We start from the raw sequence: 109244 nt of genomic DNA, 5'->3' as shown, positions 1-109244 counted from the left end.
CTTCCTCCACCAGCCGCTTGGCGGTCGCGGGATCGCCGATGTCGCCAGGGATGGCGATCAGGCCGGGATCGTCCGACGGCGCGATCGAGCGGGAATTGGCGACGACGCGGTAGCCGCGCGCACGGAAAGCGTTGACGATGCCCAGGCCGAGGCCCTGCGAGGCGCCGGTCACGATGGCGACCTTCTGAATGTCCGACATGATGTTTCTTCCTGCCTGTTGCTGCGACGCCAGGGGAGCGCCGTCGCCCAGAGCTAGGAGGCTGGCACCTCACGCAAAATTGGCTATCTTCGCACGGTGGCTGATAGAAAACGCACAGAGCCCGACTGGCAGGACATGCGGGTGTTCCTTGCCGTCGCGCGCCATGGGAGCCTTTCGGCCGCCGCGCGGGCACTGTCGGTGAACCACGCCACCATCGCCCGGCGGCTGCATGCGCTGGAGGCCGATCTGGGCGACAAGCTGCTCGAACGGCGGCCCGAGGGTTATGTGCTCACCGCTGCCGGCGGCTATGCGCTGGAAGCGGCGAGCGAAATGGAGCGCGCCGCCGATGCGCTCACCCGCGGCGCGGGCGACGGTGCGCCGGCCGGCCTGGTGCGGGTCAATGCGCCGCCAGCGCTGGCGGCTGCCTTCCTGACCGCGGGGCTGGCCGAGATCGCGTCCCGCCACACGGCGCTCGACATCGATCTCGCCACCAGCCTGCGCTCGGTAAGCCTCGAGCGGCACGAGGCCGACATCGCGATCCGCGTGGGGCGGCCGGAGGATGGCGACGTCATCGCCCGGCCGCTGGGGAGCATCGGCTATGGCTATTACGGCACCGAAGGGGCGTACGGGCGTTGGGACGATAAGGCGCCGGTGTTCGTCGGGTTCGACGAGGCGGATGCGCATCTTCCCGAAGCCCTGTGGCTCAGCCGCCATTTCCCCCGCGCCCGGCTCGCCTTCCGCGCCAGCAACCAGCACGCCCAGGCGATCGCCGCGCGCTCGGGTGTCGGGATCGCGCTGCTGCCGCATTATATCGGACGGGCCGAGCCAAGCCTGCGGCCCTGCGCGATCGGCCCGGCACCGGCACCGCGCGACGTCTATCTGCTGACCCGGCGTCGCGACCGCCACAGCCCGGCGATCCGCCTCGTCGCCGAGGAGATCATAGGCCTGTTCGCTGCAGCGCGAGCGCTGTTCGAGTGAGGCCAAGCGTATCGGCGCCTGGAGGTGGTGGGTCCGATGGGATTCGAACCCATGACCTCTCGATTAAAAGTCGCTTGCTCTACCGACTGAGCTACGGACCCACACCGGCCCTGCCCCTAGGCGGCTGGGCCGGGCGGGTCAACGGCGGGCTTCGATCCGCGTCACCTGGACATGGGCGACCTGCCAGCGGCCGTTCGTCCTGCGAAAGGTATCAGCGAAGCGGATCCGGCTCGAGAAACGCTGCCCGCCCGAAGTGCCGCTGAGCGTCGTCTCGGCATTGGCGACGGCCGCATCGGGGCCGAGCGGGACGATCACGCGGTCGACCAGCACGATCGGGTCGTAGCGGTCGCCTGGCGCCGTCCAGCCGTCGATGAACGCCTGTTTCCCCTGCCGCTTCCCCGATCCGTCGATAAAGACCAGATCGTCGGCGATCATCGCCTCCATCGCCGCGCGGTCCTGGCGCAGCTGTGCCTGGTCGAACGCATCGGCAAAGGCGACCAGGCTCGGGTCGGGATCGGCCAGGGCAAGTGCCAGCAGTGCCAGGATCATCGCTTCCTCCTCAGCCGCGCATGGAGCTGGCGCATGCTAAGCCCGGTCAGCGGATCGCGCCAGTCCGGCGCCACCTGGACCAGCGGGGCGAGGACGAAGTCGCGCTGGCGGAACAGGCGGTGGGGCACGGTCAGCCGCGGCTCGCCCCAGCTGCCGCCCGACCACAGGACGATGTCGAGGTCGATCACCCGCGCCGCCCAGTTCTGCCCGCGCCGCCGTCCGAAGGCGCGCTCGATGCCCTTCAGCCGGCGGAGCAGGGCAGGGGGCGCCTCGTCGCTTTCGATCAGCGCGACCGCGTTGGCGAAGCGGCGTTTCGAGGGGCCGAGCGGCGGGGTGTGGAGGATCGGCGATGTCGCGGTCACGCCGCCAAGCGCCCGGATCGCCGCGATCACCTCCTGCGCGGGGGAGCCGTGGCGGCCCCGGCGGTTCGATCCGATCGCGATGGCATAGCTTGTCCTCGGCACGTCCCAGCGCCTATCGCGCGGCCATGTCCGCGCCAAGCCATGATTGTCCGCTCTGCCCCCGCCTCGTGTCGCTGCGCACCGAGCTGCGCGTCGCCCATCCCGACTGGTGGAACGCGCCGGTGCCCGCATTGGGCGACCTCGGCGCGCCGATCGCGATCGTCGGCCTGGCACCGGGCAAGCACGGCGCCAACCGCACCGGCCGGGCCTTTACCGGCGATGCCTCGGGTGAACTGCTTTTCGCGACGCTGGAGAAGTTCGGGCTGGCCGAGGCCGGTGAACCCAGGGGCGTGGTGATCCTCAACGCGGTGCGCTGCCTGCCGCCCGAGAACAAGCCCGAGCCGGCCGAGATCCATGCCTGCCGGCCGTTCCTGGCGGCCGAACTCAAGGCGCCGGTGGTGCTGGCGCTAGGCCAGGTCGCGCACCAGTCGGCCGTGAAGGCGATGGGCGGCAAGCTGCCCAAGCATCGCTTCGCCCACGGCGCCGAGCATCGCATGCACCGCGGCCAGTGGCTGGTCGATAGCTATCACTGCTCGCGCTACAACCAGAATACCGGCCGGCTGACCCCCGAGATGCTCGAGGCGGTGGTGGCGCGGGCTATTGCCCTGGCGAGGCCGGAAGCGCCCTGACGTCGAGCGCCCAGGGGATCGCCGAATCGCACCAGATCTGGCTGCGCGGCGGTAGCTCGGCGCGCTGGTCGACCGAGCCGAGGCGGATCGCATAGACGCGCGGGTCGGCCGGGGTGAAGGCATAGAGGCCCGAGCCGCATTCGCCGCAGAAGGCCTGGCCGCGCCGGGTGCCGCTGGCGGCGGTCTTCACATAGACCTTGGGCGCGCCGGTGACGCGGAAGTCCGCCGCGTCGACCCGAACCGAGGCGCGCCAGGCCGAGCCGCTCAATATCTGGCAATCGGTGCAATGGCAGAGCGCGACGCGGGCGGGATCGGCCTCGGCTTCGTAGCGGACCGCCCCGCAATGGCAGCTTCCGGTGATGTGCATGGGCTTGCGCATAGCCGGATGCGCGGGCCTTCGCCACGAAGATCCGGGCGGGGCCGGACTAGGAATCCCGGCTGTAGCGCTGCTCGGCCCAGGGATCGCCGCGCATGTGATAGCCGTTGACCTCCCAGAAGCCGGGCTTGTCCGCGCTGATCAGCTCGATCTTGCGGATCCACTTGGCGCTCTTCCAGAAATAGAGGTGCGGGATCACCAGCCGCGCGGGGCCGCCATGGTCGCGCGCCAGCGGCTGGCCGGCCCAGCCATGGGCGATCAGCGCGTTCGGCACGGCGAAGTCGGCGAGCAGCACGTTCGTCGTGTAGCCGTCATATCCGTGGAGCATCACCGCAGCCGCCTCGTCGCGCGGCTCGACATGGGCGAGCAAGTCACGGGTCAGCACGCCCTGCCAGTCATTGTCGTAGCGCGACCAGCTGGTGACGCAGTGGATGTCGCTCCTGAGCCGCGTCTGGGGCAGCGCCATCAGCCCCGCCCAGTCGAGCGTCACCGGCCGCGCGACCATGCCCGTCACTTCCAGCTTCCAGCGCTCGCGGGGGATGTCGGGCTGGCGGCCGAGATCGAGCACCGGCCATTTGACGGTGAGGTGCTGGCCCGGCGGCAGGCGCTCCTCCTCGGGGCGGGCGATATGGCCGGTCAGGAACTTGCCCTGTTCGGCCCATTGCTGCTTCGAGCGGGTGAGCTTGCTGTCTTCCGGGACTTCGGGATCGTCCATTGGCGCGGCTCCTGATCAGGCGGCGAGGATGACTCGGGCCGGGAAGCCGCGCAAGCAACACGAAAGGGTAGGTGCGTGGCTCCAACAGGGGCAGCGCCGCCAACTCTTCAAAGTCCACGAAGTACACGCCGGAAGCGGGTTTTCGCGGCGGCAAAGCTGACGCAGTTCCTGAGGGCGGGGTGGATCTCGCAAGATCCTTGCGCGGCGGGTTTCCTATATTTCCTACAGCGCCGTGGGGCGGCCGCCTGCCTCAGATATCCTGCACCAGCCGGCCGTAGAGCTCCGGGCGGCGGTCGCGGAAGAAGCCGAAGGCGGCGCGGTGGCGCTTGGCGAGCGTCAGGTCGAGCTTCGCGGTGATCACGCCTTCTTCCTCGCGGTCGAGCTCGGCGCGGATGTCGCCGCGCTCGTCGGTGATGAAGCTGGTGCCGTAGAAGGTCTGGCCATGCTCGGTGCCGATACGGTTGGCGGCGACGATCGGCACGACGTTCGACACGGCATGGCCGACCATCGCCCGGCGCCACAGGCGTGCGGTGTCGAGGCTGTCGTCATGCGGCTCGCTGCCGATCGCGGTGGGGTAGAACAGGATGTCGGCGCCCATCAGCATCATCGCGCGGGCGGTCTCCGGGTACCATTGGTCCCAGCACACGCCGACGCCGAGCGTCGCCTTTTCGGGGCCGTCCCACACCTTGAACCCGGTGTTGCCGGGGCGGAAGTAGAACTTCTCCTCGTAACCGGGGCCGTCGGGGATGTGGCTCTTGCGATAGACGCCGGCGATCTTGCCGTCCGGATCGATCATCGCGAGGCTGTTGTAATAGTGGTGACCGTCCATCTCGAAGAAGCTGGTCGGGATATGGATCTTCAGCTCGCGGGCGAGTTCCTGCATCGCGCGCACCGACTTGTGCTCGGCGGTCGGCGCGGCGTTGGCGAACAGGCCCTCGTCCTCGACCCGGCAGAAATACTCGCCTTCGAACAGCTCGGGCGGCAGCACCACCTGGGCACCGCGCGACGCCGCTTCGCGGACGAGCCGAGACACATTCGCGATGTTCGCGTCGATATTGTCGGAAAAGGCGAGCTGCAGGGCGGCGACGGTGATCTCGGTCATGGCGCGCCATGTAGTGCGGTCGGGGGGGATTCGCTACCCGATCCATTCCCCTTATCCGTCACCCCGGCCTTGTGCCGGGGTCCACCAAGCCTCTCGGACTGGCGATAGAGCCTCTTGTCCATGACTTGCCTCCCGGTGGACCCCGGCACGAGGCCGGGGTGACGAAGAGGAGCGTTTCGGCTCCAGCTACCGGAGCGGGGGAGGATCGGTTAAGCACGCGTCCGATGCTGACCCGCCCCCTGCTCACCGCGCTGATCGCCGGCTTCCTCTCCGCCACCGGATTCGCCCCGCTCGATCTGTGGCCGGTCACGCTGATCTGCCTGGCGGTGCTGCTCCACCTGACCTGGCATGCGCCGAGCACGAAGAGCGCGCTGCTGCGCGGCTGGGTGTTCGGGGTCGGGCATTTCACCCTGGGCAACAACTGGATCCAGCACGCCTTCGACTTCCAGGACAAGATGCCGCCGGTGCTCGGCTATTTCGCGGTGGTGCTGCTCGCGCTGTATCTGGCGGTCTATCCGGCGGTCGCGATGGGGCTCGCCTGGCGCTTCACCCGGCTGGTCAAGGCGCGCTGGAACGAGCCCGACCTCGGCTTCGTCCTGGCCGCCGCCGGTGCCTGGATCGTCACCGAATATCTGCGGGGCACGCTGTTCACCGGCTATCCGTGGAACCCGATGGGGGTGATCTGGGTGCCGACGCCGATCGCGCAGCTTGCGGCCATTGCCGGCACCTATGCGCTCTCCGGCCTGACCTTGTTCGTCGCGGGCGCGCTCTACCTCGCCACCCAGCACCAGTATCGCGTGCCGCTCGCCACGGCAGCGCTGCTGCTCGCCAGCGGCTTCGCGCTCAATCCGGGCCAGCCGGTGGAGGACATGACGCGCCCCCATGTCCGCATCGTCCAACCCAATATCGGCCAGGAGGGCGTCGACCAGCCCGACTATGCGCCGCGCGTGCTCAACAAGCTCGCCGAATGGAGCGGCCAGCCCGGCGCCGTGCCGCGGCTGGTGGTGTGGCCCGAGGGCATGGTCAATTACTATGTCGAGGACGGCTATCCCCGGCGCTTCTACCGCGATGCCGATCCGCGCTGGGTGCGCGGCCGGATCGGCGGGCTGCTCGGCCCGAAGGACCGGGCGATGGTGGGGGGCAACGCCCTGTTCTTCGACGGCGACAGGCTGACCGGCGCCGGCAATTCGGTGTGGACGGTCGATCCGGCGGGGATGCTCGGCCAGCGCTACGACAAGGCGCACCTTGTCCCCTATGGCGAATATCTGCCGATGCGCACCTTGCTCGCCCCGCTCGGGCTGGCGCGGCTGGTGATGGGCGACGTCGACTTCATTCCGGGCCCGGGCCCGAGAACGCTCGATGTCGACGGGTTCGGCAAGGCCGGGGTAGCGGTCTGCTACGAGATCATCTTCTCGGGCCAGATCATCGACCAGCGCAACCGCCCTGACTTCCTGTTCAACCCTTCGAACGACGCCTGGTTCGGCAGCTGGGGGCCGGTGCAGCATCTGGCCCAGGCGCGGCTGCGGGCGATCGAGGAGGGGCTGCCGATCCTGCGCGCCACGCCGACCGGGGTCTCGGCGATCATCGATGCGCATGGCCGGCTGGTCGGCACGGTGCCGGCGGGGCAGGAGGGTGCGGTCGAGGCGCCGCTCCCCGCGCCGCTGCCGCCGACCTTGTTCTCGCGCCTCGGCAACTGGCTCGCGCTGATCGCCGCGCTGGCTTCCGTAGTCTTGGCAATTGCCATCCGGCGCTTCGCCCGCTAGGGGCTTGATATAAGGAAAGCTTTATATGGGCATGGCAACGGCCCGGCTTTCCTCCCCACAAGAGGAATTTCCATGCGTTCCAATTATCTCTTCACGTCCGAATCGGTTTCCGAAGGCCATCCCGACAAGGTCGCCGACCAGATTTCCGACGCCATCGTCGATCTGTTCCTGTCGAAGGACCCCGAGGCCCGCATCGCCTGCGAGACGCTGACCACCACCCAGCTGGTCGTCCTTGCCGGCGAGATCCGCGGCAAGGGCATCATGGACACCGAGGGCAACTGGGCCCCGGGCGTGCAGGAAGAGGTCGAGAAGACCGTCCGCGATACCGTCAAGCGCATCGGCTACGAGCAGGATGGGTTCCACTGGGAGACGCTCCGCTTCGAGAACAACCTGCATCCGCAGTCGGCGCACATCGCCCAGGGCGTGGACGCTTCGGGCAACAAGGACGAAGGCGCGGGCGACCAGGGCATCATGTTCGGTTTCGCGACCGACGAGACCCCGGACCTGATGCCGGCGACGCTCGACTACAGCCACAAGATCCTCGCGCGCATGGCGGCCGACCGTCATTCGGGCGCGGCGCCGTTCCTCGAGCCGGATGCCAAGAGCCAGGTCACGCTGCGCTTCGACAATGGCGTGCCGGTCGCCGCGACCGCGATCGTCGTCTCGACCCAGCACGGCAAGGGCTATGACGAAGGCGACAAGGAAGCCGAGCTCAAGGCCTATGTGAAGAAGGTCGTCGCGGACGTGATCCCGGCCGCCCTGCTTTCGGACGCCACCGAGTACCACATCAACCCGACCGGCTCGTTCGAGATCGGTGGTCCGGACGGCGACGCGGGCGTCACCGGCCGCAAGATCATCGTCGACACCTATGGCGGCGCGGCTCCGCACGGCGGCGGCGCCTTCTCGGGCAAGGACCCGACCAAGGTCGACCGTTCGGCGGCATACATCACCCGCTATCTCGCCAAGAACATCGTCGCCGCCGGCCTCGCCAAGCGCGTGACGATCCAGCTGGCCTACGCGATCGGCGTGTCCAAGCCGCTGTCGCTCTATGTCGATACCCACGGCACCGGCACCGTCGGCGACGACAAGATCGAAGCGGCGATCGCGGGCATCGAGAAGCTGGGCGGCCTCACCCCGCGCGGCATCCGCACCCACCTGCAGCTCAACAGGCCGATCTATTCGAAGACGGCGGCTTATGGTCACTTCGGCCGCAAGCCGGAAGGCGACTTCTTCCCCTGGGAGAAGACCGACCTGGTCGAGGATCTGAAGGCCGCCCTGGCCTGATCCTTCGCTTCGAAGGCAATCAATCGAGAGCCCCGCGCCGGACCCTCCGGCGCGGGGCTTTCTCGTTTCCGACCGTCGGATTCGCCTGAATCCTCCGTAGTCGTACGGGCCGTCCTATAAAGCACTGGGCAACCGTAATTCTGCATCAGGAAGGACGGGAAAGGAGCGAGTCGGTGGAGTCGGAGAATTCGATGATGGGTCCGGAGGCAACGGCGTCGGCTGGCGCGAGCGCGGGACTTGCGATCGCCTTCCAGCCCATCGCGGAGATCGCCGGCAGCCGCATCCATGCCTATGAGGCGCAGGTGCAGCGCAACGGTGCGCCCGCCGCGCAGGATTTCGACCAGCTTTCGGCCGAGCAGCGCTGCGACGTCGATCGCCGCTGTGCCGTCGCCGCGATCCGCTGGGCGGCGACCGCGGGCTTCGCCAATTCGGGCGGCCGCCTCGCCATTCCGCTGAGCGCGCCGGCGATCGTCGATCCTGCCGAGCATATCCAGCCGGCGCTGATCACCGCGCGCCAGTACAACATCGTGCCCGAGCGGCTGGTGTTCATGCTGCACCATTACCAGGCGATCACCAGCTCGCAGCTCGCCGACATCATGCATGTGTTCAACAAGCTGGGCCCGGCGGTCGCCTTCCACGGCATCGGGCCGAACGAATCGGGCCTGGCGGCCTGCGGCAAGTTCGCCCCGCACATCGTGACGATCGAGCCCGAGCTGATCACCGGCGTCGCCTCCAGCTGGTCGCGCCGCATCGCGATCGAGGATCTGGTGCGCCGCATGCAGAGCCTCAGCCTGCGCATCGTCGCCGCTGGTGTCGACAGCGAGGCGGCCTATGAGCGGCTGCGCAGCTTCGGCGTGCCTCTGGTCCAGGGCAGCTATGTCGGCGCGCCTGCCGCCGGCATCCTGCCCCAGCCGATGTCGCGCAGCGCGGCCTGATCCGGCGCAATCTCCGGCTTGCGATTTGACCGCCATCCCCTAGCCTCGGGGCAGGGGGATATCGTCATGCGCTTCACCATCCTGCTTGCCGCCGCCTTGTGCGCGAGCGCCGTCTCGCCTGCCGCCGCGCAGGACGCGGCCCGGATCGACGTGCCGGCAGCGGCGAGCTGGAAACATGCCGGGAGCGGCCTGGTCCTGCGTCCCGGGATCGCCGGCTATCCGCGCGGCACGATCGTCGATTCGAGCGGAAGCGAGCTCGATGTGATGGTGCAATATGCCGAGGGCGGGGCGACCAGCGTGACGCTCAACATCTTCCGCCCCTCGGTGATGAGCGTGCCGATGTGGTTCGACCGGTCGGAGACGCAGATCCTGTTGCGGAGCGACGCCTATGGAACGCCCGTGCCTGCCGGACCCGCCCGCGCCTTCACCCCGCCGCATGCCGACGCCGCCTCCGGCCTGCAGCGCGTCTATGTGCCGGGGAGCGGCGCCTATAAGAGCACCGGGCTTGCCATGATTCCGCTCGGCGAATGGCTGGTGGCGGTGCGCGCCAGCTCGACCGAGCTCGACCCGGCCGCGCTCGATGCCCGGCTGGGCGAGATCGTCGGCGGGATCGTCTGGCCCGACAAGGTCGCGGCGTCGCCGGCGGCCGTACCCGTCGCCGCCTGCGCCGGCGTGCTCGCCTATGACCCGAAGGCCAAGCCGAAGAAGCCCGATATGGGCCAGGCGCTGATGGGCGCAGCCCTGGTCGGGATGGGCCAGGACAAGGCGGGCGAGGGCGACAAGGCCTATAAGGATCAGGCGGTAGAAGAGGCGTCGCCGCCGCCCGTCTGGTGCCGCGAGGGAACGCCCACCAGCGACTATGGCGTCTACCGTGCCGACAATGCCGACAACGGCTATCTGCTCGCGGCCGGCGATGCGGGGGTGACCATCGGCATCGCGCCCGCCTTCCCCCTGGAGGGCAAGAAGGTGGGATATACGCTGAGCGTCGGCACGCTCGACCGCACCTTCATCTATCCGAACTTCGACAGGCTCCCGGCGCCCCAGACAGCCTTTGACGCGATCCAGCGGCTCAAGCCGATGTCGAGCGTCAGACGGGGCAGCAAGGAACTGACGATCAGCATGTGATTCGGGCCGGCGGCACACGATTCGCGTGCCCGTCCATCGGTAGATGCCGCCATTCCGGCTATAATCTTCGAACGATCGTTTCGCAGCCGACTCTCGCGCGCTTGCTGCGACTCGCGGATTCCCGCGGGGCAAGCCGAATCCGCCAGCGGCCCGCTTGGTAGAATCCCCATGGGGGGAATCCCCCTTCGGCGACGCACGGAATGGAGTTGATGTCGTTAACCATCTTTAAAGGGACGCAGAAAGGAAGCGTTCCATGTCCATCGAAGCTGCCCCGCTCGCACTCCAGTCCGGTCTCGCCATCGCCTTTCAGCCGATGATCGCCACGGCGACCGGCCTGCCCTTCGCCTGGGCGGCGATCGCCTCGGCGCAGGGACGCAGCTTCGCACAGATCGCCGCGGCGCTGGCTCCCGAGGCGCGTGCCGAGCTCGAGATGGAGCGGATCAGCGCCGCGATCGCCGGTGCGCTCGACGCCGGGCTGCTCGACGGCGAGGCGCTGCTTGCCATCCCCGTCGGCGCGGCCGGCGGTTCGCCCGACGCGCTGCTCGCCCATCTCTTCCGCACCGCCGTCGAGCACCGCGTGCCCGTCGAGCGCATCGTCGTCGAGATCAATGCCGACGAGCGCGGCGACCTCGCCCCCGCCGCCGCCCTGGCCCAGGCCTGTGTCGACCGCGGCATCGCCATCGCCTTCGACAGCTTCGCCGTCGGCCCGCTTGCCGTCCGCCTGCTCGGCCGCTTCACCCCGCGCTTCGTCAAGCTCGATGCCGGGCTGGTCCGCAACATCTCCGACAGCCGCTCGCGCCGGGTGATCGTCGAGGGCGTGCTGCGCCTCGCCCGCAACATGGACGTGACGCTGATCGCCAACGGCATCGTCCGCCGCGAGGACCTGGTCCTGCTGTGCACCATGGGCATCCGCCACATGCAGGGCGACTGGATCGCGCCGGCCCAGGCGCATCCGCTGCCGCGCCCGCACATCGCCCGCCGCGAGCCGCGCACCACCGTGCCGCAGCACCGCCGCCTCGCCGCGCACCAGCGCAGCGCCGCCAGCCGTCCGACCGCACCTTCGTCGCTCGCCCAGGCGCTCTAGAGCTTGTCCTCTCCGCCGGGGACGCTAACAGCGCTCCCGTGTCCGATCCCGTTTCCATCCGCCGTCTCTATGGCCGCCGCGCTGGCCACAAGCTCCGCCAGGGCCAGTCCGAACTCGTCGAGGCGGCGCTGCCGCAAGTGAGCGTGCCCGAATCCGGCCCGCTCGATTCCCAAATTCTTTTCGGCGACGACCGTCCGCTCGAATTCGAGATCGGCTTCGGCGCGGGCGAGCATCTCGCCGGCCAGGCGACGGCACGCCCCGCTCATGGCTTTATCGGCTGCGAGCCCTTTCTCAACGGCGTGGTCGGCGCGCTCGGCCATATCCGCGACGGGGACCTGACCAATGTCCGCCTGCACATGGGCGATGCGCTCGAGGTGCTCGAGCGGTTGCCCGATGCCAGCCTCGACCGGCTCTACCTCCTCCATCCCGATCCCTGGCGGAAGGCACGTCACGCCAAGCGCCGGATGGTCAATCACGGCCCGATGGACATCATCGCCGCCAAGCTGAAGCCGGGCTGCGAGTTCCGTCTCGGCACCGATCACCCGGTCTATGTCCGCTGGGCGATGATGATCATGAACCAGCGCCGCGACTTCGAATGGCAGGCGAAGACCGCCGAGGACTTCCTCACCCGTCCCGACGACTGGCCCGAGACGCGCTACGAGCGCAAGGCGCGGCGGCTGGGGCACGAGGTCTGGTACTTCCGCTACATCCGGGCGGTTGAATAGACGCCAAGTATTCAGCGATATCCGGAAGTAGCAGAGAGTATGGCGTGTATGGATTTTAGAACCATTTTCGTTGCTTATGTAAAATGGTGTTTTCCGCTTTGTTAGGGTCTTGAAGATCAAATTCCCTGCATGGGGGAATTAAGTTCAACGGAATATTTCATCGAGCGATGGCGCTCGGGCGAAGGTGGCGCCGAGCGCGCCAATTATGCACTGTTCCTCGTCGAGCTTGCTGATCCCCTGGAGTTGCCACATCCGGATCCCGCCGGGGCGACGCATGAAAACAATGACTATGTCTTCGAGCGGGTAGTACGCGACGTCGATGGCGATGGTCATGTCCGGATCGGCCGCATCGATCTGTATCGGCGCGGCTGTTTCGTGCTCGAGGCGAAGCAGAGCCGCTGGAAGGACCAGCGGAACGCCATCCCTCTGTCCAGTCCGGCCCACCAACCCGACCTCGCCGTACCCGCGCTGCTGGGCCGGCGAAGCGCGCGGCGCGATTGGGACGTGTTGATGCGCAACGCGCGCGACCAGGCCGAACGCTATGCCCGTGCGCTCGATGCGGAGCATGGCTGGCCGCCTTTCCTAATCGTATGCGATGTGGGCCACTGCCTGGAGCTGTATGCCGACTTTTCGGGGCAGGGGAAGAACTACCGGCATTTCCCCGATCGGGCCGGTTTCCGCATCTATCTGGAAGAGCTGCGGGATCCCGAGGTGCGCAAGCGATTGCGCGCGATCTGGCTCGATCCGCAAAGCCTCGACCCGTCGGCTCGCACCGCCGCCGTCACGCGCGAGATCGCCGGTCGGCTGGCCAAGGTCAGCAAGTCCCTCGAAGAGCGGGGCCATCCGCCGGAGAAGGTCGCGCATTTCCTCATGCGCTGCCTGTTCACGATGTTCTCCGAAGATGTCGGCCTGCTCGAGCGTGGCAGTTTCACCGAGATGCTGGCGGACGCCCGCAACAATCCCGAGGCCTTCGCGCCGATGCTGGAGGACCTCTGGCGTACCATGGACAAGGGCGGTATATCGCCCGTGCTCCGCCGCAAGGTCCGCCACTTCAACGGCAAGCTCTTTGCCGAGGCGATCGCGATCCCGCTGCGCCGGGAGGAGATCGGCGAGCTCCATGCTGCCGCCATGCATCTCTGGACCGAAGTCGAGCCCGCCATTTTCGGTGCGTTGCTCGAGCAGGCGCTGCACCCGGCCGAGCGTCGCCAGCTCGGCGCCCATTACACGCCCCGCGCCTATGTCGAGCGCCTCGTGGTCGCCACCGTCATCGCGCCCCTGCGTGACGAATGGGCATTGGTGCTCGCCACGATTGAACGCCTGCGGCTGGAAAAGCCGAGTGAGGCCATCCAACTGGTCCGGGACTTCCATGCCCGGCTCGCTGGCACGCGCATTCTGGATCCCGCCTGCGGGACCGGCAACTTCCTCTATGTCGCCCTCGAGCTGATGAAGCAGCTGGAAGGCGAGGTCCTTGAGACGCTGGCAGCGCTCGGTGGGCAGGAGGCGTTGGCTCTGGAGACGCTGAGCGTTGATCCGCGCAACTTCCTGGGGATCGAATTGAACCCGCGGGCTGCCGCGATCGCCGAGCTGGTGCTGTGGCTCGGCTATCTGCAATGGCATTTGCGCGGCGGTGGCGGGATTTCCGATCCGGTGCTCCAGAGCTTCGGCAACATCCACACCATGGACGCCGTGCTGGCGCATGATCCCGAGCGCCCCAATGCGGATCGCAGCGCCACCGAGCGGCCCAATCCACGTCGCCCGGAATGGCCCGAGGCGGACTATATCATCGGCAACCCGCCCTTCATCGGTGGCAAGGATCTGCGCGCGCGCATGCCGGAGGGATATGCCGAGGCCCTGTGGAAGGCGCACCCCCACCTCAACAAGTCGGCCGACCTGGTGATGTACTGGTGGGACCTGGCTGCCGATCTGCTCGGGCGCAAGGACACCCGGCTCAAGCGGTTCGGCTTCGTCACCACCAATTCGATCACGCAGGAATTCAGCCGCCGCGTGATGGCCAAGCGGCTCGACGGCAAGCCGCTGCTGCATCTGGCGATGGCGATCCCGGATCACCCCTGGACCAAGGCGTCCCCTGATTCCGCTGCGGTGCGCATCGCGATGACGGTGGTGGCTCCAGGGAAAGGCGAAGGCGCGCTCCACGAGGTTCGGCACGAAGCGGCGCTCGACAGCGATCAGCCGCGGATCGAGCTGCGTACCGCGGCCGGGCTAATCCATCCCGATCTTACCGTGGGGACGGACATCACCAGGACCGTTCCCCTGCGTGCGAATGCCGGATTGAGCTCGCCCGGCATGAAATTGCATGGCGCTGGCTTCATCGTCACGCCTGCGGAAGCCGTGCATCTGGGCCTTGGCACTCGCGAGGGCCTCGATCGGCACATTCGGCCCTATCGCAACGGCCGCGATCTCACGGCTCGGGCACGGGGCGCGATGGTAATCGACCTGTTCGGCCTCGAGGAAGCGGAAGTCCGCCAGCGCTTTCCCGAGGTATATGGTCATTTGCTGCGCACGGTCAGGCCGGAGCGCGACCGCAACAATCGCGCCGTCTATCGTGACAATTGGTGGATATTCGGCGAGCCACGGCGCGAATTGCGTCCCGCGCTTGACGGTCTGCCGCGTTATCTCGCCACCGTGGAGACGGCGAAGCACCGCGTCTTCCAGTTTCTGGATGCCAGGATCCTGCCCGACAATATGCTGGTCTGCATGGGATTGGAGGACGGCTTCCATCTGGGTGTGCTGTCTTCGCGATCACATGCCATATGGGCACTACGGGCCGGTGGTTGGCTCGGTATTGGCAATGATTCACGCTATTCGAAATCGCGCGTCTTCGATCCATTTCCGTTTCCTGATACCAACGTCGGGAACCAGCAGATGATCGCTGTGCTGGCCGAAGAGCTCGACGCCACCCGCAAGGCCGTGCTTGCCGAGCATGCCGATCTCACCCTTACCGGCCTCTACAATCTGCGTGCACATCTCGCTTCGGGGCAGCCGTTCGACATGGTCGGGCAGGACCAGCGTCTCCGGGGCAGGGTCGACCTCATCGCCGAACTGCACCTCCAGCTCGATTCCGCTGTCGCGGCCGCCTATGGCTGGCCTGCCGCGCTTGCCGAAGAGGAGATCATCGCGCGCCTGGTCGCGCTCAATGCCGAGCGCGTGCGCGAGGAGCGATCCGGTCGCATCCGGTGGTTGCGACCCGAATATCAGCTGGCGCGCAGCGGCGTGGAGATGCTGACTCCGCAGTCGATGGTCCAGGTCGAAGCCGAACTGGTGGCCAAGGCCGCAGGCAAGCCCTTGTTCCCGCGCGACGCGATCGGCCAGACTGCGGCGGTGCTGGACTGCCTGCGCGACGGCAGAGTGCGGGGCGCCGCGGAGATCGCCGGCCGCTATGCCCAGGGGCGGAAGGCTGCGCCCCGAATCGACGCGACTCTCGCTGCGCTCGCCCGGCTGGGACATGTGGCGGTCGAGCGGGACGGATATCGGCTGCGGCGGGTGGCGTAGAAGCGGGAGGCGTGCCGTCGGCATGGCGGGCGGGAAGGGCTCAGTCCATCAGCTCCACCCAGACCGGCGCATGGTCGCTGGTCTTCTCCCAGCCGCGGACTTCCCGGTCGACCTCGGCCCGCCTCAGCCGCTTCACCGCGGGCGGGTTGAGCAGCAGGTGGTCGATCCGCAGCCCGGCATTGCGGGCATAGGCGTTCCGGAAATAGTCCCAGAAGGTGTAGAGCGTCTCGCCGGGATGGAGGTGGCGCAGCGCGTCGGTCCAGCCCTGGTCGAGCAGCCGGGCATAGGCGGCGCGGGCCTCGGGCGCGAACAGCGCGTCGTCGCGCCAGCGCTCGGGCTTGTAGACGTCCAGATCGGTCGGCATGACGTTGTAGTCGCCCGCCAGCACCACCGGCTCGCCGAGCCCGACCAGATCGGCGGCGCGCAGCGCGAAGCGCTCCATCCATCTGAGCTTGTAGTCGAACTTTGGCCCCGGTCTGGGGTTGCCGTTGGGCAGGTACAGCCCGCCGACCAGCACGCCGTTCACCGCCGCCTCGATATAGCGGCTCTGCAGATCTTCGGGGTCGCCGGGCACGCCGCGATGCGTCTCGACCGGATCGCAGCCGCGCGCGAGGATGGCGACGCCGTTCCAGCTCTTCTGCCCGTGCCACACCGCGCCGTATCCCGCGTTGCGGATCGCGCTTTCGGGGAATTTCTCCTGCGGCGCCTTCAGCTCCTGCAGGCAGACCACGTCGGGCCGGGCCTCGGCCAGCCAGCGCAGCAGCACGGGGAGGCGGCCGTTGACGCCGTTGACGTTGTAGGTTGCGATCTTCACGTGGGGAGATGTCGCGGGGAGGGGAAAGGGTTCCCGAGCAGAGCCGTCATCCCGACGAAAGTCGGGATCTCGTGCGGCTCCTTCCCCGCGCCTTCGCCTGAGATCCCGGCTTTCGCCGGGATGACGGATTTGGTGCCGGGGTGACCGCTATTGGCCAAGCGTACGCTACGCCGCCTCCAGCTTCGTCCTGTCCCGGATCGTGATCCCGCGCGCGCCCATCAGGTTGATCGCGCCTTCGGCCTTGAGCTTGCTCAGCTGGCGGCTCACCGTTTCGATCGTCAGCCCCAGCACCTCGGCGATCTCGCCGCGGGTGAGCGGCAGGTCGAAGGTCAGCGGGCCGAAGGCGGTGGCACGGCAGCCATGCGAGCGGTCGGCGAGATCGAGCAGGAAGCCCGCCAGCTTCTCGCGCGCAGAGAGCCGGGCAAGCGTGAGCATCCGCCCGCGCGCCTCGTCGAGCGCGGCCAGCGTGCGCTGGAGCAGCAGCCGTTCCATGCGGACGTGATCCTCCAGCACGCGCTCGAAGGGGCCGCGGGGGAAGACGCAAAGCTCGACATCGCCGAGCGCGGTGATGGTGAAATCGGCGGTTCCGGCCCAGGGGCGGCCGACGAAATCGGCGGGATAGAGCAGCCCGACCACCTGTTCGCGCCCGTCGGGCGTGGTGGCGCTGAGCTTGAGCACGCCCGAGACCAGATTTCCGCAGACCAGGCTTTCCTCGCCCGCCCATTGCAGCGTCTCGCCGCGTGCGAGCCTGCGCTTCTGCCCCAGCGTGTTGAGCACCTCCAGCTCGACATCGTCGAGGCTGGCGCAAAGCGCCCGGTCGCGCACCGCGCAGTCGGAGCAGAGCTGGGCCGTCATGCTCGCCACTATGCCGGCCATTTGACGATCGTCAAAGCGACGGATTGTCCCAGGGGGCAGGCAAATGGGGTCAAGACCCGAGAGAGGAGCCCCGATGTACCTCTATCTAGTAGCTGCTGCCTTTGGCTTATTCGTCACCGCGCTCGCCTGCCTGAGCATCGACGACGCCATCCGTTTCCGCCGGCGCTGATTCGCCCTCGGCACGGCCGGTGCGCTTCCAGGCCGAGCGGAGCAGCTTGCCCGCCATCGCGTCGATCCCGGGCCGCACGAACAGCCAGTCGCGGATCGCCGGACCCTTCTCGGCGCCGATCACCTGCTTGTAGCCGCTGTCGCCGGCGCCCCAGTCGACCTTGGTGATGCCGTCCTCGATCGCACGGACGAGGTTGCGGTAATAGAGCAGCTTGCCCGGCGAATGCTTGGCGACGCGCGGATCATAGCTGTTGGCGATGGCATATTTGAGCGTGCCGGCGTTCATGTCGAACGAGAAGGCGGTGGGCGCCCCGTCGATGCGGAGCATCGCTGCCCACATCATGCCGGCGATCACCGGATCCTCGGCCGCCGCGCGCCAGAAGCCACCATGGCCCTGCGCGGTGAACTTGGCGTCGGAGCCGTCGGTCCGTGCCGCGATCCAGCTCTTCTCCTCGATCTCCGCCAGCGCATCGAACGCCGCGCCGGTCCAGCCGCTGCCGTGGACGAAGCTCCAGTCGAGTTCGCCGTGGCTGCCGAGGTGCTTCTCGTGGAAGCGGTTCTTCTTCAGCGTCGAATTGCGCGGCCAGGGGCCTTCGCCCCCCGCCGCCGCGATATCGAGCAGGAAACTGTCGGCGACGAACCGGTCGAGCACCGCCCAGCCCTTGGCCCGGGCGGCTTCCTTGAGCAGCTCGAGCCCGGGATCGCCGTCATAGACCGGGCCGACGCGCAGCGCGCGGGCCTCGCGGGCAAGGCGGGGGAGCAGGGCCTCGACGGCCTCGACTCCGGCATCCTCGCGCACCGGGAAGCTGCGGAACGGCCAGTAGCAGCCGGGCACCGAGACGAGCCTGGCCCAGGCGGGACCGGAAGCGACGATCGGCAGCGCCACCACGGCCTCGCCTTCGCGCGCCACGGTGATCGTGCGGGCGGCGCCGCCATAGGCCTTGAGCGCCGCGGCGAACCAGCCATAGCGCAGGAAACGGTGCGAGGGTGCCGCGCCGACGGCGACCGAATCGATCGCGCCGGCCAGTCCGTCGACGCAATCGACGGTGAGCGCCGGCGGCAGGCGCGTGAATTCCTCGAGCAGCATCGGCTTCGACATGGCCATGCTCTTAGCGCACCACCCGTTACTAAGCCGTGATGACGCGTTTGGTCGCGCCTTCATGTAGGGCGTGCCGATGCTTCCGCAGCTCCCCGGCGAAGGCCGGGGCCCAGTTGCAATGTCGATCGTGAGGCTCCGGCGCCATCGATAGTGCGGCGAGACTGGGCCCCCGCCGTCGCCGGGGAACCGAAAAGGGCCGACCCTCCATAGGCCTCATCCCGCCCGAACCCAGGCGCGGGCCGCCTCGATCTGGTCGGGCTTGAACAGCTTCACTTCGGCCGGGACCAACACGCTGCCGGCCCTGGTCATCATCTCGATCCAGCTGCTGTCGGTGACGATCGCGGCGCGGCGGACCTTGCTCATATGGGTGGCGCCCCAGCTGACGTCCTTCCACCAGGCGCCCAGCTCCATGCCCGAGAAATCGCGGATCACCGCGACTGCCGAGAGCGTGCCCTTGTCCGCGATCACTGCCTCCATCGCGGCGACGCCGGCATCATATTCGGCGCGGGTCACGCCGCCATCGACGAGGAACTCGACCACTCCCGCCTGCGTATCGGTCTCGAACGTCATCATGCGCACTTCACTCCTCGTTTCGCACCCGGCATAAGGCTTAACTGATGGAAGGTCCCTATCTCTCCACGGTTTCGGAAACGATCCAGGCGGCGATCGCGCCGGTGTTCCTGCTTGCAGGCATCGGGGCGTTCCTCAACGTCATGGTCGGCCGGCTGGCGCGCATCGTCGACCGGGCGCGCAACATCGAGCAGCTTCACCCGCGCTCGACCGGGCCCGAGCATGACCGCCATGTCTGGGAACTGCGGATCATCGACCGCCGGATCGCGGTGATCAACAACGCGATCTTCCTGTGCACCGCCAGCGGCCTCGCCATCTGCCTCGTCGTCGCGATGATGTTCGTCTCGCGGCTGGCCAACTGGCATATCGGCATCTGGGTGGCGATCAGCTTCATCATCTCGATGCTGCTGCTGATGGCCGGGCTGATCTATTTCCTGGTCGAGGTGCGCATGTCGCTCGAGGCGATCCATGTCCGCGAGGAACTGCTAGAGCTGGACGGGAAGAAATAATAGTCGTCATCCGGACGAAAGTCGGGATCTCGTGCGGCTCCTTCCCCGCGCCTTCGCCTGAGATCCCGGCTTTCGCCGGGATGACGGTTATTTCTCGGCGCTCACCCGACCCCGACGGCGGTTATTTCCGCGGCCCCAGATCCGCCGGGATCGTCGCCAGGTATTTCGGTGCCACCCGGGCGTGGGTCGCCTGCTCATAGGCATAGCCCGCCTTGAGCAGCAGGCCGTCGCTATAGGCCGTGCCGATGAAGGAGAGCCCCGCGGGCAGTCCGTTCACCAGCCCCATCGGCACGGTGAGGTGGGGATAGCCGGACACCGCCGGCAGCTCGCTGGCCGAGGGCCCCTGGAACTGGTCGCCATGCGCAGGATCGCTCAGCCAGGGCGTGCCATAGGTCGGGGTGACCAGCAGCTGCGCATCGGCGGCCTTGAGCATCGCGTCGATCCCCTCGGGGCCGGCCATGCGCGCCGACTTCTCGCGTGCTGCCTTGTATTCGGGATCGTCGAGCCCCTTGGTCTTGTCGGCCTTGATGAAGGTCTCCTGGCCGAAGAACGGCATCTCGCTGTCCTTGTGCGCGTCGTTGAACGCGATCAGGTCGGCGAGCGTCTTCGGGCCGACGCTGGCGGGGGTGGTGGCGAGATAGGTCGCCATGTCGGCCTTGAGTTCGGTGTAGAGCACCAATCCTTCGGCCTCGCCAAGGCCCTTCAGCTCGGGCATCTTCACTTCGACCAGCACCGCGCCTGTCGCGGTCAGCTCCTCCAGCGCCTTGTCGAAGCGCGCGGCGAGGTCGGCGGCCATTTCGGGCTTCCAGTATCCGATCCGCATGCCCTTGAGCGCATCGGGGGTCAGGCCCGCCGCATAGTCCTTCCGGTGCTTGTCCGCGTCCTTGGTCGCGGGATCGGCGGGATCGCTGCCGATCATCGCGCCGAACAGGATCGCCGCGTCCTTGACCGAGCGCGCCATCGGCCCCGGCGTGTCCTGGCTATGGCTGATCGGCACCACCCCGGTGCGGCTGACCAGGCCGAGCGTCGGCTTGAGGCCCACGAGACCGTTCATCGCGGCGGGGCAGACCACCGAGCCGTCGGTCTCGGTGCCGACCGCCACCGCCGCGAGGCTCGCCGCCACCGCAGCGCCCGAGCCGCTCGACGAGCCGCAGGCCGAGCGGTCGAGCGCATAGGGGTTCCGCACCAGCCCGCCGACCGCGCTCCACCCGCTCATCGAATTGTTCGAGCGGATGTTCGCCCATTCGCTGAGGTTGGTCTTGCCGAGGATGATCGCGCCCTGCGCGCGCAGCTTCGCGACCAGCGGTGCGTCGCGGCCGGTGTCGTTGTTGGCGAGCGCCAGGCTGCCCGCGGTGGTGGGCATGTTCTGCGTCTCGATATTGTCCTTGATGAGGACCGGGATGCCGTCGAGCGGCCCGAGCGTCTTGCCTGCCTTGCGCCGGTCGTCGCTGGCGCGACCGTCATAGCGCAGGTCCTTGGCCGGGGCGGTGACGATCACCGAGCGCAGCGTCGGCCCGTCGCGGTCGAGCCTGCCGATCCGCTCGACATAGAGGTCGGCGAGCTTCGACGCCTCGACCTTGCCGGCCGCCAGCATCGCCTGCAGCTCGTCGATCGAGCGCTCGGTGACCAGGTCGGTCGCGACGTCGCCGGTGCTGACTACCACTGCGTCCGCCGGCAGCGGAGTCGGGGTGATCACCGGTGCCGCCTCGGGCGCCGGTACGGGCGCCGCATCCTGCGCCCAGGCAGGCGCCGCCCAAGCCAGAGCCACCGCCAGTGCCGTCATTCCCGTCCGCATATGCCGTCCCCGAATCTCGTTGCGGTCGCAGCCTAGCGTGCGCGCCTCCAACCCCACAACCGTCATCCCCTTCATACCGTCATCCCGGCGAAAGCCGGGATCTCAGGCGAAGGCGCGGGGAAGGAGCCGCAAGAGATCCCGGCTTTCGCCGGGATGACGGCTATTTTCCAACCTCCACGCTCGCTTCCACCGACATGCCCGGCCGCAGCCGCGCCGCCATCGGCTGGTTCGGATCGATCCGGATCCGCACCGCGATGCGCTGGGGGATCTTGACGAAATTGCCGGTGGCATTGTCGCTGCGGATCACCGCGAACTCCGATCCTGCCGCCGGCGCCAGCTGCTCGACCACCCCGGTCAGCCGCGCGCCGGCCAGCGCGTCGACCTTGAAGCTCGCTTTCGCGCCCGGCCGGATCTTGGCGGTCTGGGCCTCCTTGTAGTTGGCGGTGACCCAGAGCGTCTGCGGCACCAGCGCCATCAGTTGGGTGCCGGCGGTGACATATTGCCCCTGCCGCCCGCCGATCTCGCCGAGCTGCCCGGCGACCGGCGCGCGGATCACCGTGTTGGCGAGGTCGATCTCGGCGAGGTGGAGCGCCGCCCTGGCCGCGTCGACCGCGGCGACCAACCCGCCCTTGCTGACCGTAACGCTGCGGATGTCCTCGCCCGCCACCGCGCGCGCCGCCTGGGCCTGGGCGACCGCCGACTGGGCGGTGCGCAGCGTGGCGAGCGCCGCGTCACGGTCACGCCGGGTAATGAAGCCGTCCTTGGCCAGCGCGTCGATCCGCGCATAATCGGCCTGCGCCTTGGTCAGCTGCGCCTGGGCCGAGGCCACCGCCGCCTCCTGCGAGCCATAGCTCGCCGCCTTGGAGGCCGCCTGCTGGGGATTGTTGGCGAGCGCGGCCTGGGCGCTGGCGACGTTCGCCTTGGCCTGATCGACCCGCTGGCGATAGATGCGGTCGTCGATCGTCGCGAGCACGTCGCCCGCCTTCACGCTGGCGAAGTCCTGCACCGGCACGTCGGTCAGATAGCCGCTCACCTGCGGGCTGATGATCGTCACCTGGCCGCGGACATAGGCATTCTCGGTCGACTGGACATGGCCCGCAAAGGGCCAGACCCGCCACGCCATCAGCACTGCGGTGACTCCGGCGAGGATCAGCAGCGCGGCGATCCCGATCGAGAGCAGCGGTAGCCTGGGTGGCGTCCAGCGCCGCGCGACGACCTCGGGCGCGGGGGGCGGATCGGCACCCTCGCTCACGGCAGGCGGTGGCGGCGGGGGCGGGGGTGCCGCTGCCGGTTCCGCTGCTGTCGTCGGGGTGGCCGGATCAGCCATTCTGCGCTCCTGCTTGTGCTTGCTGTTCGGCGGCTATCCGGGCGAGCGTCTCGCGCCGGATCCGCATGATGTGGACCGAGGCCCAGAGGATGGTTCCCGCCGCGATCGCCGCGATCAGCAGGAAAGTGTCGTTATAGGCCAGGATGTTCGCCTCGCGCGTCACGGTCTGCGAGAGGATCGCCGCGCCCTCGGCCTGGCGCAGCCCGGGATCGACCAGCACCCGGCCATAGGCGGCCGCGTTCTGCTGGAGGCGCTGTGTCACCAGCGGATCGCCGCTCATCAGCCCGGCTATGATGGCATTGTTGTGCGCATGCTCGCGGATCACCTGGAAGGTGCCGAGCATCGCCGATCCGAACAGCCCGCCCAGATTCTGGGTGATGCCGAACAGCGCCGAGAAGCTGACGAAATGCGTCGGCCCCTCGCGCAGCGCCCGGGTCAGCCCGACCAGCAGCGCCGGCCCGATGAACAGCGCGCTGGCAAAGCCGAGCAGCGCCTGGCTGAAATACATGTCGTGGGGGCGGATCAGGTTGGTCGAATCCGAATCGAGCAGCGCACCGACGCAGATCAGCCCCAGCGCGATCAGGATCGGTTTGCCGAGGAAGGTAGGGTCGATCGTCATCGCGCCGATGACCGCCCCGGCCAGCGTGGCGACCAGCACCACGGCGTAGAGCATCCGCAGCTGGTCATTGCCCATGCCCACCACCGCGAGCAGCCCCGACGCGCCGATCGTCTGCTCGGACAGCACCACGCGGGCCAGGATCGAGACGAGCGCGAAGCGCAATATGGCGCCGCTGCCCAGCCAGCGCGTGTTGAGCAGCGGGTTCCTGCGGTTATGCTCGATCACCAGCGCGGTGGGGATCAGGACGATCGCGCCGATCAGCGCCGGGGCGATCCACGGTGCCTCGAACCACCAGAGCGTCCGCCCGAGGCCCAGCACCGCGCAGAGCAGGGCGATGCCGGTCGCGAAGATCGGGAAGGTGACGAAGTCGAGCGGCTCGAACGCCTTCATCCGCTCGACCGGGGGCAGCACGAGCAGGCGCACGCCGGCAAGGCAGAATAGCGCCAGGCCCAGCTCGAACAGGTATAGCGACTGCCAGCGATCCGCCTCGAACACCTCGGTCGGGAAGAGCCGGGCGAGCGGCACCGCGGTCTGGGGCAGCGAGACGGCGAGGACGATGCCCTTCAGCCGGTGCTCGGGCGTCCAGGCCTGCACCATGTAGAGCAGCCCGACCGTGCTGCACGCCGCCGCCGCGATCCCGCTCAGCGCGCGCACCGCCACGGCGGTCGCGAAGCTGTGGGTGAAGATATGCGCCGCGGTGGTCAGCGCGAAGCCGATCAGGAAGATCTGGGTGAACAGCCTTATGCCGAACTGCTGGCGGAACTTGATCAGCAGCATGTTCGCGCAGACATTGGTCATCACATAGACGGTCGGCAGCCACTGGATCTCGGCCGAATAGAGGCCGAGCGAGCCCTGCAGCGTGGTCAGGTTGGCGGTGACGATCGCATTGCCGAGCGAGCCCGACATCACCACCAGCACGGCGACCGAGAAATAGGCGATGCGCCGCGGCAGCGGGTGCCAGGGGGTGGGAGGCGAGCCGGGGATCGGCGAGCGCTCGTGCGGAGCCGGCTCCCATGCCGCCTGCTCCTCCACTGCGCCGTTCGTTGCCATTCCGACATAATCCCTTGCAGGGCGGAACGATCCGCCAAAGGATTGCCTCTAGACCTTGGTATCGTCGCATGAATATCGCGCAATCGGCAACGCTCGGTTGCGCGAAGTGCAACTGCTCTTTGGGCTGAGCGCAGCGGGAAGGGCGGAGAGTACCGCCGCGTCGGAAGAAAGCTTCCCCGGCGCAGGCCGGGGTCCAGACTAAGCGTGCGCGGCGCAGACGCGCCAAGGCGCGTGATTTTCAAGGGCTGGGCCCCGGCCTTCGCCGGGGAAAGAAAGAGATCTGCGTGTGATTATTGCGGCAACCGCAGCTCACACCCGCGCATGACGCTCAGATCGCCCAGCCACTCCAGCGCGCCCGCCTCGGCAAGATCGGCCAGGCGCGCATGCAGCACGATGTCACCCGCTTGATAGAGGCCGTTGTCGGCGAATTCGCGAAGCACGGTGCCCACGATCAGTGCCATTTTCTGCCACGCCGCCGTCGCATGCCGCAGCAGGTCCGCATCGAAATGGTCGAGCGGCGCCGACTCCAGCGCACCGTCTGCGCCCAGCACGCGCAGGGGAGCATCCTCCGCCTGAAGCCGTGCCCAGGTCGCCAGCCATGCCGCGCGCCGTGCCGCCGGCAACGGCTCGGCCCGGTCGAGATAGTCGAGCAGTTCCTCGGCGTGGAGCGTGTGCAGGCGCGGCACTTCCAGGACCAGGCAGTCCCGTTCGCCCTGATGCGACAGCCACCACAGGAAGCCTGCCACGCTCTGCGCGCTGTCCGGGGATATCCACACTATCGGTGGCGCCGGCGTCTCGGCCGATGCCAAGAGGACCGGCAAGCTGTCCTCGACGGCCTCTCCCCAGTCCGCATAGCCCAGCACCGCCTCCACCCATGCGTCGCGCGCCTCCGCGTCGTAGCGCGCGATCGGGCCGAAGCTGAGATCGTCATAAGGCGCGACCGCGATGTCGGCACGGCCTGCCAGCGCGAGCGCCTGCTCCAGGCTGCCCCGCGCGGAGCGGCTGAAGATCACATGAAGCCGGGATTGTGGTGAAGCCATGCCCGCGGCCTAACCAGATATTGTGACAGGCTCCATCTGCGGTGTGTTCCGACGGGTACCTACAAGCCCTTGTGGTTGTCACGATTCCTTCACACCAAAAAATTTAACGTTCCGCGTTCGTTCCCTTGCCTTTCGGAAACCCTAGGAAAGTCCGTGCGTCGCGGCATTGCAGCAGATGTGAAGATGCCACGAGACGAGTCATTTTAGCGATGAAACGTTGTGGAAATTAACCATTTCGGGTCTTGTGCGCGGACTCGGTTTGGCACAATCTGTTGTGGTTGCACTGAGGGGCAAGCTCAAGCACTGGTGGACTCGCTGCCGCATACCCATATGCGGAAGGGATCGACTCGTGCCTGAGGCTGAGTGCGATGGACATGTTTTGTTCTTCGCGCGCAGCTGGGTCGATGCTAATATCGGCAGCCCCTTGAGTCGGGATTTGGTGCCAGCCCTGCGGGGTGGGCGAGTGAGCTTTGCCAGGGGTGAACGTCATGGAATTCAGGGACACGGAAAACAGCGTGAACGATACCGTCGCCGAAGCTCCTGCCGCCGCCGCCAAGGCTGGCGCGAAGGTGCGCAAGAAGAATGATTCGAAGTCCGTCGCTCCCCGTGCCTTCGACGTCGAGGTCGATCATTCGCGCGACGCGCTGCTGACCGAGTTCGGCAAGGAGACGCTGCGCGACCGCTATCTGCTGCCGGGCGAGTCCTTCCAGGACCTGTTCGTGCGCGTCGCCTCGGCCTATGCCGACGACCAGGCGCACGCCCAGCGTATCTACGATTACATCTCGAAGCTGTGGTTCATGCCCGCCACCCCCGTTCTGTCGAACGGCGGCACCGGCCGCGGCCTGCCGATCTCGTGCTTCCTCAATTCGGTGCCCGACAGCCTGAACGGCATCGTCGACACCTGGAACGAGAATGTCTGGCTCGCCTCGCGCGGCGGCGGCATCGGCACCTATTGGGGCAATGTCCGCGGCATCGGCGAGCCGGTCGGCCTCAACGGCAAGACCTCGGGCATCATCCCGTTCGTCCGCGTGATGGATTCGCTGACGCTGGCGATCTCGCAGGGGAGCCTGCGTCGCGGCTCGGCCGCCTGCTATCTCGACATCAGCCATCCGGAGATCGAGGAGTTCCTCGAGATCCGCAAGCCGTCGGGTGACTTCAACCGCAAGGCGCTCAACCTGCACCACGGCGTGCTGATTCCCGATGCGTTCATGGAAGCGGTGCGGGGCGGCGAGGAATGGATCCTGCGTTCGCCCAAGGACGGCTCGGAGCGCGGCAAGGTCGATGCCCGCGCGCTGTTCCAGAAGCTGGTCGAAACCCGACTCGCCACCGGCGAGCCGTACATCGTGTTCGCCGATCACGTGAACTCGAACATGCCGAAGCACCACCGGGATCTGGGCCTCAAGGTCTCGACCTCGAACCTGTGCTCGGAGATCACGCTCCCCACCGGCAAGGACCATCTGGGCAACGAGCGCACCGCCGTGTGCTGCCTCTCGTCGCTCAACATGGAAACCTGGGACCAGTGGAAGGACGACAAGAACCTGATCGAGGACGTGATGCGCTTCCTCGACAACGTCCTGCAGGACTATATCGATCGTGCCGAGCCGGGCATGGAAAAGGCCGCTTATTCGGCCAGCCGCGAGCGCAGCGTCGGCTTGGGGGTCATGGGCTTCCACTCGTTCCTCCAGGCGCGCGGCATCCCGTTCGAGGGCGCGATGGCGAAGTCGTGGAACCTGCGGATGTTCAAGCACATCAAGGCGCAGGTCGATCAGGCCTCGATGGCGCTCGCCGTCGAGCGCGGCCCATGCCCGGACGCGGCCGACATGGGCGTGATGGAGCGGTTCAGCTGCAAGATGGCGATCGCGCCGACCGCGTCGATCTCGATCATCTGCGGCGGCACCTCGGCCTGCATCGAGCCGATCCCGGCCAACATCTACACGCACAAGACGCTGTCGGGCTCGTTCTCGGTCAAGAACCCGTATCTGGAGAAGCTGCTCAGCGAGAAGAGCAAGAACTCGGATGCGGTGTGGAACTCGATCCTCGAGCAGGGCGGCTCGGTCCAGCACCTCGACTTCCTCACCCCGGAAGAGAAGGACGTCTACAAGACCAGCTTCGAGATCGACCAGCGCTGGCTGCTCGAGCTGGCCGGCGACCGCACCCCCTATATCGACCAGGCCCAGTCGCTGAACCTGTTCATCCCGGCCGATGTCGAGAAGTGGGACCTGCTGATGCTCCACTTCCGCGCCTGGGAGCTCGGCATCAAGTCGCTCTACTATCTGCGTTCGAAGAGCGTGCAGCGCGCCGGCTTCGCGGGCGGCGTGGAGGCCGACAACACGATCGACAAGCCGCAGTTCAACCTCGGTGAAAGCACCGACTATGACGAATGCCTGGCGTGCCAGTGAGGTGGCGGAGCTAGGGCGCCCGGATCCCAACTCCCTCTCCCCTTGTGGGAGAGGGAAGGGGCCCGCTGCCGAAGGCAGTGGGAAGGGTGAGGGGGCTGCGCGTCGATGGGTTCGTGGGAATGAGGCAGGGCTTACCAAGCGCCAGCTTCTTCCCGCGACAACCGTATTCCGCTCTCGCGATCTGCGTCGCAATGCGGGGCCCGTCGAACTCGCGCTCAAGGCGGCGCTTCGTCGCGGTTTGCCGGAAGCCGGTTTTCGCCACCAGGCGCCGTTCGGGCCCTATCATGTCGATTTCTGCTCGCATGCAGCGAAGCTGATCGTTGAAGTGGATGACGCCACCCATGCGGTGCGTCGGGATCGCGACGAGGCGCGGACGCGCTTCCTGAACATGGAAGGCTATCGGGTGCTGCGGTTCTGGAACAACGATGTGATGACGAATGTCGAAGGCGTCGTCGCCGAGATCGCCCGGAAGCTGCCGCTCGAATTGCGGGGGAATTTCGCGTGATGCGTCCCCCTCACCCTTCCGCCGCTACGCGGCTCCCTCCCTCTCCCACAAGGGGAGAGGGAATTTGGGGATCTCGCTCCCTCTCCCCTTGTGGGAAAGGGAAGGAGCCCGCGCGCGGAGCGCGTGGGAAGGGTGAGGGGGCTGCGCTTAAATCAAGCCTCTTCCTCGAAGATCTCGACCGCCACATCGGCGTTCGCGCTCAGGCGGACCGTGTCGCCTTCCACGCCGGCGACCAGGCCGAGCGAGATGTAGTGGTGATGCCCGGCATGCGAGCCCTCGGCGCCTTCGACCTCGGCGCCGCTGTCCTTCTTGGTGAGCTTGATGCGCTCGCCTTCGACATGGTCGACGGTGCCGACATGCACGCCGTCGGCGCCGATCACTTCCATATGCTCCTTGATTGCGCTCGCGTCGGTCATTGGGGTTCTCCTTGGGGGGATGGTGCGCACGCTAAACGCGCGCGGCCACGAAACGATGCAGCGCGGCGCGCACGCTGTCACTCACCCGAAAGGGGTATTGCATGAAGCCGTTCCGCACCCTGTCCGTCGCCGCCTTCCTGCTGCTCGCCGCCTGCGCGAAGCAGGTGCCGAGCGCGGTCCAGCCCGAGGCGCCGGGCTTCCTGCTGGGGCTCTGGCACGGCTTCATCTTCCCGGTGGCCTGGTTCCTCTCGCTGGTCATCCCCGACGTCGCGATCTACGCCGTGCCCAACAATGGCGGCTGGTACGACTTCGGCTATTTCCTCGGCATCTGCGTGTTCGGCGTCGGCGCCAATCGCGGCACCAAGGTGACCAAGGTCGTCTACCGCGACCGCGTCGTGCGCGAGCGCGGCGCCACGGTGATCGACCACGAATGACCCGCAGCCTCGCCTTGATGGCCGGCATCGCCGCCGCCGCGGGTGCCGCAGGGCTGGCGACGCTCGTCCGCCCGGCGCTGGCCCGGCGCACGCTCGGCCTGCCCGAAGGCGAGGCGGCGACCTATGCCCTGCGCATCGCCGGCATGATGCTGCTCGCGCTCGGCCTGTTCCTCGGCGGCTTCGCGGCCGTCTTCACTTTGGCGGGAGGGACGGCATGACCGCCCCGCTCGCACCCGCCCTTCCTTTTCCCAAGTTCGTCACGGAGTAATCCCCATGCCGCTTCTCGAAGCCCGCAAGACCTACAAGCCCTTCGAATATCCCTGGGCGTTCGATTTCTGGAAGCGCCAGCAGCAGATCCACTGGCTGCCGGAAGAGGTGCCGCTCGGCGAGGATTGCCGCGACTGGGCCCAGAAGCTCACCGATCACGAGCGCAACCTGCTCACCCAGATCTTCCGCTTCTTCACCCAGGCGGACGTCGAGGTGCAGGATTGCTACCACGAGAAATACGGCCGCGTGTTCAAGCCGACCGAGATCAAGATGATGCTGACCGCGTTCAGCAACATGGAGACGGTCCACATCGCCGCCTATTCGCACCTGCTCGACACGATCGGCATGCCCGAGACCGAATATGCCGCCTTCCTCCAGTACAAGGAGATGAAGGACAAGCATGACTATCTGAGCACCTTCGGCGTCGACAGCGACGAGGACATCGCCAAGACGCTCGCCATGTTTGGCGGCTTCACCGAGGGGCTGCAGCTCTTCGCCAGCTTCGCGATGCTGATGAACTTCCCGCGCTTCAACAAGATGAAGGGCATGGGCCAGATCGTCAGCTGGTCGGTGCGCGACGAGAGCCTGCACTGCGAAGGCATCATCAAGCTGTTCCACGCCTTCACCAAGGAGCGCAACTGCCTCACCCCGTCGGTCCGCGACGACATTCTCGACATGTGCCAGAAGACGGTGCGCATCGAGGACGCGTTCATCGACCTCGTCTTCGAGATGGGCCCGGTCAACGGCATGACGCCCAAGGAGATCAAGAAGTATGTCCGCTACATCGCGGACTGGCGCCTGGGCCAGCTCGGCCTCAAGCCGATCTACATGGTCGAGGAGCACCCGCTCCCCTGGCTCGCCCCGCTCCTGAACGGCGTCGAGCACGCCAACTTCTTCGAGACCCGCGCGACCGAATATTCGAAGGCAGCGACCCGCGGTAACTGGGGCGAGGTGTGGGACTCGTTCGACAAGCGCCAGAAGGCCAAGGTGGCGCCGGTCGCCAACGAGGACGCGGCTGAAGGCGGGCCGGACATGTTCTCGGGTTCGGGGATTGCGGCGGAGTAGGGAGATATATGACTAAGTCTGTCAGCCTTATATCTACAAAAGAAGCGGCCCTATATTTTGATAGTGTAATGCCGCTTGATGGTCTGACTGCGGCTAAGTCAAAAAACTCCGCCGACCAGTTCTCATATCATATTCCATATGAAGATCATGATCTTGCCGAAAAGATAGTTTCCAGTCTTCTTATTGATCAAGATCCTAGCGAGGTATTGTCATATTTAATATCGCTGCAATGGGCTTTAATTTTTTCGGAAACGGCATCTTTTAGGGATGTTACAAAAACTGACGTATCTCTTTGTGAGGGCTTAAGTCAAATTCATAGCATGAGCTTTGCAATTGAAGATTTCATAAATGGAAGATTGGCTAAGGAGAAGCTTCGGGCTGCCCTGGAAGTCTATCTTAAGCAGAAAGATTATCATACGTGCCCGGCGTGGGGCTACGACCCGCTTATTGAACTGCCAACGCAAGGCTCTGCCGCGCGGTTTGAGACTGCGCTGAGTGGTTTGAACCTCATAGACGTAGCGAAAGTAAGCTGGGACGCGGTAATAGAATTTAGGAAAGACCCTGAATCCTGTAGATCGCTGCGGGATCTCAGGGTGTTTTTCGATGAGAATTTTGAGGGGAAATCTTCATCCTATGTAGAGGATAAGCTTCTCTCGATTTTGGATAAGCAGGATACTGTTGCGCGCCTTTGGGGATTTGAAACAATTCAAAAGTCCCTTTCAGTGGCATTTTCCAACCAAAGCTCGATTGCAGCTTCGATGACCGGCTTGGCTGCAGCTGTTAGTGGGGCGCCGCTAAGCGCAGTGGCCGGGGCTGCACTTATAGTGCCGTTTGGAAGTGTAGCTGTAGAATTTGCTAAAGTATGTATCGATGCAAAGAAGGAAAATATCGATAGGCCCGTGCGGTTTTTGTCAAAGTTGAAGCGGCTGGCTAAATAGCTGGAGCTATAATCGTTGTCGTGTGGGTGTGAGTGATGCTGGGATTGATTTGCGTATTTCGCAAATGGTCGTTGTGTGTCTTTGCGGCCACAGCCCGCCCTAATCCGGTGCTGCATGCAACCCTCTGACTCCTCGCGCATTTCTCATAATGCCCCGCCGCCAGCGTCCGCGTATCCAGGGCGGCACAGGCGGGGCGTGTGTTTGAAATAGTCACGAGGTTTCCCCCAACATGCGTATCCTCCTCGCCGCCGCGGCATTCGCCGCGCTGCCCTTCGCCGTCCCCGCCGCCCAGGCGCAGGACACGGACGGCACCGCCACCACCTCCAGCGTCGCCGAAACCGCGCCCGACGGCACCCGCGCCTTCGGCATCGAGCCCTATGTCGGCATCCTCGGCGGCTATGAGCGGTTCGACGAGCAGGCCAATGCCGGCATCCCGCTCCCCGCGGACGGCAAGGCCTATGATGGCGGGCTGGTCCAGGGCGTCGCCGGCATCAACGTGCCGCTCGGCCCGGTGTTCATCGGCGCCGAGGGCAATGTCGTGAAGGGCTTCAAGGGCGATATCGACTGGGAGTACGGCGCCGCCGGCCGCTTCGGTCTGCGCGCGGGCGAGAGCGGCATGATCTACGGCAAGGTCGGCTATCAATGGGTCAATTTCGCCGCGCTCGGCGATGACAGCCGCGATTTCCACGCGATGACCTATGGCGCCGGCGTCGAGGTCGGGCCCAAGGACATCGGCCTGGGCGGCATCACCGGCAACAGCGGTGTGCGCCTGCGCATGGAGATCAACACCTTCGGCGCGGCCAAGAGCTTCCGCCCGATGGCGGGCCTGATCGCGCATTTCTGAGGCACGGAAAGGCGGCGCGGCCCCGGGCGCGCCGCCGATCGATAAGGGTGCAAAGCCCCTCCCCTCCGGGGGGGGGGTGGGGGGTGGGGCATGGTGTCTCACCGAGCCCTGCGCTCGCGGACAGTCCCCACCCCAACCCCTCCCCTGAAGGGGAGGGGCTTGTTTCCCCGTGGACCGTTTCGGTGCCAATAAACCCGCGCACAACCACCCCGACGGCTTGAGCGCCGCCCCGCACCCGATAGCCTGCGCGCTCCACCATCTGGAGGAGTGCACCCATGAAGAAGAAGATCGCAGTTGCCGCGCTGTTCGCGCTTTCGGCGCTCGCGCCCTCGGTCGCGCTGGCGTTCGACGATCCGCTGCCGCCGGGCTGCTTCTACGTCCTCGGCAAGCTGATCTGCGTCGACATGCCGATGGAGTGATCCCGGCAGCACATGGGTGGCGCGCTCCGCGTCGCCCATGTGCAATTTTCTGCTGTCCTACACGAACCGATATGGTTATTTGATTCGACTCACTTCAAACCAGAAGGAGTCGATGCGATGGAATATCAACCGATCCAGCCCGAAACCGAGGCTGAGCCACTCACCAATTACACCCCCGTTGTCCTGCGCACGCGCCGCGATGGCTGGACCGCCGATCGCCAGCGCCGCTTCCTGCTGGCGCTCGCCGAGACCGGCTGCGTGTCGGAGGCCTGCTCCGCGGTGGGGCTCTCGGCACGCTCGGCCTATGCCCTGCGCCGCCGCCCGGACGCCACTGCCTTTGCCGAAGCCTGGAACGACGCCCTGCTCGTCTCCACCGCCCGGCTCACCGCGCTCGCCTTCGAACGGGCGACGCGTGGCACGGTCCGCGAATATTGGAAGAATGGCGAGCTGGTCGGCGAAAGCCGCCAGCCTTCGGACCGGCTGCTGCTGTTCCTGCTCCAGCATCTGCGCAGCGACTGGTTCAGCGGCGCTGCGGTGCGCTCGCCGGTTGCCGGCGCACGCCAGCGCCTCGATGCCGCGGTGCAGGGGCTCGTCGACAATGAAGAGCCGGGCGAGCCGCTGGCGCTGCGCGACTATCAGGCCCAGCCGCCGCGCGATCTGCTCGAGCCTCCGGAAGACAGCGAGGAGTGGTGATCGCGCGCGCGTAGAGGTCGTGAACTTAGTGAACTTCCGCGCTGCTCGGGGCGTGATGTCTGCAAGGAAGAAGGCTGGTTCGCGCAACGACGCGACGACGCGAAGATGTCCCGCTCGCGGCGCGGTTTGTCCGTCGCGACAGCGGCATTGCGCATTCGGAGTTCGAAGAAGGAAGGCCGCTCACGCGGCAAGGGCCAGAATCGTCGCGTCGTCGCGTCGTTGCGCGAACAATCTTCCTTCTTCGCCTGGCGTCGCGAAACTCAGGCCCGCTTGCGCGCCGGGGTCTCGCCGTGATCGCAGGCGAAGCCTTCGCCCTCGCAGATCAGCCGGTCATAGCCGCTGCCCGGGCAGATGGCATGCGCGGTCAGGATCGCCGGGGTCAGGGCCTCAAGGCCCGAGCCGCGCCGGTCGAGCAGGCGGCGCACGGGGCGGCGCGAGCCGGTCCAGGCCTGGTGGCCGGCCTTGGGCGCCGGCGGCGGGGTCACCAGCAGGCCGACCGGGCGGTAATCGCCCATCGCCAGCCTGGGGAACACGCCCTTGGCGATCTTGCGCGCCCAGCCCGGCGTCGCGGGGCTGAGCGGCAGGTGCGGCACGACGTCGCCCGGCATCTCGTAGCGCAGGCAGGCGATGCGGGTGCGTTCATAGCTCGCGGCGAAGTCGGCATTGCCCGTGCGCGCCGCGGCGATGGTCGCCACGCTCACCGGCAGGTCGGTCCATTCGTTCGCCTGCGCCGCGCGCATCGCGGCAAGGTTGGCGAGCGCGCCGCCCTTGGAATGGCCGGTCAGGAACAAATGCCGGCGCGCCTTGCGGTCGAGCAGGCTCTGGTCGAGCATCGCCTGGATCGCGGTGCGCACGCCCGGGCCGGACCCTGCGTCGCTCCACAGCCGGCGCATCGATTCGGCGAAGCCGAAATGCACGCCGCCGCCATAATGCGAATCCTCGATGCACAGCGAGAAGGCGTCGTTCAGCCAGTCGAGCACCACGTCCCAGCCGTCATGCGCGTCGCCGAAGAAAGGGGGGAGCGAGCCGCGGAACGCCACCACCACGCCTTCGGGCGTGCGGCCGACCAGCGCCTGGTCGATCTGGCGGTTGCCGATCGCAGTCTCGCGGCGCACGACGAACGGCGCCTCGATCCAGCCGACATTGCGGCCATGGACCTGCATGCCCGGCTGATAGGCCTGGCTGGACGCGTAGAGCAGGCGGCGTTTCATGCAATCGTGCATCGGTATACTCCCCGGGACCCTATGCCTGTGCGCCAGATCGTGGTGAATGCACAATTAAGGTTAACACCGGAAAGTAGAGTCGCGCAGCCGGGCTTTCGCCGCGCCGGACCGTTGCGGAGCGCCCCCGCGGAAGGGGCGCCCCGTCGGGATCAATGCTTGTCGTCGGGCTTGCGATAGCTGTCGTGGCACGCCTTGCAGGCCTTGCCCAGCTCGCCGAACTGGGCGGCGAAGCCCGGCTTGTCGCCGGCCTTGGCGAGATCGGCCAGCTTGGTCGCGGCGGCGGCATAGTCGGCGGCGCGCGCCTCGAAGCCGGCGCGGTCGCCCCAGATCGTGGGCAGCGCGTCGGAGGTCGGCGCAGTGCTGCCGGCGGGGAACATGCCCGGGATCGCCTTCGCCCAGTTGGCGAGCGCGCGTGCAGCGAAGCCGACCGTCTTGGGATCGTCGCCCCGGTCGATGGCGCCCTTGATCTGGCCGGTCAGCGCGGCGGAGAGCAGGAAGGCGGCGCGGCGGCCGGCGATGAGGTCGGCATTGGCGTCGGCGGTGGTCGCGGCCGGGGCGGCGGCTACGGCGCGGCTGCCCGGGGCGGTGGCTGCCATGGTGACGAACAGCGCCGCGGCGGCGCCGAGTGCAAGCGTGGTAATGCGCATCGATGGCTCCCTTGGTCGGAGGGGCACAGGCTTAGGCCGGGTGGTGGCGGCCCGCAACGGGGACGGAAGCTTGTCCATAATGGAGGAGCTTCCGTCCGAAACGGCGCTTGGATCGCCTATCGTGCCGGCGTGGCAGAAGGCGAAGCTCCTCGGGTCGAACAGGCATGCGAACGTTGTGGCGGCGTTGCCGTCACCCGCGATGCCTGGGCCGAATGGGACGTCAGTTCCCAGGCCTGGGTGCTCAGCGAAACGTTCGATTTCGCCTTCTGCCACCAATGCCACCGCGAGACGCGGCTGGTGGTGCGGGGAGTGGAGGCGGGGCGCTGATGCTCTCGCGCTGCCGTCTCCCTCCCCGCAGTCCGCTGGGCCGCGGCGAGCGTCAGCCGGCGGCGCCCAGCTGCCACAGCATGAAGGCCATCTCGTCGGCGGATTCCTTCAGGCTCTCCCAGCGGCCCGACTTGCCGCCATGGCCGGCGCCCATGTTGGTCTTGAGGACCAGGACGTTGTCGTCGGTCTTGGTCGCCCGAAGCTTGGCCGCCCATTTGGCCGGCTCCCAGTACGTCACCCGCGGGTCGTTGAGCCCGCCGGAGATGAACAGCGGCGGATAGGCCTGGGCGGTCACATTGTCGTACGGGCTGTACGAGCGGATCAGCTCGAACGCTGCGGCGTCTTCCACCGGATTGCCCCATTCGGGCCATTCGCCAGGGGTCAGCGGCAGGCTCTCGTCGAGCATGGTGTTGAGCACGTCGACGAACGGCACGTCCGCCACGACGACGCCCCACAGCTCGGGGTCGGAGTTGACCACCGCGCCCATCAGCTCGCCGCCGGCCGAGCGTCCGGCGATGGCGATGCCGCCCTTGTGGGTGAAGCCCTGGTCGATCAGCCCCTTGGCCACGTCGACGAAATCGTTGAACGTGTTGGTCCGCTTCGCCAGCTTGCCGTCGAGATACCATTGCTGGCCCAGATCGTCGCCGCCGCGGATATGGGCGATGGCGAAGGCGACGCCCCGGTCGAGGAAGGAGATGCGGCTGGTCGAGAAGCCCGGCGGGATCGCATAGCCATAGGCACCGTAAGCGTAGAGATAGAGCTTGCCGCTGCCGTCCTTCGGGAAGTCCCTGGGATAGACGATCGAGACCGGCACCTCGGTCCCGTCGCGGGCGGCGATCTTCAGCCGCTCGGTGCGGTACTTGCTTCCGTCATAGCCCGACGGGATCTCCTGCACCTTCAGCGTCTCGAGGTCGCCGGTAGCGACGTCATAGTCGTAGACCGTGCCCGGCGTGACCATCGACTCATAGCTCAGCCGCAGCTTGTCGACGGCATATTCGGGATTGTCGCCCAGGCCCGCGACATAGCTCGCCTCGGGGAACTTCAGCCGCACCGGGGCGATGGCAGGGTCGTAGCGGTGGAGCTCGATCTGATCGAGCCCGTCCTCGCGCCCCTCGACGATGAAGAAGTCGGCGAAGCTGGCGACGCCGGTCATGTAGAAATGCGGCGAGGGCGCGATCCGCTCGGCCCATTCGCCGGGATTGGCGAGGCTGGCGGTGACCAGCCGAAATTGCGGGTCGGTATCGTTGGTGTGGATGAACAGCGTGTCGCCGTGCAGGTCGACATCATATTCGCGGCCCCGCTTGCGCGGGCTGACCAGGATTGGCGCGGCGAGCGGATCATTGGCCGGGTAGAGGCGGATCTCGCTGGTCTCATGGTCGCTGGTGGTGAGCAGGATCCATTTGCGGTCGCTGCTCAGCTCGGCGCCGACCGAGAAGCCGAGCTCCTCCTCGAAATAGACCGTCACGTCACTGGCCGGATCGGTGCCCAGCCGGTGGAGCTTGATCGTCCGCGTCCGCCAGTTCTCGTCGGTCACGCCGTAGAGGATCGCGTCGCCGGTGCTGGCGAAGACGATGTTGCCGATCGTGCCTTCGATCGAGACGTCGCCCCATTTGCCCGCCGCGCCTTCGATCCGCTCGCCGATCGCCTCGCCGCCGGCCAGGTCCTTGAAGCGGATCGTGTAGCGCTCCGATCCGTCGTCGTCGGTCGAATAGGCCATCAGCGCGCCGTCCTCGCTGATCGTGATCGCGCCGACGCGGAAATATTCCTTGCCCGCGGCGAGCGCCGGCTCGTCGAGGATCAGCTGGTCGGCACCCCCGGCGACCGGCTTGCGCCACAGCCGCGGATATTCGCCGCCGACCTCGTGGTCGCTCCAGTAGAGCCAGTCGCCCTCCTTTTGCGGCACGGAGGATTCATCCTCCTTGATCCGCCCGCGCATCTCCTTGAACAGCGTGTCGGAAAGCGGCTTGAGCGGCTCCATCACCGTTTCGAAGAAACCGTTCTCCTCCTCGAGATAGGCGAGCACGTCCTTGTCGGTGACGGTGGGGTAGCCCGGGTCCCTGAGCCAGGCCCAGGGATCCTCGATCGTGACGCCGTGGGTGGTGAAGCTGTGGGGGCGGGTGGCGGCGACGGGTGGCTTGGGAAGGTCGGTCATCCTGCCTTCCTAGCGCCCGCCCCTGCGTCAGGCCAGCGCCGCCGAGCGCCGGCGCACCAGCCGCGGCGCCAGCACCATGGCGAGGCTGACCAGCGCCATGGCGGCCGCAGCGAGCGAGACTGCCGGATAGCCCAGCCCCTCGCGGATCACTTCGCCGCCCAGCGCCGCGCCGATCGCATTGCCCAGGTTGAACGCGCCGATGTTCATCGCCGAGGCGAGGTTGGGCGCCTCATGCGCGGCGTCCATCACCCGCATCTGCAGCGGCGGGACGAGCGCGAAGCTCGCAGCGCCCCAGAGCGGCATCAGGATGATCGCGACCGGCAGCGAGAACATGCCGAAGGCGAAGGCGACGAGCAGCACTGCCAGCGCCGCGGTCATGGTGATCAGCGCGCCTTCGACCGACTTGTCGGCATAGCGCCCGCCCAGCCAGTTGCCCGCGGTCAGGCCGACGCCGAAGATCACCAGTGCCGCGGTCACCCAGAAGGTCGAGGCGTGCGCCGCCTCGCGCAGGATCGGCGCGATATAGGTGAATACAGTGAACATCGCGCTGAACCCGACCATCGTCAGGGCAAGCGCGAACAGCACCGGGCCGCGACCGAGCACGCGCAGCTCGGCCATCATGTCGGCATCCTTCTCGGCGGGCAGGGCGGGGACGAACAGGCGCAGCGCGACCATCGTCACCATGCCGATCGCGGCGATGGCGGCGAACACCGAGCGCCAGCCGAACACCTCGCCCGCCCAGGTGGCGAGCGGCACGCCGCCGATCGTCGCGATCGTCAGCCCCATGAACATGGTGGCGATGGCGCCGGCACGCTTCTCGGGTGCGACCAGCCCGGCGGCGACCACCGATCCGACGCCGAAGAACGCGCCATGGTTGAGCGAGGTGACGATCCGCGCGGCGAGCAGCATCGCATAGCTGTCCGACACCGCCGCCAGTAGGTTGCCGGCGGTGAAGATCGCGGCGAGCGCGATCAGCAATGTGCGGCGCGGCACCCGTCCGGTGGTGAGCGTCATCAGCGGCGCGCCGATCAGCACGCCGATCGCATAGGCGCTGACCAGCAGCCCGGCGGTGGGGATCGATACGCCGAGGTCGCCCGCGATCACGGGCAGCAGGCCCATCGGGGTGAATTCGGTGACGCCGATGCCAAAGGCACCGATGGCGAGCGCAGTGAGCGCGAGATGGGAACTCATGGGACCATGCTCCGGGGATTTGTGCGGCAACGCAAATGGACTGCGCGCCGGGCTTCCGGTAGGCCGCGCAAAGGCGAAACATCTGTGCATTGGATTCACGAATGACCCGCGTCATGGCCGATCGTTCGGGCGAGATGGAAATCTTCGTCACCGCGGTGCGCGAAGGCAGCCTCTCCGCCGCTGCCCGCCGGCTCGCGCTCACGCCCTCGGCAGTCAGCCGCGCGCTCGCCCGGATCGAGGCGCGGCTGGGCGTTCGGCTGATCACCCGCACCACCCGCAAGCTGGTGCTGACCCCCGAGGGCGACGCCTATCTCCACGCCGCCCAGCGCATCCTCACCGACATCGCCGAGGTGGAGGAGGAGCTTGCCGACCAGGCCTCGCCGCGCGGGCGGCTGCGGGTCAGCGCCGCGCTCGCCCATGGCCGGCTGGCGATCGTGCCTTTGCTCGGTGAGTTCGTCGCGCTCTATCCCGGCATCCTGGTCGATATCAGCCTGAGCGACACGCTGGAGGATGTCGCGGGCGGCCGTGCCGATGTCGCGATCCGCTTCGGTCCGCTGGCGGACAGCGCGCTCACCGCCCGCAAGATCGGCGAGACCGGGCGCTCGATCGTCGCCGCGCCGGCCTATCTCGCCCGGATGGGCACGCCGCAGGTCCCCGAGGACCTGCATGCGCACAATTGCCTGAACTTCAACTTCCGCCGCGCCGAGCCGGTCTGGCCCTTCCGCCAGGAGGGGCGCGATTATGCGCTGCCGGTGGGCGGCAATATCGAGGCGAACAATGGCGAGACGCTGGTCGAGCTGGCGCTGGCCGGCGTGGGGATCGCCCGGGTCGGCAGCTTCAGCGTGGCCGCGGACCTCGCCGCGGGCCGGCTGGTGGAGTTGCTCGAGCCGTTCAACCCGGGCGACCGGGAGGACATCCATGCAGTGTTCGTTGGCGGCGCGACCCGGCCGGCGCGCGTGCGGGCGTTCGTCGAGTTTCTGGTGGAGAAGCTGGGCTCCTCCAAGTCCCCGTCCCTGGAAGGGAGGGGCTAGAGGTAGCTAGCGGCTTGGCGATACTGAAACCGAGCCTCCTGCTTGCGCCGTATCGCCAGGCTTCCACCCACCCCTGACCCCTCCCTTCCAGGGAGGGGAGTTTCAGTCCTCCTCTCGCCCCGGCCGGTCGTACAGCTCCCATTCCTGCTCGCCGGTCACGACATCGGCATAGGGCCTGCCGCTGGCATCCCGGCTCGGTGCGTAGCGGAAGCGTTTCTTGATCAGCCGGCACGTCGTCTCGTCGAGATCGGCATTGCCGCTCGATCGGGTCACCTGGCAATCGGTCACGCGCCCATTCACCTCGACGACGAAGCGCAAGCCCACCGTCCCCTGTGCGCCCGCCCGTGCCGCCGCCCTGGGATAGTCGCGCCCGGTGATGTCGCCTTCGAGCAGCCGCAGCGCGGTGCCGCCGCCACCGCCCGCGCCATTGCCCCGGCCGCCCGATCCGGTGCCGTTGCCAACGCCGCCCGCGCCGGTTCCAGGCCCGGCGACCGGCGCGTTGCCCGAGCTGACGTCGCTGCCCTGGGCAGGCGTCGTCGCGGCGGGCATGGGCTGGGGCAGGACCGTCTTGACCGGCGTTGCCACTTCGGTGGCGCGGGAGACGAGATTGGGCGGCGCGGCCTTGCCTTCCTCCTTGGGCGTGCGCGGCCTGGGCTTGGGAGCGATCTCGGGCTCCGGAGGCGGTGGCGGGGGCAGGGTGAAGTCGACCAGTTGCATCGCCCGGGTCGGCACCACGCTCAGCCGCACGCCCAGCCCGTGCATCAGCATCCAGACGAGCAGCCCCACCAGGACGAGCGCGCCGAGCGCGCTGCCCAGCCGTTCGCGCGGAGAGGAAATGCCGGCACCTTGGCGCATGCCCGATCAATGCCCTGCAGGGGCCGAACGATCCCATGAACGGCTTGTTGTTTTCAGTTCATGCAACCGGGCGTACCCGGGCGCCGTTCTAACCTGCATTGGTTCAAACAAGGGATGGAAATCATGCGTAAGCTCATTGCGGCCGTTGCCGCTTTCGCGCTGGCCATGCCCGTCGCGATGCCGATCGAGGCGGCGCAGGCCCAGAGTCACTACAAGGGCAAGTCGACCAAGTCGCGTGCCTATTACAAGAAATGCCGTCGCTCGCCCGGCCATGCCGGCCTGATCGGCGGTGCGGCGGTCGGCGTGCTCGCCGGTCCGGCGATCATCGGCCACGGTCTGCTCGGTGCGGCGGTCGGCGGTGTCGGCGGTGCCTTTGGCGGCCGTGCGATCGATCGCACGATCAGCGCCAAGCACCGCTGCTATTATGTCCGTCGTCGCTAGGTAGAGCGGCCGCGCGCGGTCACCGGCCAGCTGCCGGTGACCGCGTCGCCCTCTACCAGCCAGTAGCAATCGTACAGATTCACCGTCGGGTCGCAGTGCGGCGGAACGAGCGTTGTCCGCTCCGCCAGGCCCGGCAGATCCTCCCCGATCAGCGCACCTTGCTCGTCGCCCATGAAGGCGTAACGCGCGGTGCCTGACATGGGTACGGGCACCCCGGCATCGGTGGCGAAAGACTTCAATCCCGCATCGATCGTCACCATGCCGGGCGTGTTCGCGCTGACCACGGTGGAATCCACCCAGAGCGACTGCTCGAAGCTCGGTCCGGCCAGCTCGCAATCGCGATATTCGCGGTCGAGGAAAATGTAGCTGCCCACTTGCAGCTCGGTCAGCACGCCCAGCTCGGCATCGATGGCGAAGGTGCCGGTGCCGGCACCTGTCACCACCGGAATCGCGAAGCCCGCCGCTTCCAGCGCTGCCAGCACGGTGCGCAGATAGTCGGTCCTCCCCACGATCGCCGCATGCCGGTCGGCGAAGGTGGTGATGTGCTGCTCGGACCCGCAATAATATTGCACCCCGCCCAGCTTCAGCCCCGCCGCGGCGATCGCCCGGGCCAGCTCGACCGCGGCTTCGGGCGAAGTAACGCCGGTGCGATGCTTGCCCGGATCGACATCAACGAACACCGTCACGCCGCTGCCGGCCAGCGCCCGCACCACATCCGGATGGTCCACCACTGCCGACAGCCGGATCTTGCCTGCCAGCGCCTTCAGCCGCGCGATCCCTCCACTGGTGACTACCGGCGAGGTGAGGTGAATGTCGCCCACCCCGTCCGCCGCCAGCGCCTCGGCCTCGCCCAGCTTGGCACAGCATATGCCCACTGCGCCCGCTGCGATCTGCCGCCGGGCGATCTCGCCGCTCTTGTGCGTCTTGGCGTGCGGCCTGAGCGCCAGGCCGCGCTCGTTCGCGAACGCCGCCATCGCCGCGATGTTGCGGTCCATCGCCGCCACGTCGAGCAGCAGGGCAGGGGTGGCCAGGTCGGTACGGGGCAGGGGGAAATGCGTCATCGCCTCGGACTAGCGCAGGATGTGACTTTTGCCGAATATCGGCGCAAAGCAGCCCCATAGATTCCAGCAATAGAGTAATCCCATGTCCAGCTATGCCGACCGCCTCCAGGCCCTTCGCGAACAGCTGAAGCGCGACCGACTCGATGGATTCGTCGTGCCGCTCACCGATGAGCACATGTCTGAATATGTCGGCGCCTATGCCCAGCGCCTCGCCTGGCTGACCGGCTTCCAAGGCTCGGCCGGTACCGCGGTGGTGTTGCCCGAGGCGGCCGCGATCTTCACCGACGGCCGCTACACGATCCAGGTCCGCCAGCAGGTCTCGGCGGACGAGTGGGAATATGTCGGCGTGCCGGCCACTAGCGTTGCGTCCTGGCTGGGCGCGCATGCCCCCGACGGCGGCCGTATCGGCTATGATCCCTGGCTGCACACCCGCGCCTGGGTCGAGGAAGCTCGTAAGGCGTTGGCCGAGAAGGGCGCCGAGCTCGTCGCGGTGAACACCAATCCGATCGACGCCGTCTGGCCCGACAAGCCCCAGCCCTCGGACGCGACGCTCGCCGTCCAGTCCGACGATCTCGCCGGCAAGTCCTCGCCCGCTAAGCGTGCCGAGATCGCCGACTGGCTGGCCGAGCGCAAGGCCGACGCGGTGGTCCTTTCCGCGCTCGATTCGATCGCCTGGGCGTTCAACATTCGCGGCACGGATGTCAGCCATACGCCGGTTGCGCTCGCCTATGCCGTGGTCAACGCCGACGGCACCGCCGATTTCTTCGTCGCCGAGGAGAAGGTGACCGACGAAGTCCGCAAGCATCTCGGCAACGCGATCCGCATCCACGACCGCTCGGCCTTCGCGCCGGCGCTCCAGGGCTTTGCCGGCAAGCGCGTCGCCGCCGATCCGGGCAGCGCAGTCGCGGCGATCTTCGATGCGCTCGACGCCGGCGGCGCCAAGGTGCTGTCGCTGCGCGATCCGGTGATCCTCGCCAAGGCGATCAAGAACCCGGCCGAGATCGCCGGGCAGAAGGCGGCCCAGGCGCGCGACGGCGCCTCGCTCTCGCGCTTCCTGAAGTGGTTCGAGGAAACCGCGCCCCAGGGCGGCCTCACCGAGATGTCCGCTGCCGACAAGCTGCGCGAATTCCGCGACCAGACCGGCGTGCTCAAGGATCTGAGCTTCGACACCATCTCCGCCACCGGCCCGAACGGTGCGATCCCGCATTACAAGGTCACCGACGAATCGAGCCTGCCGATCGAGCTGGGCCAGCTCTATCTCGTCGATTCGGGCGGCCAGTACGCCGACGGTACCACCGACGTCACCCGCGTCATGCCGGTGGGCGAGGCGAGCGACGAGATGAAGGACCGCTTCACGCGCGTGCTCAAGGGCCATATCGCCATCGCCACGGCGATCTTCCCCGATGGCACCACCGGCGCCCAGCTCGACAGCTTCGCGCGGCGCCCCCTGTGGGAAGTCGGCCTCGACTATGGCCACGGCACCGGCCACGGCGTCGGCTCGTACCTGTCGGTGCATGAAGGCCCGCAGCGTATTGCCCAGCCCTTCTATCCGGGCGGCCAGAGCCTCGAGCCGCTGCGCGAGGGCATGTTCCTGTCGAACGAGCCCGGTTACTATAAAGCGCAGGAATTCGGCATCCGCATCGAGAACCTGGTGCTGGTCACCAAGCAGTTGATTTCGGGTGCGGAACAACAAATGCTCGGCTTCGAGACGCTCACCTTCGCGCCGATAGAGCGAACGCTGATTAAACCATCTTTGCTAACCGAGCAGGAACTGGCCTGGCTCAATGCTTATCATGCTGAAGTTCTGCGGATTTTGGGGCCGCAGCTGAGCGGGGACGAGTATCAATGGTTAGAGGCGAAGTGCGCACCCATCGGGTGATGTGGTTCCTGGCCGGCGCGGTCACGATGGCGATGTATCTGCAGGGGCCGCATGCGATCGCGCGCAACGCCTATGATGCAAGCGAACGCGTATCGCTCTGGTTCGGCTCGCTCTGAGAATCGGAGGAGTCGCCGGGCGCGGCCTGCTCGCGGGCCTGGGCCTTGCGCTTCCTCAGATTTGCCCGCAGCGCCTCCGCCAATCGGGCTTTCTTTTCCGCTTCGCTCATTTTCCCGCGATAAACCGTCCGCATGCGGGTTGACAATCGGGCGTACCCAAGCACATAGGCGCCTCCCGCTTGGGACCCGGCACTTGCCGGACCGTTCGAGCGAGTGCTGCCGTAGCTCAGTGGTAGAGCGCATCCTTGGTAAGGCTGAGGTCGTGAGTTCAATCCTCACCGGCAGCACCACTCGCCCCTAGAAGGCGAACAAGTCCCCCATGCGGGGCTCCTGCTCCAGGAAATCGGTGATCGTGCGATAGATGGCCTCGAGATCGGTGTCGTCGATGCAATAGGGCGGCATCACATAGACGGTGTTGCCCAGCGGCCGAATCAGCACGCCGCGTTCGTGCGCGAAGGCCTTGAGCCGCGTTCCCACCGAATTGAGATAGGCCGATTCGCTCGCGCCGATCTCCGCCGCGACGATGGTGCCCAGCCGGCGCGGGTTGCGGATCAGCGCATGGGTGGCGAGCCGGTCGAGCCGGTCCTGCTGGCGGTCGCCCAGGTCGGCGATTCGGTCGAGCACCGGCTCCTCGCGCCAGATCGCCAGGTTTGCGTTGGCGGCGGCGCAGGCGATCGGATTGGCGGTGTAGCTCGACGAGTGGAAGAACATCCGCGCGCGGTCCTGCGAGAAATGCGCCTCGAAGATCGGTGCGGTCGCCAGGGTCACCGCCAGCGGGATCGCGCCGCCGGTCAGGCCCTTGGACAGGCAGAGGATGTCGGGGACCACGCCTGCCCGCTCGCAGGCGAGCAGGCTGCCGGTGCGGCCCCAGCCGGTCATCACTTCGTCGGCGATGAACAGCACGTCGTGTGCCGCGCAGATCTTGCGCATCTCGGCGAGCAGGCTGGCCGAGTAGAATTTCATGCCCCCGGCGCCCAGCACCAGCGGCTCGACCAGCAGCGCGGCAGGCCTCTCGCGGCACTGCGCCTCGAGCGCGTCGAGCGTCGCTTGGCTCTGGCCTGGCTCGGGGAAGGGAATGGTCGATACGTCGAACAGCAGCGGCTGGTAGGGCCGGTTGAACACCCCGCGCGCGCCGACCGACATGCCCCCGATCGTGTCGCCGTGATAGCCGTGCTCGAGGACCAGGATACGGTTCCTGGGTTCGCCGCGATTGTCCCAGAAGCCCAAAGCCATCTTCAGCGCGACTTCGACGCTGGTCGAGCCGCTGTCCGAGTAGAAGACGTGCTGGAGCGGGTCGGGCAGAATCCGCACCAGCTCGCGGGCGAGCGTCTCGGCGGGCTCGTGCGTCCAGCCGGCGAAGATGATCTGGTCCATGTTCGCCGCCTGCTCGGCGATCGCCGCCATGATGCGCGGGTGGCAATGGCCATGCGTCGTCACCCACCAGGACGAGATCGCATCGACGAAGCGGCAGCCATCGCTTGTGTGGAGCGCGGCGCCTTCGGTGCGCACGACTTCGGGGATCGGCTCGCCCAGCCCGTGCTGGGTGAAGGGGTGCCAGACGGGGGAGGTCATGCGGGGAAATCCGGAAAGGCTTGGGCAAAGGCGGCGGCGAGGGTAGGGCGGCCGAGCGAGTCGAGGATCGGCAGGCGACCGAGCCGGCGCACGCCGCCGATCGCGGCGATGGTCGCCTCGCTGTCCTCGTTGGCCTCGCCGACGAACGCCACGCCGAGGATCGGCACGTCGCGAGCGCGCAGCGCCTCGATCGAGAGCAGGCTGTGGTTGATCGTGCCGAGCGCGGTCCGCGCGACCAGCACGGTCGGCAGCTTCCAGAGCGCGAACAGGTCGGCATAGAGCAGCTCGCGCGTCACCGGCACCAGCACGCCGCCAGCGCCCTCGATCACCAGTGGGTCGATCTCGGGCGGCCCCAGCCGGTCGGGATCGATCGTCACCCCGTCGATCTCCGCGGCGAGATGCGGCGAGCAAGGCGTGGCCAGCCGATAGGCCTCGGGCAGCACCGTCGCCCCCGACAGCGCCATGACCCGCTCGCCATCGCTGCCGCCGTCGAGCCCGCTCTGGATCGGCTTCCAATAGGTCGCGCCCAGCGCCCCGGCCAGGCCAGCGGCGAAGACGGTCTTGCCGATATCGGTATCGGTGCCGGTGACGACGATCCTCATGCCAGCCCCCCGATCGCCTCGGCCAGCGCCGCGACATCCGCCTCGGTCACGTTGAGCGTCAGCGAGATGCGCAGCCGCGAGGTGCCCGCCGGCACCGTAGGCGGCCTGATCCCGCGCACGTCGAAGCCGAGCCGCTGCAGCTCCGCCGCCATCGCCATGGTCCGCGCATCCTCGCCGATCACCAGCGGCAGGATCTGCGATCCGGTCGCCTGTACGCCCACCGGCGCGAGCAGCGCCTCGGCGCGTGCGATCAGCCCGTGCAGCCGCTCGCGCCGGCCCGGTTCGGCGATCAGCCCGAGCGCCGCTTCCACCGCCACCGCCATCAGCGGCGAAGGCGCGGTCGAGAAGATGAAGGCCCGCCCGCGATTGACCAGGAAGTCGCGTACCACGCGCGGCCCGCACAGCAGCGCGCCTTCGCAGCCCAGCGCCTTGCCGCAGGTGTGCAGCGTGATCAGGTTCTCGCGCCCCGCCAGTTCCGCCGCCAGCCCGCGCCCGTCGGGCCCGAACACGCCGGTGGCATGCGCCTCGTCGACGATCAGGATCGCGCCGTGCCGGTCGGCCAGCGCGGCGAGATCGGCCAGCGGCGCCTGGTCGCCATCCATCGAATAGAGGCTCTCGACCGTGATCCACACGCGCCCGGTGCCGCCTTCGTGCCGCCAGTCGAGGATCGCGTCTTCGAAGTCGCCGACATCGTTATGCGCCGCGCTCCGCGCCTCGGCCCGGCTCAGCCGCATCCCCTCATGCGCGCTGGCATGGACCAGCGCATCGTGCAGGATCAGGTCGCCGCGCTGGGGCAGGGTGGAGAGCAGGGCCGCATTGGCCGCATAGCCGGTCGAGAAATAGAGCGCGCTCTCGCTGCCGAAGAAACGCGCCGCCGTCGCCTCCAGCCGCTCATGCTCGCCGTGGTTGCCGCGCAGCAGCCGCGATCCGCCCGATCCGATCGGCACGCCCGCATCGATCGCGTCGCGCACCGCCGCCGCCAGCGCGGGATCGCCGGCGAGGCCGAGATAGTCGTTGGAGGAGAAGTCGCGCCCGGCCCGCGCGCTCAATCGGCGGGCACGCGTGCGTTCGGCTAGCTCGGCAAGGTCGCGCCGCTGGTCTTCGAAATACGCCATCACCAGCGCCCATAGGCCCACTGGGCCGATCGGCCAACGCCGCGTGCTTGCCCTGCCGAAACCATTGGTGTATTATCAATGCAATACACGTTCGGGAGGCGAGAGATGCAGCGGTCCTTTGTCGGCGATCATGGAAGGCCCTTCGGCACGGTCGCCGCGCTGCTTTGCCTGTTGTTCATCGTCGCGCTGTTCGTGCTCGGCGATGTCGCGCACGACCTGGCGGGGGCGGCGGACCCCTTCGCGGCGATCGCCCGCAACCGGCTCGACATGGCCCAGCCCTATTGGGGCCTGCTGCTCGCCAACGAGATCGTCCGCTGCGTATTCGCCGGCGCGCTGCTGCTGGCGATGCTCACGCTCGCAGGTCCGATCGGCCCGCGCACCCCGGGGCGCGACTTCGCCCTGCTCGCAGGCGGCGCGGGCGTGGTCTGCCTTGCCATCGCCGCGCATTTCCGGATCGAGGCGGCCGCATTGATCGGCCAGGGCCGCATCTCGCCGCGCGCCGATCTCGTCGCCGCGCTGATGCTGCTTGGTCATGCCGGCGTCGCGCTCTGGGCGACGCTGACGGTGCGCGAGGCGCGTGCCGCCGGCAGCCTGCCCGCCTGGGTGCAGCTCGCCGGGCTGGTCTTTGCCGGCCTCGCCTTCACCTCGGGCTTCGTCCGCCCCTTCCTCGAGTTCGCGGGCTTTGCCGGCATCCTCTGGTGGGGCGGCGTCTTCCTCACTCTCTATCGCCCGGAAGACCGGATCGCACGCTGACTTCTTGCAACCCGGCCGCGTTTCCCCGATCAGGCCGGCAAGCAAGGAGAAAGCCCATGAAGACCCGCGCCGCCGTCGCCTTCGAAGCGAAGAAGCCGCTCGAAATCGTCGAGCTCGATCTCGAAGGGCCCAAGGCGGGCGAAGTGCTGGTCGAGATCATGGCGACCGGCATCTGCCACACCGATGCCTATACGCTGGACGGTTTCGACTCGGAGGGCATCTTTCCCAGCGTGCTCGGCCATGAAGGCGCCGGCGTGGTCCGCGAGGTCGGCCCGGGCGTGACCAGCGTGAAGCCGGGCGATCACGTCATCCCGCTCTACACGCCCGAATGCCGCCAGTGTAAGTCGTGCCTCAGCGGCAAGACCAACCTCTGCACCGCGATCCGCGCCACCCAGGGCAAGGGCCTGATGCCCGACGGCACTACGCGGTTCAGCTACAAGGGCCAGCCGATCTACCACTATATGGGCTGCTCGACCTTCTCGAACTTCACCGTGCTGCCCGAGATCGCGGTGGCGAAGATCCGCGAGGACGCACCGTTCCAGAGCAGCTGCTATATCGGCTGCGGCGTCACCACCGGCGTGGGCGCGGTGATCAACACCGCCAAGGTGCAGGTCGGCGACAATGTCGTGGTCTTCGGTCTGGGCGGCATCGGCCTGAACGTGATCCAGGGCGCGCGGCTGGCGGGTGCCAACAGGATCATCGGCGTCGACATCAACCCGGACCGCGAGGAATGGGGCCGCCGCTTCGGCATGACCGAGTTCCTCAACTCCAGGGGCATGAGCCGCGAGGACGTGGTCGCCGCGATCGTCGCGATGACCGATGGCGGCGCCGACTATACGTTCGACGCGACCGGCAACACCGAAGTGATGCGCATCGCGCTCGAGGCCTGCCATCGCGGCTGGGGCACCAGCATCATCATCGGCGTGGCCGAGGCGGGCAAGGAGATCGCGACGCGTCCCTTCCAGCTCGTCACCGGCCGCAACTGGCGCGGCACTGCGTTCGGCGGGGCCAAGGGCCGCACCGACGTGCCCAAGATCGTCGACATGTACATGGCGGGCAAGATCGAGATCGATCCGATGATCACCCACGTCATGGGCCTGGAAGAGATCAACAAGGGCTTCGACCTGATGCACGCCGGCGAGAGCATTCGCAGCGTCGTGGTCTACTGAGCGAAGGAGCGGGGGACATGTTCAACCACATCATGGTCGGCGCGAACGACATCGAGCGGTCCAAGGCATTTTACGATGCCGTGCTGGGCACGCTCGGCGCGGGTGAGCCGGTGCGCAACGTCGCGGCAAGCGGCCATGTCCGCTTCTTCTATCGCCACAATGGCGGCAGCTTCGGGATCAGCGAACCGATCGACGACGAGCCGGCGACCTTTGCGAACGGCGGCACGATCGGCTTCAAGTGCGAATCGCCCGAGCAGGTGAAGGCCTTTCACGACGCCGGCATCGCGCATGGCGGCACCTCGATCGAGGACCCGCCCGGCCCGCGCGACGGCGGTGCGCTGGGGGCTATGCACCTCGCCTATATCCGCGATCCGGACGGCAACAAGCTGTGCGCGATCTGCCGCGTGCCGGCATGAGCGACGGCGCCGTCAACCTGGCGGAGAAGTTCGCCACCTTCAGCGACCATTGGGCGCCGCGTCTCGTCGCCAGCTACAACGGCAACGACATCCGCATCGTGAAGGTGGAGGGCGAGTTCGTCTGGCACAGCCATGACGACACCGACGACTTCTTCCTGGTGCTCGACGGCATACTCGACGTCGAGCTGCGCGACCGCACGGTCACCCTCGGCCCGGGCGAGCTCTATGTGGTCCCGCGCGGGGTCGAGCATCGCCCGGTCGCCCGGCACGGCGAGGTGCGGATGATCAACATCGAGCCGGGCGGCACGAACAATCTCGGCGAAGGCTCTCCGCAGCGCCCGGTGGTGTCGGCATGACGGCGCCGGCCTGGATCCTCACCCTCGATTGCGAGGACCGGCCGGGCATCGTCGCGGGGGTGAGCGGGTTCCTGGCGGAGCGCGATGGCTTCATCCTCGACAGCCAGCAATATGCCGATCTCGATGCCGGGCGCTTCTTCATGCGCGTCGAATTCAAGGCGGCCGGCGCGCCGTTCGAGACCGAGCAGCTGCGCACGGCCTTTGCGCCCGTAGCCACGCGTTTCGGCCTGCACTGGGCGCTGGCCGAGAGCGGGGCACGCCCGCGCATCCTGATCGCGGTGTCCAAAGGCTCGCACTGCCTCAACGACCTGCTCCATCGCTGGAAGACCGATCATCTCGGCGTCGAGATCGCCGGCGTGGTCTCGAACCACGAGACGCTGCGCGACCTCACCGAATGGCACGGCCTGCCCTTCACCCTGCTGCCCGAGGGCAAGGACGCGCAGGAAGCGGCACTGCTCGCCGAGTTCGACCGGGCGGGCGCCGACTATCTGATCCTCGCGCGCTACATGCAGATTCTGTCCTCCGACCTTGCCGACCGGCTGGCGGGGCGCTGCATCAACATCCATCACAGCTTCCTGCCCGGCTTCAAGGGCGCGCGGCCCTATCACCGGGCCCATGAGCGCGGCGTCAAGCTGATCGGCGCCACCGCCCATTTTGTCACCAGTGACCTCGACGAGGGGCCGATCATCGAGCAGGCAGTGGAACGGGTCGATCACCGCGCCTCGGTCGAGGACATGATCCGCATCGGCCGCGACATCGAGGCCCAGGTGCTCGCCCGCGCGGTGCAATGGGTCGGCGCACGCCGCGTCTTCCTCAACGGCAACCGCACCATCGTCTTCCGCTGAAAAGGCCGCCCATGGAACAGCTCTCCTCGAACAAGTCGCATGGCGGCATGCAGGGCGTGTACCGCCACGCTTCCGCGGTCACCGGCACCGACATGACCTTCTCGGTCTTCGTGCCCGATCATGCGCCGGGCGCGAAGCTGCCGGTGCTGTGGTTTCTCTCGGGCCTCACCTGCACCCATGCGAACGTCACCGAGAAGGGCGAGTACCGTGCGGCCTGCACCGAGCATGGCGTGATCCTGGTCGCGCCGGACACCAGCCCGCGCGGCGAGGGCGTGCCCAATGACGAGGCCTATGATTTCGGCCAGGGCGCCGGCTTCTATCTCGACGCGACCGAGGCGCCCTGGGCGACGCACTTTCGCATGCGGTCGTACATCGAGCAGGAGCTGCCCGCACTGATCGGCGCGGAATTCTCCGCCGACATGGACCGCCAGGGCATCACCGGCCATTCGATGGGCGGTCACGGCGCGCTCACCATCGGCCTGCGCAACGCGGATCGCTTCCGCTCGGTCTCGGCCTTCTCGCCGATCGTCGCGCCGAGTCAGGTGCCCTGGGGGCAGAAGGCGTTGGCCGGTTATCTCGGCGAGGACCGTGCGGCCTGGCGGGAACACGACGCGGTGGCGCTGATCGAGGATGGCGCGCGCGTCCCCGGGCTGCTGGTCGATACCGGCAGCGCCGACCAGTTCCTCGACGTCCAGCTCAAGCCCGAGCTGCTCGAGGCCGCCTGCCGCGCCGCCGGCATCGCGCTCACCCAGCGGCTCCAGCCGGGCTATGACCATAGCTATTATTTCGTCTCGACCTTCCTCGGCGATCATGTCGCCTGGCACGCGGAGCGTCTGAAGAAATGAAGTTCGACGTTCTCATCGTCGGTGCCGGTCATGGCGGCGCCCAGGCCGCGATCGCGCTGCGCCAGAACAAGTTCGAAGGCAGCATCGCGCTGCTCGGCGACGAGCCCGAGCTGCCCTATGAGCGGCCGCCGCTCTCCAAGGAATATCTGTCGGGCGAGAAGGCGTTCGAGCGGCTGCTGATCCGCAACGCCGCTTTCTGGGAAGAGCGGCAGGTGACGATGCTCCCGGGCCGCACCGTCACCGCGGTCGATCCGGTTGCGCACCATGTCACCGCTGATGGCGAGACGATCGGCTATGGCCAGCTGATCTGGGCGACCGGCGGCAAGCCGCGCCGCCTGTCCTGCGATGGGCATGACCTGTCCGGCATCCACACCGTCCGCACCCGCGCCGATGTCGACCAGATGATGGCCGAGCTGGATGGCGTCGCCCGTGTCGCCGTGGTCGGCGGCGGCTATATCGGGCTGGAGGCGGCCGCCGTGCTCGCCAAGCTCGGCAGGCAGGTCGTGGTGCTCGAGGCCCAGGACCGCGTGCTCGCCCGGGTCGCCGGCGAGGCCCTGTCACGTTTCTTCGAGGCCGAGCATCGCGCGCACGGTGTCGACGTCCGGCTGGGCGTGCAGGTCGAGGCGATCGAGGGCGACGCCAAGGTCACCGGCGTGCGGCTGGCGGGCGGCGAGGTGATTCCCGCAGAGATGGCGATCGTCGGCATCGGCATCGTCCCCGCGGTCGAGCCGCTGTTCGCGGCAGGGGCGGCGGGCGGCAATGGCGTGCTGGTCGACGACCAGTCGCGTACCAGCCTGCCGGATATCTTCGCGATCGGCGACTGCGCGCTCCATGTGAACCGCTATGCGGCGGACAGCGCGATCCGGCTCGAATCGGTGCAGAACGCCAACGACCAGGCGACGGTCGCGGCGAAGACGATCTGTGGGGTCGAGGCGGGCTATGACGCGGTGCCCTGGTTCTGGTCGAACCAATATGATCTCAAGCTCCAGACCGTCGGCATCTCGGCCGGGCATGACGATGTGGTGGTGCGCGGCGATCCCGCGGCGCGCAGCTTCTCGCTGATCTACCTCCGCGCCGGCCGGGTGATCGCGCTCGACTGCGTCAACGCAGTCAAGGACTATGTCCAGGGCCGCAAGCTGGTGGTGGAGGGGCTCGCCCTCGATCCCGCCGCGCTGGCCGACGCCACGATACCGCTCAAGGAACTCGCCGCCAGCTAGTCCTGACAATATGTCAGGTCTTGTTGACAATCTCATTCGACTCGCTATGTAAGGTGTGCCTGACAGAAAGTCAGGACATGGGGACAGCAACAGGATGCGAAATCGCCTGAAAGTGCTGCGCGCCGAACGCGACTGGAGCCAGGCGGAGCTTGGCGGTCGGCTCGGCGTGTCGCGCCAGGCGGTGAACGCGATCGAGACGGGCAAGCACGATCCTTCGCTGCCGCTCGCCTTCAAGGTCGCGCGCCTGTTCGCCATGCCCATCGAGGAGATATTTTTCGATGACGAGTCGGGGGATGGCTGAAGGTCCGGGCGAGCGCGCCGAGAAATCGCGCAGCAACCGTTTCTGGGGCCTGATGGGCGGCTTCATGCTGCTCGGTGGCGTGATCGGCGCTGCGCTCGTGTTGCTCGAGCGCGACGGCGGGTTGCCCGGCTGGGCGGCAATCGGGATCGTAGTGCTGCTGGTGGTCGGCCTGGGCGGTGGCAGCTGGTATTTCTACCGCCGCATCGACGAGGTCGAGCGCAGCGCCAATCTGTGGGGCGCCGCGGTCGCGCTGCACTTCTACCTGATCGGCTATGCCTCCTGGTATTTCCTGTGGAAGGGCGCGCTGGTGCCCGAACCCGATCATGAGGCGCTCTACATCGCCACACTGATCGTCATGACTCTTGCCTATCTCTGGAAGAAAGTCCGGCCCTGAAAGGCCGCGCAATGTGGAGTGAATTCATGATGTTGAAGAAGAAGCTGCTCACTGCCGCGGCCGGCCTGGCCGTGGTCCTCGCCCTGCCCGTGGCCGCTTATGCCCAGGCCGCGCCGGCCCCTGCCGTCACGGCGACCAAGGATGCCGATCCGGCGCTCTGGGTGGTCAAGGATGCCGACACCACCATCTATCTGTTCGGCACCGTCCATGTCCTCAAGCCCGGCCTCAGCTGGTTCGACGAGGCGGTGAAGGCGGCATTCGACAAGAGCGACACGGTCGCGCTCGAGATGGTCATGCCCGATCCCGCGACGATGCAGGGCGTGATCATGCAGGCGGCGATGGCGCCGCAGGCCGATCCGGCGCTCACCGCCAAGCTGCCCGAGGCCACGCGTCCGGCCTATGCCGCCGCGCTCACCAGCGTCGGCATGCCGGCCTCCGCGCTCGACCGCTTCGAGCCCTGGTTCGCCGCGATGACGCTCGCCATGGCCCCGCTGCCCAAGCTCGGCTACGATCCGAACAGCGGCGCCGAGATGACGATCACTGCCGCCGCCAAGGCTGCCAACAAGCAGCTCATCGGCCTCGAGACCTTCGAGCAGCAGATCGGCTTCTTCGACAAGCTGCCCGAGGACCTGCAGGTCAAGTATCTCGTCAACACGGTCAACGAGTTCGACAAGGTCGGTCCGCTGCTCGACAAGATGGTCGCGCAGTGGAGCGCCGGCGATCCGGACGCGCTGGGCAAGACGATGAACGAGGAAATGCGCAAGACGCCGGAAGTCGGCAAGGTGCTGCTTTCCGATCGCAACGCCAACTGGGCGGACTGGATCACGGCGCGCATGGCCAAGCCGGGCACCGTGTTCATCGCGGTGGGTGCGGGGCATCTGGCGGGTCCGGACAGCGTGCAGGCCTATCTCGCCAAGCACAATCTGAAGGCCGAGCGCATCCAATATTGATGTGACCGGTTGAGCCGGGCAGGAAGCGTTCGCCCCCTTCCTGCCCGGAGACCCCAATGGCCAAGCCCCGTCCCCTTCTCGGCCTGCTCGCCGGCGTTGCCGCCGGCCTCGTCGCGTCGGCGGCGATGGCGGCCGTCCAGGCCCAGGCGAAGAAGCTGCTGCCGGACGAGGGCGGGGACGAGGATCCGGCGACGGTGAAGGCGGCAGACGCGGCGAGCGAGGCGTTCCTCGATGCGCCGGTGCCCGACGAGTATCGCGAGCAGGCGGGCCAGGCGGTCCATTACATCACCGGCGCGGTGCTGGGCGGCATCTACGGCGTGATCACCGAATACAAGCCTGAGGCGAGCGCCGGCTTCGGCAGCGCTTACGGGATCGCCACCAGCGCGCTGCTCGACGAGGTGGCGGTGCCGGCGGCTGGCCTTGCGCCTGCGCCCGACGAGACGCCGCTGGCGACCCACGCCTATGGCGCAGCCTCGCACCTGGTCTATGGCCTGGTGCTCGAAGGGGTACGCTGGCTGATCGCCGGGCGGCGGTGAACCTATCGCTCGGGGAGCTTCTTCTTCTCTCCCCGGCGAAGGCCGGGGGCCAGTCCTTGAAAGTCACGCGCCCTTGGCGCGTCTGCGACGCGCACGCTCAGTCTGGGCCCCGGCCTTCGCTGGGGAAAGGATGACTAGAACAGCAACCGCTGCGCCGGCGCGTCCGGCCCCACCGGTGCCCCACCGCGCCGCCGCGCGAACTCGGTCTGCGCGGTGAAGCGGATGTCCTCGTCGCGGTCGTTCATGAAGGCAGCGAGCGAATCGTCGTCGATCTCGCTCCATTCCTTGCCGCGATCGGGACCGTAGCGCACGCGCGGCAGCAGGCCCGGCGACTTCGACCATTCGATCAGCTGCGCCACGCTCGCCTCGTTGAGCATGTCGCGCAGGTGATGCGCGGTCACATAGGCGTCGGGAAAGGCGCGGTGCGCGGGCAGGCCGCGCTCATGCTCCAGCCCCACCGGATTGCGGAAATAGCGCAGGAACTGGTTCGAGAAGCCGCCGCTGTCCGGCCACAGCCGCAGCGCGCATTTCCAGGTGCAGATCCAGTCGGCGCCGCGGGTGAGGGCCGGGGTGCAATATTGCTCCTCGAAGCTCGCGCGGTGCGCGGCGAGGGCGACGCGGCGCGGCCAGGGATCGAGGATCGGCCGCGCGACGTCGTGCCACCAGGGCGCGTCGGCGACGTCCTCGTCGCGGATATGGTGGATCGCCATGGTCAGCGGCGGGATCGGCCGGCCGGGATTGACCAGCCTATTGCCGCCCTCGCCGTACAGCTCCCAGCGCCCGTCCTTGCCGAGCGCGACGTCCTGCCAGCCGATCTCGCACACGGCATGCGCCGGCGGCTTGTCGCCAGTAGTCTCGAGATCGATGACGCGGATGATGGGCGGGTGGGGTGACGCCATGAGGGCGCATTTGGGGGCTGGGGCGCGGAAATGCGAGTCAAAAGTCCCGCGCCCGGGTTTCGCCCGCGGCGCAGCTATCTCGGTATCCTGAAGAGATGTAGCTAAAGCGCTGTTGGATCATCATAATACAAGTAATTCTGAAACATCGGAACTGAACTCATTCCGGTTTTCAAGATATGCCGACTTTCGATATAAATATGCCTGCACATGCAGGCGGGGGTGGTCATGGCATTGTTGAGATGGGTTCGCGATAACGGTCTGCTTTCGGCCGCCGGCGTCGCGCTTGTTTTGGGTGTATACTCCAGTTCCGCGCAATCGCAGGAGGAAGAGCCCATAGCCTATGTCGGGCACGGTGCCTTTTTCGATGCAAGCGGCAGGGAGATCGAGCCGACGCCCGAGTTCCTCCAGCGGGCGGAGCGCTGGTATGAAAAACGCATCATCGCCGGCGCAGAGAAATCGGCCGATTTCGATGCAACTGCCAGCAAGCTGACGCGCGGGCTGACATTGAGTAGCTATGAGCGGCTCTTCGCCAAGCAGGCGACGCTCAGTTGGATGGCGAGCAACCTGCTATCGGATCGCGTGGATGGAAGGACCCGCGGCAAACTGCGTGCGCTTGAATATCGCATGCGGCGGACGCTCGTCGGCAAGGGCACGAAGGCGCTGTTCAGCACCAACCGGGAAACGATCAGCACGGAATTGTTGCGGCGGGTGGATGCCTTGCCGGTTTCCGACAAGGTCAAGTTCAAGAGCCTGGCGCTGGCGCCGGGAGGCGAGGGCACCGCGAACGGCGGTAAGGCCTATGTCGATGAATGTGCGGCGGCAGGCGTGCCGATCCCGCCACCGATCGGGCGCATGGAGGCCCCGGGGGTGCCGGGATGGAAGTCACAGGGCTTCATCGAGCGCGACCTTCAATTCATCGTGAAGAGCCCGGCCGAGCTGCGGAGCTTCGAGAATGCGCAGGGAATGTGCTATGCTCTGCCTCGCTATGGCAAGGACGACCCGTCGCGTGTCGATCTGGATGGTGTGATCTGCTTCAGCAAGACCACCGCCAAGACTTGTTTCTGGGACAACCAGATGGTGGGCAAAGGGTCGTTTGCGTTCCGATCCGGTGAGGTGATCCCGATCGGCTACCCCGATCTCTCCATTGATCCGGAGGGGCGTTACCAGGCGGGTGGCGCCGATCTCGACGAAAGCGCGGGGGGCATCTGCACCGATTGCCATGTTGGCGACAACCCGTACATCGTTCACCCGAAGGTGGTGCTTCGTCCCGGCACGACCTGGGGCATGGTGCAGGACAGCCTGCCGGCCTTTGCCCCCGATCCCTTCAAGCCGCTCGTGTTGGCCGATTGGCCGCAGAACGCGCCTTCCGCGCCGGAGAACATCGTGCCCGCCAATTGCGCGGGCTGCCATGGTCCTGGCGATGCAGGAGGCAGGCTGCCAGCGCTTTCGTCGAGGTTCGGCGAATATTGCGGGACGATCCTGATGAACGCGCTGACGAGCACCATGCCGCCGCGCACGCCCGGAAGTCAGCTCGGCAAGCCCGACGTGCAGGCCTATCTCGCGCTGTGCAGCCTGCCGCCGCCCAATCCCGCGGGTAACGGCGGCAAGTAACACGCCCCGCACGGGCCGCTGCGCGAAGCTGGGCCCGTGCGGCGCAATATCGTTCAGTGCCCCACCGTCTCCCCGCGCACGACGCCGCTCTTGCCGAGCTGGTCGTCGATCTGCGCGAGCAGGCGGTCGAGGCCGGCCTGGTCCTTCGCCTCGGCGCGGGCGACCAGCACGTCCTGGGTGTTCGAGGCGCGCAGCAGCCACCAGCCATCGGCGGTGTTCACGCGGGCGCCGTCGGTGCGGTTGACGTCGGCGCCTTCGGCCTCGAGCCGGTCGAGCACCTCGTCGACCACCGCGAACTTGCGGCTCTCGTCCACCTGGAAGCGCATCTCGGGCGTGTTGACCAGCCTGGGCATCTCGTCCTTGAGCTGGGTCAGCGACTTGCCGATCACATGCACCGCCTGGATCAGCCGCACCGCCGCATACTGGGCATCGTCGAAGCCGTAATAGTCCTGGGCGAAGAAGATGTGGCCGCTCATCTCGCCGGCGAGCGGCGCATGGGTTTCCTTCATCTTGGTCTTCACCAGGCTGTGCCCGGTCTTCCACATCAGCGGCTTGCCGCCCAGCTCCGCGACTCGGTCGAACAGCATCTGCGACGCCTTCACATCGGCGATGATCGTCGCACCGGGCTCCACCCGGAGCACAGGTTCAGCCAGAATGGACAGAAGCTGATCGCCCCAGATCACACGGCCTTGCCCGTCGATCGCGCCCAGACGGTCGCCATCGCCGTCGAATGCAAGTCCGAAATCGAGCTGCTTCTCGGCGACGAGCTTCTTCAGATCGGCGAGGTTCTTCTCCTCGGTGGGATCGGGATGATGATTGGGGAAGTGACCATCCACATCGGTGAACAGCGTGTGGTGCTCACCGGGCAACAGCTTCACCAGCTTCTCGATCACCGGGCCGGCGGCGCCATTGCCCGTATCCCATCCGACGCGATAGGCGCCGCCGGCAAATCCCGCGAACAGGCGGCTGACATAGAGGTCCTCGACGTCCGCCTCGGTCACCGTCTCGGTGCCGTCGCCGTCGTCCCAATCGCCTTCCGCCGCCATCTTGCCGAGAAGCTGGATCTTCTCGCCGAAGAAGCTGGCGTGCTGAAACACCATCTTGAAGCCGTTATAGTGACCGGGATTGTGGCTGCCGGTTATCTGGATGCCGCCATCCACCTCCAGCGTAGCCTCGGCATAATATAGCATCGGCGTCGGGCCCATGCCGGTGCGCACCACCGAGCAGCCCGAGGCGGTAAGGCCTTCGATCAGAGCAGCCTCGAGCGCAGGGGAGGAGAGCCGGCCGTCGCGGCCCACTGCGACGCGGGTGCCGCCGGCGCGGCGCAGCAGGGTGGCGAAGCCGCGGCCGATCGCGCGCGCGTCATCGGGGCCGAGGGTCTCCCCCACGATCCCGCGAATGTCGTACTCGCGCAGCGAAGTGGGGTCGAAACGATGCGTCATGATGCCTCCCGGGGAAATCCTGCGCGCCTAAATCGCGAGCAGGGGGAAAGTTCAATTGCGACTGCGCAGCAGCGTGTCGCGCGCCGCGTTTATCCGGCGCGTCAGCTCGGCGGAACCGCCCTTGTCGGGGTGAACCGCCGAAACGAGCCGCCGGTGCGCCGCACGGATCGCATCGGCATCGGCTTCGCTCGAAACCCCCAGGACCGCGCGGGCCTCGTCCTCGGGCATGCGCGGCGGCGCCGAGCGCGGCTTCAGGACGAGCTGGTACAGCGCGTAGAGAATCGCCGCCGCGATAAGCAGCTTGAACAGCATCAGGCGAACAGCGGCATGGTGACTTCGGGCAGTGCCAGCCCAGCCATCATCTCGCGCAGCTCCTGGCGCGCGGCGACATGCGCCAGGCCCATCTCGCCGAACTCGCGGCTGTCGAGCATGGTGAGTCCCTGGGGGAACAGCTCGCGATAGATCACGCGCTCGGACAGGCCCGAGATCACCCGGAAGCCGACGCGCTTGGAAAGCTGGTCGATCGCCTCGGACACGCGCTTCATGTTGCGCGCCTCGATGTGCTGCATGCGGTTGCGCAGGACGACCCAGTCGATCGTCTCGCCGTCGGCCTTGGCGCGGCGCTTGCGCGATTCCCAGATCAGCTCGGAATAGAAGCTCGGGCGGACCACCTTGAACGTATCCGGGTCGACCTGGCCGATCAGGTCGAAATCGACGAAACTGTCGTTCATCGGCGTGACCAGCGTGTCGGCATTGGTCACCGCGATGCGCGCGAACTTGTCGTCGCGGCCCGGGGTGTCGATCACCAGGAAGTCCGCGCCTTCGCCCAGCTTGTCGAGCGCCTCGGAGAAATAGGCCATGCTCTCGCCGTCATGCGTGTCATAGACCGGCATCGGCAGCGGCTTGCCCATCCGCTTGGCGGTCGCCGCGCGGTTGTCCAGATAACGGCCCATCGTGCGTTGGCGGTGGTCCAGATCGAAGCACGCGACGCGCGCGCCCTTGGACGCCAGCGCGATCGCCGTATGGACGGCGGTGGTGGACTTTCCGGTGCCGCCCTTCTCATTCGCGAACACCAGAACGTGCAGCCGCTTCGACCCGTCGCTCAAAGTTCCAACATCCTTTATTGATCGAACCGCCTCCCCCCCATAGAAGGCCGCGCTTCCGTCTTATCGAAAGTGTTAACGCGTGCAAACAGTCCGTCAGCTCGAAGACCTTCGCGAGGCGACCGCCGCCTGGCGCCAGGCAGGCGAGCGTATCGCTCTCGTCCCGACCATGGGCGCATTGCATGACGGGCACATGGCGCTGGTCGAAGCGGCCAAGCGCGCCGCGAACCGCGTTGTCGTCTCGATCTTCGTCAACCCGAAGCAGTTCGGCGCGAACGAGGACCTGGCCAAATATCCGCGCAAGGAAGCCGCGGATTCGCGCATGCTCACCGGCGCAGGGGTCGACCTGCTGTGGATGCCGCCGGTCGAGGTCGTCTATCCCGAGGGTTTTGCGACCAATATCTCGGTCTCGGGCGTCAGCGAACTGCTCGAGGGGGCGCACCGGCCCGGCCATTTCGACGGCGTCGCCACCGTGGTCGCCAAGCTGTTCAACCAGGTCCAGCCCGACATCGCCCTGTTCGGCGAGAAGGACTGGCAGCAGCTCGCGGTGATCCGCCGCATGACGACGGACCTGAACCTGCCCATCGAGATCCAGTCGGTGCTCACCCAGCGCGAGGATGACGGCCTCGCCCTCTCGTCGCGCAACGCCTATCTGATGCCGGAAGAGCGCGCCAAGGCCGTGGCGCTGCCGCGCGCGCTTGGTGCCGCCGCCAAGGCGATTGCGGAGGGTGGTGACGTCGAGGCGGCACTGGCCCAGGCGCGCGAGGCGCTCGCTGCCGCGGGCTTCGAGATCGACTATGTCGCGCTGGCCGATGCCGATACGCTGCGGCCCGCCACTGCCTATGCGGCCGGCAAGCTGCGCCTGCTCGCCGCGGCGAAGCTCGGCGCCACCCGGCTGATCGACAATATCGCGGTACCCTGAAGAAGTACGGACCTGAACAAATACAGTTAACGCTGTTAACCATTTGTTGTCGGTTTGGCTGCCAAACCCCAAGCCACCACAAGAGGGTGTGGTGAACAGGGGTTAAGCGACATGGGCAGCAGCCTTAAGAGTGCGCGTTTCCTCGTCGAGAGCCGGCTGCGCGATGCGGCCCGCGGCGACGCCAACGCGTGTTACGATCTGGGTATGGTCTATTCGAGCGGCGCCGACGGCGTCGGCATCGATCTGATCGAAGCGCACAAATGGTTCAACATCGCTGCCGTCACCGGTGACAGCCGTGCGCAGGAATGCCGCGCGGAGATCGCCGAAGACATGACGGCGCGCGAGATCATCGAAGCGCAGAAGGCCGCGCGTGCGTGGCTCCGCGGCTTCGAGGTGCGGGCGGCGTAAATCTTCTCCTCTTCCGCTTGCGGGAGGGGCCGGGGGAGGGGCTATTGCAACTCCGCCCGAGGTGATGGGAGGCCACGCCCTCCCCTGACCCCTCCCGCAAGCGGAAGGGGAAGTTCGGTTTCCCCGTTACGGCTTCCACCATCCCGTCACCCCGCCCAAAGCCGGGATCTCAGGCGATGGCAGGAAAAGAGCCGCACGAGATCCCGGCTTTCGCCGGGATGACGCTTATTCCTTCGCAGCCTTCTTGGCCGCAGGCTTCTTCGCCGCGGCCTTCTTCGGAGCCGCTGCCTTCTTCGCAGGCGCCTTCTTCTTGCCCTTGCCCTTGGCTGGACCCGCCGCCGCGCGGGCGTCGATCAGCTGGGCGGCTTCCTCGAGCGTCAGCTGGTCCTTGTCGATCGACTTGGGCAGCGTGGCGTTGGTCTCGCCATCGGTGACGTAGGCGCCGTAGCGGCCGTCCATCAGCTTGATCTCTGCCTCGGTGCGCGGATGCTTGCCGAGGACCTTGAGCGGCTCGCGGCTCGCACCCCGGGCCGGACGGCCCGAATTCGCCGCCGCCTCGGCCAGCTTGACCACCGCGGCGTTCATGCCGGTCTCGAACACTTCGATCGTGCCCTGCAGGCGCGCGTATTTGCCGTCATGCGCCAGATACGGCCCATAGCGGCCGATCGAGGCGGTGATCGGCTTGCCGGTCTCCGGATGGTCGCCGATCGTGCGCGGCAGCTTGAGCAGCTTGAGCGCCATTTCGAGGTCGAGCTCGACGTCCTTCGGGATCGAGGCGCGTGCCGCTTCCTTGCCTTCGCCAAGCTGGATGTACGGACCGAACCGGCCCGACTTGCGCTCGACGTTCAGCCCGGTGTCCGGATCCTGGCCCAGCACTTCCGGCCCGCTGTCCTCGCCGCTCTCCCCGCCCGGCTGGGCGAAGCGGCGCGTGTACTTGCACTCGGGATAGTTGGAGCAGGCGATGAACGCGCCGAACTTGCCGCCGCGCAGCGCCAGCCGGCCATTGCCGCAGTTCGGGCAAAGGCGCGGATCGCTGCCGTCCGCCTTTTCGGGAAACAGATAGGGCGCCAGGAACTCGTCCAGAGCAGCCGTGATGTCCGACGGCTTCTGCTCCATCACATCGGCCGTGCGCGGCTTGAAGTCCTTCCAGAACGCCTCGAGCACTTCCTGCCACTGGGCGCGGCCGCCCGACACGTCGTCCAGCTCCTCCTCCAGCTCGGCGGTGAAGTCGTAATTGACGTATTTCTGGAAGAAGCGCTCGAGGAACGCGGTCAGCAGCCGTCCGCTCTCCTCGGCGAAGAAGCGGTTCTTCTCGAGCCGGACATAGGCGCGGTCCTTGAGCACCTGGATGACCGAGGCATAGGTCGAAGGCCGGCCGATGCCGAGCTCCTCCATCCGCTTGACCAGCGAGGCTTCGCTGAAGCGGGGCGGCGGCTGGGTGAAGTGCTGTTCGGCGTTGACCGCCTTCTTGGCCGGCGTCGCGCCTTCGCTCATGCGGGGCAGGCGGCGAGAATCCTCGTCGCCCTCGTCGTCGCGGCCTTCCTCGTAGAGCGCGAGATAGCCGGGGAAGATCACCACCTGGCCGGTGGCGCGCAGCCCGTGCTGGCCGGTCGCATCCTCCAGGTCGATCGTCGTGCGCTCGAGCCGGGCCGATGCCATCTGGCTGGCCAGCGCGCGCTTCCAGATAAGGTCGTACAGCTTGGCGTGATCGCCCGAGCCCGCACGGTCCTTGCTGAAATCGGTGGGGCGGATCGCCTCGTGCGCTTCCTGGGCGTTCTTCGCCTTGGCGGTGTAGATGCGCGGCTTGTCGGGCACGTAAGACCCGTCATAGCGTGTCGCCACGGCCTTGCGGGCATCCTGGATCGCGCTCGGGTCCATCTGGACGCCGTCGGTACGCATATAGGTGATCGCGCCGTCCTCGTAGAGGCCCTGCGCGATCCGCATGGTGTGGCTGGCCGAGAAGCCGAGCTTGCGCGCGGCCTCCTGCTGCAGCGTCGAGGTGGTGAACGGCGCGGCCGGGTTGCGCATCGCCGGCTTGGTCTCGACCGAGACCACGGTGAAGCGGCCTTCCTCGACGGCCTTCTTCGCCGCATCGGCGGTCTTGCCGTCGCCGATCGACAGGCGGTCGAGCTTGTCGCCCTTATACTTGACCAGGCGGCTGACGAACGCCGTGCCGTCCTGCTCCATGTCGGCGGTGACCGACCAATATTCCTGCGGCTTGAAGCCTTCGATCTCGCGCTCGCGATCGACGATGATGCGCAGCGCTACCGACTGGACGCGGCCCGCCGACTTGGCGCCCGGCAGCTTGCGCCACAGCACCGGCGACAGGGTGAAGCCCACCAGATAATCGAGCGCGCGACGCGCGCGATAGGCGTCGATCAGGTCGGTATCCAGCTCGCGCGGATGCTCCATCGCGGTCAGGATCGCCGGCTTGGTGATCGCGTTGAAGGTGACGCGCTCCACTTCCTTGGGCAGCGCCTTCTTGTTGCGCAGCACTTCCTGCACGTGCCAGCTGATCGCCTCGCCCTCGCGATCAGGGTCGGTCGCGAGGATCAGTCGGTCGGCCTTCTTCGCTTCGTCGGCGATCGCCTTCAGTTGCTTCGACTTGTCGGCATAGGTCTCCCATTCCATCGCGAACCCTTCCTCGGGGTCGACGGAGCCGTCGCGCGCCGGCAGGTCGCGGACATGGCCATAGGAGGCGAGGACGCGGTAGTCCTTGCCGAGATACTTCTCGATGGTCTTCGCCTTGGCCGGCGATTCTACGATGACGAGCTGCATGGGGGGTAAGCGTTCCTCACGTGTACGCGTGTAAGGTGGGGAGGGGCAGAGGGGGCCGTCAAGCCGGTTGATCTGGAACTTGGTAACGCTTCGCGGGTATCACTTCGCCACGCCCAGGGGGAGCCAAACTTTGCCCGAGGATATCGCCGCGCCATCGCCTCGCCGCTCGCATCGGCTGCTCTGGATATTCGGGACCATCCTCGCCCTGCTTGCGGCCGGTGCCGGCGCGGGCTTCTTTTGGCTCCGGGCGAAGCTCGATGTCAAAGCCGAGCCGCCGCCCCGCGCCAGCGACGCGATCGAAGTGCCTCGCCAGGTCTCGGCGATCGATGTGCCGCTCGACGTCCCCGTTTCCGTCCTCAGCCGGGCGATCGAGAAGTCGGTGCCGCGCACGCTCTGGTCGATCGACCAGCATGTCGACAAATGCGTGCCCGCCCAGCGGGTGAAGCTGTTCAAGGCGAAGCTCAAGGTCAGCCCCGATCTCGGCTGCGACGTGATCGGCACGGTCACCCGCTCCGCCATCCGGCTGCGCGGCGTGGGGGACGAGATCGTCGCCGACATGCCGATCCGCGCGACGATCGCCGCGCGCCATGTCGGCGGCTTCCTCAAGGGCGAGACCGCGACCGGATCGGCCATGGTCCATGCCCGTATCCGCCTGTCGGTGACCGACAATTGGCAGCCGCGCGCCACCATCCGCCTCGCTTATGACTGGACCACCGCGCCGGGCATCGACTTTCTCGGCCGCCGCATCACCTTCACCGACAAGGCCGACGCGAAGCTCGGCCCGATCGTCCGCGATCTCGAGCGCACGCTGCCGCGCGAGATCGTCCGGGTCGACATCCGCAGCCGCGTCGCCGACGCCTGGCGGCAGAGCTTCACGGTGCTCCAGCTCAACCAGGAGAACCCGCCGGTCTGGATGCGGATCACTCCCGAGAAGCTCAGCTATGGCGGCTATCGCCTGACCGGCAACCGCCTGCGCCTCAGTCTCGGCCTGGCCGCCCTCACCGAGACCTTCGTCGGGCCCAAGCCCGAGGATCCCAGGTCCATCCCGCTCCCGCCGCTCGGTCACGACGCCAGGGGATCGAAGCTGCAATTCTTCATCCCCGTCATCGCCGATTATGCCCAGCTCGAGCCGGTGCTCCAGCGCGCGCTCGACAAGCGGGCGAAGCGCCCCTTCGAGTTGCCCCGCATCGGCCCGGTCGCCGCGCGCTTCAGCGGGGTGGTGATGTACGGCACCACCAACGGCCGCATCGCCGTCGGCCTGACCATCGCCGCGCGCCCGCAGAGCGGCGGGGGCGAGACACATGGCCGGGTCTGGCTCACCGCCAAACCGGTCAATGCCCCGGGCTCGCAGCGCGTCCATTTCGAGGACCTCTCCGTCTCGGGCGAGACCGACCGGATGGCCGGCGACCTGGTCGTGCTGCTCGCCCGGAGCCCCGGCGTGGCCGAGACTTTGGCCGAATCGCTCACCCAGAACTTCACCCATGATTTCGACAAGCTGCTCGGCAAGATCCGCCGCGCGATCGTCAGCAAGCGCGCCGGTGCCTTCCTGATCCGCGCCGACCTCGCCGAGGCGCGCAACGGCACGCTCAAGGCGAGCGGGCAGGGGCTGTACCTGCCCGTCTGGGCGGAGGGCACGGCACGAGTGGAGTATCTGCCCGGCAGATAGCATGCGCTCATTCCCAACTCCCCTCCTGGAAGGGAGGGGCTGGGGGCGGGTGGATGCATGCGATACGGTGGGGGTGGTACCTGCGTCCGCAGTAGGCCCGGAGGCGACCCACCCCCGACCCCCCCCTTCCAGGGAGGGGAGGTTTCTACGCCAGCATCTTCGCCCGCACTGCGTCGATGTCCGCCGCCGAGTGGCGCTCGGCGAGGCGGAACTCCTCCGGGCCCGAGCCGCGATTGACCAGCCGTCCGCGCTGCACCGCCTCGCGCTCGCCGACCTCGGCGACCCAGCGGTTGAAATGCTCATACTCGCCGATGTTGAGGAACTCGGCGGCACCCGCATAGGCATCGCCGCGGGCCACGCCGCCATACCAGGGCCAGATCGCGATGTCGGCGATCGTGTACTCGTCGCCGGCCAGGAACCGGTTCTTCGCCAGGTGCGTGTCGAGAACGTGCAGCTGGCGCTTCACTTCCATCGCATAGCGGTTGATCGCATATTCGATCTTGAACGGGGCATAGGCGAAGAAATGGCCGAAGCCGCCGCCCAGGAACGGCGCGGAGCCCATCTGCCACATCAGCCAGCTCATCGTCGCCGCGCGCTTCGCCGGGTCGGTCGGCAGAAAGGCGCCGAACTTCTCGGCCAGATAGACCAGGATCGCGCCGCTCTCGAACACGGTGATGTTGGGCGAGACCGAATGGTCGACCATCGCCGGGATCTTCGAATTCGGGTTGATCCCGACGAAGCCGCTGCCGAACTGGTCGCCCTCGCCGATATTGATCTTCCAGGCGTCATATTCGGCGCCCGCATGGCCGGCGGCGAGCAGCTCCTCGAGCAGGATCGTCACCTTCTGGCCATTGGGCGTGCCGAGCGAATAGAGCTGGATCGGATGCTCGCCAACCGGCAGCACCTTCTCGTGCGTCGCGCCCGAGACCGGCCGGTTGATATTGGCGAACTGGCCGCCGCTCGGCTGCTCCCAGGTCCACACCTTGGGCGGGACATAGCCGGCTGGCTGGTTGTTGGCGGGATCGGATGCGTCGGCCATGTCGATAGTCTCCCCTGGGGATTGCTGCGGGCATGTAGGAACGGCTCCGAAACTTGCCAGTCCCCCGCGCTTGAATCCCGCGCGAATGACTGTCAGCCTGCGATGGGACAGGGGGAGGGATGCGATGAAAGGCCGGCATCTGCTGCTTCTTGGCGCGCTCGCCATGCTGGGCGCGTGTGCTGCGAGCCATGGTGGCAAAAGCTTCACGATCCCCGCGAGCGAGATCACCGCCGGCTGGACCAACGCGCTTTACCGGGAAATGGCTCGCGCCGCCGAGGACGGAACCGATCCCTCATGGAATATCGTGCCCAGCTTCTCGGATGCGCGATGCCGATGGACCATCCCGGGGCGCGAGGCGATGTGCCGTTACACGCGGTGCAGCCGTCTGCGCTGCCGGCCGCAGCGCACCGGCAGCGAACCCGAACACCGGACCACCAGGACCGAGCATGGCTGGGACTTCGGCTTCTAGCCGCGCCCGGCCAGGGCTCCCTCAGGCGAAGACCTGTTCGAGATCGTTCGACGGGCCGCGGGTCAGCCGATGGATCGCCACAGCTGCGTGCCAGATCAGGGCCTGCGCAGTATAGGCGAACAGGTTCGAGAACAGTGCCAGGCCGATCGGCACCGGGCCATATTCGGGATAGAAAAAGAGCGTTCCCACGAAGAACAATATGGGCACGCTCGACAGCAGCAGGGCAGCCGAGATCGGCGCCACCAGCGATTGGGTGCGCGACCAGCTCTCCCGCATCGCCTTGTTGCTGGTCATGCCCTCGCCGATGATCAGCGGCGCCACCAGCGACCAGCGGGCCCATAGATAGATGCCGGGCAGGATCAGGAAGGCGCAGCCGATCGCGATGGCCAGGCTGGTGAGGATCATCGCGAGGGCGAAGGACCCGCCCCGCCCGCTTCGCCCGTCCGCATCGAGCAGTCCGGCGCCCCGCAGCGCGCCGCGGGTCACGCCATATTGGGCAAAGAGCGTGCCGATCCCGATGGCGAGGTTCAGCCCGGCACCGTCCGAGCCAACCGCATCGGCGGCGGTGCTCAGCAGTATCAGCACCGACATGGCGGCAAGCGTAGTCGGCAGGTTCGCGCCGAGCAGCGCAAAGCTGTTCCGCACGATCAGCGCCGTGTCGATCTTCTGCTCCATGTGCTCCCTCAGTTCCCCACTTGGCCTGGCCGCTCGGGTCCGCCCATGCGGCGGATTCTGCGCCAGAGCAAACGCGGCCCCCATTCCAGCGCCATCGACAGGGCGGAGCGCTTCTTCGTGTCGCTCTCGAAGCGATAAAAGGCGGGCTTGCCGTCGTGGAATATCTCGTGCGTGAGCGTCAGACCCTCCGCATCGAACAGCCCTGCGCTGACCGCAATCTCGGGGCCGAGCGTCGGGCGGTGGAAGATGCTGCTCCCGCACCTCTCGCAAAAGCCGCGCTCGGCAAAGCCCGATGCCTGGAAGATGCGCAGGGTCTCGCCCGCAATCTCCGCCTCGGGCGCCTGGATCGCCATCCAGGGGCCGCTGCACCAGCGTCGGCACATCGCACAATGGCAGGCGCCGACGGCGTTCCGTTCGACAGGGACCGAGACGCGGACACCGCTGCACAGGCATCGGCCGTGGCGACGGGCTTCGGTCATATCACGCTCACCCGGCCGCCGGCGTGCCGTTCCAGCCGCCCGGCCAGTTCCAGCTCGAGCAGCACGGTCTGCACCACCGCCGGCGCCAGCCCGGACTGGCGGATCAGCTCGTCCACGCTCACCGCCACCGGCCCGAGCAGCCCGGCCACCGCGCGCCTGTCCGCATCGCTGGCATCCTCGGGCGGCGGCCCCGGCCAGCCGCTCGCCGGCGCCCGCACCGCGCGGGGATCGATCGGGCGGACCATCTCGAGGATGTCGTCCACGCCCTGCACCAGGGTCGCGCCTTCGCGGATCAGCAGGTTGCAGCCCTGTGCCCGCGGATCGAGCGGCGATCCTGGCACCGCCATCACGTCGCGCCCGGCTTCGCCCGCGATCCGCGCGGTGATCAGCGACCCCGATCGCGGCGCCGCCTCGACGACGACCGTGCCGAGCGCGAGGCCCGCGATGATCCGGTTTCGCGAGGGGAAGAAGCGGGCGAGCGGCTCGGTGCCCGGCGGCTGCTCGGCGAGGAGGAGCCCCTCGCGGGCGACGCGCTCCTGCAATTCGCCATTCTCGGGCGGGAAGGCGATGTCGATCCCGCTGGCGATCACCCCCACCGTGCCGCCGGCCAGCGATCCGACATGCGCCGCGGTGTCGATCCCGCGCGCCAGGCCCGAGACCACCGTGACGCCCGCCTCGGCCAGCCCCAGCCCAATCTGCCGGGCGAAGCGGCAGGCGGCGGCGGAGGCGTTGCGCGCGCCGACGATCGCCACGGCCGGCCGGTCGAGCAGCTCCAGCCGCCCGCGCAGGATCAGCGCCGGCGGGGCGCTGTCCAGTTCGGCGAGCAGCGGCGGATAGCCGTCATCCTCCAGGAACAGATAGCGTGCGCCGAGCCGCTCCACCGCAGCGATCTCGCGCCGGATGGCGCCTGGGTCGGCGATCACGGGCGCGCGGCCGCCTCCCCGCGCTGCGAGCATCGGCAGCGCGTCGAGCGTCGCCTCGGCGGTGCCGAAGCGTGCGACCAGCTGGCGATAGGTCACGGGGCCGATATTGGCGGAGCGCAGCAGCCTTAGCCGTGCCTCGCGCCTGTCAGGCACTTTTCTTGCCGCCGCTCTTACCGGCGCCGACGCGGGGCTCGGTGCCGTTGAGCAGCCGGTCGATATTGGCGCGATGCTTCCACAGCACGATCATCGTCAGCGCGAGGAGCATCAGCACCAGCTCGATCCGCCCGAAGAATGCGGCGCTCACCGGCGCACTGATCGCCGCGCTCATCCCGGCGAGCGAGGAGATGCGGAGTGCCGCGAGCAGGCCGAGCCAGACGACCGCGAAGACCACGCCCGAAGGCCAGTGGAGCGCGAGCACCACGCCCATCATCGTCGCGACGCCCTTGCCGCCGTTGAACCTCAGCCACACCGGGTAGCAATGGCCGATGAACGCGGCCAGGCCGCCCAGCACGCCGCCGCCCGGCAGGATCGCGCCGGCGATCAGCACCGCCGCGGCGCCCTTGGCCAGGTCGAGCAGCAGGGTCGCCGCCGCCAGCCCCTTGCGGCCGGTGCGCAGCACATTGGTCGCGCCGATATTGCCCGAGCCGATCTGGCGCAGGTCGCCGGCGCCGAAGAAGCGGGTCAGCAGCAGCCCGAAGGGGATCGAGCCCAGCAGATAGCCGAGCAGCAAGACCCCTGCGGGAACCAGCCATGGAATGTCGTTCGTCAAAGGATCCCCCTGCGCACCGGTCAACATAGTGGGTTGCTGCGGGTGCGCAATGTGGATGGGGTACCAATCGCTCCGACTTGGGCGAAACTCGACTTTCGCCTAGCCTCGTGCGCCAATGGGGCGGGGAGTTGCGCGTGCTGGACGATCGAATGCGGGCGGCGATCGCCCGGCTGACCGAGAATGAGAAGGAATGCCTGCGCCGTCGCCTGCTGCCCCAGACCGCCAAGGAAATGGCGATCGATCTCGGCGTCTCGCCGCATGCGGTCGAGAAGCGGCTCAAGATGGCGCGCACCAAGCTGGGCCTGTCCTCCTCGCTCCACGCCGCACGGCTGCTCGTCCAGGCGGAGTCCCATGCGTTGGTATCCCATGCGCCGGACCTCGTCGTCGGCACCGCGCCGCAGCATGCCGGTCCCGTCCCCGGCGGCAGGCGCCGGTGGTGGATTGGAGGTATCACGGCAATGAGCATCGCGATCGCGGCGGCACTCGCCGTCACCCTGGCCGGCGCGCCGACGCCCCGGCAGAGCGCACCCGCTCCGCAGCAGCAAAAGGCCAAGATGTATGACGGCCCCTTCGTCCCGGCGACGCCCGAACAGGCCACGGCCTTCGTCGCGGCGAGCTTTGTGGCGATGGACAGGGACAAGTCCGGCTATCTCGAAGCCGGCGAGGCACCGCGTGCCTCCGTCAGCGTCAATCATGGTCCGCGCAAGGACATAGGGGCGGAGCAGGGCGGCCGGATGTTCCTCGCCCGCTTCGACACCAATGGCGACGGCAAGGTGAGCAAGGACGAATATATCGCGACGCGCCGCCCGATGGTCCTCGCCATGGGCATCCCGGCCAACTGGAAACCGCGCCCCTGATCCTGCTCCCGCAAGGTCGAGGACCACACACGGCGTCTAGCGAATTGAACCCCGGATCCCCCCAGGGGGTGTTCCTGAACCTCGGGGCGGTTGACGCTCACCCGTCGCGGAGCCATGCCCGCGGCGATGACCGACGACCGCCCCATCCTGTTCTTCGATTCCGGCGTGGGCGGGCTCTCGGTGCTCGCGCCCACCGCCGCGCTGCTCCCGTATGCGCCGCTCGTCTATGTCGCGGATTCGGCGGGCTTTCCCTATGGCACGCGCAGTGAGGGCGAGATCGCCGCGCGCGTGCCGGCGCTGCTCGGCCGCCTGGCGGAGCGCTATGATCCGCGCCTGATCGTCATCGCCTGCAACACCGCTTCCACCATCGCGCTCCACCATGTCCGCGCCGCGCTCGACGTGCCGATCGTCGGCACCGTCCCCGCGATCAAGCCGGCGGCGGCGATCAGCCAGACCCGGGTGATCGGCGTGCTCGGCACCGAGGCGACCGTCCGCCAGCCCTATGTCGACGATCTCGCCGCCCGCTTCGCCGGCGACTGCACCGTGCTGCGCCACGGCTCAGCCGAGCTGGTCGAGATCGCCGAGGCCTCGCTGGAGGGGGTGAAGCCGCTGCCCGAGCGGATGCGCGCGGTGCTCGCCGGCCTGTTCGATCAGCCGGGCGGAGAGCGGATCGACGTGATCGTCAACGCCTGCACCCATTTCCCGCTGGTCGAGGCCGAACTGGCCGCCGCCGCGCCGCATCCCGTCCGCTTCGTCGATGGCGGCCCGGGCATCGCCCGGCGAGTCGCGCACCTCACCGAGGGCCAGTCCTGGCCCCATGTGGTCGGATCGGCGTCAGCGTTGTCGGGGAAGGCGGTGTTCACCGCGCGCAGTGCCCGGACCGATATGCTGGCGCCTGCCCTGGCGCGCTACGGCCTGGTCGAGATCGAGTCGCTCTAGCCGGTCAGGCGTGAGCGGAGGGCGCTCCGACGACATGGATGTCGCGCAGCCGGGCCGAATAGCGCTCGGCCATCTCCTGATGGACGCGCCGCGCGGTCATGTCGTCGCTGCGTTCGGCATGCTCGCGCTCCTGCCGTTCGCGCATGGTGAAATATTCTATGTCTCTGGCGCTCATATGGTGGTGCTCCTTGTGCAAGCGGGAGCGCGCTAGGTCTCTCAGCCGCGGACTCGCTTGATAAGCCGACTCGCCCGCGATGATCCTTGTTTACCACATCCGGCGCGATTCCCGCAGCAAACCCTCTCAATTTCGGACCAACCGGCTTTTGTCTTGGATCAAAGGTGTTCCGGACCGCACCGATTAGGCAATATGTCCAACTGGAAATCGCCGTATTTTGACGGTAGGAACGCCTGATGCACAGCGCAGACAGCCACGCGCCCGTCGACTATGGCCGGGTCTTCACGTCCGCGATCGACCGGTTGCACGCCGAGGGCCGCTACCGCGTCTTCATCGACATCCTGCGCAACAAGGGCATGTTCCCCAATGCGCGCTGCTTCGCCGGGCACAACGGGCCGAAGCCGATCACCGTCTGGTGCTCGAACGACTATCTGGCGATGGGCCAGCATCCCAAGGTGATCGCGGCGATGGAGGAGGCCCTCCACGATGTCGGCGCCGGCTCGGGCGGCACGCGCAACATCGGCGGCAACACCCATTATCATATCGAGCTGGAGCAGGAGCTCGCCGATCTCCACGGCAAGGAGAATGCGCTGCTCTTCACCTCGGGCTATGTCTCGAACGAAGCGACGCTCTCCACCCTCGCCAAGGTGCTGCCGGGCTGCATCGTCTATTCGGACGAATTGAACCACGCCTCGATGATCGCGGGCATCCGCAATTCGGGCTGCGAGAAGCGCGTCTTCCGCCACAACGACCTCGCGCATCTCGAGGAATTGCTCGCCGCAGACGATCCGTCGGTGCCCAAGCTGATCGCGTTCGAGAGCGTCTATTCGATGGACGCCGACATCGCCCCGATCGCCGAGATCTGCGACCTGGCCGACAAGTATAACGCGCTGACCTATCTCGACGAGGTCCATGCCGTGGGCATGTACGGCCCGCGCGGCGGCGGCATCTCGGACCGCGAGGGGCTGGCCGATCGGCTGACGATCATCGAGGGCACGCTCGGCAAGGCGTTCGGCGTGATGGGCGGCTATATCGCGGCCGACCAGATGATCATCGACGTGATCCGCAGCTATGCGCCCGGCTTCATCTTCACCACCTCGCTCTCGCCCGTGCTGGTCGCCGGCGCGCTGGCCAGCGTGAAGCATCTCAAGGGCTCGTCGGAGGAGCGCGAGGGCCAGCAGGCCGCCGCCGCCAAGCTCAAGGCGATGATGGCCGAGGCCGGTCTCCCCGTCATGGCCTCGACCACGCACATCGTGCCCTTGATGGTCGGCGATCCGGTCAAGGCCAAGAAGATCAGCGACATCCTGCTCGCCGAGTACGGCGTCTATGTCCAGCCGATCAACTACCCGACCGTTCCGCGCGGCACCGAGCGTCTGCGCTTCACGCCTGGCCCCGCGCATGACGAGAGCATGATGCGCGAGCTGGTAGATGCGCTGGTCGAGATCTGGGGCCGGCTGGAGCTGCGCCGGGCGGCATAAGGCCGCTCAGTCGATCGTGACGGTTCCCGGCAGGCCGGGAATCTCCATCGGTTTCCCGAACGGCACGATTTCGGCCGGACCATAAGCGGTTCCGCTGTCGCCCAGGCGGAAGCAGTGCGTGTGGTTCTTCACGCTATCGACGACCCAATAGGCCGGGATGCCGGCTGCGCCATATTCGTCGCGCTTCTCGCCCAGGTCCCGCTTGTGCGTCGTCTCGGCGATTTCGACGGCGACCAGCACTTCCTCGCCACGGAGCGCCTTGTGGGGCGATGCCTCCGGCCGGACCACGACCACATCGAAGGCGCGCACGGTCAGGTCGTCGATCCGGATCACCACATCGGTACCGACTTTCGCGCCGATCGCCTTGGCAAGCGGAAACAGCAACGCGATGATCCGTGCGTTGAGTTCGCCATGCGTCCATTCCGCCGGCATCATCTTTTCGATTTCCCCCCGGACGAGTTCGGCGCGCATGTCCTCGAACGCGCCGAGCTCCAGCATCCGCAGAAAATCGTCCGCCGTGATCGGCACGGCGTGGCTGGCGCGGGCGAAGCGGGTCTGCTCGTTCACGGCCGCATGGTACCGCATCGCCCGCCGATTGGCGACTCCTAGGCCTCCCCACGCGCCGGCAGGAAGCGGCTGTTGCGCAGCAGCGCGGCCGAGACCAGCGACACCAGCACGCCCACCGGGAATATCTCGATGAAGGTCATCGGCAGCCGGAACAGCGGGTTGTGATAGGCGGTGCGGAAGCCTTCCATCTCCGCCTGCGCCTTGGCCAGCTCCGCGCCGCTCTTGCCGTCGAGCATCGCCCCGGCGAACTTGTCGATGAACGCGTCGATGCCGATCGTCGCCAGCGCCAGGTCCCAGCAGATCGCATAGACGATGCCGGCGACCAGGCTGATCGCCAGACCCATGCCGAAGGCCGGCCAGAAGCGGATCACGCCGCCCTGCGCCACGTCGCGCTGGCGCTTGATCGCGAGGAAGATGGCGCTCAACCCGATCAGCATGATCAGATAGCCGATCGCCATGCCATACTGGCCGGTGGCGCCTTCGAAGTTGAGCACGATGACGGAGAGCAGGCCGCCGGCGATCAGTCCGCCGATCACGCCGTGGGTCAGGATGGTGCGCAGCATAGTCGTCCCCCTTGGGTTAAGGTTGCGCCCCGATCAGCCGCGCCGCAAGCCGCTGCGGCAATCCCCCGAAAGGATGATTTGCGTGAAACGCGCACGCTCCCCTCCCTGAAAGGGAGGGGCTGGGGGTGGGTGGATGACCGCGATACGGCTCCTGCATTCCCGTCGCCTCGGTAAGCCTGGACGCGACCCACCCCTAACCCCTCCCTTTCAGGGAGGGGGACTTTACTGCACGATCCCCAGTTCCCGCGCCCGCGCCACCGCATCCCCGCGCCGCTTCGCGCCCAGCTTCTCCAGCAGCCGCGCGACATGCGTCTTCACCGTGTTGAGCGACACGCCCAGCCGCTCGGCGATCTCCTGGTTCGATCGCCCGGCGAGCAGTTCCTCCAGCACCTGCAGCTCCCGCGGCGAGAGGCCGAGCGTCGCTACCGCCTGGGGATTGCCGTCGAACGTACGCGGGGCCGGCCGCGCGATCCCGCGCATACCGAGCCAGACGCCGAGCGCCAGGAAGCCGCCCGCGATCAGGAAGACATAGACGTCGCCGAGGTGCGAGCGCACCAGCCGCTGGTAATCGAGCCATTGGAGCAGCAGTGTCCCCGCCGCCAGCAGCGCGCCGTACAGGACGATGCGCCGAACCAAGTTCAGTCCCGCGTCAGCGTCGCGCTCCACACATAGCCGCGCAGGGTCGAGCGGAAGTCGAGCCGCAGCCCCTGTTCTTCCGCGACCCGCTTGAGCACCGCGGGCAGCGTGTCGCGCGGATAGACGTGGAAGTCGTTCAGTGATTTGAAGTGCAGCCGCTTGGCAAAGCCCGGCAGCCGCTCATACTGACCGAAATCGACGATGTGCAGGCTGCCGCCCGGCGCCAGCGCCTTCGCCCCCAGCTCGATCGCCTCCACCCAGGGCGGGATCATCGAGAGCGTGTAGCTCATGAACACCCGGTCGAGCTTCTCGACGCCGAACAGCGCGTTCACATCGAACGCGCCGGCATCGCCCTGCGCCAGCGTGATCTTGCCGCTGAGGCCGTTCTTCTCGACCGATGCGCGCGCCGTCTCCAGCATCGCCTCGCTGATGTCGAAGCCATAGAAGCGCGCCTCGGGGAAGCGCTTCGCCGCCACGATCAGGTTGCGCGCCGTGCCGCAGCCGACCTCGAGCACCGTGCCGCCCCTGGGCGGGTTCAGTCCGCGGATCAGCGCGTCGCGCCCCAGCAGGTAGAATTTCCGCGTGAAGTCGTAGAAGTGGCGATGGAGCGCATAGGTCGCGTCCATCAGCCCCTTCTGGTCGGCGCCCCCGGTCGCGGCACTCATGCGTGCGGCTTCAGCGTCCAGACGTGGGTCGCGCCATAGACCGACGAACGGTCGCGGCGCGTCCAGTCGTCGAGCTTGGCCTGGTCCTCATATTCCCACTGGCTCATCAGCTCCTCGGGGATATGGCCCTTCACCACATCGGGGATCGCCGCGGTGCGATAGAGCACGCGCGCGCCGGGCTTGGCGGTGCGGGTGATCTCGCCCCAGATCCGGGTCAGCTGCTCGTCGGTCATCCAGTCCTGCGCATCGAGCAGGATGTAGCGGTCGAGCGACTGGGCCGGCATCGTCTCGAGATAGTCGGCATAGTTGGTGTGGCGGATCTCGACGCGGTTGGCGCGCGCGCGCACCACGTCCCAGTTCTTCGCCTCGAGATACGGCGGCAGCGGCGCGTCCGGACCTTCGCCATAGCCGCGGCCGAATGCCTGCCAGGCGTAGAAATTGTCCTTCAGGTCGAAGTCACAGGCGAGCTTGCGCAGCCGGCTCTTCAGCGCGCCGGTGATGCCCGCCTTGTCGTCGATCTTGAGCAGGTCATATTGCGCCGGCGGAATGCCGAAGCCGAACAGGGCGGCGGGCTGGTCGACCAGCCAGCGCAGGAACTTCTTCTCGAAGAACGGCTCGAAGCGCGTCTCGAAGATGTGGCGCTGCTCCTCGATATTCTTCGCCGCCAGGATCTCGCGCGGATCGATGCCGTAGCGGTGCGCCAGCCAGTGGACGAAGCCGATCAGCCGGCCGAGCAGGCCGTATTTGTAGAAGCCGTGCTTGAACGCCTCGATGCGGCGCGTGCCGTTCAGGCCGCGGCGCTCCCAGTAATCGCGGTACGGCGCATCGAGGTGCGGGGCGATGAACTGGCGATAGGCCTCGACATTCTCGGCCTTGTTGGCCTGGCCGAAGAAGCGGTGGAACGCCGCATAATCGGGCAGGTTCAGTGCTGCCTGCTTCTTGAGGTTGTTGAGCGCGATATGTGCCGGATTGAGATCGACCGCAGTGATCTTCGCCGGGTTCGCCGTCAGGTACGAGAAGACGTTGCACCCGCCCGAGGCGATCGTGACCATGTGGTGGTCCGGCTGGAGCTGCAGCGCCTCCATGTCGATCACCGGATCTTCCCAGATCTGCGGGTAGACAAGGCCTCTGAACGCGAAGGTGAAGGCGCGCTCGAGCAGGCCCTCCTTGGTCATGTGCTCATGGCGGTGCACGGCGCCGCGGACGGCGACATTCTTCGGCGTCTTGGTAATCGAACCCATCAATAGCTCCTGGACGCCCCGGCGGACGAGCGGTGGTCCGCCACGCCCTATTACCCCTTTGTGACGAACCGGCGTCACTCTAGGGTCTATCCCCTGTGCCCGCAACGCCTCGTCGCGGGCACTCCCGGGGACGCCCCTAGAGTCAGGAGCCCAGCAAAATCAATCCCGTGTCACGCTGCTGGCGACCGGCCAGTCGCTGTCGCCGACGCGCTTGAGCACCATCTTGAAGAAGGGGCGGGCCGGCTGGCCCTCCGCGACGAAATCGCCGGTCTCGGTCCAGGTGGTGCCGTCGAACACTGCGGTGTAGCGTACCTTGGCGCCCGGACCCGCCGGCGTCTCCCACACATAACCCTTGCTGCCCTCGGTCACCGTGAAGGGGAAATTGCCCGATCGCCCGCCGGTATAGCTCTGCATCGAAAAACTCTGGGTCCGCGCGTCGTAGGAGACCACGGCAAAGGCATTGAACGGCACGCTGCCGTCCGGATTGAATGCCTTGCCCTCGATCAGCGTGATCGTGCCGTCGAGCAAAGTGCCGACCCGCTCGGTATGGGTGACCACCTGCTCCGGCCCGCCCGGCAGCTTCATCCGCGCCTCGCCGCGCCATTTTCCGTGCATCCAGTCGAGCTTGTGCGCCGCCTCCACCTGCGCCGCCATCGCGGCCTTGTCGTCATGCTGGGCGTGGGCGGTGAGGGGCAGGAGGAGGACAGCGAGGGTGCAACCCCAAACAGTTCCCCGCGCTCTTTTGGCGTTATCCCCGCGAAGGCGGGGATCCAGGGTAACAGAGCGACGTCCTTCGTAACTCTGGATCCCCGCCTTCGCGGGGATGACGAAAATGAACGGCTTGATGTGAAAGAGGGACTTGGCTTTCCCGAACATTCCGATCTCCATGTTGTCGCGGGCTCCCGCCCATGGCAGCCTGTTCGCCATGCCCGCCGCCCGGTCGCTCCGCACTGGCCCCGCCGCCCGCTCGCCGGGCAAGCGCGGTTTCGCGAAGCGCGCGTTCGGCTTCGCGAAACGCGCGTTCCCGAAAGCGCCGGTGCCGGGATTTCCGCTGCTCTGGATCGCCTGCCTTGCCGCCGCGGCGCTGATGATCGTCACCGGCGGGTTCAACACCGGTGCGCTGCCGCTCGGCCAGCGCACCGCCTTCTGGCTGCTGCTGATGGGCTGGAACGCGCTCAAATGGCAGGTGCTGTTCGCCTGGGGCGTGCGCAAGCCGAGCGACTGGCCGCGCGTCGCGCTGCTCGGCGCCATCCCGCTCAATCTGCCGCTGCCGATCGAGATCCCGCTCGTCGGCGCACTGATCGGCCGGAGCATGCGCGTGATGCCGCTCGACGTCTGGCTGCGCGCGGCGGCGATCAGCGTGGTGATCTTCGCGGTCTGCGCGCTGGTCGCCTGGATCCTGCTGCGCCGGATGTGCCCGGTCCGCGCGGATACCGGCCTGCTCGCCCGCACCCGCATCGCTGCCGAGCAGCTGGCTGCGATCGAGGCCGAGGACCATTATTGCCGCGTCCACCGCCGCGACGGGACGAGCGCGCTGCTTCATTACCGCTTCGGCGATGCGCTGGACGAAGTCGCCGCCCTCGACGGCCTCCAGGTCCATCGCGGCGCCTGGGTCGCGGCGGAGGCCGTCGAAGGCGCCGAGCGCGACGGCCGCAAATGGCGCCTGCTGCTCGCCGGCGGCGGCAGCGTGCCGGTTAGCGCGACCTATGCGGCAGAGGTGCGGGCGCGGGGGTGGCTGCGGGGGCGGGGGTAAATGTTCGGAGCGATGCTCAACACGTTGCGCGGCTATCGGCGTGTCTTCCTGCCGCTGGAGGCTGCCATCCTCGCCGAGGTCCGGTCCTCTCTTCCCGAGCAGGTGCATCCCGCATTCGATGATCGCCTTGCCCGGATCAACATGATCCAGCCCATTCTCGGCGGGCAGGAGGTCAATCTCTATGAGCGCCACCAGGGCGTGATCCTGTTCCCGGCATCGAGCCGGATCTTGTCCACCGATGACTCGATCCCCATCGCCACGGTGGAGCTGTCTTCGTCCGATCCGATGTCCCGGCTGAAAGCACGGCTCTATTGCGGGCGCGGCGTCCTCACCTCGCTCGAATTCGACCGGCCCAGCGAACACGCGGAACTCGAAACCGTCACGGCGATGAAGGTGCGGGTGACGCCGAAGCTGCCCTGGAGCTGACGGAGGGCGCTATCCGCAAGAACCAGGCTGATCCCAGGCGAAGGCCGGGGATCAGCTTGTGCGTCAGCGGTAACCGCGCGTTGTTGCCCGACCTTGTGCCGGGGTAACGGTTGGAGGCGAGGAACTTCAATCCCGGCAGTACCCCTCGCCGGTATGCACGGTCAGGCAGTCCTTCTTGCCGGCGAGATACTTCAACCCCGTCGCATCGCCGTCGCTCGCGCGCAGCGTCTGCGCGCCGTCCGGCCGCTTGAACGAAATGCCCTCGCGCGTGCCCTTGCCCTCGAACGAACCCTTGTCGTCGAGCGTGTACTGCATCTCGAGCTTGTAGGTCCCCGGCTCGGCGCCCTTGGCGACGACCAGATAGGTCCCCTCGACGCCCTTCCACCGCCCGACCCAGTCGTCGCGGTCGACCGGCTTGCCGGACACTTCCTTCTTCAGGTCCGACGCGCCCTGCTCGACGGCATTGGCGATCGATCCGCCCACCGCCACCGCGGCATTGCCGGCGGTCTCTGTGGCATTGGCCGTCGCGTCCGCAGCCTTGTCGGCCGTGTTGCATGCCGCGAGCGCCAGTGCCGGCGCGAGGATCAGCAGCGCGCGCATCAGCGAGTCGCCTCGTCGATCGCATTGCCGACATGCTCGGCGCGGTTGCCGATGTCGCTGGCGGTATTGTCGAACGCGTCGCCGGCATCGTCCGCGGCGTTGCTCAGCGTATCGCCCATGTCGTTCACGCTGTTCTCCAGCGAGTCGCCGGTGCGGTCCAGCGAGTTGCTCAAATTGCTCTCCGTGCCCGGCGAACAGGCCGCGAGGCCCAAGGCGAGGGCGGGAAGCAGGGCGAAAATCGTCTTGCGCATGTTTCTCTCCGAATAGTCGGTCTAGCCAGCCGGTCCCGCGCGGCGTAGGGGAGCGCGCATGCCACACACCATCGCCATCGCATCGGACCATGCCGCCTACGCAATGAAGGCAGAACTCGCCGAATGGTTGCGTAACGAAGGGCACGAAGTGCTCGATTTGGGCACGAACGGCCCCGAGAGCGTCGATTATCCCGATTACGGCTATCGTCTCGCCAAGGCGATCGAGGATGGCCGGGCCGAGCGCGGCGTCGCGCTGTGCGGCTCGGGCATTGGCATCTCGATCGCGGTCAACCGCAATCCGGCCGCCCGCTGCGCGCTCGTCTCCGAGCCGCTCTCGGCCAGCCTTGCGCGCCAGCACAACGATGCCAATGTCGTCGCCCTCGGCGCCCGCCTCGTCGGCATCGAGATGGCCAAGGCCTGCATCACCACTTTCCTCGCAACCGAGTTCCTCGGCGACCGCCACCAGCGCCGGGTCGAGAAGCTCAGCCACCCCGAAAGGAACCCCGCATGAGCACCAATCCCGTTAGCAATGGCGTGCAGCCGGACGGTTTCTTCACCCGCAGCCTCGCCGAGGCCGATCCCGCGGTCTTCGCCGGCGTCGAGCATGAGCTGAAGCGCGAGCAGTATCAGATCGAGCTGATCGCCTCGGAGAACATCGTCTCCAAGGCGGTGCTCGAGGCTCAGGGCTCGGTCTTCACCAACAAGTACGCCGAGGGCTATCCCGGCAAGCGCTACTACCAGGGCTGCCACCCCTCGGACGAAGTCGAGCAGCTGGCGATCGACCGCGCCAAGCAGATCTTCGGCTGCGACTTCGCCAACGTCCAGCCGCACTCGGGTGCGCAGGCCAACGGCGCGGTGATGCTCGCGCTCGCCAAGCCGGGCGACACGATCATGGGCCTCAGCCTCGATTCGGGCGGCCACCTCACCCACGGCGCCAAGGCGGCGATGTCGGGCAAGTGGTTCAACGCGGTCCAGTACGGCGTCGACCCCGTCACCCACCTGATCGACTTCGACGAGGTGCTGGCCAAGGCCAAAGAGAGCCAGCCGCGCATCATCATCGCCGGCGGCTCTGCCTATCCGCGCCACATCGACTTCGCGAAGTTCCGCGCGATCGCGGACGAAGTCGGCGCGATCTTCATGGTGGACATGGCGCACTTCGCCGGCCTGGTCGCCGGTGGTGTCCACCCGACGCCGTTCGGCCACGCGCATGTCGTGACGACGACCACCCACAAGACGCTGCGCGGCCCGCGCGGCGGCGCGGTCTTCACCAATGACGAGGCGATCGCCAAGAAGATCAACTCGGCGGTGTTCCCCGGCCTGCAGGGCGGCCCGCTGATGCACGTCATCGCTGCCAAGGCGGTCGCGTTCGGCGAGGCGCTCCAGCCCGAGTTCAAGAGCTACGCCGCGGCGATCGTCGAGAACGCCAAGATCCTCGCAGCCACGCTCAAGGAGCGCGGCGCGGCGGTGGTTTCGGGCGGCACCGACACGCACCTGGCGCTGATCGACCTCACCCCGCTGGGCGTGACCGGCAAGGACGCCGACGAGGCGCTCGAGCGCGCGGCGATCACCTGCAACAAGAACGGCATCCCCAACGATCCGCTGCCGCCGGTCAAGACCAGCGGCATCCGCGTCGGCTCGCCGGCGGGCACCACCCGCGGCTTCGGTCCGGCCGAATTCCGCGAGATCGGCAACATGGTCGCCGACGTGCTCGACGGCCTGAAGAAGAATGGCGAGCAGGGCGACGCCCAGGTCGAAGCGAACGTCCGCGAGCGCGTCCGCGCGCTGTGCGAGCGCTTCCCGATTTACCCGGAGCTTTGATGAACCTTCTCCCTCTCCCCGCTTGCGGGGAGAGGGTCGGGGAGAGGGGCATGAGCCGAGACTTCTCCTTCGACCCCCTCTCCCCGGCCCTCTCCCCTGAAGGAGAGAGGGAGTAATGCGCTGCCCCTTCTGCGGACATGAAGACAGCCAGGTAAAGGACAGCCGCCCCACCGAAGACGGGGCGGCGATCCGCCGCCGGCGCCAGTGCGAGGCCTGCGCCGCGCGCTTCACCACCTTCGAGCGCATCCAGCTGCGCGAGCTCACCGTGCTCAAGAGCGAGGACAAGCGCGAGCCGTTCGACCGCGACAAGCTGGTCCGCTCGATCTCGGTCGCCACCCGCAAGCGCCCGGTCAACAGCGTGCAGATCGAGAAGCTGGTCTCGGGCATCCAGCGCCAGCTCGAGACGATGGGCGACACCGAAATCCCCTCGCAGAAGATCGGCGAGCTGGTGATGCAGGGACTGAAGGGCCTCGATTCGGTCGCCTATATCCGCTTCGCCAGCGTCTATAAGGACTTCCGCGAGGCCAAGGACTTCGAGGAATTCGCCGGCAATGTGAGCGAGGTGGGGAAGGGATAGCCCGGCTCCCTACCTTCCCTACACCCGATCATCCTGAGTAGCCCCTGAGCTTGTCGAAGGGGCCTATCGAAGGACGGACGGTAAGGGGGAAGGACCGGTGCGATGAGCTTCCACGTCTACATGTTGCGCTGCGCGGACGGCTCCTATTATGTCGGCCACACCGAGGACGTGGAGCACCGGATAGCCCAGCACCAGCAGGGCGCCCTTCCGGGCTACACCCACGGCCGGCGCCCGGTTGAGCCCGTCTGGGCAGAGGAATTTGCCACCCGCGACGAAGCGCGCGAGGCGGAGCGCCGGATCAAGGGTTGGTCGCGCGCGAAGAAAGAAGCATTGATCCGAGGTGATTGGGATTTGATCAGGCAGTTGGCGAAAAAGTCCTTCGATACGGGTCTTCGACAGGCTCAGCCCCTACTCAGGATGACCGGGGAGGGGTTGGAGGCCGGCGGCGTGGATGTGCGCCGGGTGGCCCTACCCCCCGTCATCGTCCTCGTCCGTCCGCAGCTCGGCGAGAATATCGGCAAGGCCGCGCGCGCCATGCTCAATTTCGGGCTGGTCGAGATGCGCCTCGTCGCCCCGCGCGATGGCTGGCCCAATCCCAGCGCCGGTCCGGCCGCGTCGGGCGCCGACATCGTGCTGGAGAAGGCCCAGGTCTATGAGACCGTCGCCGATGCCGTGGCGGACTGCGCGCATGTCTATGCCACCACGGTGCGCAAGCGTGGCGTCACCAAGCCGGTGATGACCCCGGAGGAAGCCTCGCGCGAGATCCACCGCGAGGAAGGGCGCTCGGCGATCCTGTTCGGCCCGGAGCGCTCGGGGCTGGAAACCGACGACGTCGCCGTCGCCCGCACCATCGTCACCGTGCCGATCAACCCGGAGTTCGGCTCGCTCAACCTGGCGCAAGCGGTGATCCTCGTCGCCTATGAATGGTCGAAGCATGTCCCGAGCGCGGCGGAGGGCGGGGTGAGCCTCGCCCAGCCGACCCAGGAGGAGCTCGATCCCCCCGCGCCGCAGGACGAGCTCGACGGGATGATCGGCCAGCTCGATGCGATGCTCGAGGATTCGGGCTATTATTTCCCGCCCGATCGCGTGCCGTCGACCAGGCGCACGTTGCGCACGGTGCTCACCAAGCCGGGCTGGTCGTCGCAGGAGCTGCGCACGCTGCGCGGCGTGCTCTCCGCGCTCGAAGGCAAGAAGCGCCACCGCACCGGCTGATACATTGCGGCAATGCAGTTCCGCTTCTCGCGGCCGCTGCGTCGCGATACGCAAGGCCCATCTTGGGAGGGACCCGATGCGTATCGTGACCGTGATTGCCTTGCTTGCTCTTTCCACCCCGGCACTTGCCCAGGACGCGGCGCCCGCGCCTGCAGCGCCGGCGAAGGAAAAGAAGATCTGCCGCAGCCTCGACGTGACCGGCTCGATGATGGCGAAGCGGACCTGCCATACGCGCGAGGAATGGCGCCAGATCGACGACGCCAATGGCGAGGATGCCCGGCGCACGCTCGACAGCCGTCGGCTCGGCACCGACGGCAGCAGCCGCAACTAGCCCGGCTCAGCGCCGGTCGAACGCCTCGAGCTCATAGGCGATCGAGGCTTCGACAAGCAGTTCCCAGATGTCGCCGATCGCCGCGTCGGGGATGCCCGCGGCCCGGGCATGGGCACGGGCATTGCCGATGACCTGCGCCTTGCGGGCCTCGTCGCGGACCTGGCCGCGCTCGGGCTTGATGCGGGCGGCGGCATCCATATAGCCGAAGCGGCGCGTGAGCAGCTGGACCAGCGCCGCGTCCACCGCATCGACGCCGGCACGGACCTCCAACATGGTCGTGCAGGCTTCGGGGTCGAGTATCTCTTGCATGGCCGCTCCTTGGCGGTGCGGCGCTTCGCTGTCCAGCACGGCGCTTCAATTCGTCCCCGAGGCGGGCTCGGGGCAGCGCCGGAGAACTTGACTCCTGCCCCCCACGCCGCTAACCGCGCGCCTTCGCAATGGCCCCGCACCCCGGTGAAGTGGCGGCCCTGCCCTCCTCAGTGAGACCAGCAGGCGGATACCGGGACCAACGTCGTTAGCAGTTGCAAGGATTACAAATGTCGAAGCGTTCCAGCGCAAAGTACAAGCTTGACCGCCGCATGGGCGAGAACATCTGGGGTCGTCCCAAGTCCCCGGTGAACAAGCGCGAATACGGCCCGGGCCAGCACGGCCAGCGCCGCAAGGGCAAGATGTCGGACTTCGGCATCCAGCTGCGCGCCAAGCAGAAGCTCAAGGGCTATTACGGCGACGTCACCGAGAAGCAGTTCAAGCGCGCCTATGAGGACGCTTCGAAGATGAAGGGTGACACCTCGCAGAACCTGATCGGCCTGCTCGAGCAGCGCCTCGACATGATCGTCTACCGCGCCAAGTTCGCGCCGACGATCTTCGCGGCCCGCCAGCTGGTCAACCACGGCCATGTCCGCGTCGATGGCGAGAAGTGCAACATCGGTTCGCGCCGCATCAAGCCGGGCCAGATCGTCTCGCTTTCGCAGAAGGCGCAGGAAATGGCGCTGGTGATGGAGGCGCAGAGCCTCGCCGAGCGCGACATCCCCGATTACGTGTCGCCGGACGGCGCCTCGAAGATCACCTTCACCCGCGTGCCGACCCTCGACGAGGTGCCGTACCCGGTGAAGATGGAGCCGAACCTGGTCGTCGAATTCTATTCGCGCTAAGTTCGCTTCCTTCGGGAACGAGAAAAGAGGGCGGTCCTTCGGGGCCGCCCTTTTTCGTTTGCGTCGTCTCCAGTTCCCATTCCGTCATGCCGCCCCATTCGTCATCCCGGCGAAAGCCGGGATCTCAGGCGATGGCGCAGGGAAGGGGCCGCACGAAATCCCGGCTTCCGCCGGGATGACGAGGGTGGTTACGCCGGGACGACGAGGATGGTTACGGCTTCGCCGGCAACCCCAGCGCGCCCCGCAGGAACGTGTCGCTCTTGTCGAGCATCTGCGTCCGCGCCTGGTCGTCGTCGAGCTGGTGGTCAAGGCCCTTGAACTCGACATATTCCACCTGCTTGCCCGCGTCCTTCAGCCGATCGGCCATCAGGCGCGATTCGCCCACGCCGACGTTCAGGTCCTGGGTGCCGTGGAACAGCAGCACCGGCGCCTTGATCTTCTGGGCATTCTGGGCGGGCGAGCCTTCGCGCACATGCGGGCCGCTGCCGATGAACCGGCTGACGATATTGTAGCTGGTATAGGCCCTGGCCTCGTTGCGCAGCGATTCCAGGTCGGTCACCGGCGCGATCGCCACGATCGCCTTGAACAGGTCGGGGTCGAGGGCGGCGCTCTGCAGCGCGGCATAGCCGCCATAGGACCAGCCGACGATCGCCAGCTTGCCCGGTGCGGCGATGCCCTGCTTGGCCAGCCAGCGCCCGCCATCGTTCACGTCGCCGATCGCGATCCGCCAGGACTGGAAGCCGTTCTTCTTGAACCAGCCATCGCCATAGCCGGTCGACCCGCGGAAATTGGGCTGGAGCACCGCGAAGCCGCGCGCGGCATAGAATTGCACCAGCCAGTCGAAGCCCCATTCGTCGCGCGCGCCCGGGCCGCCATGCGGCATCACGATCGCGGGCAGGTTCTTGCCGTCGCTGCCGGCCGGCAGGGTCAGATAGCCGGGGATCTGCGTGCCGTCCGCCGCCGGGAAGGTCACCGGCCGCATCTCGGCGAGCTTGGTCTTGGCGAGCTGGGGCCGCTGGGCCAGCACCTCGGCCAGGCCGCGGCTCGCCTTGTCATAGACATAATAGGTGCCCGCATCGGTGTCGCCGCCGGCGTAGAGCAGCAGCTTCTTCTCGTCCGCGCTCGCGTCGATGAAGCTCACCATCGGCTTGCCGGGCAGCGCCTTGCCCAGCGCGGTGCGCAGCTTTTGCAGCTCGGGGTCGAAGAATTCGGTGACGCGGTGGTCGGTGGCATAGCTCACCCCGACCACGCGGCGCTGGCGGCCGATGCGGACCAGCCCGTCGACATCGACCTCGGGATGCGCGAACACCAGCTTGCGGGTCAGGCTGCCGTCCAGCGCGATGCTGTAGAGCGCCCGCCGCCCGTCCTGGTTCTCGAAGCCATAGACGACATTGGTGTCGCGATCGACGGCATAGGGGTTGAAGCCGGCATAATTGCCACCGCCGCCATCGGACACCAGATCTCCCAGCTTCTTCCACTCGCGATCGTTGGCGGTGCGATAGCTGTAGACATAGCGGCCGGTGCTCAGGCCGCCGTTGCTTTCGTCCTCGATGCCCATGATCCGGACATTGCCGTGCCCGTCGCTGATGAACTCGGCGACGTTGCGCCGGGGCAGCTCGACGATCTTGCGCTTGAGCGAGGTCGCGTCGACCAGCTCCACCGCCAGGCCGTCGCGGGTGTTGGCGGTGTGGGTGCCGGTCGAATATTCGGGCACGAACACCCGGGTCATCAGCACCGATCCGTTCGAGCCGTCCGGACCCCAGTCGATGATGTCGCCGCCCGACTGCATGATGTCCAGCGCATTGGCATTCTCGCGCCGGCTGAGCATCTTGAGGTCGGAACCGTCGGCGTTGAGCGACACCATCCGGGTGAAGGACAGTTTCTGGTCGAGCTGCTGGATCATGTAGATGTTGCACACGATCCGGGTGCTGCTCGCCCAGCGGCAGCTGCTGAGCTGGTCGGGGTCGCCCGTCGCGGTGAGCACCACCTTGCTCGCGCCGGTCTCGAGATTGGCCACCACCAGTGCGTCGCCGCGCCCGCTGATCGGCTGGATCATCGCCACCTGGCTGCCGTCGGGCGACAGGCTGATCTGCTGGATGAACTCGCGCGCCCCGAAATTGCGCGCGTCCTGGCTCTGCGCGAAGGCGAGCGCCGGCATGGCCGAGGCGACGAGCAGCGCCCCGCGAACGATATTCTTCATGAACCCCCCAAGATTTCTCGACCCCGACCCTAGCCGGTGCGCGGGCTTTGGCAATGTCTTGAAAGCACCGTGGCGGTGTGGCGGGGGACTTGATCCATGCACCCTGTGACAGGGTCAATAACTTGCTGATATTACTGTCATAATATCGCAAGCCAGGCGTCACTCCGGCGTCTCGGCCCTGCCGCCACATCGCAACATCCCCGGCCTAGCGGCGCCCTTGAGCAGTCCTTCGCTGCCTATCCGACCAAGGGGATTATCCATGCAGATCAGCCGCACGCTGACGCGCACCAGCTTCGCCGCCCTCCTGCTGACCGCCAGCGCCCCCGCGCTCGCCCAGGCGCAGGAGGCGACCGCCACCGCCGCTGCCACCGACACGCCCGACGAGGAGATCGTCGTCACCGGCCGCGCCGGCGCCGGCGAGCGCACCAAGCTCGACACCAGCTACGCCGTCACCACCCTCTCGAACGACATGATCCGTTCGCGCGCGCCGTCGAGCGTGACCGAGACGCTCAAGTCGGTCCCCGGCTTCTGGGTCGAGGCCTCGGGCGGCGAGGGCTCGGGCAATGTCCGCGCCCGCGGCATCCCCGTGGACGGCTTCGGCTCGATCAACCTGCTCGAGGACGGCCTGCCCGTGCAGCACGATCCCGCGCTCGGCTATCTCAACGCCGACCAGGCCTTCCGCCTCGACGAATCGATCGACCGGATCGAAGTCGTTCGCGGTGGCCCGTCCTCGGTCTTCTACTCGAACGCCCCCGGCGGCGTGGTCAACTACATCACCCGCCGCGCCGGCGACTCGCTCACCGGCAATGCCCGCGTCCTCTACGGCCCCACCGCCGAGCTCTACCGCTTCGACGGCTGGATCGGCGCGCCCCTCGGCGACGGCCTCAAGCTCGGCGTCGGCGGCTTCTACCGCAGCGAGCAGGGCGTCCGCGATCCCGGCTTCACCGGCAACAAGGGCGGCCAGGTCCGCGCCGACCTCGTCAAGGAATTCGACGGCGGCTCGCTGACCTTCAGCTACAAGCACCTCGACGACAATGCGATCTTCTACACCGGCATCCCGCTGACCAAGGACCGCAACGGCGACGTGGTCGGCCTGCCCGGCTTCGATCCGCATTACGGCACCACCGCCAGCCCCGCCTCGGCCCATCTGACGCTCAAGAGCGCCACCGGCCTGGTCGATTTCGACAACACCAAGGGCACCGACATCCGCCTCGACCAGGGCTCGATCCTCACCGATTACGAGTTCGCGCCGGGCTGGAAGCTCACCAACGGCATGCGCTACCGCGACAGCTACACGGTCCGCAACGGCGTCTACCCGACCTCGGTCGCCACCGCCGCCTCGTTCCTCGCCAGCAACCGCGCCGCCCTGCTCGCCGCCTTCCCGGGCGCGACCGACGTGCAGATCCGCTATGCCGACAATGGCCAGGCGTTCAACACGGCCAACCAGAACGGCAATGGCGACATCTTCATCAACGCCGCCCGTCCCGTCACCGTCTGGGAGCGCGAGTTCCTCAACGACTTTCGCATCGCCCACAAGTTCGAGGCGGCCGGCACGCATGATTTCGCGGTCGGCTTCTACTATGCGAACATCGACGAGACCTTCAGCCGCTACTCGGCCTCGACGGTGCAGGACGTCTCCAACAATTCCCGCCTGCTCGATGTCGTCGCGGTCAACGCCGCCGGCAATGTCGTCGGCTCGCTGACCAAGAACGGCGTCGCCCGCTACGGCTCGGAATTCGCCAACGGCACCGGCAGCCAGACCACGATCGCGCTCTATGCCTCGGACGAGTGGCAGATCACCCCGACCTTGCGCATCGACGGCGGCATCCGCTGGGAGCGGATGAAGGCCCGCGGCGCGCAGGAAGGCCAGAAGACGGTCAATCTCGGCGACGCCACCACCCTGGCCGACGATCAGGTGCTGACCGGCAACGGCATCTACACCAACTTCAACCGCAAGTTCGACGATGTCGGCTACACCGCCGGCATCGACTGGCAGTTCGCGAAGATCGGCGGCGCCTTCGCCCGCTACACCCATGCCTTCCGCATGCCGAGCGTCGGCAGCTTCATCACCAGCGCCACCGCGACGCCGGTGATCCAGGGCATCGACATGTGGGAAGGCGGGCTCAAGCTCTCGACCCCGCTGGTCAGCGTCTATGCCACCGGCTTCCTCACCGATTTCGACTCCTATTCGATCGGCAATTTCGTCTTCGCCCCGCCGCCGGCCAGCGGCGTGATCCAGCAGACCGTCTATACCGACACGCGCGCCTACGGCGTCGAGTTCGAAGGCGTGATCCGTCCGGCCAAGTGGTTCGACCTCACTGTCCAGGCGACCTGGCAGAACCCGACTTTCCGCAACCTGCGCTATAACGAGAGCACCACGGTCGGCGGCGTCGCCACGCTGGTCCCGCGCGACTATTCGGGCAACCAGCTGCTCCGCGTCCCCAGGATCGCGCTGCGTGCCACCCCGGCGGTCACCCTGTTCGACGGTCGCCTGCGCGCGCAGATGGACGTCGAGCATTACAGCGACCGCTATGCCGATGCGGCCAATATCTCGAAGCTGCCGGCCTATACGGTGATCAACGCCAGCATCAGCGTGCGCGCCACGAAGAACATCCGCCTCTGGGCCTATGGCGACAACCTCACCAACGCGCTCGGCCTCACCGAAGGCAATCCGCGCGCCGGCGAGCTGACCAGCGGCCAGGCCAACGACCTGCTGTTCATCGGCCGCCCGATCGTCGGCCGCAACATCCGCTTCGCCGTGGACTTCTCGTTCTGACGGCCAAGCTCCCATCCGCCCTCAGGCTCCCCTCCCTGGAAGGGAGGGGCTAGGGGTGGGTAGGGGCCAGGCGATACTGCCGACCCTCCGCCTGCTCGCAGCCGTATCGCGTATATCGACCCACCCCTAACCCCTCCCTTTCAGGGAGGGGGATTTGTTGAGGCCCCCCCCAAATGCTCCGCCTCCTGCCCGCGCTGGCCCTTCTCCTCCTCCAGACTCCCGCGCACGCCCAGCAGGCGGACCAGGTCGCCACCGGCGAGATCACCGGCGCCGATCATGAGACCTACAAGCAGATCCCCTTCGACGTGCCGGAAGGCACCGAGCGGATCACCGTGCGCCTGACCTATGACAAGGCGAACAAGACCGTCGTCGATCTCGGCGTGTTCGATCCCCAGCGCTTCCGCGGCTGGAGCGGCGGCACGCGCGACCGCTTCACCCTTTCCGCCAGCGACGCCTCGCCCGGCTATCTCCCCGGTGCGCTGCCCGCCGGCCGCTGGCACGTCCAGTTCGGCGTGCCCAATGCCCGCAAGGACGCGCACAGCCCCTACAGGGTCGAGATCTTCCTCGACCGCGGCACCGTCCGCAACGCCAGCGCGGCCATCGCCGACGCGCCGATCAACGCCGCCCCCGGCTGGTTCCGCGGCGACCTGCACATGCACGACGCCCATTCGGACGGCAGCTGCAAGAGCAAGACGGGCAAGAAGATCCCGTGCCCGCTGTTCCGCACCGTCGATGCCGCGGCGAATGCCGGCCTCGATTTCGTCGCGGTCACCGATCACAATACCGTCTCGCATTTCGGCGGGCTGCGCGAGCTCCAGCCGTATTTCGACAACATCCTGCTGATCCCGGGTACCGAGGTCACCACCTTTGGCGGCCATGCCAATGCGATCGGGCTCACCCGCTGGGTCGATTTCCGCATCGGCACGCCGGGCGTCCCCAATGTCGCCGCGGTCGAGAAGGCCGTCGCAGAGGCCGGCGCGATCCTCTCGATCAACCATCCCGGCCTGCCCTCGGGCGAGGCCTGCATGGGCTGTGGCTGGGTCTGGCCCGACACCGACTGGAACGGCATCACCGCGATCGAGGCGATCAACGCCAACACGGTCAACACGCCGCTCTCGGGCATCGGCTTCTGGTACAAGCAGCTGAATGCCGGCCACCGCCTCACCGGCGTGGGCGGCAGCGACAACCACAATCCCGATGCGGAAGCCGGCCGTGCCGGCATCGGCCGCCCGACCACCGTCGTCCATGCCGAGGCGCTTTCTACCCCCGCGATCCTCGCCGGCATCCGCGCCGGCCGAGTCTTTGTCGATGTCGAGGGCACGCGCACCCGCGTGCTCGATGTGGAGGCCGTCTCGGGCCGCACCCGCGCCCTGATGGGCGAGACGCTCGCGCCGGGCGCAAAGCTGGACGTCACCGCGACGATCGCCGGCGTCGATGCGGGCAAGGCCGTGCTGATCGCCAACGGCACCGAGGCTCAGTCGCTCCCGCTGGCGCCGGCCGTCACCTTCCATCTCGACCGCAAGGCGGCCTGCGGCTGGATCGCGGTCAACGTGACGACCCAGGACGGCAAGCTCCTGCTGGTCGGCAACCCGATCTACGTGCGGTGCGGGCGCTGAAATTCCTCCCCCGGAAACGGCGTTTCCGGGGGAGGGGGACCGCCGCCGAAGGCGGTGGTGGAGGGGTCTACAAGGGCTGCCGTAAAGCCCCCTCCACCACGACGCTGCGCGTCGCGGTCCCCCTCCCCCGCAGCTGCGCTGCGAGGGAGGATCTTCATCATCATCCCGACCTGCCATCGTCATCCCGACGAAAGTCGGGATCTCAGGCGGCTCCTTCCCCGCGCCATCGCCTGAGATCCCGGCTTTCGCCGGGATGACGGAAAGGCGCGCCGCCGCCTTTCCACAAAATCTACTCAATCTGGCGGAATCCCCCCGCCATCCCCGCCAGCCCGACCCAAAATGGCGGCGCCCCCACTGCCCGCGCACCACGCATCGCGATAGCCTCCCGGCAAAATAACAAGGTCGCGCATCGCATCTTCGTCCGTCTTGCCCGGCGGACATCGGGGGGGCTCATGAAGCGCGCGGGGCGGGGTCTTGGGGGAAAGGCCCCGCCCCCAGCGCCGGAGTCCGGGGGGACTTGATTTGGGGCTGATTCATCGGGACGCCGATCCCGGTCATCCGGCATTGCCGTCGCTGCTCGCCCGGCTGGGCGCGGCCGATGCGCTCGCGGTGCCGCGCTATCCGTTGCCCGGCAGCCGCCAGGGCCGTTGCTACTGGAACGTGCGCGATCAGGTGCGGACGCAGGGCGGCAGCTGCCTGTTCGGCTGGATGCTGGTCGAGATCCCGGGCGTCGTGCTGTTCGGCTGGCATCATGCGGTGTGGCGTGCGCCTTCCGGCCAGCCGACCGACATCTCGCCGCACCCGCTCACCGGCTGGGGCGTGGGCAGCACAGCCTTCGCGGTCGATCCGGTGCAGGAGCATCCGCTCGACTGGCCGCCGGGCCTGCCCCAGGTCTTCGAGCCGCTCGTCCGCGATCCCGCGCTCGACCGCTTCATTGCCGCCGAGGCGGAGGTCCATGCCCTGCGCACCCGCTACCGCGATGCCGAGCAGGCGATCCCCTCGGCCACCTGCTATGACGGCGAGGGCGAGCTGATCGTCCATGTCGAGACGGTCGCCGATATGGCCCGGCTCAAGAAGCTCGAGCGCCGCTACCTGCCCGGCATCCGCACCGCCGAAGCCCGCCGCGACGCGCTGATCCCGGCACTGGCGGCGCTCCAGGACGTGGCGCTGGAGGGGGCGGAGCGGCTGCGGGCGTGAGGGCTTCCTTCGATACGCCATTTCGACAAGCTCAATGGCTACTCAGGATGATCGGGGTTTATATTCTATCCGATCATCCTGAGTAGGGCTGAGCTGGTCGAAGCCCGTATCGAAGGACCCCACAACCGTCATCCGACCCACAACCGTCATCCCGGCGAAAGCCGGGATCTCAGGCGATGGCGGGAAAGAGCCGCACGAGATTCCGACTTTCGTCGGGATGACGAAGGGCGAGGCGGGAGGGAGGGGATGTGCTGAACGACGACGGGATGCTCCTCCGCCCAACTCACCGCCCCAATTCCCGCACCGCGAAGTCGATGAAGCTCGGCCAGTTGTCCCGGTTGTTGTGCCCGCCGCGATGCTGCCGAAACGCGAGCGTCCCCCCGGTCACCGGCGTCAGCTCCGGCGGGAATATCGTGGAACTCAGCCCCTTCGCCCCGCGGATCGTCCAGGCCGGGGATGCCGCCACCGCCGCCAGGAAGCTGCCCTTGGGATCGACCCAGCCGTCCCCCGTGTCGACCGTCCCCGCCCCGAGGAACAGCGGGCGCGGCGCCGAGAGGGCGATCAGCATGTGCGCGTCGATCGGCAGGTCGAACTCGGTCTTCGGCCCCGCGTACTTCAGGAAATTGCCGGCGAACCAGTGATACTCGCCCCCGGCGGCGAGGTTGCCCATCCGCTCGCCGAAGTTCCGCCGATACAGCGCAGCGCCGCCCGCGCCCGAGGAGCCGACGAACCCGATCGCGAACTGCGGGTCATAGGCCATCGCCACCAGCGCCGCCTTGCCGTAGCGCGACAGGCCTTCGATGCCGATCCGGCGCGCGTCAACTTTCGCGTCCGCAGCCAGCGCCTCGCGCGCCCGGCTCGCACCCCAGGCCCAGGCGCGCAGCACGCCCCAGTCCTCGGGACCGCGCGGGTGCCCCTGCAGCGAGATGCCGATCACCCCGGTCTTCAACTCCCCGCCATTGTCCGCCTGGATCGAATTCGCCACCACCACGGCATAGCCGAAGCCGTGCCGGAGCAGCTGCTCGGTATAGGGCGGGCCGGGATCGGCAGGGCGGGGCGGGCCGGGGAATTTGAAGCCCTCGGGAAAGCCGAAGGAGAGGATCACCGGCACCCGGCGGTCTCTTTCGGGCAGGGTGTAGCGGACGGCAATGGTGGCGGATGCGCGCGGCCAGGCCTTGTTGTCCGCTGCGCCTTCGATCCAGCGTTTGGTCACCGGGATCCCGGCCTCGACCGCCTTCTCCTCGCGGACGAGATTCCACGTTATCTTCGGGGCGGTTAGCGGCACGCGGCCATAGATCTCGCGGTCGAACAGTTCGACGATCTCGCGGCGGCGGCGGTCCCAGTCCTTGCTGTTGCGGACGGGGAGGCCGGCATTCGTACGCAGCAGAGGCGGAAGTTCGGGGGTGCCCGCTTTGGCCTCGTCATAGTTCGCGGCATTGGGTGCGTTCGGGTTGAAACCGTCTGCGCCGGCACGGATTTCCGCGATTCCCAGCCGGTCGAGCATCGCCTGGCGATCGGCATTGGCGGCGGTGTAATCCTGCTGCTGCGCACTCGCGGGCAGGGCGAGTGCCAATATCGGCGCCCAGAGCGTCCACAAGCGCATGTCTTCCCCTCCTATGTTATCGCTACCAAGGCTGCCTCGCATTGCGGTCGGGCGCAACCCTTGCCAACATCCCCGCACGAATGTTCCGCAAAGGGGATCCCATGCGCCACCTGCTCACCGCCGCCCTGCTCCTCGCCGGCACCGCGGCCAACGCCCAGACCATCTCGGCCGACACGATGAAGGAGGTGACCAAGGAGCTCTCCTCGGACGCCTATGAGGGCCGCGCGCCGACCACCCCAGCCGAGGACAAGACGATCGCCTATATCGTCCAACGCTTTGAAAAGGCTGGGCTGAAGCCGGGCAACAAGGGCAAGTGGACCCAGGACGTGCCGCTGGTCGAGATCACCGCCGGCAACGTCCAGCCTTTGGTCTTCTCGGGCGGCAAGGCCCCGGTCAGCCTCGACTATCGCAAGGACATGGTCATCGCCACCTACCGGGTGGTCCCCAAGGTCGCGGTCAGGGACAGCGACGTGGTCTTTGTCGGCTACGGCATCAACGCCCCCGAGCGCGGCTGGAACGACTATGCCGGTCTGGACGTGAAGGGGAAGACGGTCGTCATCCTGGTCAACGACCCCGACTATAAATCCCCCGAAACCAAGGGTTTGTTCGAGGGCAAGGCGATGACCTACTATGGCCGCTGGGTCTACAAGTACGAGGAGGCCGCGCGGCAGGGCGCGGCGGCCGCGATCATCGTCCACGACACCTACCCGGCCGCCTATGGCTGGGGCGTGGTCCAGTCCTCCTGGACCGGCCCGCAGCTCGAGCAGGACACGCCGGGCGATCACATGGACCAGAGCCAGGCGATCGGCTGGATGCAGCTCGACAAGGCCAAGGAGCTCTTCGCCGCCGCCGGCAAGGACTTCGATGCGCTCGTCGCCTCGGCCGGCAAGCAGGGCTTCAAGGCGGTGCCGCTCGGCGTAAAGGCTTCTGTCAGCTGGGATAATTCGATCAAGCGCCAGGCCTCGAAGAACGTCGTCGGCATCCTGCCGGGTACCGCTAAGCCCGACGAGGTCGTGCTCTATTCGGCGCATTGGGACCATCTCGGCCGCTGCGACGCGGTCAATGGCGACGATATCTGCAACGGCGCGGTCGACAACGCCTCGGGCATCGGCGGCCTCGTCGCGCTGGCCGAGGCGCATGCCAAGGCCGGTCCCGCCAAGCGCAGCGTCGTCTTCCTGGCGGTCACCGCCGAGGAATCGGGCCTGCTCGGCAGCAAGTTCTACGCCGAGAACCCGGTCTATCCGCTCGCCAAGACGGTGGGCGGGGTGAACATGGATTCGCTCAATGTCCTTGGAAAGACGAAGGATTTCACGCTGGTCGGCGCCGGCAAGTCCGAGCTCGAGGATCTGGTGAAGCCCTTTGTCGCGGCCGAGGGCCGGGTGATCGTCCCCGAGGAGCGGCCCGAGGCGGGCGGCTATTACCGCTCGGACCATTTCAGCTTCGCCAAGCTCGGCGTGCCGATGCTCTATGGCGAGAGCGGCGACGATCTGGTCAATGGCGGCAAGGAAGCGGGCAAGAAGGCGGCGGAGGATTACACCAGGAACCGCTATCACAAGCCCCAGGACGAATATGATGCCAGCTGGGACTGGAGCGGCGCGGTCTCGGACCTGAACATCTATTACGGCCTGGGTCGCCAGCTCGCCGAGGGCACGGCCTGGCCGAACTGGTACAAGACCGCCGAATTCCGCGCGGTTCGCGACAAGTCTCGCGCCGGGCAGTGAACGGGATTATGGGGGCGGAATGACGATTCCGCCTCCCCCCAAGCCCGAATGGGCGCACCACCACGCCGTGTGGATCGGCTTCCCCAGCCATCCCGAACTTTGGCTCGACGATCTCGCCTCCGCGCGCCTCGAAGTCGCCGCCTTCGCGAAGGCGGTACACGCCGAGGGCAAGGGCGAGCAGGTGATCCTGGTCGCCGCCAACGAGGAATCCGCCAAGGCCGCCAGGCTGCTCGCCGGCAATGCCGCCAAGGTGGTGATCGAGCCGTTCGGCGACATCTGGCTGCGCGACACCGCCGCGATCATCGGCGGCAACGGCACCGCGCACGACTTCCGGTTCAACGGCTGGGGCGGCAAGTACGACCTCGAGGGGGACGACGACATCGGTCACCGCCTTGCCGAGCGCGCCCAGATGCGCGTCGAGGATCATAGCTGGGTGCTCGAGGGCGGCGCGATCGACGGCGACGGCACCGGCCTGGTGGTCACCACCGAGCAGTGCCTGCTCAACCGCAACCGCAACCCGCAGCTTAGCAAGGCCGATGTCGAGGAGATGCTGCTGAAGGACCTGGGCTATACCCAGGTGCTGTGGCTCGGCGACGGCCTGCTCAACGACCATACCGATGGGCATGTCGACAATCTCGCCCGCTTCATCGGCCCGAACCGGTTGCTGATCCCCGAGGGTGCCGAGAACGACCCGAACTGGCGCATCTACCAGGACGCCGCGGCCCGCGCGGAGCGCGCGGGCGTCGAAGTGGTGCGCTTCCCCTCGCCGGGCCGCGTGCTCAACGAGGATGAGGAGATCATCCCGGCAAGCTACATGAACTTCTACATCGGCAATGCCGCGGTAGTAGTGCCGCTCTACGGCCAGGAGAATGACGTCGCCGCCGTGGACAAGCTCGCCGAGCTGTTCCCCGGCCGTGCGATCATCGGCCAGCGCGCCGACCACATCCTGACCGGCGGCGGCAGCTTCCACTGCATCAGCCAGCAGATTCCGGCTTCGTAGAAGCGGGGAATTTGATGTGGCCGTCACCCCGGCCTTGTGCCGGGGTCCACGGTGCCGCGCGTTCTGAACAATGCTCTCTAGCCCGGTGCCTGCCTCCCGGTGGACCCCGGCACAAGGCCGGGGTGACGAGTTAGGGTTATTTTGCTGCGGGAGTAGCAGGCGCCCCGGCGATCGGCGCGCCTGCGGTGCTGCTCACCCGCCAGATCACATTGCCGACATCGTCCGCCACCAGCAGCGCGCCGCCAGCGTCGGTGATCACGCCGACCGGGCGGCCCTGCACGGTCTTGCCGTCCTTGCCGAGGAAGCCGGTGAGCAGGTCGATCGGCTTGGCGGTCTTCAGCGGGTAGCCATTGTCGCCGAAGGGCACGAAGACGAGCTTGTAGCCCGAAGGCGGCTCGCGGTTCCACGAGCCGTGCAGCGCGACGAAGGCGCCATTGGCGAACTTGCCGCCGAGCTTGGCATCGGCGGCGAAGGCAAGGCCGAGCGGGGCGGTATGGGCGCCGAGCGCGAAGTCAGGGCGCTTGGTGTATTCGCGCAGATCCGGGCGCTCGGGCGTCACGCGCTTGTCGATGTACCCGCCCCAGTAGTTCCACGGCCAGCCATAGAAGGCGCCGAAATCGACCTGGGTGAGATAGTCGGGCGGCATGTCCGAGCCGAGCATGTCGCGCTCGTTGACCACGGTCCACAGATTGCCGGTGTGCGGCTCGAAGGCCATGCCGTTCGGGTTGCGCAGGCCCCAGGCATAGACGCGCGAGGACTTGGTCTCGGGCACCACCTCGAGGATTGCGGCGCGGGTGCGCTTGGCGGCATCGAGCTGCTTGGCCACGGCGAAGGGCGAGTCGGCGGCGTAGATGTCGCCTTCCTTGTCGAGCCCGTTCTCGGCGATGTTCGACGAGGAGCCGACCGCGACATAGATGCGCTTGCCGTCGGGCGAGGCGAGGATGTTGCGGGCCCAGTGATTGCCGCCGCCGGCCAGGTCGATGATCTTCTCGGCCTTGGCGGTGATCTTCGTCTCGCCGGCCTTGTACGGGAAGCGCACCAGCGCGTCGGTGTTGGCGACGTAGAGCCAGTCGCCGATCAGCGCCATGCCGCTCGGCGAGTTCAGCCCTTCGAGGAAGGCCGAGCGCTGGTCGGCGACGCCGTCGCCATTGGTGTCGCGCAGCAGGGTGATGCGGTTGGCCGAGGGCACGCCGGCGCCGGCGCGATTGAGCATGATACCCATGATCCAGCCGGTGATCCCGCCGCTCTCGCGCGGGGGCGAGTTGGTCTCGGCGACCAGCACGTCGCCATTGGGCAGGCGATAGAGCCAGCGCGGGTGATCGAGCTTGTCGGCGAAGGGGGCGACCGAGATGCCGGCAGGCGCGGTGGGCCTGGCACCGTTCGCCCAGCCGACCGGCTTGGCGATGCGGACTGTCGGGATGTCCTGGTAGCGGGCCTCGCCCAGTTGCGGGACGACGCCGGTCACCGCGGCTTCGGAGAGCTTGGCCTTGTCGGGCTGGGTCGCCCAGATGAACAGGCCGATGAGCACCACCGCGAGGATGGCAAGGACGATGAGGATCCGCTTGAGCATGGCGGAAGGATAGGGGCGGGGAAGGGGGAAGCCAATCCAATTAAAATCCTCCCCGAGCTTGTCTCGGGGAGGGAGACCATTGCGCAGCAATGGTGGAGGGGCGCCGTCGAAGACGGCGGCTGCGCCGCCGCCCCTCCACCACCGACCTTCGGTCGGCGGTCCCCCTCCCCCAGCGAGCTGGGGGAGGAATTAAGGTCTCACTTCAGATCGAAGCGATCCGCGTTCATCACCTTGGTCCAGGCGGCGACGAAGTCCTTCACGAACTTCTCCTCGTTGCCGTTCTCGGCATAGATCTCGCCGACCGCGCGCAGCTCCGAGTTCGAGCCGAAGATCAGGTCCGCGCGGGTCGCACGCCAGGTCTCGTGACCTGCCGCGCGGTCGGTGGCGACATATTCGTCATCGCCTTCTCCGGCAGCCCAGACATTGGTCATGTCGTAGAGGTTGACGAAGAAGTCGTTGGTCAGCTGGCCGGGACGCTTGGTGAAATGGCCATGGCCGCGCTCGCCGTGATTGGCGCCGAGCACGCGCAGGCCGCCGATCAGCACGGTCATCTCGGGAACCGAGAGGCCGAGCAGCGAGGCACGATCGAGCATCATCTCCTCGACCTTCACTGCCAGCTTCTTCTTGCCGACATAGTTGCGGAAGGCGTCGGCCTCGGGCTCCATCACCTCGAAGCTCTCGGCGTCGGTCTGCTCAGCGGTCGCATCGCCGCGGCCGCCGGTGAACGGCACCGCGACGCCGAACCCGGCATCCTTGATCGCCTTCTCGAGCCCGACCACGCCGCCGAGCACGATGGCATCGGCCAGCGACAGCGAGCCGCGCAGCCCGTTGAGCGTATCGATCACCTTGCCGAGGATCGCGGGCTCGTTGACTTCCCAGTCCTTCTGCGGGGCCAGCGCGACGCGCGCGCCATTGGCGCCGCCACGGAAGTCCGACTTGCGGAAGGTGCTGGCCGAGGCCCAGGCGGTCTTGACCAGCTGGCTGACGGTGAGGCCGCTGCCGGCGATCTTCGCCTTAACCGCAGCGACGTCGGCGTCCGAGGGCGTGGTGCCGGCGGGGATCGGGTCCTGCCAGATCAGGTCTTCGGCGGGGACTTCCGGCCCGAGGTAACGGACCTTGGGCCCCATGTCGCGGTGGGTCAGCTTGAACCAGGCGCGGGCGAAGGCGTCCTTGAACGCCTCGTGATCGTCGCGGAACTTCTCCGAGATCGCCCGATAGGCCGGATCGCGCTTGAGCGCCATGTCGGCGGTGGTCATCATCGTCGGGACCTTGCGGCCCGGGACATGCGCGTCGGGCGCCATGTCCTCTTCCTTCTGGTTGATCGGCTGCCACTGGTTGGCGCCGGCCGGCGACTGTACCAGCTCATAGTCATAGTCGAGCAGCAAGCGGAAGAAGTTCTCGCTCCACTCGCGCGGGGTGTTGGTCCAGGCGCCCTCGATGCCGCTGGTGACGGTATGCTCGCCAATGCCGCCGCTCTCATGGCCGCTGACCCAGCCGAAGCCCTGCGCGACGAGGTCGGCGCCCGAAGGGGCCGCGCCGAGCAGCGAGGCGTCGCCATTGCCATGCGCCTTGCCGAAGGTGTGGCCGCCGGCGGTGAGCGCGACGGTCTCCTCGTCGTTCATCGCCATGCGCGCGAAGGTTTCCTTCATGTCGCGCGCCATGCCGGCATCGTCATGCGGATTGCCCTGCGGCCCTTCCGGGTTGACGTAGATCAGGCCCATCTGGATCGCGGCGAGCGGGCCTTCGATCTCATGGAAGCCATGCTCGGGGGCGATGCGGGTCTGGACGCCTTCGTTGACCCACTTGTCTTCCGAGCCCCAATAGATGTCGCGCTCGGGCTCGAAGACATCGGGGCGGCCGCCGCCGAAGCCGAACACCGGCCCGCCCATGCTCTCGATCGCGACATTGCCGGCGAGGATGAACAGGTCGGCCCAGCTGATGTGCTTGCCGTATTTCTGCTTGATCGGCCACAACAGGCGGCGCGCCTTGTCGAGATTGCCGTTGTCGGGCCAGCTGTCGAGCGGGGCGAAGCGCTGCTGGCCGCTATTGGCGCCGCCGCGGCCATCGGCGGTGCGATAGGTGCCGGCGGCGTGCCAGGCCATGCGGATGAAGAAGGGGCCGTAGTGCCCGTAATCGGCCGGCCACCAGGGCTGGCTGTCGGTCATCAGCGCGGTGAGATCGGCCTTGAGCGCGGGATAATCGAGCTTCTTGAAGGCTTCGGCATAGTCGAAATCGGCACCCATCGGATTGGAGGAGCCGTTGGGGTTGAGGATCTCGGTGGCGAGCATCTCGGGCCACCAGTCCTTGTTGGTGCGGCCGAGCAGCGCGCGCGCACCGCCGGCACCGTGCATCGGACAGCCGCCGCCGTCGATCGATCCAGTCTTTGCGTCCATCTCCCAAGCTCCTTGCTGATTGCGGCCCAAGGGATGCCACCCCGGATGCAATCGAAGAAATGGATTAGTTGATGATTACTGATCGACCGGGTGATTTTTACGACATGTGGTTGTCACCATTTCCGTCATCCCGGCGAAAGCCGGGATCTCGTGCGGCTCTTGTCCCGCCGCGGGCGCCATCGCCTGAGATCCCGACTTTCGTCGGGATGACGGTTGGTGAGAAGGGCGAATGCGGCGTGCTCTCGACATCCCCCTCTCCCCGGCCCTCTCCCCTGAAGGGGAGAGGGAGAAGATGCGCCGACAGCCCGGCGTGCCTTTGGCACCCGGGGGATGGGCAGAAGGAAAGGACCGGGGCGTTCCACTTCTCGATCACGCTCGGGCTCGACGACGATTGGCAGTTGGTATGCAAGAGTATGTCGCGTCGAGACTTAACTTATCCGCGGCGTGCCTCCCCCTGTATTGCAGCCAAAAGAGAAGCCAGGGGTGTATTTTAAGGCGAGGGGCTCTGCGGTTGCTCTGGCGAAGCTTCGACTTACGCTGCCGAACGATTCCGCCACCGGTCCTCCGGCGTTGCCACGTGCAAGCGCCGGCCTTCGTGATCCTTCGTGCTGGCCTGGTACGAAGGATGGCGCGGTATATAACCTAATTGGTTTGTTCTGTCAAGCGAAAAGTGCCAGCCCCCAACCGTCATCCCGGCGGAAGCCGGGATCTCATGCGGCTCCTTCCTCGCGCCTCCGACTGAGATCCCGGCTTCCGCCGGGATGACGAATGGGGCCGGGATGACGGTTGGGGTGGGGCGGCGATACTGAAGCGTTGGGTGGGGCGACTGCGGTTTCGCGTGCATCGACTCACCCCCGACCCCTCCCTTTCAGGGAGGGGAGCCTGTAGGGATCACTCCTCCGCCAGCGCCTTCTCGGCTGGCGGATGCAGGCGCAGCCGGGTGACGCGCTTGGGATCGGCCTCGACGATCTCGAGCTTCCAGCCGCTGTCATGCTCGAGGCACTCGCCGGCCTCGGGCACATGGCCAGCGAGTACGAAGGCGAGGCCGCCCAGAGTGTCGACATCGCCGTCAACCTCGGCGAGGCGCGGGTCGACGGTCTCGGCGACGTCCTCGAGGTCGGCACGGGCATCGGCGTCCCAGCCGCCGCCATCGATCGGCACGAGCAGCGCGGTCGGCGCCTCGTCATGCTCGTCCTCGATCTCGCCGACGATCTCCTCGATCAGGTCCTCGATCGTGATCAGCCCCTCGGTGCCCGAATATTCGTCGAGCACGATGGCGAGGTGCGTCCGGCGCCCACGCATCTGGGCCAGCAGGTCGAGCGCGCCCATCGACTGGGGCACGTAGAGCGGCTGGCGGATCAGGCCGGTCAGGTTCGCCGGGTGCGGCGCGCCGCTCGCCAGGATGTTGAACACGTCCTTGATGTGGACCATGCCGATGATCGTATCGAGCTCTTCGCGATAGACGGGTAGGCGGCTGTGGCCGGCCTCCTCGAACAGCTTCACCAGGTCGGCGAAGCTGGTCTCCTCGTCCACCGCGATGATGTCGGCGCGCGGCACGCCGACATCGCCGGCATCGCGCTCGCCGAAATGGAGCAGGTTCTTGAGCATCTGGCGCTCGATCGGCGCGAGATCGCCGGCCGGGCCTCTGCCGCCCTCGTCCTCATGCTCGTCGATCGCATCCTCGATGCGGTCGCGCAAAGTCTCTTCCTGGTCATCACCGAACAGGAGGGTGCGGATGCCGCGCCATATCCCGCCACCTTCGTGGTTGTCGCCGTTATTGGTGCTACTGGGGCCCTCGGGCATGTTCGGTGTTCAATCCTCGCGTACTAGATAGGGGTCGTGAAGGCCGAGTTCGGCGAGCGCGGCGCGCTCCATCTCTTCCATCGCCTCGGCCTCGGCGTCGTCCATATGGTCATAGCCTAGCAAATGCAGCAGGCCGTGGACAATCAGGTGCGTGGCATGATCTTCGATCCTGACCTTGCGCTCGACTGCCTCGGCCGCGCAGACGCCATGCGCCAGCACGATGTCGCCGAGCAGCACCTCGCCATCGTCGCTATTCTCGGTCACCGCTTCCATCAGGTCCGGCTGGATCATCGGGAAGGACAGCACGTTGGTCGGCTTGTCCTTGCTCCGATACTGCCGGTTGAGGACATGGACCTCTTCGTCGGACGTGAAGCGCACCGCGACTTCGATCGTCGCAGGATGATCGAGCCATTCGAGATAGGGCGTTTGCTTCAGCGCGGTCTCGGCGGCGCGGATGGCCAGGGCTTCCCAGTCATACTCGGGCCAGGGGGATTCGACGAGGGCGGCGACGTCCAACACTTACTTCCCCTCCCTTTCAAGGGAGGGGAGCGAGGGGTGGGTGGCGTCCTGGCGACACTGAAGATGGGTGGTCATGCCGCCGCCGTAGCGCGTGCATCGACCCACCCCCAACCCCTCCCTTTCAGGGAGGGGAGCAAGAAGAGGTTCAAGCATTCGGGCCCTCATAGGCTTCGACGATGCGGCCGACGATCGGGTGGCGGACCACGTCTGCCGTGGAGAAGCGCGAAAAGGCGATGCCTTCCACGCCCTCGAGCCGCCGGGTCGCGTCGTTGAGGCCCGAGGCGGGCGGGCCGCCGGGCAGGTCGACCTGGTTGGGATCGCCGCAGATCACCATCCGGCTGTTCTGGCCGAAGCGGGTGAGGAACATCTTCATCTGCGCGGGCGTGGTGTTCTGCGCCTCGTCGAGGATGACGAAGGCGTCGGCCAGCGTGCGGCCGCGCATGAAGGCGATCGGCGCGATCTCGATCTCGCCCGAGGCGATGCGCCGCTCGACCTGCTCGGCAGGCAGGCAGTCATAGAGCGCGTCGTAGATCGGGCGGAGATAGGGATCGACCTTCTCCTTCATGTCGCCGGGCAGGAAGCCGAGCCGCTCGCCGGCCTCGACCGCCGGGCGCGACAGGATCAGGCGCTGGACGCTGCCGGTGATCAGCTGGGCGACGGCCTGGGCGACGGCGAGATAGGTCTTGCCGGTGCCCGCCGGCCCGAGCGCGAAGATCATGTCGTGCGAGACCAGCGCACGCATATATTGCGTCTGCGCGACCGAGCGCGGCACGATCGTCTTCTTGCGCGTGCGGATCATGATCTGGGGCGGGGCATTGCCATTGTCCGCCTTGATGATGCCGGTCAGCGTCGGCTCGCTCGACATCGCGATCACGGCGTCGATCAGCCCGGTATCGACTTCCTCGCCGCGGATGACGCGGGCGTGGAGCTCCTGCAGCACCTCGCGGGCATGGGCTACGGCTTCGGCAGACCCTTCGATCTGCACGCGCTGGCCGCGGGCGTGGATATAGACGCCCAGCCGCTCTTCGAGGGCGAGGATGTTGCTGTCGAACTCGCCGAAGAGCTGGGGCAGGAGCTGGGGCTTGTCGAAGTTCACCTCTACCCGGGAGCGTTCACCGGACTGGGCTGGGACAGGCTTGCGGCTCATGCGGCTCCTTCGCGCGGAAAAATGTTGAATCTCTTGATAGCCTCACGCGTGCGCGCGATCGCTGACGGTGCAACGCGCGTAGCGGCGCTGCGTGTCAAAGCGAAGACGATGCGGGCGGTTCCCTTGCGCATGCGATATGGGGAGAGTGACAGAGGTTTTCCAACTTGGACAGGGGAAAAGGCGCGGCGGAGCGCATGCTGCCGCGCCGTGTCCCGGGCGCAACGCTCAGGCCGGTACCTTGCCCGACTGGCTCGCCCGCCACATCAGCGCGTCGAGCCAGCGGTCGGGCAGCCAGTGCGCGAGGAACAGGAAGACCGGCGCGCCGCCGCCGGTGCCGTAGCGGATGCGCGGGCGGCGGGCCGCTGCGGCTTTCGCTATCGTGTTCGCCACCACTTCGGGCGGCGAGGCGAAGCGCATGTTATCGGCATTGCCGAGCATCGCCGCATGCTTGAGCGCCCAGGGGGCATAGGCGCTCCTGCCCGAGCGCTCGACCAGGCTCTGGTGGGCGATGCCGGCCCATTCGGTACGGATCGCGCCGGGCTCGATCACCACGACGCGGATCCCGAAGGGGCGCAGCTCGAGACGCAGGCAGTCGCTGAAGCCCTCCACCGCGAACTTGGTGGCATGGTACCAGCCGCCGAACGGCTCGCCGAACTTGCCGCCGATCGAGGTGACGTTGACGATCGTCCCCGATTTCTGCGCGCGCATCAGCGGGGTGACGAGCTGGCAGAGCCGGGCAAGGCCGAAGACATTGACCTCCATCTGGCGGCGCGCCTCGTCCATCGGCACGTCCTCGATCGCGCCATAGCTGCCATAGCCGGCATTGTTGACGAGCAGGTCGAGCCGGCCGGTGGCGGCGCGGATGGTCTCGACCGCCGTGAGGATCGAGGCGTCTTCGGTGAGGTCGAGATCGATCAGCTCGGCGCCGAGGCGGGCGAGCGGCGCCATCCGGTCGAGCCGGCGGGCGGCGGCGAAGACACGGTAGCCGTCCTGGATCAGGCGCTTGACGGTGGCTTCGCCGATGCCGGCTGAGGCGCCGGTGACGAGGGCGGTTTTCTGCATTTCTGGCTCCGGTTGCGAGGTGGAGCCCAGCCATATAAGTGTGGACCATAGTCCATGGTCAAGGGATGAATTGCGTGCTGATCTCCGAATTCGCCAGACGCGCCGGCATGAGCACCGACACGGTGCGCTTCTATATCCGCAAGGGGCTGCTCGCGCCGGCGACGGGGGTGAAGGGCGGCTCCAACCCGTATCAGATCTTCACCGAGGAGCATCTCGAGGCGGCGCGGATGGTGCGGATGGCGCAGAGCCTGGGCTTCTCGCTGCGCGAGATCGCGACGCTGTCGGCCGAATATTATGCCGGGGCGATGACCCCCGAGCGGAGCCTGGAGCTGATGCGCATGCAGCTCGCCCGGCTGGAGGAGAAGGCCGCGCAGCTGAACGCGATGGTCGATTATACCCGCGCCAAGGTGCGCTGGCTGGAGGCCGGGCAGAAGGGCTCGGAGCCGGTGTTCGGCGAGTTCGAGGGCTGCTGGGCCGAGCCGGTCATTGCGGCAGAGCGGGCCGCATGACGGTGCTGGCGCTGCTCGCGCTGGTCCTTGCGCCGATGCAGGACGATGTCGTCGCGCAGCACGCGGCCGAATGGGAGGCGGCGGTCGCCGAGGTCGAGGCGCAGCCCCAGCCCGAACATCCGACGCTGGCGCAGAAGATCGCTTGGCTGGTCGCGCTCGACGAGATTACCCGCCAGCATGGGTGGCGAGCCGAGGATCCGGCGCTTACGCCCGATCAGCAGCGCGCGCTCGGCTTGAAGATCGGGAGCCGCATGGCCGAGATCGATGCGGCCAACACCGCGGCGCTGAAGCTGCTGCTTCCCGCCGATGGCTGGTTTCGGAACGGCCGTGACGGCCGGCAGGTGACGCACGGCGCCTGGCTGATCGCGCAGCACAGTCCGGACGATGCCTTTCGGATCAAGGTGCTCGGGGCGATGGGCGACCGGCTGAGCGTGGGCGACGTCGACGCGATGGACTTCGCGCTTATCACGGACCGGGTGCTGGTCCGCCAGGGTGGGCTGCAGGTCTTCGGCAGCCAGGCGGGTTGCGTCGAGGGTCGCCTGGCGATCCTGCCCATTGCGGATCCCGACAAGGTGGACGAGCGCCGGGCAAGGATCGGATGGGCCAAGACGCTGGCCGAGACCAAAGGCGACCTCGAGATCGGCAAGCCCTGCGCGCCATAGGCGCTCAGGCGTCGAGCATCCGTGCCTCGTCGATCTCGATGCGGTCGCGGCCGCCATGCTTTGCGGCATAGAGCGCCTTGTCGGCGCGCTGCATCGCCGCGGCGATCTGCTCGGGGCCATGCAGGAAGGCGAGGCCGCAGGAGAAGGTGACCGGCTCCTCCGGATTGGGGCCGATCGGATCGGCGTGGAGCGCGGTGCGCAGCCGCTCCATCATCGCCTGCGCCTCGCGCGGGCCCATGCCGGGGATCAGGATCGCGAACTCCTCGCCGCCCCAGCGTGCGACAAGGTCCGAGCGGCGCATCGTCTCGGTCAGGTGATGGGCGAATTCCTGGAGGACCAGGTCGCCTTCGTCATGGCCGAAGATGTCGTTGATCCGCTTGAAATGGTCGATGTCGACCAGCGCCAGCGTCGCCCGGGTGCCGGTGCGCAGATGGGCGGCGGCATCGAGGAAGCCGCGGCGGTTGCGCAGGCCGGTCAGCAGGTCGCGCTCGGCGGCGTCGCGCAGCTGGCTGATCCGGCTGTTGGTGGCGATCGCAGCAAGGCCGACACTGTCGAGCAGCTCGCCGGCAAGGTCGCGGCCGCCGGCGGGGACGCTCGCCACCGGCTCGCCGTCCTGCACCGCGCGCAGCATCGCCGAGGCCTGGCGGATCGGGGCGAGCAGCGCGCCAAGGGCAGCGATCGCCGAGAGCGTGCCGGCGAGCGTGGCGAGCAGCAGCGGCACGAACACCTGCCAGTGCCATTCGCCCAGCAGCACCTGGCTGGCGATGAAGGCGATCAGCGGCAGGTGCACCGCGGCGAAGCAGATGGCGAAGATGCGCAGATGGAAATGGCGCGGAAAAAGGAACCGCGTCGCGAGATAGAAACGCATTCTGTCGTCCCCTCTTTTCTCGTGTCACCCGGCTGGGAGCGGGTGCTGGAAGGGGAAGGGCTAGATTTGCGAAGCTTACCCGTAGTTTACGGGGGATCGTTAACGCGTTCGGATGAGCGGGTGTGGCGGCGGTTGGAGGGAGTGTGGCGCTTTTTCCTCGGCCCCTCCCCCGACCCCTTCCGCTTGCGGGAGGGGAGCGATTGTTGGCCGCGCTACCCCCACTCGTTCCCCTTCCGCTTGCGGGAGGGGTTAGGGGAGGGGAAGTAACAGCCCGCCTCGACCTCAGGCCGCGGCGCGCACCACTTGCGTGCCGGTGAGCGAGTTGCCGAAGCCCTCGGCGATCTCGACCTCGACCATGTCGCCGATCTTCGCGTCGGTATTGAGGTACACCGACTGGAGCCAGGGCGACTTGCCAAGCATCTGGCCGGGCAGCTTGCCCTGGCGCTCGATCAGCACCTGGCAGGTCTTGCCGGCGGTCGCCTGGTTGAAGGCGAGCTGGTCGCGGTTGAGCGCGGCCTGGAGGCGCTGGAGGCGCTCGTCCATCACCGAAGCGGGCACGAAGACGTCGCTCATCTCGGCGGCGGGCGTGCCGGGGCGGGGGCTGTACTTGAAGCTGAAGCACTGGGCGTAGCCGACCGCATCGACCAGGCTCAGCGTCTCCTCGAACTCGGCGTCGCTCTCGCCGGGGAAGCCGACGATGAAGTCGCCCGACAGCGCGATGTCGGGGCGGGCGGCGCGGACGCGGTCGAGGATCTTCAGATAGGAATCGCGCGTGTGCGAGCGGTTCATCGCCTTGAGGATGCGGTCGCTGCCGGCCTGCACGGGGAGGTGGAGGAAGGGCATCAGCTTCCCGACCTCGGCATGGGCGCGGATCAGGCCCTCGCGCATGTCGTTGGGGT

The 109244-nt window shown here is 67.3% G+C and carries 112 protein-coding genes and 2 tRNA genes (2 of these 114 running past the window's edge); 59 read left to right on the top strand and 55 right to left on the bottom strand.

Going from position 1 to position 109244, the window contains the following annotated elements; all coding sequences use genetic code 11:
• Positions 1-199 carry the beginning of an SDR family NAD(P)-dependent oxidoreductase gene (locus ACEN8G_RS17015; RefSeq protein ID WP_413414553.1) on the bottom strand. 512 nt of this gene lie to the left of the window's left edge, so only the first 199 of its 711 coding nucleotides appear in the window; it begins with the start codon at positions 197-199; the stop codon falls past the left edge of the window.
• Positions 200-295: 96 nt separating this feature from the next.
• On the opposite strand from ACEN8G_RS17015, the gene ACEN8G_RS17010 reads away from it, so the two are divergent.
• Positions 296-1177: a LysR family transcriptional regulator gene (locus ACEN8G_RS17010; RefSeq protein ID WP_413414552.1), complete on the top strand. Its 882-nt coding sequence runs from the start codon at positions 296-298 to the stop codon at positions 1175-1177.
• Between the two features lie 25 nt (positions 1178-1202).
• Here ACEN8G_RS17010 and ACEN8G_RS17005 read toward each other — a convergent pair.
• From ACEN8G_RS17005 to folK, 3 genes are all read right to left on the bottom strand, one after another.
• Positions 1203-1278 (bottom strand) — tRNA-Lys (locus ACEN8G_RS17005).
• A 37-nt stretch (positions 1279-1315) separates the two neighbouring features.
• Positions 1316-1726 carry a nuclear transport factor 2 family protein gene (locus ACEN8G_RS17000; protein WP_413414551.1) on the bottom strand — a complete coding sequence of 137 codons (411 nt, stop codon included), beginning with the start codon at positions 1724-1726 and terminating at the stop codon, positions 1316-1318.
• Entirely contained in the window at positions 1723-2190 is a 468-nt protein-coding gene (gene folK / locus ACEN8G_RS16995; protein ID WP_413414550.1) for a 2-amino-4-hydroxy-6-hydroxymethyldihydropteridine diphosphokinase, read from the bottom strand. Before folK ends, ACEN8G_RS17000 begins: the two co-directional genes overlap by 4 nt.
• Before the next feature lie 23 nt (positions 2191-2213).
• Here folK and ACEN8G_RS16990 point away from each other — a divergent pair, with 23 nt between their 5' ends.
• On the top strand, positions 2214-2816 hold the full coding sequence (locus ACEN8G_RS16990) for a uracil-DNA glycosylase (RefSeq protein WP_413414549.1): 603 nt from the start codon (positions 2214-2216) through the stop codon (positions 2814-2816).
• On the opposite strand, the gene ACEN8G_RS16985 is transcribed toward ACEN8G_RS16990, so the two are convergent.
• The 3 genes from ACEN8G_RS16985 to aguB form a co-directional block, all read right to left on the bottom strand.
• Positions 2785-3183, bottom strand: coding sequence for a GFA family protein (locus ACEN8G_RS16985; RefSeq protein WP_413414548.1), 399 nt, complete (start codon positions 3181-3183; stop codon positions 2785-2787). The genes ACEN8G_RS16990 and ACEN8G_RS16985 overlap by 32 nt on opposite strands.
• 58 nt (positions 3184-3241) lie before the next feature.
• Positions 3242-3907, bottom strand: coding sequence for a sulfite oxidase-like oxidoreductase (locus ACEN8G_RS16980; protein ID WP_413414547.1), 666 nt, complete (start codon positions 3905-3907; stop codon positions 3242-3244).
• Between the two features lie 250 nt (positions 3908-4157).
• Positions 4158-5009 (bottom strand): N-carbamoylputrescine amidase, encoded by an 852-nt coding sequence (gene aguB, locus ACEN8G_RS16975; RefSeq protein ID WP_413414546.1) that lies wholly within the window; start codon positions 5007-5009, stop codon positions 4158-4160.
• Positions 5010-5233: 224 nt separating this feature from the next.
• Between aguB and lnt the strand changes: the two genes are divergently transcribed.
• The 7 genes from lnt to ACEN8G_RS16940 all read left to right on the top strand — a co-directional run bounded on the left by lnt (position 5234) and on the right by ACEN8G_RS16940 (position 15435).
• On the top strand, positions 5234-6772 hold the full coding sequence (lnt, locus tag ACEN8G_RS16970; protein WP_413417067.1) for an apolipoprotein N-acyltransferase: 1539 nt from the start codon (positions 5234-5236) through the stop codon (positions 6770-6772).
• Between the two features lie 72 nt (positions 6773-6844).
• A complete protein-coding gene (gene metK / locus ACEN8G_RS16965; protein ID WP_413417069.1) occupies positions 6845-8056 on the top strand; it encodes a methionine adenosyltransferase in 1212 nt (403 codons plus the stop codon).
• A 173-nt stretch (positions 8057-8229) separates the two neighbouring features.
• Positions 8230-8991 carry an EAL domain-containing protein gene (locus ACEN8G_RS16960; protein WP_413417071.1) on the top strand — a complete coding sequence of 254 codons (762 nt, stop codon included), beginning with the start codon at positions 8230-8232 and terminating at the stop codon, positions 8989-8991.
• Positions 8992-9057: 66 nt separating this feature from the next.
• Entirely contained in the window at positions 9058-10116 is a 1059-nt protein-coding gene (locus ACEN8G_RS16955; RefSeq protein ID WP_413417073.1) for a hypothetical protein, read from the top strand.
• Positions 10117-10369: 253 nt separating this feature from the next.
• Positions 10370-11200, top strand: coding sequence for an EAL domain-containing protein (locus ACEN8G_RS16950; RefSeq protein WP_413417075.1), 831 nt, complete (start codon positions 10370-10372; stop codon positions 11198-11200).
• A gap of 38 nt (positions 11201-11238) precedes the next feature.
• Positions 11239-11925, top strand: coding sequence for a tRNA (guanine(46)-N(7))-methyltransferase TrmB (gene trmB / locus ACEN8G_RS16945; RefSeq protein WP_413417077.1), 687 nt, complete (start codon positions 11239-11241; stop codon positions 11923-11925).
• Between the two features lie 129 nt (positions 11926-12054).
• The gene (locus ACEN8G_RS16940) at positions 12055-15435 is read left to right on the top strand and encodes a class I SAM-dependent DNA methyltransferase (protein WP_413417079.1); all 3381 of its coding nucleotides are present in this window, start codon (positions 12055-12057) and stop codon (positions 15433-15435) included.
• Positions 15436-15475: 40 nt separating this feature from the next.
• Here the strand turns inward: ACEN8G_RS16940 and xth are convergent, their stop codons facing one another.
• The 4 genes from xth to ACEN8G_RS16920 form a co-directional block, all read right to left on the bottom strand.
• A complete protein-coding gene (xth, locus tag ACEN8G_RS16935) occupies positions 15476-16249 on the bottom strand; it encodes an exodeoxyribonuclease III (protein WP_413417081.1) in 774 nt (257 codons plus the stop codon).
• A 165-nt stretch (positions 16250-16414) separates the two neighbouring features.
• Positions 16415-17104, bottom strand: a complete 690-nt coding sequence (locus ACEN8G_RS16930; protein WP_413417083.1) for a Crp/Fnr family transcriptional regulator — start codon at positions 17102-17104, stop codon at positions 16415-16417.
• 127 nt (positions 17105-17231) lie between these two features.
• Positions 17232-18392, bottom strand: coding sequence for a GNAT family N-acetyltransferase (locus tag ACEN8G_RS16925; protein ID WP_413417085.1), 1161 nt, complete (start codon positions 18390-18392; stop codon positions 17232-17234).
• 213 nt (positions 18393-18605) lie between these two features.
• Positions 18606-18965 (bottom strand): STAS/SEC14 domain-containing protein, encoded by a 360-nt coding sequence (locus tag ACEN8G_RS16920; protein ID WP_413417087.1) that lies wholly within the window; start codon positions 18963-18965, stop codon positions 18606-18608.
• 44 nt (positions 18966-19009) lie between these two features.
• Here ACEN8G_RS16920 and ACEN8G_RS16915 point away from each other — a divergent pair, with 44 nt between their 5' ends.
• Positions 19010-19471, top strand: a complete 462-nt coding sequence (locus ACEN8G_RS16915; protein ID WP_413417089.1) for a DUF2721 domain-containing protein — start codon at positions 19010-19012, stop codon at positions 19469-19471.
• Positions 19472-19592: 121 nt separating this feature from the next.
• Here the strand turns inward: ACEN8G_RS16915 and ACEN8G_RS16910 are convergent, their stop codons facing one another.
• The 4 genes from ACEN8G_RS16910 to ACEN8G_RS16895 all read right to left on the bottom strand — a co-directional run bounded on the left by ACEN8G_RS16910 (position 19593) and on the right by ACEN8G_RS16895 (position 25302).
• On the bottom strand, positions 19593-21254 hold the full coding sequence (locus ACEN8G_RS16910) for an amidase (RefSeq protein ID WP_413417091.1): 1662 nt from the start codon (positions 21252-21254) through the stop codon (positions 19593-19595).
• A gap of 172 nt (positions 21255-21426) precedes the next feature.
• A complete protein-coding gene (locus ACEN8G_RS16905) occupies positions 21427-22593 on the bottom strand; it encodes an HlyD family secretion protein (protein WP_413740632.1) in 1167 nt (388 codons plus the stop codon).
• Entirely contained in the window at positions 22586-24262 is a 1677-nt protein-coding gene (locus ACEN8G_RS16900) for an MFS transporter (protein ID WP_413418110.1), read from the bottom strand. The genes ACEN8G_RS16905 and ACEN8G_RS16900 overlap by 8 nt, the downstream gene beginning before the upstream one ends.
• Positions 24263-24552: 290 nt before the next feature.
• Positions 24553-25302 carry a DUF3658 domain-containing protein gene (locus tag ACEN8G_RS16895; protein WP_413418112.1) on the bottom strand — a complete coding sequence of 250 codons (750 nt, stop codon included), beginning with the start codon at positions 25300-25302 and terminating at the stop codon, positions 24553-24555.
• A gap of 488 nt (positions 25303-25790) precedes the next feature.
• Between ACEN8G_RS16895 and ACEN8G_RS16890 the strand changes: the two genes are divergently transcribed.
• Entirely contained in the window at positions 25791-27701 is a 1911-nt protein-coding gene (locus ACEN8G_RS16890; RefSeq protein ID WP_413418114.1) for a ribonucleoside-diphosphate reductase subunit alpha, read from the top strand.
• Entirely contained in the window at positions 27676-28206 is a 531-nt protein-coding gene (locus ACEN8G_RS16885; protein ID WP_413418116.1) for an endonuclease domain-containing protein, read from the top strand. The genes ACEN8G_RS16890 and ACEN8G_RS16885 overlap by 26 nt, the downstream gene beginning before the upstream one ends.
• 152 nt (positions 28207-28358) lie before the next feature.
• On the opposite strand, the gene ACEN8G_RS16880 is transcribed toward ACEN8G_RS16885, so the two are convergent.
• Positions 28359-28622 carry a DUF2171 domain-containing protein gene (locus tag ACEN8G_RS16880; protein ID WP_307117427.1) on the bottom strand — a complete coding sequence of 88 codons (264 nt, stop codon included), beginning with the start codon at positions 28620-28622 and terminating at the stop codon, positions 28359-28361.
• 101 nt (positions 28623-28723) lie between these two features.
• On the opposite strand from ACEN8G_RS16880, the gene ACEN8G_RS16875 reads away from it, so the two are divergent.
• From ACEN8G_RS16875 to ACEN8G_RS16845, 7 genes are all read left to right on the top strand, one after another.
• Positions 28724-29056, top strand: coding sequence for a hypothetical protein (locus tag ACEN8G_RS16875; protein WP_413418119.1), 333 nt, complete (start codon positions 28724-28726; stop codon positions 29054-29056).
• Positions 29053-29274 (top strand): hypothetical protein, encoded by a 222-nt coding sequence (locus ACEN8G_RS16870; RefSeq protein WP_413740631.1) that lies wholly within the window; start codon positions 29053-29055, stop codon positions 29272-29274. Before ACEN8G_RS16875 ends, ACEN8G_RS16870 begins: the two co-directional genes overlap by 4 nt.
• A gap of 55 nt (positions 29275-29329) precedes the next feature.
• A complete protein-coding gene (locus ACEN8G_RS16865) occupies positions 29330-30388 on the top strand; it encodes a ribonucleotide-diphosphate reductase subunit beta (RefSeq protein ID WP_307117430.1) in 1059 nt (352 codons plus the stop codon).
• A gap of 8 nt (positions 30389-30396) precedes the next feature.
• The gene (locus ACEN8G_RS16860) at positions 30397-31326 is read left to right on the top strand and encodes a hypothetical protein (protein WP_413418123.1); all 930 of its coding nucleotides are present in this window, start codon (positions 30397-30399) and stop codon (positions 31324-31326) included.
• Positions 31327-31555: 229 nt separating this feature from the next.
• Entirely contained in the window at positions 31556-32170 is a 615-nt protein-coding gene (locus ACEN8G_RS16855; protein ID WP_413418125.1) for an opacity protein, read from the top strand.
• A gap of 275 nt (positions 32171-32445) precedes the next feature.
• Positions 32446-32589, top strand: a complete 144-nt coding sequence (locus ACEN8G_RS16850) for a hypothetical protein (protein ID WP_413418629.1) — start codon at positions 32446-32448, stop codon at positions 32587-32589.
• A gap of 117 nt (positions 32590-32706) precedes the next feature.
• Positions 32707-33282 (top strand): hypothetical protein, encoded by a 576-nt coding sequence (locus ACEN8G_RS16845; protein WP_413418627.1) that lies wholly within the window; start codon positions 32707-32709, stop codon positions 33280-33282.
• Between the two features lie 260 nt (positions 33283-33542).
• Here ACEN8G_RS16845 and ACEN8G_RS16840 read toward each other — a convergent pair whose 3' ends face one another.
• A complete protein-coding gene (locus ACEN8G_RS16840; RefSeq protein ID WP_413418625.1) occupies positions 33543-34505 on the bottom strand; it encodes a lipase family protein in 963 nt (320 codons plus the stop codon).
• A gap of 149 nt (positions 34506-34654) precedes the next feature.
• Positions 34655-35152, bottom strand: coding sequence for a c-type cytochrome (locus tag ACEN8G_RS16835; RefSeq protein WP_413418623.1), 498 nt, complete (start codon positions 35150-35152; stop codon positions 34655-34657).
• A gap of 129 nt (positions 35153-35281) precedes the next feature.
• Between ACEN8G_RS16835 and ACEN8G_RS16830 the strand changes: the two genes are divergently transcribed.
• On the top strand, positions 35282-35479 hold the full coding sequence (locus tag ACEN8G_RS16830; protein WP_413418621.1) for a hypothetical protein: 198 nt from the start codon (positions 35282-35284) through the stop codon (positions 35477-35479).
• 52 nt (positions 35480-35531) lie between these two features.
• On the opposite strand, the gene ACEN8G_RS16825 is transcribed toward ACEN8G_RS16830, so the two are convergent.
• Both ACEN8G_RS16825 and ACEN8G_RS16820 read right to left on the bottom strand, forming a co-directional pair.
• On the bottom strand, positions 35532-37631 hold the full coding sequence (locus ACEN8G_RS16825; RefSeq protein ID WP_413418619.1) for a S9 family peptidase: 2100 nt from the start codon (positions 37629-37631) through the stop codon (positions 35532-35534).
• Positions 37632-37658: 27 nt separating this feature from the next.
• Positions 37659-38822, bottom strand: a complete 1164-nt coding sequence (locus ACEN8G_RS16820) for an MFS transporter (protein ID WP_413418617.1) — start codon at positions 38820-38822, stop codon at positions 37659-37661.
• A gap of 101 nt (positions 38823-38923) precedes the next feature.
• Here ACEN8G_RS16820 and ACEN8G_RS16815 point away from each other — a divergent pair, with 101 nt between their 5' ends.
• Positions 38924-39853 carry a LysR family transcriptional regulator gene (locus ACEN8G_RS16815; RefSeq protein ID WP_413418615.1) on the top strand — a complete coding sequence of 310 codons (930 nt, stop codon included), beginning with the start codon at positions 38924-38926 and terminating at the stop codon, positions 39851-39853.
• A 102-nt stretch (positions 39854-39955) separates the two neighbouring features.
• On the opposite strand, the gene ACEN8G_RS16810 is transcribed toward ACEN8G_RS16815, so the two are convergent.
• Complete coding sequence (locus tag ACEN8G_RS16810; protein WP_413417134.1) at positions 39956-40708, bottom strand: energy transducer TonB; 753 nt, start codon at positions 40706-40708, stop codon at positions 39956-39958.
• A gap of 123 nt (positions 40709-40831) precedes the next feature.
• Between ACEN8G_RS16810 and ACEN8G_RS16805 the strand changes: the two genes are divergently transcribed.
• The gene (locus tag ACEN8G_RS16805; RefSeq protein WP_413417136.1) at positions 40832-41149 is read left to right on the top strand and encodes a hypothetical protein; all 318 of its coding nucleotides are present in this window, start codon (positions 40832-40834) and stop codon (positions 41147-41149) included.
• Here the strand turns inward: ACEN8G_RS16805 and ACEN8G_RS16800 are convergent.
• Positions 41146-42210 (bottom strand): DSD1 family PLP-dependent enzyme, encoded by a 1065-nt coding sequence (locus tag ACEN8G_RS16800; protein ID WP_413417138.1) that lies wholly within the window; start codon positions 42208-42210, stop codon positions 41146-41148. The genes ACEN8G_RS16805 and ACEN8G_RS16800 overlap by 4 nt on opposite strands.
• An 82-nt stretch (positions 42211-42292) precedes the next feature.
• Between ACEN8G_RS16800 and ACEN8G_RS16795 the strand changes: the two genes are divergently transcribed.
• The 3 genes from ACEN8G_RS16795 to ACEN8G_RS16785 all read left to right on the top strand — a co-directional run bounded on the left by ACEN8G_RS16795 (position 42293) and on the right by ACEN8G_RS16785 (position 44495).
• Entirely contained in the window at positions 42293-44089 is a 1797-nt protein-coding gene (locus tag ACEN8G_RS16795; protein ID WP_413417140.1) for an aminopeptidase P family protein, read from the top strand.
• Positions 44071-44205: a hypothetical protein gene (locus ACEN8G_RS16790; RefSeq protein WP_307117444.1), complete on the top strand. Its 135-nt coding sequence runs from the start codon at positions 44071-44073 to the stop codon at positions 44203-44205. Before ACEN8G_RS16795 ends, ACEN8G_RS16790 begins: the two co-directional genes overlap by 19 nt.
• Positions 44206-44420: 215 nt before the next feature.
• Positions 44421-44495: transfer RNA gene (locus ACEN8G_RS16785), tRNA-Thr, on the top strand.
• Positions 44496-44502: 7 nt separating this feature from the next.
• Here the strand turns inward: ACEN8G_RS16785 and ACEN8G_RS16780 are convergent.
• From ACEN8G_RS16780 to ACEN8G_RS16770, 3 genes are read right to left on the bottom strand one after another with little or no spacing between them, the layout of a single operon-like run.
• Positions 44503-45777, bottom strand: coding sequence for an adenosylmethionine--8-amino-7-oxononanoate transaminase (locus ACEN8G_RS16780; RefSeq protein ID WP_413417142.1), 1275 nt, complete (start codon positions 45775-45777; stop codon positions 44503-44505).
• Positions 45774-46379, bottom strand: coding sequence for a dethiobiotin synthase (gene bioD, locus ACEN8G_RS16775; protein ID WP_413417144.1), 606 nt, complete (start codon positions 46377-46379; stop codon positions 45774-45776). The genes ACEN8G_RS16780 and bioD overlap by 4 nt, the downstream gene beginning before the upstream one ends.
• Positions 46376-47494, bottom strand: coding sequence for an 8-amino-7-oxononanoate synthase (locus ACEN8G_RS16770; RefSeq protein WP_413417146.1), 1119 nt, complete (start codon positions 47492-47494; stop codon positions 46376-46378). Before ACEN8G_RS16770 ends, bioD begins: the two co-directional genes overlap by 4 nt.
• A gap of 105 nt (positions 47495-47599) precedes the next feature.
• On the opposite strand from ACEN8G_RS16770, the gene ACEN8G_RS16765 reads away from it, so the two are divergent.
• From ACEN8G_RS16765 to ACEN8G_RS16715, 11 genes are all read left to right on the top strand, one after another.
• Positions 47600-48247, top strand: coding sequence for a hypothetical protein (locus ACEN8G_RS16765; protein ID WP_413417148.1), 648 nt, complete (start codon positions 47600-47602; stop codon positions 48245-48247).
• Between the two features lie 56 nt (positions 48248-48303).
• Positions 48304-49416: an S-(hydroxymethyl)glutathione dehydrogenase/class III alcohol dehydrogenase gene (locus tag ACEN8G_RS16760; RefSeq protein WP_413417150.1), complete on the top strand. Its 1113-nt coding sequence runs from the start codon at positions 48304-48306 to the stop codon at positions 49414-49416.
• A 17-nt stretch (positions 49417-49433) separates the two neighbouring features.
• Positions 49434-49832, top strand: coding sequence for a VOC family protein (locus ACEN8G_RS16755; RefSeq protein ID WP_413417152.1), 399 nt, complete (start codon positions 49434-49436; stop codon positions 49830-49832).
• On the top strand, positions 49829-50188 hold the full coding sequence (locus ACEN8G_RS16750) for a cupin domain-containing protein (protein ID WP_413417154.1): 360 nt from the start codon (positions 49829-49831) through the stop codon (positions 50186-50188). Before ACEN8G_RS16755 ends, ACEN8G_RS16750 begins: the two co-directional genes overlap by 4 nt.
• Positions 50185-51033 (top strand): formyltetrahydrofolate deformylase, encoded by an 849-nt coding sequence (purU, locus tag ACEN8G_RS16745; RefSeq protein ID WP_413417156.1) that lies wholly within the window; start codon positions 50185-50187, stop codon positions 51031-51033. The genes ACEN8G_RS16750 and purU overlap by 4 nt, the downstream gene beginning before the upstream one ends.
• An 11-nt stretch (positions 51034-51044) precedes the next feature.
• Entirely contained in the window at positions 51045-51878 is an 834-nt protein-coding gene (fghA, locus tag ACEN8G_RS16740) for an S-formylglutathione hydrolase (RefSeq protein WP_413417158.1), read from the top strand.
• Entirely contained in the window at positions 51875-53095 is a 1221-nt protein-coding gene (locus tag ACEN8G_RS16735; RefSeq protein ID WP_413417160.1) for an NAD(P)/FAD-dependent oxidoreductase, read from the top strand. The genes fghA and ACEN8G_RS16735 overlap by 4 nt, the downstream gene beginning before the upstream one ends.
• Before the next feature lie 94 nt (positions 53096-53189).
• Positions 53190-53396, top strand: coding sequence for a helix-turn-helix transcriptional regulator (locus ACEN8G_RS16730; protein ID WP_307117455.1), 207 nt, complete (start codon positions 53190-53192; stop codon positions 53394-53396).
• Positions 53389-53790, top strand: a complete 402-nt coding sequence (locus ACEN8G_RS16725; protein WP_413417162.1) for a hypothetical protein — start codon at positions 53389-53391, stop codon at positions 53788-53790. The genes ACEN8G_RS16730 and ACEN8G_RS16725 overlap by 8 nt, the downstream gene beginning before the upstream one ends.
• 26 nt (positions 53791-53816) lie before the next feature.
• The gene (locus ACEN8G_RS16720) at positions 53817-54740 is read left to right on the top strand and encodes a TraB/GumN family protein (RefSeq protein WP_413417164.1); all 924 of its coding nucleotides are present in this window, start codon (positions 53817-53819) and stop codon (positions 54738-54740) included.
• A gap of 56 nt (positions 54741-54796) precedes the next feature.
• Positions 54797-55276 (top strand): DUF1440 domain-containing protein, encoded by a 480-nt coding sequence (locus ACEN8G_RS16715; protein ID WP_413417166.1) that lies wholly within the window; start codon positions 54797-54799, stop codon positions 55274-55276.
• A gap of 134 nt (positions 55277-55410) precedes the next feature.
• Here the strand turns inward: ACEN8G_RS16715 and ACEN8G_RS16710 are convergent, their stop codons facing one another.
• The gene (locus ACEN8G_RS16710) at positions 55411-56175 is read right to left on the bottom strand and encodes an exonuclease domain-containing protein (RefSeq protein WP_413740628.1); all 765 of its coding nucleotides are present in this window, start codon (positions 56173-56175) and stop codon (positions 55411-55413) included.
• A gap of 207 nt (positions 56176-56382) precedes the next feature.
• Between ACEN8G_RS16710 and ACEN8G_RS16705 the strand changes: the two genes are divergently transcribed.
• A complete protein-coding gene (locus ACEN8G_RS16705) occupies positions 56383-57786 on the top strand; it encodes a hypothetical protein (protein ID WP_413740627.1) in 1404 nt (467 codons plus the stop codon).
• Positions 57787-57839: 53 nt separating this feature from the next.
• Here ACEN8G_RS16705 and pgmG read toward each other — a convergent pair whose 3' ends face one another.
• From pgmG to ACEN8G_RS16690, 3 genes are read right to left on the bottom strand one after another with little or no spacing between them, the layout of a single operon-like run.
• Positions 57840-59228, bottom strand: coding sequence for a phosphoglucomutase/phosphomannomutase PgmG (gene pgmG, locus ACEN8G_RS16700; RefSeq protein ID WP_413418962.1), 1389 nt, complete (start codon positions 59226-59228; stop codon positions 57840-57842).
• A gap of 51 nt (positions 59229-59279) precedes the next feature.
• On the bottom strand, positions 59280-59540 hold the full coding sequence (locus ACEN8G_RS16695; RefSeq protein ID WP_413418960.1) for a J domain-containing protein: 261 nt from the start codon (positions 59538-59540) through the stop codon (positions 59280-59282).
• Positions 59540-60334, bottom strand: coding sequence for a division plane positioning ATPase MipZ (locus ACEN8G_RS16690; RefSeq protein ID WP_307117463.1), 795 nt, complete (start codon positions 60332-60334; stop codon positions 59540-59542). Before ACEN8G_RS16690 ends, ACEN8G_RS16695 begins: the two co-directional genes overlap by 1 nt.
• A 79-nt stretch (positions 60335-60413) precedes the next feature.
• Here ACEN8G_RS16690 and panC point away from each other — a divergent pair, with 79 nt between their 5' ends.
• Positions 60414-61253, top strand: coding sequence for a pantoate--beta-alanine ligase (gene panC / locus ACEN8G_RS16685; protein ID WP_413418957.1), 840 nt, complete (start codon positions 60414-60416; stop codon positions 61251-61253).
• Positions 61254-61364: 111 nt separating this feature from the next.
• A complete protein-coding gene (locus ACEN8G_RS16680) occupies positions 61365-61661 on the top strand; it encodes a hypothetical protein (RefSeq protein ID WP_413418955.1) in 297 nt (98 codons plus the stop codon).
• 225 nt (positions 61662-61886) lie between these two features.
• On the opposite strand, the gene topA is transcribed toward ACEN8G_RS16680, so the two are convergent.
• Positions 61887-64439 carry a type I DNA topoisomerase gene (gene topA / locus ACEN8G_RS16675; protein ID WP_413419123.1) on the bottom strand — a complete coding sequence of 851 codons (2553 nt, stop codon included), beginning with the start codon at positions 64437-64439 and terminating at the stop codon, positions 61887-61889.
• Between the two features lie 130 nt (positions 64440-64569).
• Here topA and ACEN8G_RS16670 point away from each other — a divergent pair, with 130 nt between their 5' ends.
• Positions 64570-66105 (top strand): DUF4403 family protein, encoded by a 1536-nt coding sequence (locus ACEN8G_RS16670; protein ID WP_413419121.1) that lies wholly within the window; start codon positions 64570-64572, stop codon positions 66103-66105.
• A 145-nt stretch (positions 66106-66250) separates the two neighbouring features.
• Here ACEN8G_RS16670 and yghU read toward each other — a convergent pair whose 3' ends face one another.
• Entirely contained in the window at positions 66251-67144 is an 894-nt protein-coding gene (gene yghU, locus ACEN8G_RS16665) for a glutathione-dependent disulfide-bond oxidoreductase (RefSeq protein ID WP_413418368.1), read from the bottom strand.
• 85 nt (positions 67145-67229) lie between these two features.
• Between yghU and ACEN8G_RS16660 the strand changes: the two genes are divergently transcribed.
• Complete coding sequence (locus tag ACEN8G_RS16660) at positions 67230-67613, top strand: hypothetical protein (protein WP_413418366.1); 384 nt, start codon at positions 67230-67232, stop codon at positions 67611-67613.
• 21 nt (positions 67614-67634) lie between these two features.
• On the opposite strand, the gene ACEN8G_RS16655 is transcribed toward ACEN8G_RS16660, so the two are convergent.
• Genes ACEN8G_RS16655 through plsY form a run of 4 tightly spaced genes read right to left on the bottom strand, consistent with a single transcriptional unit; the run spans position 67635 to position 70486 of the window.
• Positions 67635-68288 (bottom strand): hypothetical protein, encoded by a 654-nt coding sequence (locus ACEN8G_RS16655; protein WP_413418364.1) that lies wholly within the window; start codon positions 68286-68288, stop codon positions 67635-67637.
• A gap of 8 nt (positions 68289-68296) precedes the next feature.
• Positions 68297-68767: a GFA family protein gene (locus ACEN8G_RS16650; protein WP_413418362.1), complete on the bottom strand. Its 471-nt coding sequence runs from the start codon at positions 68765-68767 to the stop codon at positions 68297-68299.
• Complete coding sequence (gene dprA, locus ACEN8G_RS16645) at positions 68764-69843, bottom strand: DNA-processing protein DprA (RefSeq protein WP_413418360.1); 1080 nt, start codon at positions 69841-69843, stop codon at positions 68764-68766. Before dprA ends, ACEN8G_RS16650 begins: the two co-directional genes overlap by 4 nt.
• Positions 69836-70486, bottom strand: a complete 651-nt coding sequence (plsY, locus tag ACEN8G_RS16640; RefSeq protein ID WP_413418358.1) for a glycerol-3-phosphate 1-O-acyltransferase PlsY — start codon at positions 70484-70486, stop codon at positions 69836-69838. Before plsY ends, dprA begins: the two co-directional genes overlap by 8 nt.
• 107 nt (positions 70487-70593) lie before the next feature.
• On the opposite strand from plsY, the gene ACEN8G_RS16635 reads away from it, so the two are divergent.
• Both ACEN8G_RS16635 and murI read left to right on the top strand, forming a co-directional pair.
• The gene (locus ACEN8G_RS16635; RefSeq protein ID WP_413418356.1) at positions 70594-71316 is read left to right on the top strand and encodes a sigma factor-like helix-turn-helix DNA-binding protein; all 723 of its coding nucleotides are present in this window, start codon (positions 70594-70596) and stop codon (positions 71314-71316) included.
• A gap of 126 nt (positions 71317-71442) precedes the next feature.
• Positions 71443-72255 (top strand): glutamate racemase, encoded by an 813-nt coding sequence (murI, locus tag ACEN8G_RS16630; RefSeq protein ID WP_413418354.1) that lies wholly within the window; start codon positions 71443-71445, stop codon positions 72253-72255.
• 4 nt (positions 72256-72259) lie between these two features.
• Here murI and ACEN8G_RS16625 read toward each other — a convergent pair whose 3' ends face one another.
• The gene (locus tag ACEN8G_RS16625) at positions 72260-72430 is read right to left on the bottom strand and encodes a hypothetical protein (protein ID WP_307117476.1); all 171 of its coding nucleotides are present in this window, start codon (positions 72428-72430) and stop codon (positions 72260-72262) included.
• Between the two features lie 236 nt (positions 72431-72666).
• Here ACEN8G_RS16625 and hemA point away from each other — a divergent pair, with 236 nt between their 5' ends.
• Positions 72667-73908, top strand: a complete 1242-nt coding sequence (hemA, locus tag ACEN8G_RS16620) for a 5-aminolevulinate synthase (protein ID WP_413418351.1) — start codon at positions 72667-72669, stop codon at positions 73906-73908.
• Positions 73909-73914: 6 nt separating this feature from the next.
• On the opposite strand, the gene ACEN8G_RS16615 is transcribed toward hemA, so the two are convergent.
• From ACEN8G_RS16615 to ACEN8G_RS16590, 6 genes are all read right to left on the bottom strand, one after another.
• Complete coding sequence (locus ACEN8G_RS16615; RefSeq protein ID WP_413418349.1) at positions 73915-74475, bottom strand: Uma2 family endonuclease; 561 nt, start codon at positions 74473-74475, stop codon at positions 73915-73917.
• Positions 74476-74513: 38 nt separating this feature from the next.
• A complete protein-coding gene (locus ACEN8G_RS16610; RefSeq protein WP_413418347.1) occupies positions 74514-75038 on the bottom strand; it encodes a DUF4199 domain-containing protein in 525 nt (174 codons plus the stop codon).
• A gap of 222 nt (positions 75039-75260) precedes the next feature.
• Positions 75261-75674, bottom strand: a complete 414-nt coding sequence (locus tag ACEN8G_RS16605) for a response regulator transcription factor (RefSeq protein WP_413419165.1) — start codon at positions 75672-75674, stop codon at positions 75261-75263.
• 2 nt (positions 75675-75676) lie between these two features.
• Positions 75677-76339, bottom strand: coding sequence for a class I SAM-dependent methyltransferase (locus tag ACEN8G_RS16600; protein ID WP_413419163.1), 663 nt, complete (start codon positions 76337-76339; stop codon positions 75677-75679).
• Complete coding sequence (locus ACEN8G_RS16595; RefSeq protein ID WP_413419161.1) at positions 76336-77580, bottom strand: DUF3419 family protein; 1245 nt, start codon at positions 77578-77580, stop codon at positions 76336-76338. Before ACEN8G_RS16595 ends, ACEN8G_RS16600 begins: the two co-directional genes overlap by 4 nt.
• A gap of 159 nt (positions 77581-77739) precedes the next feature.
• Complete coding sequence (locus ACEN8G_RS16590) at positions 77740-78234, bottom strand: DUF1579 domain-containing protein (RefSeq protein ID WP_413419159.1); 495 nt, start codon at positions 78232-78234, stop codon at positions 77740-77742.
• Between the two features lie 232 nt (positions 78235-78466).
• Here ACEN8G_RS16590 and ACEN8G_RS16585 point away from each other — a divergent pair, with 232 nt between their 5' ends.
• Positions 78467-79333, top strand: coding sequence for a LytTR family DNA-binding domain-containing protein (locus tag ACEN8G_RS16585; protein WP_413740626.1), 867 nt, complete (start codon positions 78467-78469; stop codon positions 79331-79333).
• 12 nt (positions 79334-79345) lie between these two features.
• On the top strand, positions 79346-79759 hold the full coding sequence (locus ACEN8G_RS16580) for a hypothetical protein (protein ID WP_413417875.1): 414 nt from the start codon (positions 79346-79348) through the stop codon (positions 79757-79759).
• Positions 79760-79885: 126 nt separating this feature from the next.
• On the opposite strand, the gene ACEN8G_RS16575 is transcribed toward ACEN8G_RS16580, so the two are convergent.
• Positions 79886-80359: a hypothetical protein gene (locus tag ACEN8G_RS16575; protein ID WP_413417877.1), complete on the bottom strand. Its 474-nt coding sequence runs from the start codon at positions 80357-80359 to the stop codon at positions 79886-79888.
• Positions 80359-80610 (bottom strand): hypothetical protein, encoded by a 252-nt coding sequence (locus ACEN8G_RS16570; RefSeq protein WP_413417879.1) that lies wholly within the window; start codon positions 80608-80610, stop codon positions 80359-80361. The genes ACEN8G_RS16575 and ACEN8G_RS16570 overlap by 1 nt, the downstream gene beginning before the upstream one ends.
• 58 nt (positions 80611-80668) lie before the next feature.
• On the opposite strand from ACEN8G_RS16570, the gene rpiB reads away from it, so the two are divergent.
• The 5 genes from rpiB to ACEN8G_RS16545 all read left to right on the top strand — a co-directional run bounded on the left by rpiB (position 80669) and on the right by ACEN8G_RS16545 (position 84548).
• The gene (rpiB, locus tag ACEN8G_RS16565) at positions 80669-81121 is read left to right on the top strand and encodes a ribose 5-phosphate isomerase B (RefSeq protein ID WP_307117488.1); all 453 of its coding nucleotides are present in this window, start codon (positions 80669-80671) and stop codon (positions 81119-81121) included.
• Positions 81118-82428, top strand: a complete 1311-nt coding sequence (glyA, locus tag ACEN8G_RS16560) for a serine hydroxymethyltransferase (protein ID WP_413417881.1) — start codon at positions 81118-81120, stop codon at positions 82426-82428. Before rpiB ends, glyA begins: the two co-directional genes overlap by 4 nt.
• 115 nt (positions 82429-82543) lie before the next feature.
• Positions 82544-83005, top strand: coding sequence for a transcriptional regulator NrdR (gene nrdR, locus ACEN8G_RS16555; protein WP_307117490.1), 462 nt, complete (start codon positions 82544-82546; stop codon positions 83003-83005).
• A gap of 102 nt (positions 83006-83107) precedes the next feature.
• Positions 83108-84217: a TrmH family RNA methyltransferase gene (locus ACEN8G_RS16550; protein WP_413417883.1), complete on the top strand. Its 1110-nt coding sequence runs from the start codon at positions 83108-83110 to the stop codon at positions 84215-84217.
• Between the two features lie 76 nt (positions 84218-84293).
• Entirely contained in the window at positions 84294-84548 is a 255-nt protein-coding gene (locus ACEN8G_RS16545; RefSeq protein ID WP_413417885.1) for a hypothetical protein, read from the top strand.
• Positions 84549-84554: 6 nt separating this feature from the next.
• Here the strand turns inward: ACEN8G_RS16545 and ACEN8G_RS16540 are convergent, their stop codons facing one another.
• Positions 84555-84857 carry a chorismate mutase gene (locus tag ACEN8G_RS16540; RefSeq protein WP_413417887.1) on the bottom strand — a complete coding sequence of 101 codons (303 nt, stop codon included), beginning with the start codon at positions 84855-84857 and terminating at the stop codon, positions 84555-84557.
• Positions 84858-85084: 227 nt separating this feature from the next.
• On the opposite strand from ACEN8G_RS16540, the gene rpsD reads away from it, so the two are divergent.
• Positions 85085-85699 (top strand): 30S ribosomal protein S4, encoded by a 615-nt coding sequence (gene rpsD / locus ACEN8G_RS16535; RefSeq protein ID WP_413417889.1) that lies wholly within the window; start codon positions 85085-85087, stop codon positions 85697-85699.
• A 211-nt stretch (positions 85700-85910) separates the two neighbouring features.
• On the opposite strand, the gene ACEN8G_RS16530 is transcribed toward rpsD, so the two are convergent.
• On the bottom strand, positions 85911-87899 hold the full coding sequence (locus ACEN8G_RS16530) for an alpha/beta hydrolase family protein (protein ID WP_413417891.1): 1989 nt from the start codon (positions 87897-87899) through the stop codon (positions 85911-85913).
• Between the two features lie 259 nt (positions 87900-88158).
• Between ACEN8G_RS16530 and ACEN8G_RS16525 the strand changes: the two genes are divergently transcribed.
• The 3 genes from ACEN8G_RS16525 (at position 88159) to ACEN8G_RS16515 (ending at position 93488) form a co-directional block, all read left to right on the top strand.
• Positions 88159-90675 carry a TonB-dependent receptor gene (locus tag ACEN8G_RS16525; RefSeq protein WP_413417893.1) on the top strand — a complete coding sequence of 839 codons (2517 nt, stop codon included), beginning with the start codon at positions 88159-88161 and terminating at the stop codon, positions 90673-90675.
• Positions 90676-90848: 173 nt separating this feature from the next.
• Entirely contained in the window at positions 90849-92291 is a 1443-nt protein-coding gene (locus ACEN8G_RS16520) for a CehA/McbA family metallohydrolase (RefSeq protein ID WP_413740625.1), read from the top strand.
• 522 nt (positions 92292-92813) lie between these two features.
• Positions 92814-93488, top strand: coding sequence for a hypothetical protein (locus ACEN8G_RS16515; protein WP_413418273.1), 675 nt, complete (start codon positions 92814-92816; stop codon positions 93486-93488).
• Between the two features lie 283 nt (positions 93489-93771).
• On the opposite strand, the gene ACEN8G_RS16510 is transcribed toward ACEN8G_RS16515, so the two are convergent.
• On the bottom strand, positions 93772-95091 hold the full coding sequence (locus ACEN8G_RS16510) for an alpha/beta hydrolase family protein (RefSeq protein ID WP_413418275.1): 1320 nt from the start codon (positions 95089-95091) through the stop codon (positions 93772-93774).
• Positions 95092-95192: 101 nt separating this feature from the next.
• On the opposite strand from ACEN8G_RS16510, the gene ACEN8G_RS16505 reads away from it, so the two are divergent.
• Together ACEN8G_RS16505 and ACEN8G_RS16500 are read left to right on the top strand one after the other, a co-directional pair.
• Positions 95193-96812, top strand: coding sequence for a M28 family metallopeptidase (locus ACEN8G_RS16505; protein WP_413418277.1), 1620 nt, complete (start codon positions 95193-95195; stop codon positions 96810-96812).
• A 19-nt stretch (positions 96813-96831) separates the two neighbouring features.
• Positions 96832-97812: an agmatine deiminase family protein gene (locus ACEN8G_RS16500; protein ID WP_413418279.1), complete on the top strand. Its 981-nt coding sequence runs from the start codon at positions 96832-96834 to the stop codon at positions 97810-97812.
• Between the two features lie 136 nt (positions 97813-97948).
• Here ACEN8G_RS16500 and ACEN8G_RS16495 read toward each other — a convergent pair whose 3' ends face one another.
• The 6 genes from ACEN8G_RS16495 to ACEN8G_RS16470 form a co-directional block, all read right to left on the bottom strand.
• Positions 97949-99382, bottom strand: coding sequence for a PQQ-dependent sugar dehydrogenase (locus ACEN8G_RS16495; protein WP_413418281.1), 1434 nt, complete (start codon positions 99380-99382; stop codon positions 97949-97951).
• A gap of 197 nt (positions 99383-99579) precedes the next feature.
• The gene (gene katG, locus ACEN8G_RS16490) at positions 99580-101775 is read right to left on the bottom strand and encodes a catalase/peroxidase HPI (protein WP_413418283.1); all 2196 of its coding nucleotides are present in this window, start codon (positions 101773-101775) and stop codon (positions 99580-99582) included.
• An 891-nt stretch (positions 101776-102666) separates the two neighbouring features.
• Positions 102667-103578: a hemolysin family protein gene (locus tag ACEN8G_RS16485; protein WP_413416934.1), complete on the bottom strand. Its 912-nt coding sequence runs from the start codon at positions 103576-103578 to the stop codon at positions 102667-102669.
• Positions 103579-103587: 9 nt separating this feature from the next.
• Positions 103588-104097, bottom strand: a complete 510-nt coding sequence (ybeY, locus tag ACEN8G_RS16480; protein ID WP_413416932.1) for an rRNA maturation RNase YbeY — start codon at positions 104095-104097, stop codon at positions 103588-103590.
• A gap of 145 nt (positions 104098-104242) precedes the next feature.
• Positions 104243-105244, bottom strand: a complete 1002-nt coding sequence (locus ACEN8G_RS16475; RefSeq protein ID WP_307117506.1) for a PhoH family protein — start codon at positions 105242-105244, stop codon at positions 104243-104245.
• Positions 105245-105469: 225 nt separating this feature from the next.
• The gene (locus ACEN8G_RS16470) at positions 105470-106306 is read right to left on the bottom strand and encodes an oxidoreductase (RefSeq protein WP_413416930.1); all 837 of its coding nucleotides are present in this window, start codon (positions 106304-106306) and stop codon (positions 105470-105472) included.
• A 74-nt stretch (positions 106307-106380) separates the two neighbouring features.
• Between ACEN8G_RS16470 and ACEN8G_RS16465 the strand changes: the two genes are divergently transcribed.
• The gene (locus tag ACEN8G_RS16465) at positions 106381-106815 is read left to right on the top strand and encodes a MerR family transcriptional regulator (protein WP_413416928.1); all 435 of its coding nucleotides are present in this window, start codon (positions 106381-106383) and stop codon (positions 106813-106815) included.
• A complete protein-coding gene (locus tag ACEN8G_RS16460) occupies positions 106812-107477 on the top strand; it encodes a DUF6624 domain-containing protein (protein WP_413416926.1) in 666 nt (221 codons plus the stop codon). The genes ACEN8G_RS16465 and ACEN8G_RS16460 overlap by 4 nt, the downstream gene beginning before the upstream one ends.
• Before the next feature lie 4 nt (positions 107478-107481).
• Here the strand turns inward: ACEN8G_RS16460 and ACEN8G_RS16455 are convergent, their stop codons facing one another.
• Together ACEN8G_RS16455 and miaB are read right to left on the bottom strand one after the other, a co-directional pair.
• Entirely contained in the window at positions 107482-108345 is an 864-nt protein-coding gene (locus tag ACEN8G_RS16455; RefSeq protein WP_413416924.1) for a GGDEF domain-containing protein, read from the bottom strand.
• A gap of 282 nt (positions 108346-108627) precedes the next feature.
• Positions 108628-109244, bottom strand: the final stretch of a protein-coding gene (gene miaB / locus ACEN8G_RS16450) for a tRNA (N6-isopentenyl adenosine(37)-C2)-methylthiotransferase MiaB (RefSeq protein ID WP_413416922.1). Its footprint extends 730 nt past the window's final position; only the last 617 of its 1347 coding nucleotides appear in the window; its start codon lies beyond the right edge, outside the window; it ends in the stop codon at positions 108628-108630.

Origin of the sequence: Sphingomonas sp. Sphisp66 (assembly GCF_047324325.1) — a bacterium.
GTDB lineage: Bacteria > Pseudomonadota > Alphaproteobacteria > Sphingomonadales > Sphingomonadaceae > Sphingomonas.
The sequence above is the reverse complement of the archived record's forward strand: the minus strand, read 5'-3'. Positions and strand labels throughout refer to the sequence as shown.

Excerpts from the sequence above, each read along its gene's own strand:
- ACEN8G_RS16715 (WP_413417166.1), top strand. The coding sequence starts at position 54,797 with ATGGCCAAGCCCCGTCCCCTTCTCGGCCTGCTCGCCGGCGTTGCCGCC.
- ACEN8G_RS16850 (WP_413418629.1), top strand. The coding sequence starts at position 32,446 with ATGAAGAAGAAGATCGCAGTTGCCGCGCTGTTCGCGCTTTCGGCGCTC.
- ACEN8G_RS16510 (WP_413418275.1), bottom strand. The coding sequence starts at position 95,091 with ATGCGCTTGTGGACGCTCTGGGCGCCGATATTGGCACTCGCCCTGCCC.
- ACEN8G_RS16590 (WP_413419159.1), bottom strand. The coding sequence starts at position 78,234 with ATGGCGGCGCAGGTGGAGGCGGCGCACAAGCTCGACTGGATGCACGGA.
- ACEN8G_RS16575 (WP_413417877.1), bottom strand. The coding sequence starts at position 80,359 with ATGCGCGCGCTGCTGATCCTCGCGCCGGCACTGGCGCTCGCGGCATGC.
- yghU (WP_413418368.1), bottom strand. The coding sequence starts at position 67,144 with ATGGCCGACGCATCCGATCCCGCCAACAACCAGCCAGCCGGCTATGTC.
- ACEN8G_RS16695 (WP_413418960.1), bottom strand. The coding sequence starts at position 59,540 with ATGCTGTTCAAGCTGCTTATCGCGGCGGCGATTCTCTACGCGCTGTAC.
- ACEN8G_RS16865 (WP_307117430.1), top strand. The coding sequence starts at position 29,330 with ATGCCGCTTCTCGAAGCCCGCAAGACCTACAAGCCCTTCGAATATCCC.
- ACEN8G_RS16805 (WP_413417136.1), top strand. The coding sequence starts at position 40,832 with ATGCGTAAGCTCATTGCGGCCGTTGCCGCTTTCGCGCTGGCCATGCCC.
- ACEN8G_RS16835 (WP_413418623.1), bottom strand. The coding sequence starts at position 35,152 with ATGCGCATTACCACGCTTGCACTCGGCGCCGCCGCGGCGCTGTTCGTC.
- lnt (WP_413417067.1), top strand. The coding sequence starts at position 5,234 with ATGCTGACCCGCCCCCTGCTCACCGCGCTGATCGCCGGCTTCCTCTCC.
- ACEN8G_RS16870 (WP_413740631.1), top strand. The coding sequence starts at position 29,053 with ATGACCCGCAGCCTCGCCTTGATGGCCGGCATCGCCGCCGCCGCGGGT.
- ACEN8G_RS16600 (WP_413419163.1), bottom strand. The coding sequence starts at position 76,339 with ATGAGTGCCGCGACCGGGGGCGCCGACCAGAAGGGGCTGATGGACGCG.
- rpiB (WP_307117488.1), top strand. The coding sequence starts at position 80,669 with ATGCCACACACCATCGCCATCGCATCGGACCATGCCGCCTACGCAATG.
- ACEN8G_RS16765 (WP_413417148.1), top strand. The coding sequence starts at position 47,600 with ATGCAGCGGTCCTTTGTCGGCGATCATGGAAGGCCCTTCGGCACGGTC.
- ACEN8G_RS16910 (WP_413417091.1), bottom strand. The coding sequence starts at position 21,254 with ATGACGGCACTGGCGGTGGCTCTGGCTTGGGCGGCGCCTGCCTGGGCG.
- ACEN8G_RS16810 (WP_413417134.1), bottom strand. The coding sequence starts at position 40,708 with ATGCGCCAAGGTGCCGGCATTTCCTCTCCGCGCGAACGGCTGGGCAGC.
- pgmG (WP_413418962.1), bottom strand. The coding sequence starts at position 59,228 with ATGACGCATCGTTTCGACCCCACTTCGCTGCGCGAGTACGACATTCGC.
- ACEN8G_RS16610 (WP_413418347.1), bottom strand. The coding sequence starts at position 75,038 with ATGCTGCGCACCATCCTGACCCACGGCGTGATCGGCGGACTGATCGCC.
- ACEN8G_RS16540 (WP_413417887.1), bottom strand. The coding sequence starts at position 84,857 with ATGCAAGAGATACTCGACCCCGAAGCCTGCACGACCATGTTGGAGGTC.
- ACEN8G_RS16815 (WP_413418615.1), top strand. The coding sequence starts at position 38,924 with ATGACCCGCGTCATGGCCGATCGTTCGGGCGAGATGGAAATCTTCGTC.
- katG (WP_413418283.1), bottom strand. The coding sequence starts at position 101,775 with ATGGACGCAAAGACTGGATCGATCGACGGCGGCGGCTGTCCGATGCAC.
- ACEN8G_RS16725 (WP_413417162.1), top strand. The coding sequence starts at position 53,389 with ATGGCTGAAGGTCCGGGCGAGCGCGCCGAGAAATCGCGCAGCAACCGT.
- ACEN8G_RS16875 (WP_413418119.1), top strand. The coding sequence starts at position 28,724 with ATGAAGCCGTTCCGCACCCTGTCCGTCGCCGCCTTCCTGCTGCTCGCC.
- ACEN8G_RS16485 (WP_413416934.1), bottom strand. The coding sequence starts at position 103,578 with ATGCCCGAGGGCCCCAGTAGCACCAATAACGGCGACAACCACGAAGGT.
- ACEN8G_RS16930 (WP_413417083.1), bottom strand. The coding sequence starts at position 17,104 with ATGACGGCCCAGCTCTGCTCCGACTGCGCGGTGCGCGACCGGGCGCTT.
- ACEN8G_RS16595 (WP_413419161.1), bottom strand. The coding sequence starts at position 77,580 with ATGGGTTCGATTACCAAGACGCCGAAGAATGTCGCCGTCCGCGGCGCC.
- ACEN8G_RS16520 (WP_413740625.1), top strand. The coding sequence starts at position 90,849 with ATGCTCCGCCTCCTGCCCGCGCTGGCCCTTCTCCTCCTCCAGACTCCC.
- ACEN8G_RS16455 (WP_413416924.1), bottom strand. The coding sequence starts at position 108,345 with ATGCGTTTCTATCTCGCGACGCGGTTCCTTTTTCCGCGCCATTTCCAT.
- ACEN8G_RS16820 (WP_413418617.1), bottom strand. The coding sequence starts at position 38,822 with ATGAGTTCCCATCTCGCGCTCACTGCGCTCGCCATCGGTGCCTTTGGC.
- bioD (WP_413417144.1), bottom strand. The coding sequence starts at position 46,379 with ATGAGGATCGTCGTCACCGGCACCGATACCGATATCGGCAAGACCGTC.
- ACEN8G_RS16750 (WP_413417154.1), top strand. The coding sequence starts at position 49,829 with ATGAGCGACGGCGCCGTCAACCTGGCGGAGAAGTTCGCCACCTTCAGC.
- ACEN8G_RS16800 (WP_413417138.1), bottom strand. The coding sequence starts at position 42,210 with ATGACGCATTTCCCCCTGCCCCGTACCGACCTGGCCACCCCTGCCCTG.
- ACEN8G_RS16890 (WP_413418114.1), top strand. The coding sequence starts at position 25,791 with ATGGAATTCAGGGACACGGAAAACAGCGTGAACGATACCGTCGCCGAA.
- ACEN8G_RS16895 (WP_413418112.1), bottom strand. The coding sequence starts at position 25,302 with ATGGCTTCACCACAATCCCGGCTTCATGTGATCTTCAGCCGCTCCGCG.
- ACEN8G_RS16915 (WP_413417089.1), top strand. The coding sequence starts at position 19,010 with ATGGAAGGTCCCTATCTCTCCACGGTTTCGGAAACGATCCAGGCGGCG.
- ACEN8G_RS16980 (WP_413414547.1), bottom strand. The coding sequence starts at position 3,907 with ATGGACGATCCCGAAGTCCCGGAAGACAGCAAGCTCACCCGCTCGAAG.
- ACEN8G_RS16710 (WP_413740628.1), bottom strand. The coding sequence starts at position 56,175 with ATGGCGTCACCCCACCCGCCCATCATCCGCGTCATCGATCTCGAGACT.
- ACEN8G_RS16955 (WP_413417073.1), top strand. The coding sequence starts at position 9,058 with ATGCGCTTCACCATCCTGCTTGCCGCCGCCTTGTGCGCGAGCGCCGTC.
- rpsD (WP_413417889.1), top strand. The coding sequence starts at position 85,085 with ATGTCGAAGCGTTCCAGCGCAAAGTACAAGCTTGACCGCCGCATGGGC.
- ACEN8G_RS16505 (WP_413418277.1), top strand. The coding sequence starts at position 95,193 with ATGCGCCACCTGCTCACCGCCGCCCTGCTCCTCGCCGGCACCGCGGCC.
- ACEN8G_RS16580 (WP_413417875.1), top strand. The coding sequence starts at position 79,346 with ATGCTCAACACGTTGCGCGGCTATCGGCGTGTCTTCCTGCCGCTGGAG.
- ACEN8G_RS16845 (WP_413418627.1), top strand. The coding sequence starts at position 32,707 with ATGGAATATCAACCGATCCAGCCCGAAACCGAGGCTGAGCCACTCACC.
- ACEN8G_RS16545 (WP_413417885.1), top strand. The coding sequence starts at position 84,294 with ATGCGTATCGTGACCGTGATTGCCTTGCTTGCTCTTTCCACCCCGGCA.
- ACEN8G_RS16460 (WP_413416926.1), top strand. The coding sequence starts at position 106,812 with ATGACGGTGCTGGCGCTGCTCGCGCTGGTCCTTGCGCCGATGCAGGAC.
- purU (WP_413417156.1), top strand. The coding sequence starts at position 50,185 with ATGACGGCGCCGGCCTGGATCCTCACCCTCGATTGCGAGGACCGGCCG.
- ACEN8G_RS16570 (WP_413417879.1), bottom strand. The coding sequence starts at position 80,610 with ATGCGCAAGACGATTTTCGCCCTGCTTCCCGCCCTCGCCTTGGGCCTC.
- ACEN8G_RS16760 (WP_413417150.1), top strand. The coding sequence starts at position 48,304 with ATGAAGACCCGCGCCGCCGTCGCCTTCGAAGCGAAGAAGCCGCTCGAA.
- ACEN8G_RS16920 (WP_413417087.1), bottom strand. The coding sequence starts at position 18,965 with ATGATGACGTTCGAGACCGATACGCAGGCGGGAGTGGTCGAGTTCCTC.
- ACEN8G_RS16780 (WP_413417142.1), bottom strand. The coding sequence starts at position 45,777 with ATGACCTCCCCCGTCTGGCACCCCTTCACCCAGCACGGGCTGGGCGAG.
- ACEN8G_RS16500 (WP_413418279.1), top strand. The coding sequence starts at position 96,832 with ATGACGATTCCGCCTCCCCCCAAGCCCGAATGGGCGCACCACCACGCC.
- ACEN8G_RS16755 (WP_413417152.1), top strand. The coding sequence starts at position 49,434 with ATGTTCAACCACATCATGGTCGGCGCGAACGACATCGAGCGGTCCAAG.
- ACEN8G_RS16905 (WP_413740632.1), bottom strand. The coding sequence starts at position 22,593 with ATGGCTGATCCGGCCACCCCGACGACAGCAGCGGAACCGGCAGCGGCA.
- ACEN8G_RS16720 (WP_413417164.1), top strand. The coding sequence starts at position 53,817 with ATGATGTTGAAGAAGAAGCTGCTCACTGCCGCGGCCGGCCTGGCCGTG.
- ACEN8G_RS16625 (WP_307117476.1), bottom strand. The coding sequence starts at position 72,430 with ATGAGCGCCAGAGACATAGAATATTTCACCATGCGCGAACGGCAGGAG.
- ACEN8G_RS16770 (WP_413417146.1), bottom strand. The coding sequence starts at position 47,494 with ATGGCGTATTTCGAAGACCAGCGGCGCGACCTTGCCGAGCTAGCCGAA.
- ACEN8G_RS16885 (WP_413418116.1), top strand. The coding sequence starts at position 27,676 with ATGACGAATGCCTGGCGTGCCAGTGAGGTGGCGGAGCTAGGGCGCCCG.
- hemA (WP_413418351.1), top strand. The coding sequence starts at position 72,667 with ATGCACAGCGCAGACAGCCACGCGCCCGTCGACTATGGCCGGGTCTTC.
- ACEN8G_RS16655 (WP_413418364.1), bottom strand. The coding sequence starts at position 68,288 with ATGGAGCAGAAGATCGACACGGCGCTGATCGTGCGGAACAGCTTTGCG.
- murI (WP_413418354.1), top strand. The coding sequence starts at position 71,443 with ATGACCGACGACCGCCCCATCCTGTTCTTCGATTCCGGCGTGGGCGGG.
- aguB (WP_413414546.1), bottom strand. The coding sequence starts at position 5,009 with ATGACCGAGATCACCGTCGCCGCCCTGCAGCTCGCCTTTTCCGACAAT.
- ACEN8G_RS16855 (WP_413418125.1), top strand. The coding sequence starts at position 31,556 with ATGCGTATCCTCCTCGCCGCCGCGGCATTCGCCGCGCTGCCCTTCGCC.
- ACEN8G_RS17000 (WP_413414551.1), bottom strand. The coding sequence starts at position 1,726 with ATGATCCTGGCACTGCTGGCACTTGCCCTGGCCGATCCCGACCCGAGC.
- ACEN8G_RS16735 (WP_413417160.1), top strand. The coding sequence starts at position 51,875 with ATGAAGTTCGACGTTCTCATCGTCGGTGCCGGTCATGGCGGCGCCCAG.
- nrdR (WP_307117490.1), top strand. The coding sequence starts at position 82,544 with ATGCGCTGCCCCTTCTGCGGACATGAAGACAGCCAGGTAAAGGACAGC.
- ACEN8G_RS16840 (WP_413418625.1), bottom strand. The coding sequence starts at position 34,505 with ATGCACGATTGCATGAAACGCCGCCTGCTCTACGCGTCCAGCCAGGCC.
- ACEN8G_RS16495 (WP_413418281.1), bottom strand. The coding sequence starts at position 99,382 with ATGCTCAAGCGGATCCTCATCGTCCTTGCCATCCTCGCGGTGGTGCTC.
- ACEN8G_RS16860 (WP_413418123.1), top strand. The coding sequence starts at position 30,397 with ATGACTAAGTCTGTCAGCCTTATATCTACAAAAGAAGCGGCCCTATAT.
- ACEN8G_RS16925 (WP_413417085.1), bottom strand. The coding sequence starts at position 18,392 with ATGTCGAAGCCGATGCTGCTCGAGGAATTCACGCGCCTGCCGCCGGCG.
- ACEN8G_RS16880 (WP_307117427.1), bottom strand. The coding sequence starts at position 28,622 with ATGACCGACGCGAGCGCAATCAAGGAGCATATGGAAGTGATCGGCGCC.
- ACEN8G_RS16990 (WP_413414549.1), top strand. The coding sequence starts at position 2,214 with ATGTCCGCGCCAAGCCATGATTGTCCGCTCTGCCCCCGCCTCGTGTCG.
- ACEN8G_RS16475 (WP_307117506.1), bottom strand. The coding sequence starts at position 105,244 with ATGAGCCGCAAGCCTGTCCCAGCCCAGTCCGGTGAACGCTCCCGGGTA.
- ACEN8G_RS16660 (WP_413418366.1), top strand. The coding sequence starts at position 67,230 with ATGACTGTCAGCCTGCGATGGGACAGGGGGAGGGATGCGATGAAAGGC.
- ACEN8G_RS16825 (WP_413418619.1), bottom strand. The coding sequence starts at position 37,631 with ATGACCGACCTTCCCAAGCCACCCGTCGCCGCCACCCGCCCCCACAGC.
- plsY (WP_413418358.1), bottom strand. The coding sequence starts at position 70,486 with ATGTTGACCGGTGCGCAGGGGGATCCTTTGACGAACGACATTCCATGG.
- fghA (WP_413417158.1), top strand. The coding sequence starts at position 51,045 with ATGGAACAGCTCTCCTCGAACAAGTCGCATGGCGGCATGCAGGGCGTG.
- topA (WP_413419123.1), bottom strand. The coding sequence starts at position 64,439 with ATGCAGCTCGTCATCGTAGAATCGCCGGCCAAGGCGAAGACCATCGAG.
- ACEN8G_RS16940 (WP_413417079.1), top strand. The coding sequence starts at position 12,055 with ATGGGGGAATTAAGTTCAACGGAATATTTCATCGAGCGATGGCGCTCG.
- ACEN8G_RS16585 (WP_413740626.1), top strand. The coding sequence starts at position 78,467 with ATGTTGTCGCGGGCTCCCGCCCATGGCAGCCTGTTCGCCATGCCCGCC.
- ACEN8G_RS16470 (WP_413416930.1), bottom strand. The coding sequence starts at position 106,306 with ATGCAGAAAACCGCCCTCGTCACCGGCGCCTCAGCCGGCATCGGCGAA.
- ACEN8G_RS16680 (WP_413418955.1), top strand. The coding sequence starts at position 61,365 with ATGGGCAGCAGCCTTAAGAGTGCGCGTTTCCTCGTCGAGAGCCGGCTG.
- ACEN8G_RS16650 (WP_413418362.1), bottom strand. The coding sequence starts at position 68,767 with ATGACCGAAGCCCGTCGCCACGGCCGATGCCTGTGCAGCGGTGTCCGC.
- metK (WP_413417069.1), top strand. The coding sequence starts at position 6,845 with ATGCGTTCCAATTATCTCTTCACGTCCGAATCGGTTTCCGAAGGCCAT.
- glyA (WP_413417881.1), top strand. The coding sequence starts at position 81,118 with ATGAGCACCAATCCCGTTAGCAATGGCGTGCAGCCGGACGGTTTCTTC.
- ACEN8G_RS16525 (WP_413417893.1), top strand. The coding sequence starts at position 88,159 with ATGCAGATCAGCCGCACGCTGACGCGCACCAGCTTCGCCGCCCTCCTG.
- ACEN8G_RS16550 (WP_413417883.1), top strand. The coding sequence starts at position 83,108 with ATGAGCTTCCACGTCTACATGTTGCGCTGCGCGGACGGCTCCTATTAT.
- ACEN8G_RS16985 (WP_413414548.1), bottom strand. The coding sequence starts at position 3,183 with ATGCACATCACCGGAAGCTGCCATTGCGGGGCGGTCCGCTACGAAGCC.
- ACEN8G_RS16530 (WP_413417891.1), bottom strand. The coding sequence starts at position 87,899 with ATGAAGAATATCGTTCGCGGGGCGCTGCTCGTCGCCTCGGCCATGCCG.
- ACEN8G_RS16950 (WP_413417075.1), top strand. The coding sequence starts at position 10,370 with ATGTCCATCGAAGCTGCCCCGCTCGCACTCCAGTCCGGTCTCGCCATC.
- ACEN8G_RS16795 (WP_413417140.1), top strand. The coding sequence starts at position 42,293 with ATGTCCAGCTATGCCGACCGCCTCCAGGCCCTTCGCGAACAGCTGAAG.
- ACEN8G_RS16730 (WP_307117455.1), top strand. The coding sequence starts at position 53,190 with ATGCGAAATCGCCTGAAAGTGCTGCGCGCCGAACGCGACTGGAGCCAG.
- ACEN8G_RS16900 (WP_413418110.1), bottom strand. The coding sequence starts at position 24,262 with ATGGCAACGAACGGCGCAGTGGAGGAGCAGGCGGCATGGGAGCCGGCT.
- ACEN8G_RS16705 (WP_413740627.1), top strand. The coding sequence starts at position 56,383 with ATGCAGGCGGGGGTGGTCATGGCATTGTTGAGATGGGTTCGCGATAAC.